Source organism: Chitinophaga polysaccharea (assembly GCF_007829335.1).
Taxonomy (GTDB): Bacteria; Bacteroidota; Bacteroidia; order Chitinophagales; family Chitinophagaceae; genus Chitinophaga; species Chitinophaga polysaccharea_B.
In genome coordinates this window covers 115,344-230,686 of sequence record NZ_VIWO01000007.1, presented here as the reverse complement: position 1 = coordinate 230,686, position 115,343 = coordinate 115,344, and the positions used below count along the sequence as shown (strand labels likewise).

99 protein-coding genes (2 of these 99 cut by a window edge) are annotated in these 115,343 nt (G+C 47.1%); 80 read left to right on the top strand and 19 right to left on the bottom strand.

All coding sequences use genetic code 11. From position 1 onward, the window contains the following. From trpD to FHW36_RS22410, 15 genes are all read left to right on the top strand, one after another. Positions 1-697, top strand: partial view of an anthranilate phosphoribosyltransferase gene (gene trpD / locus FHW36_RS22480; RefSeq protein WP_145672251.1) — the 3' portion only. 299 nt of this gene lie to the left of the window's left edge; only the last 697 of its 996 coding nucleotides appear in the window; its start codon lies beyond the left edge, outside the window; the stop codon is at positions 695-697. Positions 698-713: 16 nt separating this feature from the next. Then, positions 714-1,517 carry an indole-3-glycerol phosphate synthase TrpC gene (trpC, locus tag FHW36_RS22475; protein ID WP_145672249.1) on the top strand — a complete coding sequence of 268 codons (804 nt, stop codon included), beginning with the start codon at positions 714-716 and terminating at the stop codon, positions 1,515-1,517. Between the two features lie 4 nt (positions 1,518-1,521). Beyond that, positions 1,522-2,157, top strand: coding sequence for a phosphoribosylanthranilate isomerase (locus FHW36_RS22470; RefSeq protein WP_145672247.1), 636 nt, complete (start codon positions 1,522-1,524; stop codon positions 2,155-2,157). Between the two features lie 6 nt (positions 2,158-2,163). Continuing rightward, complete coding sequence (gene trpB / locus FHW36_RS22465) at positions 2,164-3,372, top strand: tryptophan synthase subunit beta (protein ID WP_145672245.1); 1,209 nt, start codon at positions 2,164-2,166, stop codon at positions 3,370-3,372. Positions 3,373-3,380: 8 nt separating this feature from the next. Then, entirely contained in the window at positions 3,381-4,154 is a 774-nt protein-coding gene (gene trpA / locus FHW36_RS22460; protein ID WP_145672243.1) for a tryptophan synthase subunit alpha, read from the top strand. Between the two features lie 5 nt (positions 4,155-4,159). Then, complete coding sequence (gene hisH, locus FHW36_RS22455; RefSeq protein ID WP_145672239.1) at positions 4,160-4,753, top strand: imidazole glycerol phosphate synthase subunit HisH; 594 nt, start codon at positions 4,160-4,162, stop codon at positions 4,751-4,753. Position 4,754: 1 nt separating this feature from the next. Beyond that, complete coding sequence (hisA, locus tag FHW36_RS22450; protein ID WP_145672237.1) at positions 4,755-5,897, top strand: 1-(5-phosphoribosyl)-5-[(5-phosphoribosylamino)methylideneamino]imidazole-4-carboxamide isomerase; 1,143 nt, start codon at positions 4,755-4,757, stop codon at positions 5,895-5,897. An 11-nt stretch (positions 5,898-5,908) separates the two neighbouring features. Further along, positions 5,909-6,664, top strand: coding sequence for an imidazole glycerol phosphate synthase subunit HisF (hisF, locus tag FHW36_RS22445; RefSeq protein ID WP_145672235.1), 756 nt, complete (start codon positions 5,909-5,911; stop codon positions 6,662-6,664). Positions 6,665-6,685: 21 nt separating this feature from the next. Continuing rightward, on the top strand, positions 6,686-7,279 hold the full coding sequence (gene hisIE, locus FHW36_RS22440; protein WP_145672231.1) for a bifunctional phosphoribosyl-AMP cyclohydrolase/phosphoribosyl-ATP diphosphatase HisIE: 594 nt from the start codon (positions 6,686-6,688) through the stop codon (positions 7,277-7,279). A 261-nt stretch (positions 7,280-7,540) separates the two neighbouring features. Continuing rightward, on the top strand, positions 7,541-8,623 hold the full coding sequence (locus tag FHW36_RS22435) for a TlpA disulfide reductase family protein (RefSeq protein WP_246121215.1): 1,083 nt from the start codon (positions 7,541-7,543) through the stop codon (positions 8,621-8,623). A 70-nt stretch (positions 8,624-8,693) separates the two neighbouring features. Then, entirely contained in the window at positions 8,694-9,833 is a 1,140-nt protein-coding gene (locus FHW36_RS22430) for an AhpC/TSA family protein (protein WP_145672229.1), read from the top strand. Positions 9,834-9,971: 138 nt separating this feature from the next. Next, positions 9,972-10,331, top strand: coding sequence for a BlaI/MecI/CopY family transcriptional regulator (locus FHW36_RS22425; RefSeq protein ID WP_145672227.1), 360 nt, complete (start codon positions 9,972-9,974; stop codon positions 10,329-10,331). A 14-nt stretch (positions 10,332-10,345) separates the two neighbouring features. Then, on the top strand, positions 10,346-11,881 hold the full coding sequence (locus tag FHW36_RS22420; RefSeq protein ID WP_145672225.1) for a M56 family metallopeptidase: 1,536 nt from the start codon (positions 10,346-10,348) through the stop codon (positions 11,879-11,881). Positions 11,882-11,990: 109 nt separating this feature from the next. Further along, the gene (locus FHW36_RS22415; RefSeq protein ID WP_145672223.1) at positions 11,991-12,440 is read left to right on the top strand and encodes a redoxin domain-containing protein; all 450 of its coding nucleotides are present in this window, start codon (positions 11,991-11,993) and stop codon (positions 12,438-12,440) included. An 8-nt stretch (positions 12,441-12,448) separates the two neighbouring features. Further along, complete coding sequence (locus FHW36_RS22410; RefSeq protein WP_145672221.1) at positions 12,449-12,958, top strand: DsbA family protein; 510 nt, start codon at positions 12,449-12,451, stop codon at positions 12,956-12,958. On the opposite strand, the gene FHW36_RS22405 is transcribed toward FHW36_RS22410, so the two are convergent. Then, positions 12,941-13,987, bottom strand: a complete 1,047-nt coding sequence (locus FHW36_RS22405) for a formylglycine-generating enzyme family protein (protein ID WP_145672219.1) — start codon at positions 13,985-13,987, stop codon at positions 12,941-12,943. The genes FHW36_RS22410 and FHW36_RS22405 overlap by 18 nt on opposite strands. Before the next feature lie 184 nt (positions 13,988-14,171). Here FHW36_RS22405 and FHW36_RS22400 point away from each other — a divergent pair, with 184 nt between their 5' ends. Then, on the top strand, positions 14,172-15,539 hold the full coding sequence (locus FHW36_RS22400) for a GH1 family beta-glucosidase (protein ID WP_145672216.1): 1,368 nt from the start codon (positions 14,172-14,174) through the stop codon (positions 15,537-15,539). Between the two features lie 93 nt (positions 15,540-15,632). On the opposite strand, the gene FHW36_RS22395 is transcribed toward FHW36_RS22400, so the two are convergent. Both FHW36_RS22395 and FHW36_RS22390 read right to left on the bottom strand, forming a co-directional pair. Continuing rightward, the gene (locus tag FHW36_RS22395) at positions 15,633-16,862 is read right to left on the bottom strand and encodes a porin family protein (protein ID WP_145672214.1); all 1,230 of its coding nucleotides are present in this window, start codon (positions 16,860-16,862) and stop codon (positions 15,633-15,635) included. A gap of 9 nt (positions 16,863-16,871) precedes the next feature. Continuing rightward, positions 16,872-18,206, bottom strand: coding sequence for a DUF4270 family protein (locus FHW36_RS22390; RefSeq protein ID WP_145672212.1), 1,335 nt, complete (start codon positions 18,204-18,206; stop codon positions 16,872-16,874). A gap of 246 nt (positions 18,207-18,452) precedes the next feature. Between FHW36_RS22390 and FHW36_RS22385 the strand changes: the two genes are divergently transcribed. The 5 genes from FHW36_RS22385 (at position 18,453) to FHW36_RS22365 (ending at position 23,308) form a co-directional block, all read left to right on the top strand. After that, positions 18,453-19,442, top strand: a complete 990-nt coding sequence (locus tag FHW36_RS22385) for a Kelch repeat-containing protein (protein WP_222429148.1) — start codon at positions 18,453-18,455, stop codon at positions 19,440-19,442. Next, positions 19,435-19,782, top strand: coding sequence for a DUF4907 domain-containing protein (locus FHW36_RS22380; RefSeq protein WP_186452563.1), 348 nt, complete (start codon positions 19,435-19,437; stop codon positions 19,780-19,782). The genes FHW36_RS22385 and FHW36_RS22380 overlap by 8 nt, the downstream gene beginning before the upstream one ends. A 316-nt stretch (positions 19,783-20,098) precedes the next feature. Further along, complete coding sequence (locus tag FHW36_RS22375; RefSeq protein ID WP_186452562.1) at positions 20,099-21,256, top strand: sensor histidine kinase; 1,158 nt, start codon at positions 20,099-20,101, stop codon at positions 21,254-21,256. Continuing rightward, positions 21,253-21,984 (top strand): LytR/AlgR family response regulator transcription factor, encoded by a 732-nt coding sequence (locus FHW36_RS22370; RefSeq protein WP_145672204.1) that lies wholly within the window; start codon positions 21,253-21,255, stop codon positions 21,982-21,984. The genes FHW36_RS22375 and FHW36_RS22370 overlap by 4 nt, the downstream gene beginning before the upstream one ends. 196 nt (positions 21,985-22,180) lie before the next feature. Then, entirely contained in the window at positions 22,181-23,308 is a 1,128-nt protein-coding gene (locus FHW36_RS22365; RefSeq protein WP_145672203.1) for a cysteine desulfurase family protein, read from the top strand. Positions 23,309-23,389: 81 nt separating this feature from the next. On the opposite strand, the gene glmM is transcribed toward FHW36_RS22365, so the two are convergent. Beyond that, entirely contained in the window at positions 23,390-24,772 is a 1,383-nt protein-coding gene (glmM, locus tag FHW36_RS22360) for a phosphoglucosamine mutase (RefSeq protein ID WP_145672201.1), read from the bottom strand. Positions 24,773-25,001: 229 nt separating this feature from the next. Between glmM and FHW36_RS22355 the strand changes: the two genes are divergently transcribed. The 30 genes from FHW36_RS22355 (at position 25,002) to FHW36_RS22210 (ending at position 56,218) form a co-directional block, all read left to right on the top strand. Beyond that, positions 25,002-27,020, top strand: coding sequence for an LTA synthase family protein (locus FHW36_RS22355; RefSeq protein ID WP_145672199.1), 2,019 nt, complete (start codon positions 25,002-25,004; stop codon positions 27,018-27,020). A 92-nt stretch (positions 27,021-27,112) separates the two neighbouring features. Further along, positions 27,113-27,856 (top strand): class I SAM-dependent methyltransferase, encoded by a 744-nt coding sequence (locus FHW36_RS22350; RefSeq protein ID WP_145672197.1) that lies wholly within the window; start codon positions 27,113-27,115, stop codon positions 27,854-27,856. A gap of 2 nt (positions 27,857-27,858) precedes the next feature. Beyond that, positions 27,859-28,437 (top strand): phosphatase PAP2 family protein, encoded by a 579-nt coding sequence (locus tag FHW36_RS22345; protein WP_145672195.1) that lies wholly within the window; start codon positions 27,859-27,861, stop codon positions 28,435-28,437. Further along, positions 28,434-29,165, top strand: coding sequence for a ZIP family metal transporter (locus tag FHW36_RS22340; RefSeq protein WP_145672193.1), 732 nt, complete (start codon positions 28,434-28,436; stop codon positions 29,163-29,165). The genes FHW36_RS22345 and FHW36_RS22340 overlap by 4 nt, the downstream gene beginning before the upstream one ends. 22 nt (positions 29,166-29,187) lie before the next feature. After that, positions 29,188-30,477 carry a hemolysin family protein gene (locus FHW36_RS22335; RefSeq protein ID WP_145672191.1) on the top strand — a complete coding sequence of 430 codons (1,290 nt, stop codon included), beginning with the start codon at positions 29,188-29,190 and terminating at the stop codon, positions 30,475-30,477. A 150-nt stretch (positions 30,478-30,627) separates the two neighbouring features. Further along, positions 30,628-32,163 carry an HAL/PAL/TAL family ammonia-lyase gene (locus tag FHW36_RS22330; RefSeq protein WP_145672189.1) on the top strand — a complete coding sequence of 512 codons (1,536 nt, stop codon included), beginning with the start codon at positions 30,628-30,630 and terminating at the stop codon, positions 32,161-32,163. 48 nt (positions 32,164-32,211) lie between these two features. Beyond that, positions 32,212-32,940 (top strand): 3-oxoacyl-ACP reductase FabG, encoded by a 729-nt coding sequence (gene fabG, locus FHW36_RS22325; protein WP_145672187.1) that lies wholly within the window; start codon positions 32,212-32,214, stop codon positions 32,938-32,940. 77 nt (positions 32,941-33,017) lie between these two features. Further along, positions 33,018-34,244: a beta-ketoacyl-[acyl-carrier-protein] synthase family protein gene (locus tag FHW36_RS22320; RefSeq protein WP_145672186.1), complete on the top strand. Its 1,227-nt coding sequence runs from the start codon at positions 33,018-33,020 to the stop codon at positions 34,242-34,244. A gap of 91 nt (positions 34,245-34,335) precedes the next feature. Continuing rightward, positions 34,336-34,593: a phosphopantetheine-binding protein gene (locus FHW36_RS22315; RefSeq protein ID WP_145672184.1), complete on the top strand. Its 258-nt coding sequence runs from the start codon at positions 34,336-34,338 to the stop codon at positions 34,591-34,593. Further along, positions 34,593-35,468, top strand: coding sequence for an LpxL/LpxP family acyltransferase (locus FHW36_RS22310; RefSeq protein ID WP_145672182.1), 876 nt, complete (start codon positions 34,593-34,595; stop codon positions 35,466-35,468). Before FHW36_RS22315 ends, FHW36_RS22310 begins: the two co-directional genes overlap by 1 nt. Positions 35,469-35,543: 75 nt before the next feature. Continuing rightward, on the top strand, positions 35,544-35,969 hold the full coding sequence (locus FHW36_RS22305; RefSeq protein WP_145672179.1) for a 3-hydroxyacyl-ACP dehydratase: 426 nt from the start codon (positions 35,544-35,546) through the stop codon (positions 35,967-35,969). A gap of 11 nt (positions 35,970-35,980) precedes the next feature. Further along, entirely contained in the window at positions 35,981-36,730 is a 750-nt protein-coding gene (locus tag FHW36_RS22300; protein WP_145672177.1) for a hypothetical protein, read from the top strand. Between the two features lie 3 nt (positions 36,731-36,733). After that, positions 36,734-37,153 (top strand): acyl-CoA thioesterase, encoded by a 420-nt coding sequence (locus FHW36_RS22295; protein ID WP_145672175.1) that lies wholly within the window; start codon positions 36,734-36,736, stop codon positions 37,151-37,153. Between the two features lie 11 nt (positions 37,154-37,164). Beyond that, on the top strand, positions 37,165-38,310 hold the full coding sequence (locus tag FHW36_RS22290; RefSeq protein ID WP_145672174.1) for a beta-ketoacyl-[acyl-carrier-protein] synthase family protein: 1,146 nt from the start codon (positions 37,165-37,167) through the stop codon (positions 38,308-38,310). Positions 38,311-38,324: 14 nt separating this feature from the next. Beyond that, the gene (locus FHW36_RS22285; RefSeq protein WP_246121214.1) at positions 38,325-39,389 is read left to right on the top strand and encodes a methyltransferase; all 1,065 of its coding nucleotides are present in this window, start codon (positions 38,325-38,327) and stop codon (positions 39,387-39,389) included. Positions 39,390-39,423: 34 nt separating this feature from the next. Further along, positions 39,424-40,680, top strand: coding sequence for an NAD(P)/FAD-dependent oxidoreductase (locus FHW36_RS22280; RefSeq protein ID WP_145672157.1), 1,257 nt, complete (start codon positions 39,424-39,426; stop codon positions 40,678-40,680). After that, positions 40,673-41,293, top strand: a complete 621-nt coding sequence (locus FHW36_RS22275; RefSeq protein WP_145672155.1) for a hypothetical protein — start codon at positions 40,673-40,675, stop codon at positions 41,291-41,293. The genes FHW36_RS22280 and FHW36_RS22275 overlap by 8 nt, the downstream gene beginning before the upstream one ends. A 27-nt stretch (positions 41,294-41,320) precedes the next feature. After that, entirely contained in the window at positions 41,321-41,587 is a 267-nt protein-coding gene (locus tag FHW36_RS22270) for a phosphopantetheine-binding protein (protein WP_145672153.1), read from the top strand. Beyond that, on the top strand, positions 41,584-42,777 hold the full coding sequence (locus tag FHW36_RS22265; protein ID WP_145672151.1) for a beta-ketoacyl-[acyl-carrier-protein] synthase family protein: 1,194 nt from the start codon (positions 41,584-41,586) through the stop codon (positions 42,775-42,777). Before FHW36_RS22270 ends, FHW36_RS22265 begins: the two co-directional genes overlap by 4 nt. Positions 42,778-42,801: 24 nt before the next feature. Then, complete coding sequence (locus FHW36_RS22260) at positions 42,802-43,866, top strand: beta-ketoacyl synthase N-terminal-like domain-containing protein (RefSeq protein ID WP_246121213.1); 1,065 nt, start codon at positions 42,802-42,804, stop codon at positions 43,864-43,866. Further along, entirely contained in the window at positions 43,860-44,639 is a 780-nt protein-coding gene (locus FHW36_RS22255; protein WP_145672149.1) for a polysaccharide deacetylase family protein, read from the top strand. The genes FHW36_RS22260 and FHW36_RS22255 overlap by 7 nt, the downstream gene beginning before the upstream one ends. Beyond that, a complete protein-coding gene (locus FHW36_RS22250; protein WP_145672147.1) occupies positions 44,632-45,264 on the top strand; it encodes an outer membrane lipoprotein carrier protein LolA in 633 nt (210 codons plus the stop codon). Before FHW36_RS22255 ends, FHW36_RS22250 begins: the two co-directional genes overlap by 8 nt. Next, the gene (locus FHW36_RS22245; RefSeq protein WP_145672145.1) at positions 45,227-45,865 is read left to right on the top strand and encodes a hypothetical protein; all 639 of its coding nucleotides are present in this window, start codon (positions 45,227-45,229) and stop codon (positions 45,863-45,865) included. Before FHW36_RS22250 ends, FHW36_RS22245 begins: the two co-directional genes overlap by 38 nt. A gap of 29 nt (positions 45,866-45,894) precedes the next feature. Further along, on the top strand, positions 45,895-46,254 hold the full coding sequence (locus tag FHW36_RS22240; RefSeq protein ID WP_145672143.1) for a hotdog family protein: 360 nt from the start codon (positions 45,895-45,897) through the stop codon (positions 46,252-46,254). Then, a complete protein-coding gene (locus FHW36_RS22235; RefSeq protein ID WP_246121212.1) occupies positions 46,255-47,448 on the top strand; it encodes a DUF2062 domain-containing protein in 1,194 nt (397 codons plus the stop codon). Then, positions 47,441-51,325 (top strand): trifunctional MMPL family transporter/lysophospholipid acyltransferase/class I SAM-dependent methyltransferase, encoded by a 3,885-nt coding sequence (locus FHW36_RS22230; RefSeq protein ID WP_145672140.1) that lies wholly within the window; start codon positions 47,441-47,443, stop codon positions 51,323-51,325. Before FHW36_RS22235 ends, FHW36_RS22230 begins: the two co-directional genes overlap by 8 nt. After that, complete coding sequence (locus FHW36_RS22225) at positions 51,312-52,829, top strand: phytoene desaturase family protein (RefSeq protein ID WP_145672138.1); 1,518 nt, start codon at positions 51,312-51,314, stop codon at positions 52,827-52,829. Before FHW36_RS22230 ends, FHW36_RS22225 begins: the two co-directional genes overlap by 14 nt. 1 nt (position 52,830) lies before the next feature. Beyond that, positions 52,831-54,522: a C45 family autoproteolytic acyltransferase/hydolase gene (locus FHW36_RS22220; protein WP_145672136.1), complete on the top strand. Its 1,692-nt coding sequence runs from the start codon at positions 52,831-52,833 to the stop codon at positions 54,520-54,522. Positions 54,523-54,533: 11 nt separating this feature from the next. Continuing rightward, positions 54,534-54,911, top strand: a complete 378-nt coding sequence (locus FHW36_RS22215; RefSeq protein WP_145672134.1) for a holo-ACP synthase — start codon at positions 54,534-54,536, stop codon at positions 54,909-54,911. A gap of 14 nt (positions 54,912-54,925) precedes the next feature. Beyond that, positions 54,926-56,218 carry a phenylacetate--CoA ligase family protein gene (locus tag FHW36_RS22210; protein WP_145672132.1) on the top strand — a complete coding sequence of 431 codons (1,293 nt, stop codon included), beginning with the start codon at positions 54,926-54,928 and terminating at the stop codon, positions 56,216-56,218. A 3-nt stretch (positions 56,219-56,221) separates the two neighbouring features. Here the strand turns inward: FHW36_RS22210 and FHW36_RS22205 are convergent, their stop codons facing one another. Further along, entirely contained in the window at positions 56,222-56,710 is a 489-nt protein-coding gene (locus FHW36_RS22205; RefSeq protein ID WP_145672130.1) for a DUF6702 family protein, read from the bottom strand. A 210-nt stretch (positions 56,711-56,920) separates the two neighbouring features. Here FHW36_RS22205 and FHW36_RS22200 point away from each other — a divergent pair, with 210 nt between their 5' ends. From FHW36_RS22200 to FHW36_RS22190, 3 genes are all read left to right on the top strand, one after another. Further along, the gene (locus FHW36_RS22200; protein ID WP_145672128.1) at positions 56,921-57,502 is read left to right on the top strand and encodes a HupE/UreJ family protein; all 582 of its coding nucleotides are present in this window, start codon (positions 56,921-56,923) and stop codon (positions 57,500-57,502) included. Positions 57,503-57,510: 8 nt separating this feature from the next. Beyond that, positions 57,511-59,835 carry a M1 family metallopeptidase gene (locus tag FHW36_RS22195; RefSeq protein WP_145672126.1) on the top strand — a complete coding sequence of 775 codons (2,325 nt, stop codon included), beginning with the start codon at positions 57,511-57,513 and terminating at the stop codon, positions 59,833-59,835. An 80-nt stretch (positions 59,836-59,915) separates the two neighbouring features. Beyond that, a complete protein-coding gene (locus tag FHW36_RS22190) occupies positions 59,916-60,725 on the top strand; it encodes an alpha/beta hydrolase (RefSeq protein WP_145672124.1) in 810 nt (269 codons plus the stop codon). Positions 60,726-60,984: 259 nt separating this feature from the next. On the opposite strand, the gene FHW36_RS22185 is transcribed toward FHW36_RS22190, so the two are convergent. The 7 genes from FHW36_RS22185 to FHW36_RS22155 form a co-directional block, all read right to left on the bottom strand. Further along, on the bottom strand, positions 60,985-62,592 hold the full coding sequence (locus tag FHW36_RS22185) for a SusD/RagB family nutrient-binding outer membrane lipoprotein (RefSeq protein WP_145672121.1): 1,608 nt from the start codon (positions 62,590-62,592) through the stop codon (positions 60,985-60,987). A 29-nt stretch (positions 62,593-62,621) separates the two neighbouring features. Continuing rightward, positions 62,622-65,768, bottom strand: a complete 3,147-nt coding sequence (locus FHW36_RS22180; RefSeq protein WP_186452561.1) for a SusC/RagA family TonB-linked outer membrane protein — start codon at positions 65,766-65,768, stop codon at positions 62,622-62,624. A gap of 400 nt (positions 65,769-66,168) precedes the next feature. Further along, a complete protein-coding gene (locus tag FHW36_RS22175; protein ID WP_145672117.1) occupies positions 66,169-67,749 on the bottom strand; it encodes a RagB/SusD family nutrient uptake outer membrane protein in 1,581 nt (526 codons plus the stop codon). A 12-nt stretch (positions 67,750-67,761) separates the two neighbouring features. Then, positions 67,762-71,247: a SusC/RagA family TonB-linked outer membrane protein gene (locus FHW36_RS22170; RefSeq protein WP_145672114.1), complete on the bottom strand. Its 3,486-nt coding sequence runs from the start codon at positions 71,245-71,247 to the stop codon at positions 67,762-67,764. A gap of 5 nt (positions 71,248-71,252) precedes the next feature. Beyond that, the gene (locus FHW36_RS22165) at positions 71,253-72,278 is read right to left on the bottom strand and encodes a FecR family protein (protein WP_145672112.1); all 1,026 of its coding nucleotides are present in this window, start codon (positions 72,276-72,278) and stop codon (positions 71,253-71,255) included. An 84-nt stretch (positions 72,279-72,362) separates the two neighbouring features. Next, complete coding sequence (locus FHW36_RS22160; protein WP_145672110.1) at positions 72,363-72,953, bottom strand: RNA polymerase sigma factor; 591 nt, start codon at positions 72,951-72,953, stop codon at positions 72,363-72,365. 138 nt (positions 72,954-73,091) lie between these two features. Further along, positions 73,092-73,964, bottom strand: coding sequence for an AraC family transcriptional regulator (locus FHW36_RS22155; protein WP_145672108.1), 873 nt, complete (start codon positions 73,962-73,964; stop codon positions 73,092-73,094). A 312-nt stretch (positions 73,965-74,276) separates the two neighbouring features. Between FHW36_RS22155 and FHW36_RS22150 the strand changes: the two genes are divergently transcribed. The 3 genes from FHW36_RS22150 (at position 74,277) to FHW36_RS22140 (ending at position 80,742) form a co-directional block, all read left to right on the top strand. Then, entirely contained in the window at positions 74,277-75,296 is a 1,020-nt protein-coding gene (locus FHW36_RS22150) for a LacI family DNA-binding transcriptional regulator (RefSeq protein WP_145672106.1), read from the top strand. A gap of 545 nt (positions 75,297-75,841) precedes the next feature. Beyond that, entirely contained in the window at positions 75,842-79,126 is a 3,285-nt protein-coding gene (locus tag FHW36_RS22145) for a SusC/RagA family TonB-linked outer membrane protein (RefSeq protein ID WP_145672104.1), read from the top strand. A 35-nt stretch (positions 79,127-79,161) separates the two neighbouring features. After that, a complete protein-coding gene (locus tag FHW36_RS22140) occupies positions 79,162-80,742 on the top strand; it encodes a SusD/RagB family nutrient-binding outer membrane lipoprotein (RefSeq protein WP_145672102.1) in 1,581 nt (526 codons plus the stop codon). A gap of 87 nt (positions 80,743-80,829) precedes the next feature. Here the strand turns inward: FHW36_RS22140 and mutS are convergent, their stop codons facing one another. After that, the gene (gene mutS / locus FHW36_RS22135) at positions 80,830-83,439 is read right to left on the bottom strand and encodes a DNA mismatch repair protein MutS (RefSeq protein WP_145672100.1); all 2,610 of its coding nucleotides are present in this window, start codon (positions 83,437-83,439) and stop codon (positions 80,830-80,832) included. A 46-nt stretch (positions 83,440-83,485) separates the two neighbouring features. Between mutS and FHW36_RS22130 the strand changes: the two genes are divergently transcribed. The 8 genes from FHW36_RS22130 to FHW36_RS22095 all read left to right on the top strand — a co-directional run bounded on the left by FHW36_RS22130 (position 83,486) and on the right by FHW36_RS22095 (position 89,460). Further along, positions 83,486-84,031, top strand: a complete 546-nt coding sequence (locus FHW36_RS22130; RefSeq protein ID WP_145672098.1) for an RNA methyltransferase — start codon at positions 83,486-83,488, stop codon at positions 84,029-84,031. A 75-nt stretch (positions 84,032-84,106) separates the two neighbouring features. Continuing rightward, a complete protein-coding gene (locus FHW36_RS22125; RefSeq protein WP_145672095.1) occupies positions 84,107-84,973 on the top strand; it encodes a UbiA-like polyprenyltransferase in 867 nt (288 codons plus the stop codon). Positions 84,974-84,998: 25 nt separating this feature from the next. Continuing rightward, on the top strand, positions 84,999-85,412 hold the full coding sequence (gene ruvX, locus FHW36_RS22120) for a Holliday junction resolvase RuvX (protein ID WP_145672093.1): 414 nt from the start codon (positions 84,999-85,001) through the stop codon (positions 85,410-85,412). Between the two features lie 84 nt (positions 85,413-85,496). Continuing rightward, positions 85,497-86,075 carry a peptide deformylase gene (gene def / locus FHW36_RS22115; protein WP_145672091.1) on the top strand — a complete coding sequence of 193 codons (579 nt, stop codon included), beginning with the start codon at positions 85,497-85,499 and terminating at the stop codon, positions 86,073-86,075. Between the two features lie 71 nt (positions 86,076-86,146). Then, on the top strand, positions 86,147-86,698 hold the full coding sequence (locus FHW36_RS22110; protein ID WP_145672089.1) for an RNA polymerase sigma factor: 552 nt from the start codon (positions 86,147-86,149) through the stop codon (positions 86,696-86,698). Positions 86,699-86,764: 66 nt separating this feature from the next. Continuing rightward, complete coding sequence (locus FHW36_RS22105) at positions 86,765-87,610, top strand: anti-sigma factor domain-containing protein (protein ID WP_145672086.1); 846 nt, start codon at positions 86,765-86,767, stop codon at positions 87,608-87,610. A gap of 179 nt (positions 87,611-87,789) precedes the next feature. After that, positions 87,790-88,356 carry an anti-sigma factor gene (locus FHW36_RS22100; RefSeq protein ID WP_186452560.1) on the top strand — a complete coding sequence of 189 codons (567 nt, stop codon included), beginning with the start codon at positions 87,790-87,792 and terminating at the stop codon, positions 88,354-88,356. A gap of 150 nt (positions 88,357-88,506) precedes the next feature. Then, complete coding sequence (locus FHW36_RS22095) at positions 88,507-89,460, top strand: hypothetical protein (protein WP_145672082.1); 954 nt, start codon at positions 88,507-88,509, stop codon at positions 89,458-89,460. Here FHW36_RS22095 and FHW36_RS22090 read toward each other — a convergent pair whose 3' ends face one another. After that, the gene (locus tag FHW36_RS22090; protein WP_145672080.1) at positions 89,461-91,137 is read right to left on the bottom strand and encodes a gliding motility-associated C-terminal domain-containing protein; all 1,677 of its coding nucleotides are present in this window, start codon (positions 91,135-91,137) and stop codon (positions 89,461-89,463) included. Between the two features lie 132 nt (positions 91,138-91,269). Further along, positions 91,270-92,343 (bottom strand): RluA family pseudouridine synthase, encoded by a 1,074-nt coding sequence (locus tag FHW36_RS22085; protein ID WP_145672078.1) that lies wholly within the window; start codon positions 92,341-92,343, stop codon positions 91,270-91,272. 117 nt (positions 92,344-92,460) lie between these two features. Between FHW36_RS22085 and lipB the strand changes: the two genes are divergently transcribed. Further along, positions 92,461-93,165 (top strand): lipoyl(octanoyl) transferase LipB, encoded by a 705-nt coding sequence (gene lipB / locus FHW36_RS22080; RefSeq protein ID WP_145672077.1) that lies wholly within the window; start codon positions 92,461-92,463, stop codon positions 93,163-93,165. An 11-nt stretch (positions 93,166-93,176) separates the two neighbouring features. Here the strand turns inward: lipB and FHW36_RS22075 are convergent, their stop codons facing one another. From FHW36_RS22075 to FHW36_RS22065, 3 genes are all read right to left on the bottom strand, one after another. Then, a complete protein-coding gene (locus FHW36_RS22075) occupies positions 93,177-93,908 on the bottom strand; it encodes a hypothetical protein (RefSeq protein WP_145672075.1) in 732 nt (243 codons plus the stop codon). Positions 93,909-93,973: 65 nt separating this feature from the next. Further along, entirely contained in the window at positions 93,974-94,867 is an 894-nt protein-coding gene (locus FHW36_RS22070; protein WP_145672073.1) for a 1-aminocyclopropane-1-carboxylate deaminase/D-cysteine desulfhydrase, read from the bottom strand. A gap of 2 nt (positions 94,868-94,869) precedes the next feature. Beyond that, complete coding sequence (locus FHW36_RS22065) at positions 94,870-96,210, bottom strand: alpha-L-fucosidase (protein ID WP_145672071.1); 1,341 nt, start codon at positions 96,208-96,210, stop codon at positions 94,870-94,872. Positions 96,211-96,340: 130 nt separating this feature from the next. Here FHW36_RS22065 and FHW36_RS22060 point away from each other — a divergent pair, with 130 nt between their 5' ends. The 8 genes from FHW36_RS22060 (at position 96,341) to ilvA (ending at position 106,627) form a co-directional block, all read left to right on the top strand. After that, the gene (locus FHW36_RS22060) at positions 96,341-97,243 is read left to right on the top strand and encodes a sugar phosphate nucleotidyltransferase (RefSeq protein ID WP_145672069.1); all 903 of its coding nucleotides are present in this window, start codon (positions 96,341-96,343) and stop codon (positions 97,241-97,243) included. After that, the gene (locus FHW36_RS22055) at positions 97,234-98,331 is read left to right on the top strand and encodes a phosphotransferase enzyme family protein (protein WP_145672068.1); all 1,098 of its coding nucleotides are present in this window, start codon (positions 97,234-97,236) and stop codon (positions 98,329-98,331) included. Before FHW36_RS22060 ends, FHW36_RS22055 begins: the two co-directional genes overlap by 10 nt. A 509-nt stretch (positions 98,332-98,840) precedes the next feature. Next, positions 98,841-99,743, top strand: coding sequence for a branched-chain amino acid transaminase (locus FHW36_RS22050; protein WP_145672066.1), 903 nt, complete (start codon positions 98,841-98,843; stop codon positions 99,741-99,743). 336 nt (positions 99,744-100,079) lie between these two features. Further along, positions 100,080-101,759 (top strand): dihydroxy-acid dehydratase, encoded by a 1,680-nt coding sequence (gene ilvD, locus FHW36_RS22045; protein WP_145672064.1) that lies wholly within the window; start codon positions 100,080-100,082, stop codon positions 101,757-101,759. Continuing rightward, entirely contained in the window at positions 101,725-103,473 is a 1,749-nt protein-coding gene (ilvB, locus tag FHW36_RS22040) for a biosynthetic-type acetolactate synthase large subunit (RefSeq protein ID WP_317131895.1), read from the top strand. The genes ilvD and ilvB overlap by 35 nt, the downstream gene beginning before the upstream one ends. A 48-nt stretch (positions 103,474-103,521) precedes the next feature. Continuing rightward, on the top strand, positions 103,522-104,061 hold the full coding sequence (gene ilvN / locus FHW36_RS22035) for an acetolactate synthase small subunit (protein WP_145672062.1): 540 nt from the start codon (positions 103,522-103,524) through the stop codon (positions 104,059-104,061). Positions 104,062-104,160: 99 nt separating this feature from the next. Next, the gene (gene ilvC, locus FHW36_RS22030; RefSeq protein ID WP_145672060.1) at positions 104,161-105,207 is read left to right on the top strand and encodes a ketol-acid reductoisomerase; all 1,047 of its coding nucleotides are present in this window, start codon (positions 104,161-104,163) and stop codon (positions 105,205-105,207) included. A gap of 163 nt (positions 105,208-105,370) precedes the next feature. After that, positions 105,371-106,627 carry a threonine ammonia-lyase IlvA gene (ilvA, locus tag FHW36_RS22025; protein ID WP_145672058.1) on the top strand — a complete coding sequence of 419 codons (1,257 nt, stop codon included), beginning with the start codon at positions 105,371-105,373 and terminating at the stop codon, positions 106,625-106,627. Positions 106,628-106,692: 65 nt separating this feature from the next. Here ilvA and FHW36_RS22020 read toward each other — a convergent pair whose 3' ends face one another. After that, positions 106,693-107,742, bottom strand: a complete 1,050-nt coding sequence (locus FHW36_RS22020) for an NAD(P)-dependent alcohol dehydrogenase (RefSeq protein ID WP_145672056.1) — start codon at positions 107,740-107,742, stop codon at positions 106,693-106,695. 134 nt (positions 107,743-107,876) lie between these two features. On the opposite strand from FHW36_RS22020, the gene FHW36_RS22015 reads away from it, so the two are divergent. The 6 genes from FHW36_RS22015 to FHW36_RS21990 form a co-directional block, all read left to right on the top strand. Beyond that, a complete protein-coding gene (locus FHW36_RS22015) occupies positions 107,877-108,677 on the top strand; it encodes an SDR family NAD(P)-dependent oxidoreductase (protein ID WP_145672054.1) in 801 nt (266 codons plus the stop codon). Between the two features lie 9 nt (positions 108,678-108,686). Continuing rightward, positions 108,687-109,829 carry an NAD(P)/FAD-dependent oxidoreductase gene (locus FHW36_RS22010; protein ID WP_145672052.1) on the top strand — a complete coding sequence of 381 codons (1,143 nt, stop codon included), beginning with the start codon at positions 108,687-108,689 and terminating at the stop codon, positions 109,827-109,829. 224 nt (positions 109,830-110,053) lie between these two features. Then, positions 110,054-111,739, top strand: coding sequence for a sodium/sugar symporter (locus FHW36_RS22005; protein ID WP_145672050.1), 1,686 nt, complete (start codon positions 110,054-110,056; stop codon positions 111,737-111,739). 84 nt (positions 111,740-111,823) lie between these two features. Next, entirely contained in the window at positions 111,824-113,302 is a 1,479-nt protein-coding gene (locus FHW36_RS22000) for a xylulokinase (protein WP_145672048.1), read from the top strand. Between the two features lie 42 nt (positions 113,303-113,344). Continuing rightward, the gene (gene xylA / locus FHW36_RS21995; RefSeq protein ID WP_145672046.1) at positions 113,345-114,673 is read left to right on the top strand and encodes a xylose isomerase; all 1,329 of its coding nucleotides are present in this window, start codon (positions 113,345-113,347) and stop codon (positions 114,671-114,673) included. A gap of 130 nt (positions 114,674-114,803) precedes the next feature. Next, positions 114,804-115,343 carry the 5' portion of an aldose 1-epimerase gene (locus tag FHW36_RS21990; RefSeq protein ID WP_145672044.1) on the top strand. 414 nt of this gene lie beyond the right edge of the window, so the window shows 540 of its 954 coding nt (coding positions 1-540); its start codon is at positions 114,804-114,806; its stop codon lies off the right edge, out of view.

Sequence of the window (115,343 nt, the reverse complement as noted above, 5' to 3'; positions counted from 1 at the left end):
GGCAGGCGCTAAAGTAGCCAAACATGGCAACTATGGCGTGTCTTCCGTAAGCGGCGCCTCCAATGTGATGGAACTGATAGGCTATAAGTTCAAAAATGATGATGCCAAACTGAAAACAGAACTGGAAGAATCCGGCATCTGTTTCCTGCACGCACCATTATTTCACCCGGCCCTGAAACATGTGGCCGGTATCCGCCGCCAGCTGGGTATCCGCACATTCTTTAATATGCTGGGTCCCCTGGTAAATCCGGCATTGGCCAAACATCAGCTCATTGGCGTATATAACCTGGAAATGGCAAGGGTATACAACTACCTGTTCCAGCAAACAGATAAACAGTTTGTAATTGTACACAGCCTGGACGGATATGACGAAATTTCCCTGACCGCCGATACCAAGGTGATCACCAATAAGGGAGAGCAGGACTGGACACCGGAACAGCTGGGTAAAAGAAAGGTACACCCGGAAGATATCTATGGTGGTAATTCTACTGAAGAAGCCGCAAAGATCTTTATGAAAATACTCAAAGGAGAAGGTACCTGGGCACAGAATTCCGTGGTGTTTGCCAACGCGGCCATGGGCCTGTACAGCCTTGGGAAATATTCATCCTACGATGATTGCTTTGCCGCGGCGGTAGCATCACTCGAGTCGGGTAGCGCGCTTACCTCATTTAAAAAACTGATTGCATTGCAGTCGTAGTACCAGATAATTGATCATGAAAAACATCTTAGCTGAAATAGTCGCGCATAAACAGGTAGAAGTAGCTGCCCGTAAATTGCAACGTAGTGCGCAGGACCTGCAACAGTCGCCTGGCTTTAACCGGGAAACCTTATCGCTGCGCAATTTCCTGCAACAACCGGGAAAAACAGGTATCATTGCAGAGTTCAAACGCCGCTCTCCCTCCAAAGGATTGATCAATGGAGAAGTAACCGTGCAGGAGGTAACTACCGCATATACCCGCTATGGCGCCTCCGGCCTGTCGGTGCTCACCGATGAAAAATATTTCGGCGGTTCTTCCGACGACCTGCAACAGGCACGCAGCTTTAACCAGATTCCCATCCTGCGCAAGGATTTTGTAATAGATGAATACCAGATCCTGGAGGCCAGGGCCATCGGCGCCGACGTTATCCTGTTGATTGCAGAATGCCTGGATGCCGCACAGGTAGCGCACCTGGCCGCATTTGCACATAACCTCGGACTGGAAGTATTGCTGGAAGTACATAGCGAAGCTCAGCTCGAAAAAATAACCGCACATACCCACCTGGTAGGCGTAAATAACAGGGACCTGGTTACTTTCCAGGTCGATTTTAACCGCTCCTGTGAGCTGGCCCCGAAAATCCCGGCAGATAAAATAAAGGTAGCAGAAAGCGGTATTAATGATCCCGCTTCGATTGTTACCCTGAAGAACGCAGGGTTCCAGGGTTTCCTCATTGGCGAACATTTTATGAGGCAGGAAGATCCGGCCAGGGCATTTGAAAACTTTGTACAAACACTCAGCGACTTGCAGCAAAAACAATAACGATATGCGTATTAAAGTATGCGGTATTACAAGAATCACTGATTTGCAGGCGTTGGTAGCTAACAGCGTAGATTATGCCGGATTTATTTTTTATGAGAAATCACCCCGCTTTGCGGGTAACAAAATAGACGCCAGGTCGGTGCGGGAAACTACCCGCATCCGGAAGGTAGGCGTGTTTGTAAATGCTTCCCTGGAACAGGTACAACGTACTATTGCCGACTATGCGCTGGACATGGTGCAACTGCATGGCGATGAAGCGCCTGAATTTTGCGCCGCTCTCCGTGAAAGCATCCCGGTGATCAAAGCATTTCGTATCGGTGATAACGTTAATTGGCAAAACGTTGTGGCGCCATTTATTCCCGTTACCGATTATTTCCTGTTCGATACCGCTTCGGTAAAAGGCTATGGCGGCACGGGCGACCGGTTTAACTGGGAACTGCTGAAAACCTACCCATTCGATCATCCCTTTTTCCTGAGCGGAGGTATTACACCGGATCAGGCAGCGGAAATCAGTAACATGCAGCTGCCGATGCTGTTCGCGGCAGATGTGAACAGTAAGTTTGAAGACAGCCCCGGCGTTAAGAACATAGCGCTGGTGGAACAATTTGTAAAAGAAATACATTCATCATTAACTAAATAAACGGTCATGGATATTGCAATCAACACCGGCAACTCCAGGTATCAGGTGGATAAGAATGGCTATTATGGCAGATTTGGAGGGGCATACATTCCTGAAATGCTGTACCCCAACGTACACGAACTACAATCCAAATACCTGGAAATACTCGGTGATCCTTCTTTTCAACAGGAGTTTGAAGCCTTGTTGAAAGACTATGTAGGAAGGCCTTCTCCTTTATATTTCGCGAAGCGTTTATCTGAAAAATATAAGGCAAAAATTTACCTCAAGCGGGAAGACCTGAACCATACCGGTGCCCACAAGGTGAATAACACCATTGGACAGATCCTGCTGGCAAAACGTTTGGGTAAAACCCGTATCATCGCTGAAACCGGCGCTGGCCAGCACGGCGTAGCTACGGCAACCGTTTGTGCCCTGATGGGCCTCGAATGCGTAGTATACATGGGAAGCATCGATATTGAGAGACAGGCACCCAATGTGGCCCGCATGAAAATGCTGGGCGCTACCGTAGTACCAGCTACCAGCGGCAGCAAAACGTTGAAAGACGCTACCAATGAAGCCATACGCGACTGGATCAATAATCCCATAGATACGCATTATATACTGGGCACCGCTGCCGGACCTCATCCATATCCTGATATGGTGGCCCGTTTCCAGTCGGTGATCAGCGAAGAAATTAAAAAGCAGCTGCTGGAAAAAACAGGCAGCGAACATCCTGATTACGTAGTAGCCTGCATTGGTGGCGGCAGTAATGCGGCTGGTGCTTTCTTCCACTACCTGGACGAAGAAGAGGTGAAGCTGGTGGCAGTAGAAGCTGGCGGTAAGGGTGTACACAGCGGGTTTTCAGCAGCTACCACGCAGCTGGGAACCATTGGCATTATCCATGCCAGCAAAACCCTGCTCATGCAAACCAGCGACGGACAGATTGTAGAGCCACACTCTATTTCCGCGGGGCTCGATTATCCTGGTATTGGACCCATGCACGCCCATTTGTATGAATCAGGCCGTGCCCAGTTCCTGGATGCTACCGATGATGAAGCCCTGGCTGCTGCTTACGAACTGAGTGCGCTGGAAGGTATTATCCCGGCAATGGAGTCGGCGCATGCCCTCGCCAAATTGAAAGACCTCCCACTGAATACAGATGATGTAGTAGTGGTATGCCTTTCCGGCCGTGGTGATAAAGACCTGGATACCTATATCCGTAATATGAAAAAATAAAATGGACTATGCAAAATCGTATTGATCAACTGTTTGCTAAAAAGCAACACGGCGTTTTAAATATATATTGCACGGCAGGTTTTCCGAAGTTAAACGATACCCTGCCGGTAATGACCGCTTTACAGCAGCATGGTGCGGACCTGATTGAGCTGGGTATGCCTTTCTCCGATCCGCTGGCCGATGGTCCGGTAATCCAGGATAGCAGCACCAAGGCCCTGCAGAATGGAATGAGCTTACACACCCTGTTTACCCAGCTGGCAGAATTCAGGCAAACGATACACGTTCCGGTTATTCTCATGGGATATTTCAACCCGGTATTAACTTATGGGGTAGAAGCCTTCTGCGCTAAATGTGCCGAAGTAGGGATCGATGGCATCATTGTACCTGATTTGCCGATGGCCGAATATGAAAATGAATACCGCCCCGTTTTTGAGAAATATAACCTGCACCTGATATTCCTGGTAACGCCGGAAACGAGTGAAGAGCGCATTCGTAAGATAGATAGCCTGAGCAAGGGTTTCCTGTATGCGGTATCGTCTTCTTCTACCACGGGGAAAGACAAGAATATGAACGATCAGCAGGCGTATTTTGAGCGGTTGAAAAGTTTGCAGCTCAGTAACCCGGTATTAATCGGGTTTGGTATAAAAGATAAAGCTACTTTTGATACGGCATCTGCGTATGCTAATGGTGCTATCATTGGTACAGCTTTCATCAAAGCCATTGAGCATAGCCAGGATATTGATAAAACGGTAGAAACGTTTATTTCGGGAATAATTCAGTAACAAACATGAAAACAGCTATCATAAAATATAACGCCGGCAATATCCGCTCTGTGCAATTTGCATTGGAGCGTTTAGGCGTTAACGGTACTGTAACGGATAATCATGAAGAGATCATGTCGGCCGATAAAGTGATTTTTCCCGGCGTGGGAGAAGCCAGTACGGCCATGCAGTACCTGAAAGAGCGGAAGCTGGACCAGGTGATTGCCGGTTTGCAGCAGCCTGTGCTGGGCATTTGCCTGGGCATGCAGTTGCTGTGTAAACATTCGGAAGAAAATGATACCGAGTGCATCGGGGTATTTGACACAGCGGTAAAACGCTTTCAGTCGCCCGTGGAAAACCTGCTCAAAATACCACAGATAGGCTGGAATAACATTACCGGCTTACACAGTGTAATGTTTGAACACGTACCGGAAAATGCCTACATGTATTTCGTGCATAGCTACTATGCCGCCCTGGGAGCGGATACTGTGGCTATCACCAACTACGTGATTAACTACAGCGCTGCCCTGCAGAAGGATAATTTTTATGCCGTGCAGTTCCACCCGGAAAAATCTGCTGAAGCAGGTGCCCGCATTATAGAAAACTTTTTGAACCTGTAAGATGAATATCCGTCAGATTACGGCAGCAGATACCTTGCAGCTAAGAAGAGATGTACTGTATCCAAATGAATCATTGGAGGCAGTGATGGTAGAAAACGACCGGGATGGATTACACTTCGGCGTATATGATCAGGGGCAATTGGTAACGGTGGTATCCTTGTTCCTGGGCCGCGACAGCGCGCAGTTCCGTAAACTGGCTACGCTGCCTGCCGCACAGGGCAAAGGCTATGGTAAGGCCGTGTTGGCGCACCTGGCAAGCGTTTGTCAAAAGGAAAGAATAAAATTACTCTGGTGTAATGCCCGCGATACGGCTGCTAGCTTTTATGATAAGCTCGGCTACATAAAAAAGGGCGATTATTTTATGAAGGGCGGTATCAGGTATATCAAAATGGAACTGCCCCTGGAACAGCACACTATGACCAAGAAATTTGAAGTGATTCCTGCCATCGACATTATTGATGGTAAATGTGTACGACTCACACAAGGCGATTACAGTCAGCAAAAAGTATACAACGAACATCCGCTGGAAGTAGCCAAAGAATTTGAAGCGATCGGGGTACGCCGCCTTCACCTGGTAGACCTGGATGGCGCTAAAAAAGGCGCGGTGGTGAATTGGAAAGTGCTGGAAAGCATTGCCGGGAAAACCGGATTGGTAACGGATTTCGGAGGGGGGATAAAAACGGGGAAAGACCTGGATATTGTTTTTGAATGTGGAGCAGCCCTGGCCACCATTGGCAGCGTGGCGGTGAAACAGCCCGAGCTTTTTTTTAGCTGGGTAAAACAATATGGCGCGGAGAAAATATTCCTGGGCGCAGATGTGAAGGAAGAGAAAATAGCCGTAGGCGGATGGCTGGAAACCACTACGCTGTCGGTGTTTGATTTCCTGGAAAGCAATGTCGCAGCCGGTGTTACCAATATCTTTTGCACAGATATCGCTAAAGACGGCCTCTTACAGGGCCCATCGACAGCCCTGTACAAAAAGATTATAGAACGCTTCCCAGGCATTAACTTTGTAGCCAGCGGCGGCGTAAGCAATATTGACGACGTGGCTGCCTTGCAGGAAATAGGCTGTAGTGGCGCTATTATCGGTAAAGCCATCTATGAGGGAAACATCTCTATGGAGGCATTAAAAACATTCCTGTAAAATATTACAACATGTTGACCAAACGCATCATACCATGCCTGGATATCAAAGACGGTCGTACCGTTAAGGGTATCAATTTCGAAAATATCCGCGATGCCGGAGATCCGATCGAATTGGGCGCATTATACGCTGAGCAGGGAGCCGATGAACTGGTATTCCTGGATATTACGGCTACCAATGAAAGAAGGAAAACATTATCTGAACTGGTTACCCGCATTGCCCGCCATGTTAATATCCCTTTTACAGTAGGTGGGGGCATTTCCTCCGTGGAAGATGTGAATGTGCTGTTGCAGTCGGGTGCTGACAAAATTTCGGTGAATACCTCCGCATTCAAAGATCCCGTACTGGTGGATAAACTGGCGCGGGAATTTGGTAGTCAATGTATCGTGCTGGCGATCGACACCCGCTTTGAAGAGGGCGATTGGTACGTGTACCTGAACGGGGGACGGGTAAAAACGCCGGTGAAAGCGTTCGATTGGGCTAAAGAGGCCGTTGACCGCGGAGCCGGGGAAATACTGCTCACATCAATGAATAACGATGGTACGAAGCAGGGATTTGCGCTCGATATTACTGCGCAGTTATCCCAGCACCTCAACGTGCCTGTAATTGCCTCTGGTGGTGCCGGCAACATGACCCACTTTGTGGATGTATTTGAAACTGCGCAGGCCGATGCGGCCCTCGCTGCCAGTATCTTCCACTACAAAGAAATAGAAATACCTGCGCTCAAAACCTTTCTTTATGACAAGGGAGTGAACGTAAGATTTTAGTGATACCTGAAATATGTTAACATGCAGATAGATTTTCAAAAGTCGTCCGATGGCCTGGTGCCGGCTATTATACAGGATGCTGTGACAAGTAAAGTGCTAATGTTGGGTTACATGAACCGCGAAGCGCTGGAAAAAACCATGGCGGAAAGTAAGGTGACTTTTTTCAGCCGCTCTAAAAACCGTTTGTGGACAAAAGGAGAAGAAAGCGGAAATTTCCTGATCGTTAAAGACCTGAAGGTAGATTGCGACCAGGATACAATCCTGGTAAAAGCCAGTCCCCTGGGCCCTGTATGTCACACCGGGTCAGATACCTGCTGGGATGAGCAAAATATCAGCAACGATTTCCTGGCTACCCTGGAAGGAATTATTACCGACCGGAAAAATAATCCTACCGATAAATCCTATACTGCCAGCCTTTTTGCCAAAGGCATCAACAAAATAGCGCAAAAGGTAGGAGAGGAAGCCGTAGAAGTGGTGATTGAAGCAAAGGATAACAACGATGATTTATTTCTCAATGAATCTGCTGATCTGTTGTTCCATTACCTGATACTCCTTCAGGCAAAAGGATTCCAGCTGTCAGATGTTATATCGGTGTTAAAACAACGTCATAAATAAATGTGAGCAACACCCGCCTGGCGGGTGTTGCTGCTGGCTTATTTCCCGGGTGTAGCTGCCTGCCGGTATTTTATTTTTATTTATTAATGCTTGATTTTAAGCAAATAAGCCTTCAATAAACAGGAATGAAGCGCTTGCCGGTACTAGCATCCGGGAAACTATGTCCCCTCAATTGCCCATAGTGGCCGGGTAGCTACCCCTTCTCTCTATAAAAAATCTCTTCGTATATTACAGCCCTCTAACTAATTAAAATAATTTGTAATGAAAAGAATTTTCCTGTTGTCCGTTGCAGGGCTGCTTTCCGTAGGAGCGTATGCCCAGCAGGTATCGGGTATTGTGAAGAACGGGAGCGGTAAAACCATCTATCTCCTGGATGACCAGGACAATTACCCCGACGACTCGGTAGTGATCAAGAATGATGAGTTCAGCTTTAAGGTGAAAAACGGGAAGGAGCCATCAGTGTACGCCTTGATTATGAAGGACGTAAGCTACCCTATGTTATTCGTAACAGGAAATGAACCTATACACCTGGTTACCTCCATGGCTATGTTTCCCATTGCTTCGTCGGTAAAGGGAAATGAGAACACACAGGCTATGCAACAATATCAGAAAGCTTTTGAGCCACTCATCAAACGGGCGCAGGAGCTGAATGCAGAGGCAAAGAACATTAACCCCGAAGATGAGCCCGGAAAGAATGCTTTCCGTAAGAAGGCAGACGTGTTCAGTAAAGATGTAGTGAGCACCGGTAAGGAGTTTATCAAAGCCCATCCCAAGGCGATTGCCAGCATCTGGATGCTGATGAATGAATTACGCAGCCGGTTGGAACCGGATGAATTCCAACAGTTATTCAGCTCACTGGATAAGTCGGTACAAGCCAGCCAATATGGTGAAAGTGTAACCGCCTATATAAAAAGCCTGCGGGCAAACGGCGTTAATGTGCCCGCTGACGATTTTTCGCAGCAAGATACCAAAGGCCAGCAGGTGAAGCTGTCTTCTTTCCGCGGAAAATATGTGCTGGTTGACTTCTGGGCCAGCTGGTGCGGCCCTTGTCGCCAGGAAAATCCTAATGTGGTAAAAGCGTATAACAAATACAAGGGTAAGAATTTCACTGTCCTGGGCGTATCGCTGGACGATAACCGGGAGCGTTGGTTGCAGGCCATCAGTCATGATGGGCTCGCCTGGACGCAGGTATCTGATTTGCGGGGCTGGGGCAACGAAGTGGCCGTGCAATACGGCATTCAGTCTATTCCCTCCAATTTCCTGGTAGACCCTGCCGGGAAAATCGTTGCCCGCAACCTGCGTGGCGAAGAGCTGGAAGCCAAACTGGAGGAGCTGCTGAAATAGCCGCTTATCAAAATCAGGTTGCGATTGCGCCGCCGATTTTACAAATTTGTTATTCGTAAAACAAAAACCAATGAAGAAAGCAATTTTAGGCATTGCCCTTTTAGCTCCCACCGTGTTGATAGCCCAGGATAAAAAGGGATCGGCTGCTGGTAAGCCTTACACCATACAGGGAACCGTTTCTCAGCAAAAAGACCCTGCCACCGTATATCTCAGAATGCGTAAGTCAGGCGAAAACTTCCTCGACAGCGCACAGGTGAAAGAGGGTAAATTTTCCTTCAATGGCACACTGGAAGAGCCCTCCATGGCCAGTTTAATGCTGGTACAGAAAGGTACAGAAAGACCATTGTCTATGGGGCGTGATATGCTCGCTGTATTCATCGATAAAGGCGTAGTGAGTGTGAACACCACCGATTCTATCAGCAAAGCCACCGTAACTGGTTCCCAGGCCAACGATGACTACAAAAAGCTGAACGACCTGTTGAAAGATGTGAACGAAAAAGGTGCTGCCCTGCAGAAACAATACCGCGAACTGGCTAAGAATAAGGACCAGGAAGGCATTAAAAAGCTGGAAGCTGAGTACGACGCCCTGGACGCAGAAGAGAAGAAAATCGAGCACGATTTTCTCCTGAAAAATACTTCTTCTCCTATTGCTATGTTCCTGCTGAACCAGGTAGCTGGCTACGACCTGAAACCTTCTGAAATAGCGCCTTTATATAAGAAATTAAGCAAACAGGCCAAGAACTCTCCTTCTGGTAAAGAGTTTGCCAAACGCCTTGAATCTGCCCGCAAAACAGAAGTAGGCCAGCCTGCCCTGGAGTTTTCACAGGCCGATGCAAATGGTAAAGATATCAGCCTGTCTTCTTTCCGCGGTAAATATGTACTGGTTGACTTCTGGGCCAGCTGGTGCGGCCCCTGCCGTGCAGAAAACCCTAACGTAGTAAAAGCTTACGATAAGTTCAAAGACAAAGGCTTCGAAATCCTCGGTGTTTCCCTGGACGATAAAAAAGAGAAATGGCTGGCGGCTGTAGAAGCCGATAAGCTGGCCTGGAAACATGTTTCCGACCTGAAAGGCTGGAAAAATGCGGCGGCCGACCTCTACGGTGTGCGGGCTATTCCACAAAACGTACTGATTGATCCTAAAGGTAAGATCGTTGCTAAAAACCTCCGTGGCGAAGAGCTCGAATCTAAACTGGAAGAGATCCTGAAATAATTTCCCCGCCTTTGGCGGATGATTAAGGAGGTGCCCCTGCCACACGGCGGGGGCATCTTTTTTTTATCCCACGAGAAAAAAAATTTGTCTATCTACGATTATTTCGTAGATTTACGAAAGAATCGTAATTCAATAACTATGGAAAAACTGACCCAGCAAGAAGAAACAGCCATGCTGGCTATCTGGAAAGTAGGGAGAGGTTTCGTGAAAGACTTCCTGGAAGCGCATCAGGCGCCGGCGCCACCGTATACTACCCTGGCATCTACTATCAAAAACCTGGAGAAAAAAGGGTTTTTGCAAAGCCGGAAAATGGGTAACGTATATGAATATACGCCATTGATGGAGGAAGCTGCATACAAACAAAAGTTTATGAACGGCTTTGTAAAAGACTACTTCGAAAATTCCTACAAAGAGCTGGTATCTTTCTTCGCCAAGGAAAAGAAGATCAGTCCCGATGAACTGAAGGAAATAATTAACATGATTGAAAAAGGGAAATAATAAAACGAAGACTTATGGTACCTGCTGTTTTGATCTACCTGTTAAAGGCCAATATCTCGCTCACGCTATTTTTCCTGGCATATCGCTTCGGACTGCGCCGGCTTACCTTTTATACCGGCAACAGGCTGTTCCTGTTGACAGGTATCGTATTCTCTTCCCTGTTTCCCCTGATCTCCATCAATACCTTTGTGGATAAGCATGAAGTCATTGCCGGCACCGTCATGACTTATATACCCGACTTTACCAAATGGCAGGCGCCTGCACCGGAATTTACGGTGTGGACAGCCCTGGTATATGTTTTCTGGACCGGGGTAGCGGTAATGGCTATACGTTTTGCTATACAGTTGTTTTCCTTGTGGAAAATACACCGGATATCGCATCGCGATGAAATCGACAACGTGCGGGTACAGGTATTGCAGCAGCCCGTAAATCCTTTTTCTTTCTTCCGCCATATCTATATCAATCCTGCCCTGCATCTGCCGGAAGAACTGCCGGCCATCCTGCGGCATGAAAAAGTGCACGTGAAGCAGTGGCATAGTATGGATGTAGTGCTGGGTGAACTCAATAACATCTTCTATTGGTTTAACCCCGGTGCGTGGCTCATGAAAACAGCCATCCGCGAGAACCTCGAATTTATTACCGACCGTTATCTCCTGCAACAGGGAGTAGATAAAACGGCTTATCAATACAACCTTATTAAAGTTAGTGGGATCCCATATGCGACGGCCATCGCAAACAATTTCAATTTCTCACATCTTAAAAACAGGATCATGATGATGAATAAAAAAAAATCATCCCAATATCAGGTGGTACGTTACCTGGTGTTGAGCGCCATTGTAGCGGGCGCCGTGCTGTCGCTGAACTATAGCCGGGCCGCCGTGATGATGCCCTTCCAGGAGGTGAAAAAAGATACCTTAATGCCGCCACCACCTCCACCACCTCCTCCGCCACCCCCTGCGCCGCAAGTGAAAAAAGCAGGGAAACTGCCTAAAACGCCTCCGCCCCCGCCACCACCGCCACCCTCACCTCTCAAAGTGGTGACTACCACTGGCTCCAGCGATGGTCCCACCAGTACCCAAACAGACATCTTTCATATGGAGCCATCTAAAAGGCCAGTGTTGGTGCTCGATGGAAAAGTGGAAGGGGTGGAAGTGCTAAAGCAATACCAGGACGCCAACACTATTAGTTCCGTAACTGTAGTAAAAAATACCTCCGAAAAAGATACGGAAACCTACGGCACACAGGCTAAGAATGGTATTGTCTTTATAAAAACAAAAGATCCGGCAGCAAAGAGCAACATTGTGTTCAGGAACTCAGAACAAGATCTGAAAGATGTACTGGTTATAGTAGACGGTGTACCACTGGAAAATGAGAAAGGAATAAAATCTATCAATCCAGACCAGATACAATCTCTCAGTGTGTTGAAAGGCAACGCTGCTACCGCCGTTTATGGAGAAAGAGGAAAGAAGGGCGTGATCCTTGTTGCTACTAAAACTGGTCTGAAAGTGGCTAACCCGGTACTGACAAAAGATACGATCAACGTAAAATAACCGATGCTGCCCACGCATACAAAAAGCCACGGTCCGCCACCGTGGCATTTTTGTTTCTGCACAACATTATGTGAAAAAGGCTGTTTATAAAGATGATAATTACCAGTTTATGTTACAGAAAGGAGAAAAAGCGCCCGATTTCACATTGCAGTCTACTCCCGAGAAGCGTGTAACCCTGGCAGATTTGCGTGGAAAGAATGTTATCCTGGCCTTTTATCCGGCCGACTGGAGTCCTGTATGCAGCGATCAGATGTCGTTATACAACGAAATGCTCAAGTATTTTGAACGGTACAATGCGGTATTACTGGGTATTTCAGTAGATGGCGCCTGGTGCCACCAGGCTTTTGCAAAAGCCCGGCAGCTGCATTTCGATCTGTTGGCCGACTTTGAGCCAAAGGGAGCGGTATCCCGTCTGTATGGCGTATATGAGGAAGGTGTTAGCCAGCGTGCCTTGTTTGTAATAGATGCCGAAGGAATAATCCAATGGAGTTATTTATCGCCCGTTGGTCAAAACCCGGGAGCCGATGGTATACTGAATGCGTTGGAAAAACTTAAATAATAACGGTGATGCACACACTGATTCCTCCCGCAAATGCACTGGATCATGCCACCGGTGCAGAACAGGCAACGATAGAACTGGTGGAATACGGCGATTTTCAATGCCCGTATTGCCGTGAAGCTTTTTTTATAGTGAAGGAAATCCAGCACCAGCTGGGAGATAAGCTGCGTTTCATTTTCCGCAATTTCCCGTTATCGGAAGCCCATGAATATGCGATGGATGCAGCCCTGGCTGCCGAAGCGGCTGCTTTACAGCAACAGTTCTGGCCCATGCATGATGCGCTGTACAACCGCCAGTCTGACCTGGATGAGGCTTTACTGGTAATATTGGCTACAGAACTGGGCTTAGACCTCCAGAAATTTTCGGATGACATGGACTCTCCCCGGCTGCTCAGCAAAGTGGAGGCCGACTTTGAAAGTGGTGTGCGCAGTGGCGTAAATGGTACGCCCACTTTTTATGTGAATGGGAAGAGATATGATGGCGATTACCAGAACCTGGCCTCATTTCTGGCCCGCTGACCGTACACAACGGAATCCCAGGTTGGATAACCCCGACTCCGGCGTGCTTTTCATGCGTGCAGATACCCGGTATCCCCGGCAATATTCATCGCTGCACATGAAAGAACCGCCCCGTATTACCCGCTTGGCCTGCCCCGGGTCGTCCGGATCAAAGGCGGTGGCAGGGCCTGCAGGATTTTGTACGCCCTTTTCGCCCTGTATGTAATAGTTGGCATCGTACCAGTCGTCACACCATTCCCACACATTCCCCGACATATCGTACAACTGATAGCCATTGGGCAGGTACGATTTCACCGGGGCGAGACCGGTATAACCATCGGTTTGCGTATTGTGATAAGGAAAATTACCATTCCAGGTATTGGCTTTAGGGTGGCCACTGGTCAGTGCTTCATTGCCCCAGGGATATAGTTGCCCTGATAGTCCTCCGCGGGCGGCATATTCCCATTCTGCCTCTGTAGGAAGCCTTTTACCGGCCCATTTGGCAAAGGCCCGGGCATCCAGCCACGAAACCTGGGTAACGGGCTCTTTGCCCCTGTTATTGATGTTGCTGGACGGCCCTTCGGGATGCTTCCAGCTGGTACCGGGAACAAATGACCACCATTGCGAAATATCATTGAAAGGCACCTTATGATCGGGGGGCGTAAACACCAGGGCGCCGGGCGCCATCATGGAAGCCAGCACGCTGCTGTCGGGTTCAGGGCTGCCGGGAGGTAAGCTGGCCAGCAGTTCTGCCTTACTGATAGGTTGCTCGGCAGTGGTAACATAGCCGGTGGACTCCACGAAGCGGGCAAATTCTTCGTTGGTTACCTCATGCTCATCCATCCAGAAAGACGCTACATCCACTTTGTGTTTGGGGTATTCATCCGCCATGCCGGTGCTGTCGTCTGCTCCCATAAAAAAAGAACCGGCAGGAATCAATACCATCTTATTCAGTGTATCCTTTTCCGTAAGATCGTTCTTCTTTTTACCACTATTCCCGGCGCAGGCGCTTAACAGGATTAGCCCCAGCAGTATGTTTATTTTTTGCATGTTATTGACAGCTCTGTTTAGTCGGCACTCAAAAATAATATTAAAACAATAGCTTTATGGCTTTTCCTCAAAAAAACGGGCGCCATATAGGTGTTAACAATTATATAATCGATTTTCCACCAAAACTGTTGTAAACTGCACCCGATTCCGGGATGCCCGCAAGCCTCGGTTTACGGTATTGAGTATGCAAACAACTGCTATACCCTTTACACGCAAGGATTTCGGTGACGACTTCCTTTGGGGGGTTACTATTTCCGCTTTTCAGAATGAAGGTGCCTTCAATACCGATGGCAAAGGTCTCTCTATTTGGGACACCTTCACCAGCCGCAAAGGTAAAATCAAAGATAAGAGCCACGCACAGGTAGCCACCGACTTCTACAACCGCTATACACAAGATATACTACTGGCCAAGCTCCTGGGCTTTTCCATATTCCGCTTCTCCCTGGCCTGGTCGCGCATTATGCCGAAGGGAACAGGCGCCGTTAACCAGGCGGGAATCGACTATTACCACCGGGTGATAGATGCCTGTCTTGAGTTGGGACTGGAACCCTATATCACGCTATATCACTGGGATTTGCCCCAGGCGCTGGAACATAAAGGTGGCTGGAGCCACCGGGGGGTAGTATTTGCTTTTGAAGAATTTGTGAGAATATGTGCCCGTGAATACGGAAATAAGGTGAAGAACTGGATTGTACTCAATGAACCTTTTGGGTTTACGGCACTGGGTTATATGCTGGGCGTACACGCCCCGGGAAAATTTGGCCTATCCTGGTTTCTACCGGCAGTACACCATGCCGCCCTGGCCCAGGCGGAGGCGGGGCGCGTGATCCGCCAGGAGGTAGCCGGCGCCAATATCGGCACAGCATTGTCCTGCTCAAAAATTATCCCCTATACCAATAGAGAAGAAGATGTACAGGCCGCCCGCCGGGCAGATGCGCTATTTAATCGCCTGTTCCTGGAACCAGCCCTGGGCATGGGGTACCCGGAAAAAGACTTCCCCCTGCTGCACCGCATTGAACGCCGGTATGCATTGTGGCGCGATTGGGACCGCCTTCCATTTGATTTTGACTTTATAGGGGTACAGAATTATTTCCCACTGGTAGTGAAGTACAACTACTTTATGCCCGTAGTAAAAATTGCAGAAGTAAAGGCCAGGTACCGCAATGTACCGCTTACCGGCCTGGGTTGGGAAATCAGTGGCAACGGACTGTATGAAATACTCAAACAGTTTGGCGCCTACAAGGGAATTAAGAAAATCATTGTAACAGAAGGAGGGGCCGCTTTCTCCGACCAGCTGACCACCGATGGCCGTATTGCAGATACGGCCCGTATCGAATATTTCCAGGAATACCTGTCGGGTGTGTTAAAGGCCCGTAGGGAAGGAGTGCCGGTAGAAGGCTATTTTGCCTGGACGCTCACCGACAATTTCGAATGGGCGGAAGGGTACCGGGCCAGGTTCGGCCTCGTACATGTTAATTTCGATACCCAGCAAAGAATTATCAAAGACTCCGGATACTGGTTCAGGAAGCTTTTGAACGAAGAAATGCAATAACATGTCAGGCGAAGGCGCTAAGCAAAAAAGCAGCAAAGGGATTTTATAACTTCCTTTGCTGCTTTTTTGCTTAGCGTCTTCGCGTGAATCTTTTTATTGTGCTAGTCGCTTCAGGAACCAAAGGTCTCTCAGGCTGAAGTGAAATATCGCATTTATATAAGTTTCTTTTATCAGCGCCGTGCCGGAAGTACCACGCTGCCCGGCTTCCAGCCCTACGTAATATCTTAGCTGCCCATTTTTGCTGGGCAGCGATACGCCCAGAGTACCGGAAATATCTTTGATCTGGGTATTGCTCACTACCAGGGGCGTTTGGTTAAAGGCAAAACCAGCCTGTAAGACAGCTCCTTCAATCATTTGATTGTAATACTGGCGTTTCAGCGTGTATTCAATACCAGTAGAGTAGCGTTGTCCATCTACATAAGCGAAGGTCGGGCCTTTCTCATTCAGGCTATTCCAGAGGGTGTGGCGGTAGTCGGCCACCCAGGTGAAAGTGCCATTGGTGAGGGCAATACCGCCGCCATATTCAGCAGGTAGTGTGAAATAGGAGGGATCCTGGTCTTTAGAAAAGAGGGAAGTACCGTTGATATCTACGATATTCAATTTTTCCTGCAGTTTCATTTTGGTTTGGAAGCGATAGGTTGCGCCCAGTCCCAGCTGCCAGTCTTTAGTAATTTTACCTACATATTGTGCGCCAGCGGTAAAGTTGGGCTTAAAGCCATATTTATTGTGCTGTGTTTGTAAGGAGTCGGAACCAATATTCTGTGATACGTTGATGGGCCCAAATAAGAAGGCAGTAGATACGCCTACGGAAAAGTGCTTGTTGATAGCAAAACCGTTGGAGATATATGCCCTGTTAAACCCGCCCGTACCGGTGGTGGTAGTGGTAACAGGTGCGCCGGTACCGGTAACAAATTGTTGGTTGAGGATTTTATAATCGATACTGCTGAAAGGTGCTATACCTGCAGATATGCCCCAGAAGCTGGCAGCCTTGAAGCCCAGCGCCAATCGTTTAAAGTTGACGTCGCCTGCACTGTTGGAAATGCCGGCGCCGTTATAGTTGATCTGTTGCGCTTTGATCGATACATCAAACATGAAGTTCTGGGTAGGGATCGCGCTGTAAGACGCAGGGTTGAGTTCGTTGAGGTAACCGGAGTGGCGACGGGCAATACCGCTGCTTCCCAGGCCGTAGTTCCGGCTGTAATCCCTTGCTTCCATATCTCCTATACCATAGGCAGAATAGATGGAATTAAGGCCATGTTGCGCTTTGGCAGCGGCGCCGCACAACAGGAGTAAAGTTAAACCGCTATATATTTTTATGCGCATGTGTATCCTTTATTTGTACAACAGATAGTATAACTGTACTTTAAGCGGGTTCTGAGTATTCTTTTGATCGCCTATTACCAGCCTGTCCAGTGTTGTTTTTCCGTCTGTAGCACTTGGTGTGAGTAACAGTCCCCGTGAATTAACATCGGTAACTGTTTGTTCCTTGATCACATAATTGGTGATATCGAAGGTATAGTTGGTGTTTGCGTTAAATTGTTTGTCGATGGTCAGCTGTCCATAAGTCAGCGTATCGGTAACGTTGTTCAGCTTATCTACTTCACAGAGGGCCATGCGTGGTGGCAGCCGGTCGTTGACATAGGTGCCGTTTACCGGTTTCAGGGACAGGTACACCCTCATCACTTTAAAGAACTGTCCCAGGTAAGCCAGGTTTTTAATATAAGGAATATCGATCCGGGTGGCTACACCGGTGATGGGCTGTGTGAAGCCCTGGTTGCCGACACTGGCTGAAGGCAGGGTTTTACCCGGGCCTGTAAGCGGCGCCAATGGCGTGCCGGTCCGGGTGGTTACCACCTGGTTGAATTGCAGGTTAGATGCCTGCATCTTGAAATCGACATATTTTACAGTAGTAATTAATTCATTAACGTGATAGTATAAACGCATCACCAGGGAGGTATCATTAGCTGTAAAGCCCGATACGAGGGTGCTGCCGGTGCCTCCTCTTACATTCAGCCCCCGGAAAAATTCCAGCCACATATTGTTGGTGGTAATATCCGGACTTTTATCTACCAGCATCTGGAATAGCTGGGCGCCCAGCTGATCAGACATATGGGCGGTAATGATCTTGTCGGTATGAGGACGGATAACACCGGTGAAACTTCCTATAGGCGTACTTTCGGTAGAAAAGCTACTGCTGTTGTACAGGTAGTAGAAGTTCTTGGCAGTCTGGATAGTAGAAGTTACCCGGTATACCTGTAGTTGCTGTACCTGGGTAGAGTCGCCGGAGAGGTAGCCATTGGGGCGCATCATGAGCACCATGGAATCATATTTGGAGCCATTGGCAGGAATGTCGATGGTGGCCGGTTGCGCAATCTGGAAATAAGATTGAACGGTGGAAGTACCAAACAGCGGGTCTGCTCTTTTGCCGGCCAGTAACACTTCTGCACCGGAGGTAGGCATGGAGTCCTGCTGTATGGTTTGCGTCCTCACCGACAAGGTGTCGGTAAGGATATAATCGGTATTCTGATTATTGTCTACAATGTTGTTATAGGTAAACCCCGTCTTCTGGCAGGATGAGATCAGCGCCACCAGCAATAATACGGGGAGGTACCTGGGTATCCGGCCATTTACGCACCTGAAAATTAAATGATACATGGTATTGTTCATGGTGCGCAATTTTAGACAGGATCGATACTTTCAATTGCTTTAATATGCCAATAGCCAAAATTTATCGATGAATAACGAAATCTGTTCTTTATGCTGACAATAGCGCGGGAAGGGGCTTTTCGGGGAAAGAATCCTACTGGTAGACGAAATAACGGTATCCGTCATCTAAAATAGCGGGAATAGCTATTTCCTGTTTGCCGGAATGCTCCGGCAGATAATTTTGGCTACAGTAAAAAGAACATGCTAATGCGATATTTAAAAGGTTATAGTTTATTATTGATGGCTTCCCTGGCGGCCTGTTCGAAGAGTTCAAATACAACTACGCTGGTTGGGAACTGGATTAAACGTTCTGAATTTGAAGGTGTTGCCAGAAGCTCAGCCGCTTCATTCGTGGTGAATGATAAAGCCTATGTAGGAACCGGATATGATGGACTTAACAGATTACAGGATATCTGGATGTACGATGTGGACCTGAACCAGTGGACACAGAAGGCGCCTTTTACCGGAACTGCACGCAGTAACGCCGTTGGTATGGCCATGGCCGGAAAAGGATATATCGGTACCGGTTACGATGGACTGAATAAATTGAATGATTTTTATCAATACGACCCTGTCGCTAATACCTGGACACGTAAAGCAGACTTTGGCGGTAGTGCCCGTTATGGTGCCGTAGCTTTTGCCCTGAATGATAAAGGCTTTATCGCTACCGGTTACGATGGCAACTGGTTAAAGGATAACTGGCAATACGATCCTGCTACCAATGCCTGGACACAAGCCCAGAGCCTCAACAGCGGTAAAAGACAAGATGCTTCTGCCTTTGTGATCAATAACAAAGCGTATGTAGTGATGGGAACGGCTAATTCTACACCTGTTACAGATTTTTATTCCTTTGATGGTACCAACTGGACTACCCTCAACTCGATTGCTAATGTAAGCGACGACAGCTTTGATGATGCCTACAACTTTGCCGGCAGTGGCGCAGCTTCTTTTGTCATCAATGGAAAAGGGTATATCACTACCGGTACAAAAGGTAGTTATACCACCGCTACCTGGGAATATGATCCGGCTACTGACCGCTGGGTACAGAAAACAGATTTCGAGGGCGCCGCACGTACTTATGCTACCGGTTTTACCGTGAAAAACCGAGGTTTCGTAGTATTGGGACAAAGCTCCAGTTTACAGCTGGATGATATGCGGGAATTTGATCCAAACGCAGCATATAATAAAAATGACTAAGCGTAACATTATCATCGTTTCCGTAGTAGCCGTTGTGGCGCTGGTGTTCTTCGCCTGGAAGTCCTCCCGCACAGCTGTACAACAGAACGGTTCAGATATGCTCGCCGTAGTAGTAGAGCCCTTTGCGATACACGATGGTTGGGGATACAAAGTAAATGTAGGTGGCCGCACTTATATTTACCAGGACATTATCCCCGGCGTTCCCGGAAACCGGGTATTCCGGTCGAAGGAAAATGCACTGCGGGTAGGAAATGTGGTGGCTGAAAAGCTGACCCACCATAAGATTCCTTCTATGTCGCAACAGGAGTTGGTGCGCATGGGAATACCGGAAGCGGAATAATTATTTACGATAAATGAACCTTTGGAACAGGTTGTTTGCAATGCCACGCATTAAAAACAACACTGATCCAAAGGTTTAATCCGTTAATGTATTTTAAGCCGATTTTAAGTTCTTTATTAAATTTAACAATACCTTATAGAGGATTAACAAACTTTAACACAAGTCTAACCCTATCTAATGTAAGTTTATCGCATCAAATTACATGATGCTAAATTTCAAACGCATTCTCAAAAGTCGTCCCTTCCTCATTTCCTTGCACGTCCTGGGATGGGCATGCTTTTTATTCTTCCCGTTTTTCATTTATCGTATACAGATCATGCATACTGGTTTCTTTTTAAAAGAGCTGGTAGATAACTTGTTCCTGATTGGTATTTTTTACCTGAATATTTATGTGCTGATTCCCCGGTATTTCAACAGGAGCAAAATTGTTACGTACCTGTGCAGTATAGCCCTGTTAATTATTTTTATTACGGCACAACAGGCGGTGCTCAATTTCTATTTTTTCAAACATTTGGGCCCCCGGTCTGCGATGATGGCAGTTCATCTGGGCCAAAAAAGTAATACGGTATCAGTAACATCTGATAGCTTTCCTCCGTTTCACCATCGTCGCATGTTTTTCAGTGCCCGGGCTTCCATGATGGAACCGGGATTTGTAACGCATAGAGAAGCACACGACACGGTAGGAGGGGCTGTATCGGTGGCAGCAACCGGGTTTTTGCCGGTGCCTCCTCCCCATATTTTCGAGGAAGGGCCTACGTTATGGGAATACCTCTTTTTCCCGGAGGTGCTCAGAAGATCAGGCTTTTTTGCGTTGCTGATGTTATTTATGAGTGGATTCATCAAGATTGCGCTGGAATGGTTTAAAAGTGAAAAACAACGGGAAGAGCTGAAAGTGGAGAAGTTAAATGCGGAATTAAAATTTTTAAAGTCGCAGATCAATCCTCATTTCCTGTTTAACTGTTTAAACACCATTTATTCGCTGGCGCATAAACAGTCTTCGCAAACGGAACACGCTATTTTGAAGCTATCCACCATCATGCGATACATGATCTATGAATCCAATGAGGCCAAAGTGTTACTGTCGCAGGAGTTGAAGTACCTGCATGATTACATAGAAATACAACGATTGAGATTACCGAAAGATATTGACATCCGATACCAGTTAAATGGCGATGCAGATGGTTTGCAGATTGAACCGATGTTACTGGTGCCTTTCGTAGAAAATGCGTTTAAACATGGTATCAGTTATACAGAGGAATCTTTCATCGATATAGATGTGACGACAACAAATGATATGATCAGATTAATAGTTAAAAACAGTCATTTTAAAGAGCGTGTGGCAGAGAGGGGAGGCATAGGTCTTGACAATGTACTGAAACGCCTGGCATTGCTCTATGAAAACAGGCATGAGATTAATATCAGCGAAACGGAGAACCAATTTATTGTAGATCTTAAAATTGTGTTGAACAAATGATCAAGTGTATTGCTGTGGATGACGAACCGCTGGCATTGGAAATTATGGAAGATTATATCCGTAAGGTTCCATTCCTCACCCTGGCGGGTAAATTCGAAAACGCGGCCACCGCGTTGCGCTTCATCCAGGACGAGCCGGTTGACCTGGTATTCCTGGATATCAAAATGCCGGATATCACCGGTATCCAGTTCCTCAAGTCATTGAAATATCCACCGATGGTAGTATTCACTACGGCATACGGCGAGTACGCGCTGGATGGATTTAATCTCGATGTGGTCGACTATCTCCTGAAACCGGTTCCTTTCGAACGTTTCCTGAAAGCAGCGGCCAAAGCCAGTGAAACCTGGTCGGTTTCCCAGCAGAAAAATGTGTCGGCCATGGGTAACACCGTACCCATGGAAGCCGCCTGGGTGAATGACTACATCTTCATCAAAACAGAGTACAAGATCATTAAAATCAACCTGGAAGACATCCTTTTCATTGAAGCACTGAAAGATTATACAAAAATTTATACACATAATTTGCCGGTACTTACCCTGCGTAGCCTTAAATCGTTTGAAACACGTTTACCCGCAGATAAGTTCATCCGTGTGCACCGTTCTTACCTGGTATCTCTCAACAAAATAAATTGCGTGGAGAAAAATACCGTCATGATCGCCAATCAATCTATCCCTATCTCTGATGGGTATAGGGACCGTTTTTACGACGTGATTAACCGAAATTCGTAAGGCGCGGGGAGAAGTTATACAACATAAAGCCACTGTAGCGGAAATGTCAGCAGGATGTAATATTATCACATTCGCTAATGTTTCCGCTACAGTGGCTTTGTGCTTTTCCTTTTATGCTTTCCGCTTTTTTTCCGAACTTAGCCCTCTTTTTAAACCATACCACCATTAATTAATTATTCTTTTATCAAAAACCACCATGGAAAGAATATACTTCGACAATGCAGCTACCACGTCGCTGGACCCGGCAGTATTAGAAGCTATGCTGCCATTTATGACGGAAAAGTTCGGTAACCCTTCCTCTATCTATTCTTACGGACGGGAGTCAAGATTGGGTATCGAAAACGCACGCAAATCAGTAGCTAAAATACTGAATGCACATCCCGGGGAAATTTTCTTTACCTCAGGTGGTACAGAAAGCAGCAACACCGCCATTACTGCCGCGGTGAGAGACCTGGGTTGCAAACACATTATTTCCTCTCCCATTGAGCACCATGCCACCCTGCACACCGTAGAGTACCTGCATCATCATGATGGGGTAGCCCTTTCCTTTGTGAAAGTGTTGCCTACCGGTCATATTGATATGGAACACCTGCGCGAACTGCTGCAAAATTCCACCGAAAAATGCCTGGTCTCCCTGATGCACGCCAACAACGAAATCGGTAACCTGCTCGACATTCATGCGGTAGGTAATCTCTGTAAGGAGTTTGATGCCATCTTCCACTCTGATACCGTGCAAACGGTAGGACACTACCCGTTCGATCTGCGAAACACGCCTGTACATTTCGTTACCGGCGCCGGTCACAAGTTCCACGGTCCTAAAGGAGTAGGTATCCTGTACATCAACGAAAACGTAAAGATTACGCCTTTCATCCAGGGAGGCAGCCAGGAACGTAATATGCGCGCAGGTACAGAAAATCTGTACGGTATCATCGGGTTTGCCAAAGCACTGGAAATTGCTACAGCCGAGCAGGAAGCACATAGCGCTCATATCAACGGGCTGCGTATGTACATGGCCGAACAGCTGCAGCAGCATATCCCGGGGATAGGCTTCAACGGCGACCTATACGGCAAAAGCCTCTATACCGTATTGAACGTGGCATTCCCTAAATCGGAGAAATCAGAGATGATCCTGTTCAACATGGATATCAACGGCATCTGTGCTTCCGGTGGCAGTGCGTGTACCTCCGGCGCGAATGCCGGCTCGCACGTTATCCGCGCCATCAACAGCAACCCCAACCAGATAGCTGTCCGCTTCTCTTTCTGTAAAAACAACACCAAAGCAGAAGTAGACCAGGTAGTTGCCAAGCTGAAAGAACTGATATAAGCGGTCCCCTGCTGATCACATAAAAAGGAAAGCGGCGAATGATACCATCATTCGCCGCTTTCCTTTTTATGGTCAATGCCATTAGTGCATAAACTCCTTGATATCCTGCATGATCCGCTTGGCAATATTATCTGCCGTGGTTTCATTCTGGCTTTCCGCATAGATACGGATAATAGGTTCGGTATTGGAGGTACGGAGATGCACCCAGTCCTTGTCGAATTCTATTTTGAGTCCATCTTCTGTATTGAGTGGCTGGTTTTTATACTTCTCCTTAATTTTTTCGAAGATAGTTTTCACATCTACCCCTTTATCCAGCTCTATTTTATTTTTAGAGATGAAGTAATCAGGATAGCTGTTACGCAGCGCTTTGATGCTCTTCTTGCTGTGTGCCAGGTGGCTGAGGAAAAGGCCGATACCGATCAGGGCATCCCGGCCGTAATGCAGATCCGGTACAATGATACCACCATTGCCTTCTCCGCCTATTACCGCGTTAGTGTCTTTCATTTTCTTCACCACGTTCACTTCTCCCACTGCGGAAGGCGTGTATTGGCCGCCATGCTTCAGGGTTACGTCTTTCAACGCCTGGGTAGATGACATATTGGAAACGGTATTACCTTTTCTTTTGCTTAATACATAGTCGGCCACCGCTACCAGGGTGTATTCTTCCCCGAACATGCTGCCATCTTCACATACAAAGCACAGGCGATCCACATCCGGATCTACCGCAATACCCAGGTCGGCATTGGATTTATTGACTTCGTTGGAAAGTGCCGTCAGGTTTTCTGCCAGCGGCTCAGGATTGTGACTGAATTTGCCGGTAACTTCCGGAAACAGCACTTCTACTTCTTCCACGCCCAACGCTTTCAACAGGGGCGGAACAAACAAAGCGCCGGTAGAATTTACCGCGTCTACTACAATCTTGAAATTACGCGCCTTAATAGCAGGTACGTCTACCAGCGGATAGTTCACCACCAGGTTTACGTGCTTTTGCAGGTAAGAATCATCTACGGTATAAGTACCGAGCTTATTTACATCCGCGAAATTAAAATCTTCGCGTTCTGCAATGTCCAGCAGGGTAGCGCCGTCTTCGCCGGAAATAAATTCGCCTTTACTGTTCAGTAATTTCAGCGCATTCCATTCTTTCGGATTATGGCTGGCAGTAAGAATAATACCGCCGGCAGCATTTTCCATGGTTACGGCCAGCTCTACAGTAGGAGTGGTAGATAAACCAAGGTCAACTACATCGATACCTAACCCGTTGAGGGTAGATACGACCAGGTTTCTCACCATCTCGCCGGAAATACGGCCATCACGGCCGATTACCACCTTACGGTTTTCTGTTTGACGGCTCAGCCAGGTGCCGTATGCTGCCGTGAATTTTACCACATCTAATGGAGAAAGTCCCTCGCCGGGCTTACCGCCTATGGTTCCGCGTATGCCGGATATCGATTTGATCAGTGCCACAAGATTCAATTTTTAAAGGAAGGCAAATATAAAAAAAAGCATTCCAGAAATCCTAATTATCAAAAGCGGAAGGCGGAAAGCAGAAAGCAGAAAGCCCCCGAAGCGGTTGATCAGCGAGTTGGTTAAGTCATTTATCGCTTTTTGCCCGCTTCGGGGGCTTTCTGCTTTCCGCTTCCCGCTTTTTCGATATATTTGCAGCTACGCTTTTCAAAAAACAGCTATACGTTACATGCAATACTCGTGGAAGAATATACCCCGGTATATTCGTTATGTGTTTGTTCAAACGCTTTACCTCTTCCTGTTGATGGTAATGTTCAGGGTAGTTTTTTACCTCTTTTTCTTCAAAACAACCATCACAGACCATGCAGCGATATGGAAAGCCTGGAACCTGGGACTCAGATTTGATCTGCGTCTCGCCCTTTACCTCACTATACCCATCCTCCTGCTGGCCCTGATTACCCGGAATAAATTTTTTACTTCCAAAGCTATACGGCGCACCAACGTTATTTATTTCTTTGTTGTTTACCTGCTCCTGACCCTGTTTTATATACTGGATCTGGGACACTACGACTACCTGGGCTTACGCCTCGACCCCTCCGTATTAAGGTTCCTGGCCAAAGGAGAACGGGCCGACAATGCCCGCATGGTATGGCAAAGTTACCCGGTAGTGAGAGGCGTACTGGGCATCATCGTCTTTATGTTTCTCTTATTCCGCCTGCAAAAAGCTACCTGGAAGAAGTTTGCAGCCCAACCCCCGGCATATCTCCGCAACTGGCCTTACACCGGTTATGTAATTGGTCTGGTTTTGCTGTTTGGCGCCGGATGCTATGGTAATTTCGCTTATTTCCCGCTGCGCTGGAGCCAGGCCATGTTTAGCCGCGATAATGGCATTACCAGCCTGGGACTTAACCCCATATTGTATTTTGCGTCCAATTTTTCTGTGAAGGGAGATACCTATGACCTGGAAGCTACTAAAAAATATTACCCGTATATCGCTGAATACCTGAAAGTAGATTCACTGAATCCCAATACCCTCAGCTATGTACGTACCATTGTCGCCGATGCGTCTAAACCCAGGCTCAACGTGGTGTTGGTGATGCTTGAATCTACCGGTGCAGCAGTTACCAGCATGTATGGCAACCCGATGCAGGCCACGCCTCATATGAAACGACTGGCCGACAGCGGTATCCTGTTTAAGAACTTTTATGTACCCGCCATCAGTACGGCGAAAACGGTATTCGGTGTGCATACCGGGTTGCCGGATATCACTTCGGTGAAAACGGCCAGCCGACACCCGAAAATGCTGGACCAGCGTATTGTAATGGACCAGTTTAAAGGATACGATAAATTATACCTGCTGGGGGGTAATACCAACTGGGCCAATATCCGCGCGGTATTTACCAACAACGTGGAAGGTATCCGTATCTATGAAGAAGGTATGTACAAATCCGGTAAAGCCGATGTATGGGGGATTGCCGACTACGACCTGATCACGGAAGCCAGCGCCATCTTCAAAGCTGATAATGATAAGAAACAACCATTTGTCGCCTTTCTCCAGCTGGCAGACAATCACCCGCCTTATACCACGACCAGTGGCGGCGGTGATTTTAAAAAGCTGACAGAGAAAGACATTGATATGAACACGTTCAAAAAATCAGGATTTGTATCGATCGATCAGCTGAACGCCCTCCGGTATGAAGACTACAACGTAGGCCACCTGATGGACATGGCCCGAAAAGATGGTTATCTTGATAATACCATCTTCGTATTCTTCGGAGACCATAACTGTGTGCTCAACCCTTACAGCTTTATGCCGCTGCCGGAGTATGAGCTGGCCAGTGGCGGTGTACACGTAACTGCGTTTATGTACAGCCCCCAACACCTTGCGCCGCAGGTGGTGACTACGCCCGGCAGCTTGCTGGACGTATATCCTACGGTAGCCAAAATGGTGGGCATACCTTATAAAAACTATACCCTGGGGATAGACCTGTTCGACAGTACCCGGGTAAATAATAAATATGTGTTCCTGACAACGATGCGTAACCAGATGGCACATTACGCAGTGATGGGCAACCGGTATATGTACGAAATCAATATGGTGAACGACTCTACCGCGTTGTACGACCTGAAAGGGGATCCGTTGAAAAATATCAAGGCGCAACAACCGGATACGGCAAAAAGCCTCGATAATTTAACACGCGGCTTTTATCAAAGCACCCGATATTTGATGTTTAATAATAAAAAATAGCTGTTTGGCAACAGGTCTTTAGCCGTTGGCGTTTTAGCGCATTTGCTGAAACGCTAACGGCTAAAGCTTACCAGCCAGTAACTGCCACAATTATGGAAGTAGATAAACTTTGGTTTAAGGATTGGTTTAATTCTCCCTATTATCATTTGTTGTACAGTCATCGTGACGACAGGGAGGCGGCGGCTTTTATCGACAAGCTGCTGACTTACCTGCATCCCGCTGCCGACGCAGAAATGCTGGATGTGGCCTGCGGAAAGGGCCGTCACGCCAAATACCTGGCCGACAAAGGCTATAATGTAACCGGGATCGATCTGTCTATCGAAAGCATTAATGTGGCAAAAAAATTGGAAAACGACCACCTGAGCTTTTTCCAGCATGATATGCGCTTACCTTTTTGGGTCAATTATTTCGACGTAGTATTTAACTTTTTTACCAGCTTCGGCTATTTTGACTCGCAACGGGATAATGACAATGCGTTGCGAACGCTTAAGAATGCGATGAAGCCTGGCGGAAGACTGGTACTGGACTACCTGAACAGCGAGTATGTGGCTGCGCACCTGGTAACAGATGAGGTGAAGGAAGATGAGGGAGTGGTATTTGATATCCACAGGGAGCTGAACGATCATAAGTTTATGAAGCAGATCAACATCCTTGATAAAGTGAAAATGCGCAGGGCCGCTTATACTGAAAGTGTAAATGCCTTTACCCGGGCGGATTTTGAGCGTATGTTTGTCAAACAGGGGCTTCAGATAACGGAAATTTTCGGAGATTATCACTTTAACAGCTACGATGCGCAGCGCTCACCGCGACTGATTATCGTAGCCACAAAATTATAGCCATGCTGGAATCTATTCTCCGTGAGGATCTTAGACTATTCTTTCATATCAATGGCCAATGGCACAACGCATTTTTAGATGCGCTGCTGCCTTTTGTGCGGGAACCTTATGTATGGGCGCCGTTATACCTTTTCCTGGGTTTGTTTGTAACTATTAACTATGGCTGGAAAGGGCTGTTCTGGATCCTGTTTTTCCTGCTTTGCTTCGGGGTATCCGATCAGGCCAGTTTATACCTGAAGGGTGCTGTGGGAAGGATACGACCCTGCCGGGACCCGGTAGTATCGCATTATGCACGGGTGTTGGTGGTATATTGTCCGATGAGTGGCAGCTTTACTTCCAACCATGCGGCCAATCATTTTGCCCTGGCAACCTTTTGTTTCATAACTTTAAAATCAGCTTTTGACCGGTATGCCTGGTTATTTTTTGCATGGGCAGCTATTGTTGCCTATGCACAGATCTATGTAGGCGTGCACTATCCGTTAGACGTATTGGGAGGTGCTTTACTGGGTATTTTAATCGGGCTGCTCAGCGGTAGTTTCTTTCAACGCCGTATAAGACTGGAGCCCGAACTCGCATCATGAACTGGAACTATCTGATATTAATACTGGCTGCCACTGTTGGCGGTGGGTTGATTCCCATGACTATCAAGCGTGTCAGCGCCAACTTTTCTATTTACCTCCTGGCTTTCACGGGGGCTTTCCTGTTTGGTGTGGTGATCATGCACCTGCTACCGGAAGTATATCATGAGCTGGGGCATCAGGCTGGCGTATATATTGTGCTGGGTTTTTTCCTGCAGGTGTTTTTGCAGCAACTGTCGCATGGAATGGAGCATGGGCATACTCATTTGCCACAAGAACATCACCATCACATTGCGGTAACACCGCTGCTGCTGGGACTTTCCATCCATGCATTCATGGAAGGCATTCCCCTGGGCTTCAAATATGATGATCAGTCGGCATTACCTTCCCTGATGGCAGGGGTGGCGGCGCACAAAATACCGGAGGCCCTGACCCTGATGACGGTGATGATACATGCTCATAAGAAACGGTCGGAATTATGGAGTATCCTGGTATGTTTTGCCCTGGTAACCCCCATAGCAGCTTTGCTGGCGGGTTGGATGGGTAACCGTTTTGAAGTGGTACAGCACTATCTCCTGTATGTAGTGGCATTGGTAGTGGGCGCTTTCCTGCATATTTCCACCACCATCTTTTACGAGAGTGGTACGAAACATCATGAACTCAGCCGGAAGAAGGTATTGGCCATCGCCATAGGGCTGCTATTGGCATTTCTTACCCTGATATTTGAATAATTCTTTATTTTTAGGCTCATATATGGAAGTCGTCATTATCCTCATCCTTATTTTATTGAATGGCCTGTTCTCGATGTCGGAGATAGCAATGGTCTCGGCCCGGAAAAACCGGTTGGAAAACCAGGCCAATAAAGGGGATGAAAAAGCAAAGGCCGCACTGAAGCTTGCGAACAGTCCGGACACTTTTCTTTCTACTGTACAAATTGGTATTACCCTGATCGGCATCTTACTGGGTATTTACTCTGGTCAGAACATCAAAGCTGATGTGATGGCCTGGCTCAACACCTTTCCGTTGATACAGCCTTACAGCGGCATGGCTGCTACTGTTATCATAGTGATTGTCATTACCTACTTTTCCCTGGTATTGGGCGAACTGGTGCCCAAGCGCATTGGTATGGCCAAGCCGGAATCCATCGCCAAAACAATGGCCAAACCTATGCAGGTGCTTTCCTGGCTTACCTATCCTTTCATCGCGTTATTGTCTGCCTCCACCAATGTACTGGTGAAGTTATTCAGTGTACAGACCGGCGAACCGCATGTAACGGAAGAAGAAATTAAGGCGATTATCAACGAAGGCACCAGTTCCGGCGCCATCGAAGAAACAGAGCAGGAAATTATAGAAAGGGTATTTCACCTGGGCGACCGTAACATCACCTCCCTGATGACGTACCGAAACGATATCACCTGGCTGGATATTAACGAGGCTACTGGCAGTTATCACCAGAAAATCCACGACAGCCTGCACTCTGTATACCCTGTGTGCGACGGGCAAATAGATAGTATTAAAGGGTTGATCACCATCAAAGACCTGTACCGGGTGGCCGATAAATCGGTTCCGCTGGCAGATATGATCCGGAAACCTTTGTTTGTACCGGAGAATAACAGCGCCTACCAGGTACTTGAAAAGTTTAAGGAAACCCACCTCCACGCTGCGTTTATTGTAGATGAGTACGGTACTTTCCTGGGAATGATCACCCTGAATGACATCCTGGAAGCGATTGTGGGAGATATGCCGGAAACCGCCGATGTGGATGATTATGAAATGGTACTGCGGGAAGATGGTACCTGGCTGGTAGATGCCCAGATCCCATTTTATGATTTCCTGGAAGAATTTGATAAGGAAGACTGGATGACCGAATTTGAGCAGGATTTCGATACCCTTGCCGGTTTTATCCTGCATCACCTGGAACATATACCGCAAACCGGTGAGAAATTCACCTGGCGCGATTTTACCTTTGAGATAGTGGACATGGATGCACATCGTATCGATAAAGTGCTGGTTACACCGCCACCTCAAGCAACGGAAGAGTAAAGCCTGTTCCCCAAAACGAAAATAAGTAGTAACCACATACGTAAATACCCGGAAATCGGGACAGAGGGTTGTTAATTATTTGGATAAATCCAGCTTTATGCTAATTTTGAGCACTTTTTTACATATACAAATAATTTAATTTAAGATAAAATGGTTGCAATAGGAAGTAAGGCACTGTCCCTGGAAGAAGTGTACAGGGTGCTTTTGGGTGGTGAAGAACTGACGCTGGAAGCAGCAGCACTGCAACAGGTAGAAGCCAGTTTTGTATTCCTCGAAAAATTTTCAGCAAAGAAACTGATTTATGGTATCAACACCGGTTTTGGTCCTATGGCCCAATACCGCATCAGCGATGAAGATACCTTCCAATTGCAGTATAACCTGATTCGCAGCCATAGCTCCGGTATGGGCAAATGTATGTCGCCTCTGCATACCAAAGCATTGATGATTGCACGTTTGAGCAGTTTTATGCAGGCGCATTCCGGCATCCATCCGGAAGTAGTACACCTGCTGAAAGACCTGATCAATAAAAATGTATACCCCTGTGTATTCGAACACGGCGGCGTAGGCGCCAGCGGCGACCTGGTACAGCTGGCCCACCTGGCCCTGGTACTGATCGGCGAAGGCGAAGTGTGGTATGAAGATAAGTTTCAGCCTACGGCAGAAGTATTTGAGCGGCTGAATCTCAAGCCTATCGATATTCATGTGAGAGAAGGCCTGGCCATTATTAATGGTACCTCCGCTATGACGGGTATAGGACTGGTAAACCTCATTGAGGCTAAGAAGCTGTTGGGCTGGTCGATAACCCTGTCGGCTATGATCAATGAAATAGTAGAAGCATTTGATGATCATCTCTCTGCAGAACTCAATGCGGTAAAAAAACACGAAGGACAGCAACAGATAGCCGCCAAAATGCGGGAAATCCTGAAGGGCAGCAAAATGGTACGCCATCGCCCGGATCACCTGTATAAAGAGCTGGAAGAAGAAATATTTAAAGATAAAGTACAGGAATACTATTCCCTGCGCTGCGTACCACAGATCCTGGGTCCTGTGTATGATACGCTGGCACAGGCAGAGAAACTGGTAGTGCAGGAATTGAATTCCGTGAGCGACAACCCGGTAGTAGATCATCACCTGGAAAACGTGTTCCACGGCGGTAACTTCCATGGCGATTATGTATCGCTGGAAATGGATAAGATCAAGATCGCTATCACCAAGCTGTCGATGCTGGCTGAAAGACAATTGAACTACCTGATGAATGAAAAATTGAATCACAAATTCCCGCCGTTTATGAACCTGGGTAAACTTGGCTTCAATTTTGGAATGCAGGGTGTACAGTTTACGGCTACCTCTACAGTGGCGGAAAATCAAACCTTGTCTTTCCCGATGTATGTACACAGTATTCCCAACAACAACGATAACCAGGATATTGTGAGCATGGGGTGTAATGCCGCCGTGATGACGAGCAAAGTAATAGATAATACCTTCCAGGTATTGGCTATCCAGGTAATGACGATGCTGCAGGCGGTAGATTACCTGCAATGCCAGGATCGCCTGGCAGGTTTCTCCCACAAGGTGTACGAGGAAGTGAGAGCAATTTTCCCTAAATTTATTGAAGACAGCCCGCGTTACAAGGATCTTCAAAAGATTAAGGAGTACCTGCTGAAAAACGTACCTGTGCAATGCTAAACAGCGATGAAAGGTTAACCATTATTTGAGAACCGAAATATGTAATTCATGAAATGTGCATTAGTAACCGGTGGGTCGAGAGGAATAGGCAGGGCAGTATGTACCAGATTGGCCGAAGCAGGATATCATATACTCATTAACTACAAAGGCAATGAAGCAGCGGCACAGGAAACCCTGGAAGCCGTGAAAGCCAAAGGCAGCACAGGTGAGCTGTTGCAGTTCAACGTAGGCGATGCTGCCGAAGTACAGCAGGTGCTGGGTAGCTGGCTGGAAAATAATAAAGAACAACAAATAGAAGTACTCGTTAATAATGCCGGCATCCGGGAAGATTCCCTGATGTTCTGGATGAACGAAGCGCAATGGACCAATGTGCTGAATATCAGTTTGAATGGTTTTTATTATGTTACCAAACAGGTACTGAACCAGATGCTGCTAAAGCGTTACGGACGCATTATCAACATGGTATCATTATCTGGTATTAAAGGTCTTCCGGGTCAAACCAACTATTCTGCTGCGAAGGCCGGCGTTATCGGTGCTACCAAAGCCCTGGCACAGGAAGTGGCAAAAAGAGGCGTCACTGTGAATGCAATTGCCCCCGGCTTTATCAAAACAGACATGACGGCAGAACTCAACGAAAAAGAGCTGGCTGCGCAGGTGCCGATGAACCGTTTTGGTACACCGGAAGAAGTTGCCGAAGCAGTAGCCTTCCTGGCTTCCAAAGCGGCCGGGTATATTACCGGCGAGGTGCTGAATATCAATGGAGGATTGCACACGTAAACTGTCACTAATAGCAGATAGCTATTAATGTTATAAATTATCGTATTGTAAGTTAGCGGAATAAATGCTATCGGCTTATGAACAGAGTAGTGATCACTGGGTTGGGAATCTACTCCTGCATCGGAAAGGATATGCAGGAGGTGAGGGATTCATTGTATGCGGGTAAATCCGGTATTGTACTGGATCCCGAAAGGAAAGCCTTTGGCTATCGTTCAGGGCTCACCGGCGCTATACAGCGGCCGGAGCTGAAAGGATTGCTGGACCGCCGGGCCAGGCTGATGATGCCTGAGCAGGCGGAATTTGCGTATATGGCTACCCGTGAGGCATTGGCCCAGGCCAATATGACGCCCGAATACATTGATAAAACCCCGATAGGACTCTTATATGGCAACGATAGTTCTGCTAAGCCCGTAGTGGAAGCGAACGATATTATGCGGGCCAAAAAAGATACGATGCTGGTAGGTTCCGGTTCTGTGTTCCAGACCATGAATTCTACCGTGAATATGAACCTGGCCACCATTTTTAAGCTGCGTGGCGTGAATTTCACCGTCAGTGCTGCCTGTGCCAGCGGTTCCCATGCTATTGGGCTGGGGTATATGTTTATCCGCAATGGAATGCAGGATGCGGTGATCTGTGGAGGCGCCCAGGAAGTAAACCTGTATGCGATGGGCAATTTTGACGCCATCGCGGCATTTTCTACCCGCGAGGATGATCCTACGCGTGCTTCACGCCCGTTTGACCGCGATCGCGATGGCCTGGTGCCCAGCGGTGGCGCTGCTACTGTGATCCTGGAAAGCCTGGAGTCGGCCCAGCGTAGGGGAGCTACTATCTTAGGCGAAGTGCTGGGATATGGCTTTTCTTCCAATGGCGGTCATATTTCCAACCCTACAGTAGACGGGCCGGTACGTTCCCTGCAAATTGCTTTACAGGACGCGGGGCTACAACCCGGTGATATTGAATATATTAATGCACATGCCACTTCTACCGCCGCCGGCGATGCCAGTGAGGCAAAAGCAATTCATGAAGTGTTTGGCGGATCAAAGCCATATGTCAGCTCCACCAAATCTATGACCGGCCACGAATGCTGGATGGCCGGCGCCAGCGAAATTGTATATTCCATGCTGATGATGCAACACAGCTTTATTGCACCCAATATTAACCTGGAAAACCCCGACGATGATGCTGCCAGGCTAAATATTGTGACTCATACACTTGATAAAAATTTTAATATATTTTTGTCTAATTCCTTTGGCTTTGGCGGAACTAACTCTTCTCTCATCGTAAGAGGGTGGAATGGAAAATAAATATCCTTAACTTTGGCCCCTGGATCAGGATCGTTAGACCAACACAAAGTAAAAATATTTTAAAACGAACCTATATCTGATTTCACACAATATGGACATTAGAGAAATTGTAACTGTTACGAATAAGTTCCTGGTAGAGGAGTTTGAAGCAAACCCCGAATCAATCAGCCCGGAAGCGAATATGAAATCCACGCTGGATCTCGACAGCCTGGATTATATCGACATGGTGGTAGTCATAGAAGATAACTTCGGATTTAAAGTAAATCCGGAAGATTTTCAATCTATCGTTACTTTCCAGGATTTCTACAATTATGTAGCTACTCGTGTACAACAAAAAGAACTGGTATAATGCCATCCTGGCAAGGAAAATCAAAAGGTAGTAAGTTCGGATATAGTTGCTTTGTTTTCCTGCTTAAACATGGAGGAGTATGGCCGGCTTATCTGTTATTAAGATTTGTGGCCTTCTACTATTTTGCATTTTCCTGGAGTTCTTCCGCACCCATTTACCGTTATTTCCGCACCAAAATAGGATTTGGCAGGTGGCGTTCCCTGCTCAGCCTGTACCGCAATTATTACATATTTGGCCAAACCCTCATCGACAAGGTGGTGGTAATGGCGGATATGGCCAATCCATTCACCTTTGAATTTGAGGGCGAACATTACCTGCGGGAAATGGTGTCCGGCGGTAAGGGCGGCATCCTGTTGAGTGCCCACCTGGGCAACTGGGAAGTAGCAGGCCACCTTTTCAAACGCCTGGAAACCCGTATCAATATCGTGATGTTTGATGGGGAACACCAGCGGATCAAGGAATATCTTTCCGGCGTAACCGGCGACCGGAACATGAATATTATCGTGATTAAAGATGACCTGTCACATATCTATGCCATTAACGACGCGCTGAGTAACCAGGAAATGGTATGTATGCACGCCGATCGCTTTTTACCAGGCAACAAAACCATTACCATTCCTTTCCTGGGCCAGGATGCCCGTTTTCCTATGGGCCCGTTTTTGCTGGCAGCCACCTTCCGGGTGCCGGTATCCGTAGTATTTGCCTTCAAGGAATCTGCTACCCATTATCATTTTTATGCCACGGAACCCCGGCAATATCACGGCCGCCGGAACGAAGGAGTGGAAACCGCACTACAGGAGTTTGGCCGCCAGGTAGAAGAAAAAGTGCATCGTTACCCTGTTCAGTGGTTCAATTATTACGATTTTTGGGAATAAACCGTGTTTATACTGTTAATAATTTCGTATAATTCTATTTATTTCGTGTTACTTTTTTAATAATAACTTGTGCAGATGTTTATTCATACAGACGATATTACCGCGTATATTCCACAGCGTGCACCAATTGTAATGATCAGTGGTATCCTGGAAGTAGATGGCCCGCTAACCCGTACCGGATTGCATATTGCACCCGACAACATTTTCGTGGAAAATGGCGTACTCACTGCTCCCGGCCTCATGGAAAATATCGCACAAACCGCCGCCGCCCGCATCGGCTACATCGCCAAGCAACAAAATACACCCGTTCCCCTGGGATTTATCGGCGCCGTAAAAGACCTGGAAATACTGGAATTGCCGCCGGCAGGACAGATGATTGAAACCTCTACCGTAATAGGCAGCGAAGTATTTAACGCGACCATGGTAACCGGAAAAGTGATGTACGAAGGACGTGTAATGGCACAATGTGAAATGAAAATCTTCATCAATCCCCAACTATAATATTTAATACTATGAACTGCAGAAAATTTATCGCACTCTCTGTAGCGTTTGTGGGCATGCTCACCTATCATGCGAACGCGCAAAAACTGAAGAATTTCCTGGAAAACAAGGATTCTTCCTTCCTCTGGCTGGGCGTAGACTTTACCCAGGCCCGCCTCATCGGCGATGCCGGCGCTAAGGTAGACCAGATTGTGGAAACCGACTTACCTGCCATCAACCAGGTTATTGTGAATGAAACAAAGAAATATCAAATCCCGGATATGTTCCACCGCGAGAAATACAATACCAGTATTACACTCGTGAATAAACATAATGATGGCCTGAATAAAGACGCTTTTAAGTCTGACGAATCTGCCGACTTTGAACGCCTGAAACCTGAAGACATTACCAAAGTGGTAAAATCTTACGATTTCACCGGCAGACATGGCATCGGTGTATTGTTCGTGATGGAAAGCATGAGCAAAACCAAAAAACAGGCTTCCATGTATGTAACCGTGATCGATATGGATCGCAAAAATGTACTGATGACAGAACGTTATGTAGGCGATACCAGGAAAATGGCGTTTGGATGGCGTAACTACTGGCTCGCACCCATTAAAGATGTGATGGATAGCGTGGACAGCGATTACAGTAAACTGAAAGATAAATACGCTAACGCAGTTGATCCGGAAGAAGAAAAACCAGTAGCACCGGCTCCTAAAAAAGAAGCTAAAACAGGCGTAGCTACTAAAGAAACCAAGAAACCAAAAAAGAAAGGATAAATTATGATACTGACCGAATGCACCAACATACTGATACGATTTAATGAAGCAGATCCGCTGGGAATAGTATGGCACGGGCATTATGTGCGGTATTTTGAAGACGGCCGGGAAGCGTTCGGAGAAAAATACGGGTTACGTTACCTCGATATTTTTGAGAAAGGCTACACGGTTCCTGTAGTAAACATACAATGCGATTACAAACGTTCCCTGCGCTACGGCGACAGGGTGGTGGTGGAAACCAGGTTTGTGGACGACATGGCCGCAAAAATTAAATTTGATTACATGCTTACCAACCCGGCAACAGGGGAAGTAGTGGCGAAAGGATCTTCCGTTCAGGTATTCCTGGACAAGGAAACTTCTTCGCTGCAATTGATTGCCCCTGCTTTTTTCCTGGAATGGAAAAAAGCGCATGGGCTGGTATAACCAAGGGTATTATGCAACAGGTGTATGTAGTAGCGGATAATATTGTGGGGCCTTTAGGCAGTACTACCCGGGAAAACTTTGACCAGGTATTAAAAGGCAACAGTGGCATAGGACGGCAGGAAAATGCAGCTTATGCCGCTGCGCCGTTTTATGGGGCTATGATGGCCCCCGGGCAGCTGGAACGCTATACCGCCGCTTATCCCGTAACTGGATATACCAGGTTTGAAAAATTGCTGGTCGCCTCTATATCAGATGTGCTGCAACAAACCGGTATTTCCCTGGAGGATCAACGTTGTGGTCTCATTATTTCTACCACCAAGGGAAATATTGAGCTGTTGGAGCAAACACCGGAAGGTGATACGCCTCCACTGGCTGATATGCAATTGTATACCACCGCCACAAAAATAGCGACGCATTTTAAAGCCGCTAACCAGCCGGTAGTGATCAGCAGTGCCTGTATATCTGGCCTGGTAGCCATTTTAACAGGTAAACGGCTGATCGATGCCGGCCGCTATGATCATGTAGTGGTAGCCGGCGCCGATGTGCTCACCCGCTTTGTATTATCCGGCTTTCAGTCGTTCCAGGCGGTGAGTGCTGTTCCCTGCAAACCCTTTGATGCCCATCGTACCGGGGTAACTTTGGGAGAAGGCGCCGCCACAGTGTTGCTCAGCAAGGATCGCGGCCACGCGTCGTTTTCTTTGGGGGCCGGCGCTATCAGCAACGATGCCAACCATATTTCCGGCCCTTCCCGCACCGGCGAAGAGCTGGCAGCCGTGATGAAACTGGCGTTGCACAATAGTGGACTGCAGCCAGCGGATATCGGCTTCGTATCGGCACATGGTACCGCTACCCTGTACAACGACGAAATGGAAGCCAAAGCCCTGCACCATGCTGGCCTGGCATCCGTGCCGGTCAACAGCCTGAAAGGATACTATGGCCATACCCTCGGCGCTGCCGGGTTGATAGAAGCCATTATCAGCATGCAGGCCATGAAAAATGGGGTGATAATACCCACCAAAGGATTTGACACTCCCGGCGTCAGTATGCCGGTAAACATTTATAACACCTTGCAGCAGCAATCATCCGCTCATTTCCTGAAAACAGTATCAGGATTTGGTGGCTGCAATGCCGCCATGGTCTTTAATCTTAACAGCTAAATAAAGTTATTGTCGTGTTTAATAAAGAAACAAAAACAGCACTGGAAGCGAAAGAAGCGGCATTACGGCTGGCATTTGCTCCGATTGCCTTTCAGGCTACCAGGGCCCTGCGTGATATGGGCATCTTAACGGCGGTAAGTAACAGCCGCTCTGCCGGTATTACCATCGAAGAAATCATGGAACAAACCAAGATGTCGCGCTATGCCGTAAGAGTGCTGCTGGAAGCAGGTTTGGGCATGGAACTCCTCATCGTAAATGACAAGCGTTATACCCTTACCAAAACAGGTTACTTTATTTTACACGATCGCCTTACCCAGATCAATATGGACTTTTCGCAGGATATCTGCTACAAGGGCATGAATCACCTGCAGGAAAGTTTGAGAGAAGGTAAACCAGCAGGTTTACGTGAACTGGGCCCATGGGACACCATCTATCCGGGCTTGTCGCTGCTGCCGCCGGAAGTAGGTAAGAGCTGGTTCGACTTCGACCACTACTACTCCGACCTGGCCACTCCCGCCGCCCTGGATATTGTGTTTGAAAACAAGCCCAAACGTTTGCTCGACATTGGTGGTAACACCGGCAAATGGGCGCTGGCCTGTACCGCCAAAGATCCCGAAGTGGAAGTCACCATTTTTGATTTACCGGGACAGGCAGGACTGGCACAACAGAAAATGAAAGATGCCGGTGTAGAAAACCGCGTTCATTTTCACATCGCCAATATCCTGCACGAGGAAGTGCCCTTCCCTAAAGGCTTTGATGCCATCTGGATGAGCCAGTTCCTCGATTGTTTTTCTGAAGCTGAAATCGTATCTATCCTGAAACGTTGCCGCGAAGCGCTCAACGCAGATGGAACCATTTATATACTGGAACCTTTCTGGAACCGCCAGCAGTTTAAATCTGCCGCATTTTGCCTGCAACAGACATCATTGTATTTCACCGCGATGGCCAACGGCAATAGCCAGATGTATCATACAGACGACTTTTTCCAATGTATTGCAGACGCAGGATTGCGCATTGTGGAAGAAAACGACCAAATGGGTATCAATTATACATTGCTGAAATGTAAAAAAGCAGAATAATTATATCATCTATAACTCCCAAAATCGATCTCTTATGAAGACTGAACAAGTTGATGTATTGGTAATAGGAGCAGGCCCGGCAGGAACAGTAGCTGCTTCTATTATTCATCAGGCGGGATATAAGGTAAAAGTGGTAGAGAAGCAAAAGTTTCCCCGTTTTGTAATCGGCGAAAGCCTGTTGCCACGCAGCATGGAAGCATTGGAGGAAGCAGGATTTATTGAGGCCATTAAGGCAAAAGGTTTCCAGCAAAAGTCCGGCGCTAAATTCGTAAAAGGGGATGCACTGTGTGATTTTACTTTCCAGGAACAATATACGCCAGGATGGACCTGGACCTGGCAGGTAACCCGTGCCGATTTTGATAAGACATTGGCCGATACAGTAGAAAACATGGGAGTACCCGTAGCCTACGAAACGACCGTTACCGGTATTCGCTTTAACGGTTCCGATTCTATAACAACGATAGAAGATAAAGATGGCCAGCAGTCTGAGATAGCAGCCCGCTTTATCGTGGATGGCAGCGGCTATGGTCGTGTGATACCTAAACTGTTTAACCTGGAAAAAAATTCCAATCTCCAGCCCCGTAAAGCGTTATTTGCCCATACGGTGGATGTACGCCGTTCCATGGCCGATGAACCCAATCGTATTACGGCAGTGGTGCATAAAAAAGGCGTTTGGATCTGGATCATTCCTTTCGCTACCGGGATCACTTCCCTGGGATTTGTGGGAGATCCGGAATTTTTTGAACAATATCCAGGTACGGATGAAGAAAAATACAGGGCGTTACTGGAAGCGGAACCCTATACCAGAGAGCGTTTCCGCGGTGTAGAGCTGGTATTTGAACCAAGGATATTACAGTCCTGGTCGGCCACTACTGATAAGTTTTATGGAGATGGATTTGTGCTGACAGGTAATGTGACAGAATTTCTGGATCCGATTTTCTCTTCTGGTGTAACTTTGGCCTGTGTTTCTGCACAAACCGCTGCAAAACTGGTGATCCGGAAACTGAAAGGAGAAGCGGTAGACTGGGAAAAGGAATACATGGAACCAACCATGCAGGGCGTAAATACATTCCGCTCCTATGTAATGGCCTGGTATGAAGGAACGCTGGACACTATTTTCTTTAAAAAAGACGCTGATCCGGTGATCAAAGGGCAAATATGTTCAGTATTAGCAGGTTATGTTTGGGACATGAGCAATCCGTTTGTGAAAAACCATGACACCGCGCTGAAACGGCTGGCCAGGACCATCGAATTAACGGAAAAATTAAAAAGCAGTTCTGAGATTGAATAGCGAGTTGGCATATATTACAGGTAGTTGTATCATTCGGCGTAACCAGGTGTTCTTAAACGGCGCCTTATTATGGGAAGCAGATCCGGGGCTGGAGCTCACAGATTTTCTGCGGGCGGGATATGATCGTTTTTCCGGTCAGTATCCGAAGTTTCACAAAATGGATGCCCTCAGCAAATTAGGTTGGCTGGCGGCAGAAGTATTGCTGGAAAATACAGAAATTCACAGTCTCCCGCCAGAGCAGGCCGGTATGGTATTATCCAACCGGAGCAGCAGCCTGGATACCGATCTGCGTTACTATGCCACCGTGAAGGATTTTGCCAGTCCTGCGTTGTTCGTATATACTTTGCCCAATATTGTAATGGGGGAGATATCGATCCGGCATGGTTTTAAAGGAGAGAATACTTTTTTTGTAACTGATGCCTTTGACACCATGCTACTGAGTACTTACCCGGCGCAACTGCTGGCCGAAACACCGCTGCAGGCCTGTATTGCCGGTTGGGTGGAAGTAATGGACCAACAATATGAAGCAGCATTATTCCTGGTAGAAAATAAACAGCGGGATAACGCCATCGCCTTAACAGCGGCGGCGTTATCATCGCTGTATCAACAATAAACAGTTAATAACTTTAATCAAATTACAGTGGAAAAGTTGATGGCGGATCTGAAAGCGCAGATCATAGAACAATTGAATTTACATGAGGTAGCACCGGAAAGTATCGGCGATGATCAGCCGCTGTTTTCCAAAGAAGGGTTGGGGCTTGATTCTATCGATGCGCTGGAACTGATTGTATTGCTGCAACAGCATTATAACATCCGCATTGCCAACCCTGAAGAGGGACCAAAGATTTTTCAGTCCGTACGTACCATGGCTGAATACATTACTGCCAATCAAACCATCAAGGCATGAGTGAAAAGGTGTGGATAGCAGGTGGTGGTGTGATCAGCGGTATAGGGCTGGATGTACCTGCCTGTATACAGTCGTTCCGCGATATGCAACCAGGAATGGCTGCTATGCAGTACCTGCCTTCCGTGCATCGCAATACCTTTCCGGTAGTGGAAGTAAAAGCCGATAATGCTACCCTGGCCAATATGGCCCGCATGCCGGAAAATATCAGCCGTACAGCCCTGCTCAGCATGATTGCTGCCCGCGAGGCGTGGCAGTCCACCGGGTTGGCAGATATTTCCCATTACCGGGTAGGCTTTGTGTCTGGTAATACAGTGGGAGGAATGGATAAAACAGAAGATTTCTTCCCGGATTTCCTCGCCAATCCCCGCGGTGGCCGTTTGCACCAGGTAGCTCACCACGAATGCGGTAGCATTACTGAGTTGGTAGCCGATATGCTGGGTATCCGGCATCATGTGTCTACCATCAGTACAGCCTGTTCTTCCGGCGCTAATGCGCTGATGTATGGCGCCCGCCTGATCCGCAATAATATCGTGGATGTAGTGATTGCCGGCGGTACCGACTCGCTCACCCGCTTTACCCTGAATGGTTTCAATACCCTGATGATCCTCGATCAGCAGCCTTGCCGCCCCTTCGACGACACCCGTACGGGACTTAACCTGGGCGAAGGCGCGGGGTATGTGGTGCTGGTATCCGACAGCCTGGCCGCTCAATTGCAGCCATGGTGCCGCCTCAGCGGCTTTGCCAATGCCAACGATGCTTATCATCAAACGGCTTCCTCCCCGGATGGCACCGGTAACTACCTGGCCATGAAGGGAGCGCTGGATATGAGCGGCGTACAACCGCAACGGATAGGCTATATCAACTTACATGGTACCGGTACACAAAACAATGATGTATCGGAAGGAATAGCGATCAACAAACTCTTTGCCCCGCATTTCCCGGCCATGAGCTCTACCAAGTCATTCACCGGGCATACATTGGGAGCCAGCGGGGGAATAGAGGCGGTGTTTTCGGCTTTAGCGGTAAAAGAGGGGATCATCTATCCCAATGCCCGTTTTGAGCACCAAATGAAAGAATTACCATTTGCACCGGCTACTACTTTTTCTACCGGCCATGACCTGCAACACGTCATGTCTAACTCGTTTGGGTTTGGTGGAAATTGTTCCAGCCTGGTATTTTCTAAAGTGTAACGCTGCTAAAAAGTTAACGACTACATGAATATCTACATCAATGGCACCGGTTGTATATCTCCGCAGGACACTGCGCAGGGAGGGCCTTTGCTGGCTGCTCCCCGGGAATATGAACAAGTGAGGCTGGCCACCGTAGATCCGGATTATAAGCAGTGGATTGACGTAAAGCAGATCCGTCGTATGAGCCGCGTGGTGAAAATGGGCGTGGCGGCAGCCAACCTGAGCCTGGAGGCTGCCGGCATCACATTGCCGGATGCCATCATCACCGGCACCGCCTACGGATGCCTCGACGATACCGGCGTGTTTTTAACCAAAATGGTGAACCAGCAGGAAGAAATGCTGACACCAACAGCCTTTATACAAAGCACCCACAACACCGTAGCCGGGCAGATTGCCCTGCTGCTGGGATGTAATGGGTATAACAATACTTTTGTACACCGCGGATTTTCTTTCGAAAATGCCCTGCTCGATGCCATCATGATCTTAAAAGAAGGCACAGCAAAACATATACTGGCCGGTGGCATGGATGAAATTACCAACTACAGCCACCAGGTATTGTCCCGTTTCGGCATTTACAAGAAAGCGCCAGTAAAAACAATGGAGTTGCTCAACAGCCCAGATACCGGCACCATTGCCGGTGAAGGCGCCGCATTTTTTGCGTTGGGCATTACAAAAGACCCAGGCACCGCAGCTGAGTTAACAGGGGTAAGCACCCTGTATAAACCGCTATGGGAGGGAGAAGTGATTGGCCATATCATGAAATTCCTGGAAGATCATCACTGCACACCCGCCGATATAGACCTGCTGGTAACCGGCAGAAATGGAGATATTGACCAGGATGAAATGTATGAAGAAGTAGCCGCCGCCTTGTTTCCCGATCATGCAGAAGCCAGCTTCAAACATCTTTGTGGCGAATATCCTACCGCAGCGGCCTTTGGACTATGGATGGCCAACGCTATTATCGCGGAACAAGCCGTTCCGGAAGCTGCCGTATTCTACGGTCATGCGCCACAAAAAATCAACAGGATTCTATTGTATAACCATCACCAGGGAACACACCATTCCTTTGTACTCCTCACCGCATGCTGAATAACAGGATTGTAAATATCATCGCTGTAGCGAGCCTCCTGGTATTATTATGCCTGGACAAGCTCATGGGGTATGATATACCATTCTGGTATTATGGCCTTCCCATACTGATTTACCTGCCCTTTACCATTCACGGTGCTATCAATATTGAAGCGAACTTCTTTATGAAGGTACAATGCCAGGCAGATACGACGGAGAAGGTAGTGGCCCTGTCTTTCGATGATGGCCCGCAAACGGAATATACCCCTGTTATCCTGGATATCTTAAAGGAAGAGCAGGTGCCTGCGGCATTTTTTTGTATCGGAAAAAATATTACGGGCAATGAACCCTTGCTGAAACGCATTTGCCAGGAAGGACATGTAATAGGTAACCACACCTATTCCCATCATTTCTGGTTTGATATGAAACTGTCGTCTAATATGCTGACAGACATGCAGCAGATGGACGCGCTGACGGTAGATGCTACCGGTCTGCACCCACGGTTGTTTCGTCCGCCTTATGGCGTTACCAACCCCAACCTGGCAAGGGCGGTGAAAGCAGGCAACTACCTGCCGGTGGGCTGGAATATCCGCTCGCTCGATACCGTAGCCAAAGATGGGGAAGCATTGTTACACAGGATATTAACGCAACTCAAACCCGGCGCCGTTATCCTGTTACATGATACCTGTAAGATAACCGCCGCTATATTGCCACAACTGATCCGCGATATCCGCCAACGGGGATACCGGCTGGAGAGAATTGATAAAATGTTAAATGTGAGAGCTTATGTGTAAATGGATTTTATTGTTGCTTTGCTCCGTAGCAAGCCTGCAAATGCAGGCGCAAACAGGATTTAAGCCGGTGGCCGACCTGGCCCCGCTGAAACAGCAGTTTGCTGCCGCTGCGCAGCGCACCCAGAGCATTCAATGCGATTTTGTACAGGAGAAAAACCTGAGCATGCTGTCTGATAAAATTGTATCTAAAGGCAAGTTCTGGTTTAAGAAAGATAATAAGGTAAGAATGGAATATATGCAGCCATCCTATTACCTGCTGGTCATCAACGGGAAAGATATCCGGATTAAAGATGCCCAGAAAGAAAATAAAGTGTCTGGAAAGAGCAATAAACTGTTCGAACAAATCAATAAAATTACCGTCGACTGCGTACGCGGAACAGTACTGGATAATACCGACTTTACAACCAAGGCTACAGAAAATAGCCAGTCCTACCGCCTGGAGCTGACACCGGTAAACAAAGTGATGAAAGAATATTTCAAAACAATTGTGCTGCTGGTAGACAAACAAGATTATTCTGTATCTAAAATTACGATGGCAGAATCGTCTGGTGACGACACGACCATTAGTTTTTTACATAAACAGCTGAATGCAGCTATTGCCGATGCGGTATTTTCAGTTAAGTAGTATCGCCTGGATCGCTTTGCTGATGACCAGCTGCCGCTCTGTTTACAAAGGCTTACAGCCCGCCACCGGTGATGTAAACTGCATCCGGCAATTCAGTCCGCAGTTTACGTCTTCGCTGTATAGTACGCAGGTCGACATCTTAAAGCATCATCTCAGCGGCCTCCTGTTTTTTAAACAAATGCCGGATAGCAGTACCCGCGTAGTATTTGCCAACGAAATGGGATTTAAGTTCTTTGATTTTGAATTTGATAAAAACGGGCAGTTCACCAAACACTACCTGATGGCCAAAATGGATAAGAAAGCCGTGGTGAAAACATTGCAGCAGGATTTTGCACTGGTACTGTTGCACCCGGATCTGACCCAGGCGCATGTAGCCACAGATAGCCGTTACCGTTATGTGGTGTTGCCAACGGAAAAAGGAAACAACTACTACATCACTGATACTACCTGTACGGAGCTGGTAAGAATAGAGAAATCATCCCGCCGTCGCCCGGCTGTTACGGTGTGGATGCGGCATTACACGAATGGCGTGCCCGATTCGATCAACATCCGTCATGAGCACTTCAAATTCAATATCTCCCTGCAAAAGGTAGAAAAATAATATCAACATCATTTAAATCATCATACTTCATGTTAGCAGGCAATTTTTATAACGTTACAGCACAATCACAGGAACCAGGACAGGTGACCGCTACCATTGAACTGAATGCGGGACATCCCATTTTTCAGGGTCATTTTCCCGAACAACCTGTGGTGCCCGGCGTATGCATGATGCAAACCGTTACAGAAGTACTGGAAAGCGCACTGCAAAAGAAGGTTACCCTGAAGAAAGCAAACCAGATGAAGTTCCTGCAAATGATAGACCCGGTACAGCAGCCCCTGGTAGATGTATCCGTGGTGTATAAAGAAGAAGAGAGCGGCTGGAAAGTAACGGCTACCCTGAAGCGGGAAGACAAAACATTTATGAAGTTCCAGGGCATATTTAACTAAGTGGCGAACGCACCTACACATAACGATCATTTTGAACGTCACCGCGCGGCGGTGCTGATTCCTACGTATAACAACGCAGGTACCCTCGGCGCGGTATTATCGGAAGTGCTTACCTACACCAGCCATATAATAGTGGTAAACGATGGGGCCACCGATGAAACGCTGGCGGTACTGGAACAGTATCCCGGTCTGCAATTGGTATCGTATAGCCCTAACCGTGGTAAAGGCACAGCCTTGCGCCGTGGGTTTTCCTATGCACTGCAACAAGGATATCACTATGTGATTACCATGGATGCCGACGGGCAGCACTTTGCTACCGATCTGCCAGCCATGGTGCAACAGATAGAAGAGCAGCCGGGGGCATTGATCATTGGCGCGCGCAACCTGCAACAGGAAAATATGCCTGGTAAAAATACTACCGCCAATAAAATATCTAACTTTTGGTTTTGGGTAACTACCGGGTTGAAAGGACCCGATACACAATCCGGCTACCGGCTGTATCCCCTGCTCCGCATGGGGAAAATGAATTTCTTTTGTACCAAATACGAATTTGAAATTGAGGTGCTGGTACGCAGCGCCTGGAAAGGTATTAAAGTGAACTGGACACCAGTGAAAGTGTACTATCCGCCGCCGGAAGAGCGGGTGTCGCATTTCCGGCCGTTCCGCGATTTCGTGCGGATATCAATACTTAATACAGTACTGGTGCTGGTCACTTTCCTGTATATCAAGCCCCGCGACTTTATTCGTTTCCTGTTGAAAAAGGAAAACTGGAAGCGGATGTGGAAAGAAGAAGTGCTGAAAGCGGAAGAGTCTAATGTCAGGAAAGCCGCATCTATAGGCTTTGGCGTATTCATGGGCATTGTACCTATCTGGGGCGCGCAACTGCTGGTGGCGATTCTGGTATCTATTAAACTGAAATTGAATAAAGCATTGGTATTATTGTCGGCACATATCAGCACGCCGCCGTTTACTCCCTTCATTATGTTTGCCGGCTTTTATACCGGTCGCATCTGGATGGGGCAAACCGCGAAAGACCTGGTATTTAAAGATGGTATTACCTTCCAGACCTTCCGCGACAATATGCTGCAATTTATAGTGGGCAGTATTACGCTAGCCGTACTGGCGGGCATCGCCGCCTGGCTGCTGAGTTGGATGTTGTTGGGAATGTTTAGAAAAGAGAAAAAAAATGGGTAGTCTTTTTGTAGCGATATATAACTTTTTTGAACAGCGCAAATTTTGGCTGTGGTGCTGCACCCTGCTCAGCTTTTTGCTCGTGGGATATTTTGCTGCACAAATTAAGCTGGAAGAAGATATCACAAAAATACTACCACAGGATAAGAAGCTGGATAAACTGCAACAGGTATTCCAGGATTCACGCTTTGCCGACAAGCTGATTGTCACCATCTCTCAAAAAGATACTACACAGGCGGCACAACCCGACAGCCTCACTGCCTATGCTGCAGACCTGGCCACACAGGCCGGCGCGCAGCTGTCGCCCTACATCAAGCAAATACAATCGCAGGCACAGGATTCCATGGTCATGGGATTGATGCAGGTGATACAACAACACCTTCCCATCTTCCTGGAAGAAAAAGACTATGTGAAGATAGATAGTTTACTACAGCCTGCTAAGTTGCAGGAATCGCTGCAATACGATTACAACACCCTCATCTCACCAGCGGGACTGGTACTGAAGAAGATGATACAGGCCGACCCGGTGGGCATTTCCTGGATAGGCATCCGGAAGCTGCAACATCTTCAGGTAGACGATCAATATGAGCTGTACGATAACTATGTGATCACCAAAGATCATAAGCACGTGCTGATCTTTATTACGCCGGCTAATCCTCCGGGAGCAACGAAGATAAATGCGCAGTTCCTGCAGGGACTGGATAAGATAAAAGACAGCCTGAACCAGCATTATCCTGGTGTAGCGGCCTCGTATTTTGGAGGTACGGCCGTATCGGTTGGCAATGCCACCCAGTTAAGGCAGGATACCTTTTTAACGCAGGGCATTACCATCGTATTACTGGTGGTATTGATTGCGTTGTTTTTCCGGAAGAAAAGATCGCCGGTACTGGTGATGTTGCCCGTGATTTTCGGTGGCCTCTTTTCACTGGCATGGATATACGTTGTAAAGGGACATATCTCGGTGATGGCCATGGGGGCGGGCGCCGTGGTATTGGGTATAGCGGTGAACTATTCGTTGCATGTATTTAATCACTATCGACATTCGCAGGATATCCGGGAAGTGATCAACGACCTGGCGATGCCCATGACCCTGGGCAGTTTTACCACCGTTGGCGGTTTTCTCTGTTTGCAGTTTGTAGCATCGCCTATGCTGCGCGATGTGGGATTGTTTGCGGCGCTTAGCCTGGTAGGAGCAGCCTTATTTTCATTGGTATTCCTGCCTCATTGGATCGTGATTGGGCAGCATCCACAGCAGCAGCACAAGCACCACGACAACTGGCTGGATAAATTATCGGCTTACAAGCCGGAGAAAAATAAATACCTGGTAGGCGCTATTTTCCTGCTCACTATTGTATTCTTTTATACCGCGCGCAACGTATCCTTTGAAAGTGATATGATGCGCATGAATTACATGACGCCGCAATTGAAGGCCGCAGAAGCGCATCTCAACGCAGTGAATGCTTATATTGCCCAGTCGGTATACGTAGTTTCAGATGGACATAACCTGGAGAGCGCCCTGGAAAACGGGGAGCGGCTGATGCCGGTGATACAGCAGTTGCAGGAGAAGGGAATAGTGAAAAAGTATGCCGGCGTACAGGCGTTACTGTTATCTGAAAAAGAACAACAGGCACGCATTGATCGCTGGAACCATTACTGGCAGGCTGCCGACGCCAACAAGCGGGTGGCTTTAGTCGCCTACCTGCGCCAGGAAGGCGCCCGCTTCGGCTTTAGCGCTACCGCCTTCAATAATTTTGATGAGTTACTGCATAAAGACTTTCAGCCGTTGTCGCCGGAGGCAGTAAAAATCTTACAAAGCGGCAACCTGGGCGATTTCATTATACAAAAGAATGGCGCTACGTCGGTAGTAACGTTGCTGAAGGTAGATCCGGCGCATAAACAGGCAGTGTACAACGCGTTGGAAAACCTGCCTGGTACTACGGTGCTGGACAAGCAATACGCAGCTAACAGGTTGGTAGAGGTGATCAAAGATGAGTTTAACAGCATCGCCTGGATGACCTCTCTGCTGGTGTTTTTCGCCCTGTTGCTGTCCTACGGCCGTATTGAGCTGGCGCTGATTACCTTTATCCCCATGGCCGTGAGCTGGATCTGGATACTAGGTATTATGGGATTGTTTGGCATCAAGTTCAATATTGTCAATATCATCCTTTCCACGTTTATTTTTGGTTTGGGAGATGACTACAGCATCTTTATGATGGACGGGCTGTTGCAGGAATACAAGACCGGCAAGAAAACCCTTTCTTCTTTCAAATCTTCTATTTTCCTGTCGGCCATCACTACCATACTCGGATTGGGCGTACTGATCTTTGCGAAGCATCCTTCCCTGAAATCTATTGCCCTGATATCAATTATCGGGATCAGCACGGTGGTATTGATTTCCCAGGTGATTATCCCGTTTCTGTTCAACTGGCTGATCACCAACCGGGTAAAAAAGAACTACGCTCCCTGGACCCTGAAAGGGTGGACTTTGTCGGTATTTTCCTTTACTTATTTTACGATAGGTTGTCTGTTGTTAACGGTCATAGGTACGGTATTGATCCGCTTAAATCCTTTCAATAAGGAAAAAGGTAAACTATTATACCACCGCATTCTTTCTGCCTATACACATAGTGTATTGTACATTATGGGGAATGTGAAGAAACGCATTGTCAATCCAGCCAATGAGCAGTTTGAAAGGCCAGCAGTGATCATCAGTAATCACCAGTCTTTCCTGGACATCCTGGTATCTACCATGCTGCATCCCAAGGTAATATTACTCACTAACCAGTGGGTATGGCGTTCGCCGGTATTCGGGGCAGTAGTGAGGCTGGCCGACTATTACCCGGTGGCTGATGGGGCGGAAGGGGCTATCGAGAAATTAAAACAACGTGTGGCAGAAGGTTATTCCATCGTGGTATACCCTGAAGGTACCCGTTCTCCCGATCCTGTTATCAAACGGTTTCATAAAGGCGCCTTCTATATTGCAGAGCAACTGGGCCTTGATATAGCACCAATTATCATTCACGGTACCGCCTATACGATGAGTAAGGGCGATTTCCTGCTGAAGGATGGTACGGTAACGGTTAAATACCTGCCACGTATTACGCCACAGGATACTTCCTGGGGAGATAACTACAGCGCACGTACGAAAAGTATCAGCCGGTATTTCAGGCAACAGTATGAAGTGCTGCGGGCCGAGATAGAAGTGCCGGAATATTTCCGGGAACAGCTGAAGTATAATTACATTTATAAAGGGCCGGTGCTGGAGTGGTATATGCGGGTAAAAACCGCCATGGAAAAGAACTATGCATTGTTTCATGAATTACTCCCCACAAATGGTCGCATCCTGGATATAGGCTGTGGCTATGGTTTCATGGATTATATGCTTACCTGGACAGCCCCAGGGCGTGAAATTACCGGTATTGACTACGATGAAGAGAAAATAGCTACAGCGGCCTGGTGTTACCAGAAGCCGGGACAGCTGCAGTTTATGCACGGCGATATTTCCCAAACGCCGTTTGAAAAATACGATGCCTTTATTTTAAGTGATGTATTGCATTACCTGCAGCCTGCGGCACAGGAAGTCCTGCTGCAGCAATGTATAAGCAGGCTTACCCCGGATGGTGTTATCGTGATACGCGATGGCGACAGCGACATGGCTAAAAGGCACGAAGGCACGAAGTTTACAGAGTTTATGTCTACAAAAGTGTTTGGATTTAATAAAACGGGTAATCAGCAGTTATCGTTTTTTTCCGCTTCACATGTGCGTAACCTGGTCAGCAAATATGGTGCGGTAGCGGAGCAGATAGATAATACCCGGTACACCTCGAATGTAATATTTGTGATAAAAAAACTTCCCCAAAAAAATTATGCACAGCTATGATGTCATCATTATAGGCAGCGGCCTCGGAGGCCTTGTTTGTGGCGCTATCCTCAGCCAGCACGGGTACCGTGTTTGTATTTATGAAAAAAACCGGCAGGCAGGTGGTTGCCTGCAAACCTATTCCCGGGAGAAAGTCATCTTTGATTCAGGCGTACATTATATTGGTGGCCTGGCTCCGGGCGAAAATCTATATAAAGTATTTAAATACCTGGGCATCTACGATAAGCTGAAGCTGAAACGCATGGATATGGACGGTTTCGATCATATCAGTTTTGCCGGGGATGATAAAATATACAAACTGGCCCAGGGCGAGGAAAACTTTATCCGTACCTTGCTGGCCGATTTCCCGGAAGAAGAAGCCGCGCTGCGGGCTTACTGCGATAAGATCAGTGAAGTATGCAGCAAGTTCCCGCTGTACAATCTCCGGACGGGCGATTATGAAGAAAAGCGCAGTGTACTGCAACTCAATACCGCCAGCTACTTGCGTAGTATTACCAGCAACGAAAAATTACAACAGGTATTGGCCGGTAATAACCTGTTATACGCTGGCATGGCCGAAAAAACGCCTTTTTACGTTCATGCGTTGGTGTTAAACAGCTATATGAAAAGCTCCTGGAAATGTGTAGATGGTGGTTCCCAGATAGGGAAGCTGTTGTGCCGGCGCATCCGGGAAAATGGCGGTAATATTATCCGGAATATGGCGGTAACCGCCATCCAGGGCGAAGGCGATCAGGTAGATCATATTGTTTTACAGGATGGTACTCGCGCCCGTGCCACCCATTACATTTCTAATCTGCATCCGGCGCAAACGATGGCGATGACCCATAGCGATACGCTCCGGAGCGCTTATCGCAACCGCGTGCAACAACTGGAAAATTCAGTAGGCGCGTTTGTATTGAACGTGGTGCTGAAACCCGGTACATTCAAGTATCTCAACTATAATCATTATTACCATGCTACCCCTGATGCATGGGCAGGCATCGATTATCGCGTGGAGGAATGGCCGCAGACCTATGCGATGTATGTATCGGCCAGTTCCCGGCATGAAACCTATGCAGATAGCCTGTCGGTAATGACGTATATGCGGTACGCCGAAATGGAACCCTGGCAACATACCATCCATACCGTGCTGCAACCTGAAAGCCGGGGCGCAGCCTATGAGGTATTTAAACAACAAAAGGCAGACCTGCTGATCGATTGTGTGGAAAAGCAATTCCCGGGATTCCGGAACTGTATACAGTCGTATTACGTGGCTACGCCATTGTCGTACCGCGATTATATCGGTACCGGGGATGGCAGCATGTACGGCATTATGAAAGATAGCGCAGATCCGCTACGGACCATGATATCGGCCCGTACCAAATTATCCAATTTGTATCTTACGGGGCAAAACCTGAACTTGCATGGAATTTTAGGAGTGACCATCAGTGGGGTGATTACCTCGGCAGAATTGCTGGGCATGGACTTCCTGGTGGACGAAATTAATCAATCAATACCAATATAAAGTGAAACAAAAGAAACGAAGCGGCTGGAACAGATTCGGACGCACACTTTTATATATCATCGGGTTTTTCTTGCTGCTCTTTGTAGGGCTGGCCATTTACCTGGTAGCCGTGAGCAAAATGCCGCCGCCGGTGGTGGCAGACCAGCGCGCATTGCAGCTGCAACGCAAAGAGCTGGACAGCACCTGTTATACGCTCGGTAACAACTGGTTTCGGAAAAGCAACAGCGGCCTGTATGAAATGTACGTAGAAGGTGCGCCTTTTGAACGTGGGGTGATTAATGGCAAACTGTCCGGCGAGTTGATCCGCCGCCAGGAAGACGTGTTTGTGGCCCAGTTCAGCAAAATGGTGCCCTCCAAGTTCATGCTTCACTTCCTGAAATACTTTATAGGCTGGTTTAACCGGGATCTGGCCAGCCATGTGCCGGAGGAGTTTAAGGAGGAAATTTATGGAGAATCATTTTCTGCCTCTCCCAACTACGATTACATTGGTACCAACTATGCCCGTTTGATGAACTATCATGCGGCACATGATATCGGCCATGCGCTGCAAGGCATGATGCTGGTAGGTTGTACGTCTTTTGGCACGTGGAATGACCAGTCGGCCGATAGCAACCTGATTATCGGGCGCAATTTCGACTTTTATATGGGCGACGATTTTGCGAAAGAAAAGATGGTCGTTTTTTATCGCCCGGAAAAAGGGCATAAATTCATGTTTGTGACCTGGGGTGGTTTTACAGGAGTGGTATCCGGTATGAATGACCAGGGCCTCACCGTGACCATCAATGCCGCCAAAACCAGTGTGCCTACCGCAGCAGCTACGCCGGTATCGCTGGTAGCCCGGGAAATCCTGCAATATGCAGGTAATATCTCCGAAGCCTGGAATATTGCCAGCAAGCGGGAAATGTTTGTATCGGAATCTTTCCTGGTTGGATCGGCGGCTGATAATAAAGCGGTGATCATCGAAAAAACGCCGCAGGGCATGGATATGTACAGCTCTGGTAAAAACGCCATTACCTGTACCAATCATTTCCAGGGCGATTCACTCGGTAACCTGGTTTCCAACAAGCTGCAGATGAAAGAAAGTGCATCAGCATACCGTTATGAAAGATTGAAAGAGCTGATGCAGGAAAACGGGCCTAATACAGTACAGAAAACGGTGAATATCCTCCGCGATCGCGGAGGTTTACATAACGCCAATATTGGCCTGGGGAATGAAAAAGCCATCAACCAGTTGATTGCCCATCATTCCATCGTATTTGAACCTAAAAAACGGATGGTGTGGGTATCTACTGCACCCTGGCAACTGGGACAGTTTGTAGCCTACGACCTGAACAAGATATTCAGCATGCACGGCCTGGATTCCGATCATGAGGTATACGATAGTGCGCAAACTATTCCGGCAGACAGCTTCCTGCTATCAAAAGAATATGTTGCCTTCAATACCTACCGGCAGCTGAGAGACCAGATAAAAGAAGGTAAAACGGTAGATATTAACGCATTGATTGCGTCTAACCCTGCATACTATCATACATACGTGCTGGCAGGCGATTATGCGTTTAAGCGCAAAGAGTATGCGGCTGCGAAAAAATATTATGAAACGGGATTAACGAAAGTCATTGCCACCAAAGGAGAGGAAGATCATATCCGTAAACAGCTGGAGTTATGTAATGCAAAATTGCAGGCGAACCACTAAAAGTAACTGTTATGATTATAGGTATTGGAACAGACATTGTGGAGGTGCCCCGCATCGCGGCCAAACTGGCGAAGGGCGAGGGGTTTCGCAACCTGGTATTCACGCCCTATGAAATCACCTATTGCGAAAAACAGGCTGCTCCGGCCGATAGCTATGCTGCCCGTTTTGCTGCCAAGGAAGCCGTGTTGAAAGCTATGGGAACCGGTTGGGGAAACGGCGGTATTAACTTCGATGAAATAGAAATACGCAGCGATGAAGCCGGGAAGCCGGAAGTATACCTGATTGGAAAGGGAGCCGCCAGGTATGCTACCATGGGCATCAAAAAAATATGGGTGTCTTTATCCCATGAAAAAAGCGCCGCCGTAGCCATGGTCATTATTGAAGGATAAATTTTAAGCCGAAGATGTATATACCAGATATTGAATTACAGTCGAAAGCAGCCATCAGGGCTTACCAGGAGAAAGAAGTGTTACGTCTGTTGGGCTACCTGCGTGAATTTTCACCATTCTACAAAGCCTGGTTCAAAAAGCATGACATCGCTGCTGACCAGGTTCGGTCGCTGGAAGCATTTTCCATGATTCCACCGGTAACCAAAGAAGATTTACAGGAACACAACTGGGAGTTTCTTTGCGTAGATAAAAGCAAGATTGCGGAATATACCACCACTTCCGGTACCCTCGGACGCCCCGTTATTATTGCTCTCACAGAAAAAGACCTGCAACGTTTAAGCTACAACGAATACATTTCTTTTTGTTGTGCCGACGGAACAGACAACGATATTTACCAGCTGATGCTGACGCTGGACCGCCAGTTTATGGCGGGTATGGCGTATTACAACGGTATACGTAAGCTCGGCGCCGGCGTATTGCGTGTAGGCCCCGGTGTACCCAGCATGCAATGGGAAAATATACAACGTATACAGCCCACCGTTATCGTAGGCGTGCCTTCCTTTATCGTAAAGCTGATCGCCTATGCGAAAGAACATAATATCGATATCAATAAAACGTCTGTAAAGAAAGCGGTGTGTATTGGCGAAAATATCCGTAATACGGATTTTTCGCTGAATGTATTGGGCAAAAAAATTACAGAACAATGGGATATTAAATTGTATTCCACCTATGCTTCCACCGAAATGCAAACGGCCTTTACGGAGTGTAAAGCCGGCAATGGCGGGCATCATCATCCGGAGTTGTTGTACGTAGAATTACTGGATGAAAACAACCAGCCAGTGGCTCCCGGTGAAGAAGGAGAGGTTACCATTACCACGCTGGGCGTAGAAGGTATGCCCCTGTTGCGTTATAAGACCGGTGATATCTGCCAGTACCATTACGATACCTGTAGCTGCGGCAGGCATACCTTGCGCTTATCTCCCGTAATAGGACGTAAAAAACAGATGATCAAGTACAAGGGTACCACCTTGTATCCGCCGGCCCTGTTCGACCTGCTGAACGATATGGAAGATGTGAAAGAGTTTGTAGTGGAAGTATATTCCAACGAATTGGGTACCGATGAAATCCTCTTGCACCTTTGGCCCCGGGAAGAGTCGGAAGAAATGGACCGCAAAATAAAATCTTACCTCCAGGCTAAGCTACGGGTAATCCCCCAGGTGCGGTATACCGGCCAGCAGGAAATTATGCGTATGCAGTTTCCAGAAAACAGCCGCAAACCGGTGAAGTTTTTAGATAACAGAAATTAGCCATCAAAACCCTATCACCGCTATATCTTTCGGGTTATCCAGCTTCGTGCTTTTCCGTTCACCTCCTACCATTACGTGAATCATATTTGTTTGTGTAGGATGTCTTTCATACAACAGGTTATTTTTTACCTGTACCTGTTTAGGCGCCGGTACATTTTCCGCTTCCAGGAAGCTCCATACGGCGTCTTCTTCTATCTTATAGCCAATAAAATGTAAGGGCACTCTTTTACCATCTAAAGTAATGATAAGATGCCGGGAGAGATAACCGGCAATATAACCCTCTACCTGCTGGCGATTAGCGGGGCGGGCGATGTCGAAGGACGTTTTATACTCCGCCTTGAGTGTATTTTCGAGGTCGTCTGCAAAAATACGGCAGCTTACCTGCAGCTCTTTCTTAGCAGCATCATGCGAAATCTCTGTTACACTGGCATAAAAAGGATGAACGGCTGTTAGCCACAAAGTCATCCACCATTTACAAAATAATAAGCCCACCTCTTTATATTTTTAAATTTACCGGAAGACAAAAATACACTTTAAGCCGCCATATTCTCCGCTCACAATCCCGATTTTTTGGTTCAACACATTTGTATATTGATTTTTGGAGAACATTATTATCTTGTGTTCTTTGAAAATTTAAATACCAGTGAACGCAAATGCAAAGCTGGCAAAGCAATCATAACCAAAATATAGCAGGGCAGGGCAATGGATGAGTTGTATTTTCAGCTGGGATGGCAGCATATTATCAATTGGGACGCTTATGATCACACTCTTTTTGTAATAGCACTGAGTGCTATTTACCTGTTGCGCGACTGGAGAAAAGTACTGGTATTGGTAACCGCTTTTACAGTGGGCCATTCCATTACATTGGCTTTGAGTGTGTTACATATTATCCGCATACCCGGGCCACTGGTGGAATTCCTGATACCGGTCACCATATGCGTCACTGCAGTATCTAACATCCTGAAAAGAGAAGAGGAGCCACAGCATCTGCAACTGAACTATTTCTACGCATTGTTTTTTGGATTGATTCATGGGCTGGGGTTCTCCAATTACCTGAAGAGTTTATTGGGAAGCCAGACCAACATCGTACAACCACTCCTGGGATTTAACCTGGGGCTGGAATTCGGGCAGATCATCATCGTCATGAGCATACTGCTGGTATCTACAACGATCGTGAAAATCAGCCAGGTAAAACGCCGGGATTGGAACATGTTCCTGTCGTCGGCCACTTTTGGAATCGCATTTTTGATGGTTATACAAGGCGTTAGATCGCTGTTTTTTTAATACTGTTTATGAGAAAGAATCTTTACCTCGCCGGGGTATTGTGTTGCAGTATTTTGTCGCTGCAGGCACAGAATAACCCAGGCTCCAACCATGGCAACCGCTTCGAACAGCTGGGCACTATGCTGCAAACACCCAATATGTACCGCTCTGCCTCCGGGGCGCCAGGACCCAAATACTGGCAGCAACGGGCCGATTACGATATCGACGTACAACTGGATGATGCTGCGCAGAAATTAACCGGCGCCGAAACCATTACCTACTTTAATAATTCGCCCGATCCGCTCACCTATATCTGGCTGCAGCTGGATGAAAATGAACACGATCCGAAAAGTGACAACCAGTCTTTCAACGAAAGCCGGATGTCCGATAAGATGACCCTTTCTACACTCAATAGCATCCTGCCACCTAAGCAGGACCTGGGCGTGAAAATCACGAAGCTCACCGATGCAGAAGGCAAAACATTGCCCTACACCATCAACCAAACCATGTTACGGATCGATTTGCCCAAACCCCTGATGCCGGGCGAAAAATATCGGTTTAAGGTATCCTGGTGGTACAACATCTCCGATCGCATGACCATCGGTGGCCGCGGCGGATATGAATATTTCCAGGAAGACAAAAACTACCTCTATACCATTGCTCAATGGTATCCCAGGTTGGCCGTATATTCGGACTTCCAGGGCTGGCAAAACAAACAGTTCACCGGCAGGGGCGAATTTGCCCTCACCTTCGGTAACTTCAAAGTACGCATGACAGTGCCTTCCGACCATGTGGTAGGTGCTACCGGCGAATGTCAGAACTATAAGGAAATGCTCAGCGCAGCGCAATACCAGCGCTGGCAACAGGCACAAAACAGCAAGGAACCGGTGGAAGTAGTGACCCTCGACGACGCAAAGAAAGCCATACAAGGCCACGCCTCCAGCACCAAAACCTGGGTGTATGAAGCACAGAACGTGCGCGACTTCGCCTGGGTATCTTCCCGCCGCCTCATATGGGACGCGTTGCCCACTAACGTAGAAGGCAACAAGGTAATGGCCATGTCGTATTATGGTCCTGAAGCCTATCCGCTGTATCGCCGCTATTCTTCCAAAGTGGTAGCACATACCCTGAAATCCTACTCAAAGCATACCATCCCTTATCCTTATCCCGTGGCTATTTCGGTAGAAGCAGCCAACGGTATGGAATACCCGATGATCTGCTTTAACTACGGCCGTGCTGATAAAGATGGTACCTACTCGGAATCCACCAAAAATGGTATGATCGGCGTCATCATCCATGAAGTGGGACACAACTTCTTCCCAATGATCGTTAACTCCGATGAAAGACAATGGACCTGGATGGATGAAGGATTAAATACCTTCTGCCAGTTTATGGCGGAACAGGAATGGGACAGCAATTTCCCTTCTGGTCGTGGCCCTGCCCATAAGATCGTAGATTATATGAAGATGCCTAAAGACCAGCTGGAGCCTATTATGACCAACTCCGAAAACATTGTGCAGTTTGGCCCTAACGCTTATGCCAAGCCGGCTACCGGGTTAAATATTCTCCGCGAAACCATTATGGGCCGTGAGCTGTTCGATTTCTCTTTCCGGGAATATGCACGCCGCTGGGCATTTAAACATCCTACACCGGCCGATTTCTTCCGCACCATGGAAGATGCCTCTGCGGTAGACCTGGACTGGTTCTGGCGCGGATGGTTCTTTGGCATCGAACCGGTAGACATTTCCCTCGACAGCGTGAAATGGTTCCGCATGGATGGCAATGATCCGGAAAAAACAGCTAAAACTGCCCAGGCAGCCTATGATAAAAACATGGACCATGTTGCCCGTCAGCGGAATAAAGCTGCTGGCGTAAAGTATGCGGTAGACCAGGATACCAGCCTGCAGGACTTCTACAGCAAATGGAACCGGTTTGAAGTAAGCCAGGAAGACAAGGATGCCTACAGCAAGTTCTATAACGGCCTGAGCGCAGAAGAAAAAGCACTGTACGACAGCAAGAAGAACTTCTACCAGCTTACTTTCTCCAATAAAGGCGGACTGGTAATGCCGCTGATCATTGAGTGGACGTTTGCAGATGGCACGAAGGAAACAGACCGCATTTCTGCCTACATCTGGCGCAAGAATGAAAATGAAGTAACCAAAGTATTCGCCAAAGACAAACAGGTAGTGGCCGTAAAGCTCGACCCGTTGCGCGAAACCGCTGATATCGACGAAAGCAATAACAGCTGGCCCCGCGAGGCTGCTCCTTCCCAGTTTGAGTTGTTTAAAGCTCAGGGAGGCGTACGCGGTGCTTCCACCGGCGACAATCCAATGAAAAAAGCAAGAACAAAATAATCGCGCTATTTTATATTTTGTGGCGGCTATCATCCCGGATGATAGCCGCCCTTTTTTTGATATTCATAAAAGCCCGAGTGATGAAATTATTTGCCCGTTTACTGATACTGATATGTTGCGCCCAGGCGGTAAAGGCCGCAGATGTAGACACTGTCGGCATTTACAGCCCCAAAATGCATCGTTCCTACAAATGTGTGGTCATTACGCCCTCCACCTATAAAAACGGCACCCGGCGGTACCCGGTAGTATACCTGTTGCATGGTGCCGGTGGCAACTACGCCAATTGGGTCACCAAAGTGCCTGCCATTAAGGAACTGGCCGATACTTATCAATGTATGCTGGTATGCCCGGACGGAGCCGTTACCAGTTGGTATTTCGATAGCCCGGTAGATAGCAGCATGCGCTTCGAAAGCTATGTATCTACAGAAATCCCTGCCTATATAGATCAGCATTATCAAACAATGCCTGAACCTCATTACCGGGCCATCGCGGGACTCAGCATGGGAGGTCATGGCGCCCTGTTCATCGCCATCCGCCACCCCGAAGTATTTGGTGCTGCCGGCAGTATTAGCGGTGGGGTTGACTTACGTCCCTTCCCCAAAAACTGGGACATTGCTAAACGACTGGGGCCTCCCGGTGCCGCAGGCGCTAACTGGACCGACTATACGGTAATTAAGCAGGTAGAAAAGCTGAAACCCGGCGCCTTGGCTATTATCATCGATTGTGGGGTAAAAGACTTTTTTATAGATGTAAACCGCGAACTCCACAAGAAATTACTGCTGGCCGGTATCGACCACGACTATACCGAACGGCCGGGCGAGCATAACTGGGACTACTGGAGTAATTCTATCCAGTATCAGCTGTTGTTCTTCCATCGTTTCTTCCAGTAAACAAATGCTTATACGCATAAAGAAAGCCGGTTTTCAACAAAACCGGCTTTTGCTTTTGTCCTGTATCTATGAAAATTCGAAAATTTTTGTTCTCTTAAAAAGTCCGTCAACAGGAATGCCAACGGCTGTTAATTTGAATGTGACCTATGTTGAGTGAATGCTAAATGCAATATTTTTTTAAGAATCATTTGGTGATAGAATGCCGGTCCTCAACAGGACCGGCCTTTTTTATGCACGCGATTCAAAATAAAATGTTGATTTATTTTATCGGATCCCACCAGAGATGAGTACCGCCTACGTCTTTTTGTGGTGTTAAGGTGGCAATTGCCTTTTGAATGGCACCAGCATTAGTAGCGTATTCATTGCTCGGGAAAATAGCCCTGCGAACGAAATCGGTAGTACTGATAGCGCCGTTACTGTTATTGATCACTACCGGGAAGAGTTTAGGATAACCGGTTCTGCGGAATTCAGACCAGGCTTCTTCTCCTTCCGGGTAGTTGGCAATCCATTTTTGTGTGATGATGCGTTCCAGTTGCTGGTTAAAAGTAGCAGCAGCATCCCATTTGATAGTGATGGTGCTCAGGTAAGGAGAACCGGTAAGTATATCATTCTGACCAGCCGTGATGGCTTTAGGATCTTTGTACTCATTAGGTTTAGCGGTACTGTTGTTATAGTAAGTAGCCGCGCTGCCCAGCTTGTACTGATCAAAGGAAGCCTGGATGCCGGATTGGTAGTTGGTTTGCGGATCACCGGCTTTGGCCCATCCGCGAATACCGGCTTCGGCTTTCAGGAACCAACCTTCAGCAGCAGTCATCAGTTGTATTTTGCTTTGGAAAATAGCCAGCTTGGAGTATTTCAGGTATCTCTCTTTTGCGTCGATGTTGATACCGTTACGGATACCTTTAAATAAGCCAGCTACAGCCGGATCGGTAGCTGCCTGAAAGAATTTAGGCAAGCGCGGATCATTGTAGCCACCCATGATAGATTCTGCCGGAGCCCCCATGCGGATATCACCCCAGGAATCGTTGATGGTATTCAGCGGGTGCGTGGTAGCGCCAATATCTACCAGGAAGTTGTCGGCAGTACCATCGGCCAGCAAGCCGCCGGCATTGGCCAGGGCAGCTTCGCCCTCTGTTTTAGCTTTGGTAGGATCAATATTCACAACACGCAAAGCAAGCCGTAAGCGCAGGGTATTGGCGAACTTCAGCCACTGGATGTATTTGCCACCGTATACGAGGTCCGCTTTCCCAAATAAAACGGATTGTTGCTGATCTTTGATCGGCGTGAGAATATCGATCGCTTCTTTCAAATCGGCGAAGAAAGCATAATAGGCGTCTTTCTGACTGTCTAAATCTACGGTACCATCTGCATTAGGCTGATTATACTTGGTGTAGATAATAGGGCCGTAAATATCGCTGATACGATGCATGGCCTCTACCTTCAGGATCTGCGACATGGCATACGTTTCGGGGAATTTAGATTTGGAGTAGTTGCTCGCTTTGTAACAAGGGTTCATTACATTGCTGTAAGCAATTCTCCAGGCAGCGCTGGTCCATCCATCCAGCAGGTTATAGCTGAGGTTATTGCTGTTGCCGGCAAATGGCGTGGCCGACATCATATAACCACTGAATACATCTCCCAGCAGGTTTTGCTGCAATTGAAAATCCGGCACCGGGAGATACAAGTAAATACTGCGTTGCGCCTGTTGTAATTGTGCCGCTACCAGCGCAAAGTCGCCCTGTAAATCAGCATCGGTAGACCCATACGGGTTTTTGTTGATTTCCTCGAAGTTCTTGGTACAGCTGCTGAAACTTAATAAGGCAGCGGTTAGGACCAAACCTATTTTTTTATATGATTTAAAATTCATGGCTCAATTTTTTTGTGTGCTGAATCAGGTTAAAACGTAGCTTTCAGGTTCAGTCCAAAGCTGCGGGTAGAAGGCAGACCAAATACATCCACACCCTGAACACCGTTATCTGTACTCATGCTCATTTCAGGATCGTAAGGCGCTTTTTTGGTGAAGAAGAACAGGTTACGTCCTACCAGGCCTACTTTCAGGTCTCTGAGCACATTGTTGTGCATCGGAATGGTGTAACCAATGGCCAGCTCTCTCAAACGCACGTTGGTAGCATCATACATGTAGTATTCAGTGATACCGGCGCGACCGGCTACACCACCATAAAATACTGCTGCAGGAATCTTGCCGGTGAATTTACCGCCACTGGCTTTGGTAGCATTGAATTCTACACCACCATTGTCGCGGGCATCTGCGGTAACTTTAGATACGCCATATTCATCCAGCATAGCCTGTGTAATACTCATTACTTTACCACCAAAACGACCGTCGATCAGGATGTTTAAGCTGAATTGTTTCCAGCTGAAACTGTTGTTCCATCCCAGCAGGAATTTAGGAGTAGGATTACCCAGGAAAGACAGCGGACCATCGGCTGGCAAAGGCTTGCCATTATCATCTACCAGGATGCTGCCGTCTGCTCCACGTTTGAAAGCACGACCGTAGATATCACCGAAGGAACTTCCTTCATGTAATTTCAGTGCATAGCTGTTTACATTGTCGCCTTTAGGAGTAATGGTATAGTCGCCTTTCAGCTGAGGAGCCAGTTCTATCAGCTTGTTCCGGTTATGGGTAAAGTTGAAGGAGGTTTGCCAGTTCAGGTTTTTGCTTTTGATAACCTGGTAGCCCAAAGTAGCTTCTATACCGGTGTTTTGCACGTTACCTGCGTTCACGAAGGCATTAGGATATAAATAACCTGCGGAGATGGTAAAGTCAAAATACTGGTTTTTAGTATGCGAGTTATACCACGTAATATCGAAGTTTAAGCGGTTGTCAAACATTCTCCATTCTGTACCAAATTCAACGGAAGTGGTCATTTCCGGTTTCAGCGGTAGTCCCAGGTAAGCGCCGGATGTATTGGAGGTCAGCGTGCCGGAAGTAATGGTATTTACCGGCAGGGTAGCAAATGGCGCCACGTCATTACCCACTTTGGCATAAGAGCCACGCACCTTACCATAGTCTATGAATTTAGGCATATGGAAAATGTCGCTGAGGATGGCGTTTAAACCGCCGGAATAATAGAGATACCCCTTCTTGGCATTCGGCGTGTAAGCCAGGGTGGAAGACCAGTCGTTACGGGCGGTTAAATCCAGGAATACTTTCTGCTGGAGATTGAAACCAACGGTTCCAAATACAGACTGGAGCTGTCTCCTGGTGCCGGTCGGTATAATTTTAGCGGCCGGGCTCAGGTTGATGTTACCAACATGGAATATATTGGCAAAAGCCAGGTCAGCATCTTTGGAATCGATGAAGTTACGATCCTGTTTCAGGTCTGTAATGCTGGTACCTGCGGTGAAGTTGAAGCCTATTTTATCAGAAATTTTAGGACTTCCTACAAATAACAGGTCACCATAATACTGTGTGCTGGACAGGTAATCGTAGGTATAACGACCATTGGCATCCGCAATAGTGGTTTGTGTACCGGCATTCGCTTTTAATTCGTATTTATCCCAGGCTTTATTCACATTACCACGGGCTTGTACGCTTAACCAGTCAGTGAGCGTATAACGCAGAGCCAGGGAGGTGATCAGGTTATCCTTACGGTTTTCGGTGACGTTCCTGTTCAGGATCCAGTAAGGGTTCTGCTGGGAGTCTTGTCCGTCCAGTTTTTTATCAATATTGAGGTTCCACCAATCCTGCACATACATGTTACGGGTAGGAGAGAAGTATTCATAATTGTTCTTGTATTGATCGAAGTTTAAACCTCTTGGAAACAGGTATAAGCCCGTCAGCGCATTGTAATATAAACCGGAAGTAGGGCGGTTATGCGCATTTTGCGTGGTCATTTGCACGTTCGCATCCAGGTTCAGTTTATCGTTCAGGAAATTGGCATTTTCCCGGAAATTGAGGGTGTGTTGTCCGTATTTAGCGGTAGGCACAATACCCTTGTTGGCGGTATTGGAGTAAGAGAAATACGTCTGTGCCTTTTCTGTACCACCGGATACGTTCACGGAGTTGATCCAGGTAGTGCCCGTCTGGAAGAACTTCTTTACATGATCAGGACTGCTGCCTTTATCGCCCCAGCTATACAGGTTGCCCGGAGAGGATTGCAGGTAAGAATATTGCAAGTCCGGACGATAGGAAGGCTGGTCGATCGTAAAGTTAGACGAGTAGATGATCTTTGCCTGTCCTGCTTTTCCTTTTTTGGTGGTGATCATGATCACGCCGTTGGCTGCCTGGCTACCGTACAACGCTGAGGCGGAGGCGCCTTTCAGCACGTTTACACTTTCGATGTCATCGGGGTTAATGGTACTGAGGATATCGCCACCATCGCGACCACCGGAGGAAGTACCGGAGGCCTGGCCCCAAAGATCGCTGGGTTGCGCACTGGTGAAATTGGCAATGGGTACGCCATCCACTACATAAAGCGGTTGGTTTTCACGGATAGATTTCTGTCCGCGTAATACTACCCTGGAAGAACCGCCCACACCGGATGCACTGCGGTTGATCTGTAAGCCAGATACTTTACCGGATAAGCTGTTGATAACGTTTGTTTCTTTTACAGTAGTCAGATCCTCTCCTTTTACCTGTTGGGTAGAGTAGGTGAGATCTTTTGCTTTGCGTTGAATGCCCAACGCAGTTACTACCAGTTCATTTAATCCTTTAACGTTGTCATCTAAAGACACGTTGAGCGTAGCGCCGCTGCCTACTGCCGCTTCTTTTACGGCAAAACCTACGGAGCTGAAAACCAGTACATCGCCGGTTTTGGCGTTGATATGATATTTACCGTCTGCACCAGTTTGTGTACCTCTTGAAACACCTTTCACCTGTATCGTAACGCCGGGCAATGCATTGCCCTTGCTATCGCGTACGGTACCGCTGATTTCCCTGTCCTGTAAAATACTACGGAATGAAGTGGTGGGCGAATAGCGATAGCCGGCGGCCTTCGCATACGCACTGTCTGCTAAGATGGAAGTGAGCGCAAGACCGGTCATAGCACACACTTTCATAAGGCGTAGGTTTTTTTTCATACTTGCCTTTTTTTTGGTTAATAAATGGGATTTGTATTGTTGCATTAAACTGACCATTTTTAAATAGATCAAGGTGATGAATAGTTGTTCATACGCGTCGGATACAGGACGTACAAAGCCGTTAGCATGGCAGATACCATCCTGTTATAGTTGTTTGTAATATTTTTAGTCAATAGCCGGACTCATAGGTACGTGCAAGGCCTCATCGCGTGTGGCAATGTCTATTCGGGTTGAGTCCTGTTATGTGTTTTTCTTACATGAAATGTTGTTTTTTATAACGTCTGTTTTTTTACAGGCTGCATAGCTAAAAGCGCCGAAATACTGCGCTATGCAAAAGGAGTCGTACGGAGTTGATACTAGTACTACGTGATTTTAAAAAAAAATTAATTTTTTTTAGCCGCTATCTGATGTCCCACCAGAGCGGTGTTCCTCCGGTGTCTGGTCCCTTCAGCGTAGTAATGGCACGGGCTACCGCTTTAGGATTGGTAACCAGCTCTACTTGTGGCATGGGTAAACGGCGGATAAATTTCTCGGTAGGAATGGTACCGCCACTATTATTAATTACTACGGGGAATAACTTGGGATAGCCGGTTCGCCTGAATTCAGTCCAGGCTTCCTGTCCCTCGGGGAACATGGCAATCCATTTCTGAGTGATGATGCGTTCCAGCTTTTGCTCCCTGCCGGCGCTTTCGTCCCATTTAATAGTAATGGTGCTTAAATGCGGATCGCCCGCAGATATGTTGTTTTCTGGGTTTTGAGGGTCAACATATGGCTTAGGCCTGGCAGTACTATTGTTCATATAGTCGTTAACGTTATTAATACCATATTGGTTGAAAGAAGTAGTAATACCTGCAGCATAGTTGTCGGCAGCAGTACCGGCGCCCTTCCAGCCATTTAATGCGGCCTCCGCTTTCAGGAACCAGGCTTCTGCAGCTGTCATAAACAAGATATTACTGTTGAATTTTACCAGTTGGGAGAAGCCACTGTATTCTTCTTTCGCTGAAATACGGATACCATTGCGGATGCCATGATACACATTGGCGCCATCATCGGTGGGCACAAAATAATGGGGTAGCCGCGGGTCGTTATAACCTGTCAGGATAGACTCCATTGGTGCGCTCATGCGTATATCCGCCCAGGTATAACACATAATGTTCAGCGGGTGGGTAACGGGAGCAATATTAATAGCAAAGTTATCAGCAGATGTTTTCAGCAACCCTAAAGGATGGCTGAGGGCCGCTTCCCCTTCCTGTTTTGCCTTTTGGGGATTAACGCCGGCAATACGGATAGCCAGGCGCAGTCGCAGGGTATTGGCAAACTTCACCCACTGGGTATAATCACCTTTATAGGCCAGGTCGAAGGAGGTGAAACGCTGCACAGCATTCCGGTTGATATACGCGGTCAGCGTGTCCACCGCCTCCCGCAGATCATTGAAAAACGCATTGTAGGCTTGCTCCTGCGAATCGTAATCAATGCCCATTTCATCGTTTAATATGCCATAATGCGTATACATAATAGGGCCGTAAATGTCGCTGATGCGGTGCATGGCCTCCACTTTAATAATTTGCGCCCATGCATAAAAATCGCTGTAGGCGCCTTTTGCCTTCTGTTGCGTGAAATCGCAGGACTTCATCACATTGGTATAGGTAACTTGCCAGGGACGGTTGTTCCAATAATACAGCAGGCCATAATTGGTATTGTTGATATTGCCTTCAAAAGGAGTGGGCGACATCATATACCCCGAAAAGATATCCGCATTCAGGTTTTGCTGCAGCTGAGCGGTTGGAGGGTCGTTGTAGATCAACAGGCATAGCTGCGCCTGCGATAACGGTTCCCCCATCAGGCGATAGTCTGCGGCCAGGTCCTCTTCGTTAAAATCATAAGGATTGGTGTTAATCTCATCAAACTTTTTCGTACATGCACTTACCAGCATAATAGCCACCAGGGCAAATAATGTGGATATGTTCCTCCTGCTTTTCATTGGTGAGTATTTTTAAATACCTAATCTTAAATTGATTCCCATACTCCGCAAAGGCGGAAGCCCGAATACATCTACTCCCTGCAAGCCGTTGCCCGTACCCATGGATACTTCCGGATCGAAAGGCGCATGCAGTTCAAAGAAGAACAGGTTCCTGCCTATAATGCCAGCCCTCACACTGCGTATCCATTTCCACTTTAATGGAATACGGTAACTCAGGCTTAATTCCCGCAACCGTATATTGGTAGCATCATACATGTACATTTCACCAATACCGGCCCTGGAGCCGATGGTGGTATAGTAAGTCTGGGCATCAATTTTGCCGGTGTAAGGACTCCCGTTTTTATTCACTGCATTAATGGATACGCCTCCATTGTCGCGGGCCCGGGCACTCACCTCACTCACACCATACCAGTCGAGCACGGCCTGTGTAACGCTCATAACCTTGCCGCCAAAACGGCCATCTATCAAAAAGCTCAGGTTAAAGTTTTTATAGTCGATGCTGTTATTCCATCCCAGGGTAAAATCAGGATTCGGATTCCCCACTTTTTTAAACGCATTGCGCGACTGTAGTTTACCTGCGCCATCCAGTATGTAAGCGCCGTGATCGTCTTTTACCAACTCTTTGTTAGAGTAAATATCTCCCCACGACCCTCCTTCCATGATAAAGGAACCAAACATATTTACGCCGAAGTCTGTCAATATAAACATGCTGCTGCTGTCGGCGCCTATAATCCGGGAGTTGGACAAGGAAATGATTTTATTCTTATTGGCCGCGAAGTTGATGGTACTGGTCCAGGAAAGTGCTTTGTTTCGTATGGGCATCAGCGTTAGTGTCGCTTCCCATCCCTGGTTTTGGATATTCCCCATGTTCAGGTAATAAGTATTGAACCGGTAGCCCGGCGGAGCGGGAATTTCCATGTATTGTTTGTAGTTATTATTCTTGTAGAAGGTAAGATCCGCCGTCACCCTGTTTTTGAGCAGATGCGCTTCCAGGCCTATCTCAAATGAGCGGTTGTCTTCCGGCTCCAGGGTCAGGCCAGGGTAAAGCGTACGCTGGTTCAATATCACACGGGTTACCCCGGCAATAGTTTGCAGGGAAAACGAAGCGGGACGCGACGAATAAGCTGCAATATCATTACCTACCCGGGCATATGAAATACGGGAACGAAGAAAGTCAATACCGGCGGGCATCTTAAACATTTCACTCCATACCGCAGAAATACCGGCAGAATAATAGAAGTAACCTTTATTCTTGGTATTGGTAAACGCAAAAGTGCTGGACCAGTCGTTACGCCCGGTAATATCTAAAAACAGGAAGTTTTTAAATCCGGCTTGAACGTTGGCAAACAGCGCCTGTAGCTGCTTCTGGTCAATACCATGTTGAGCATCCAGCGAGGAGCTCCAGATATTGGAGATCGAAAATTTATTGGGATAAATTAAGCCTGGATCTGCATTGGGATTGGAGCCGTTGAAAGTGCGTTCATGTGCTTTGGTGTCGGTAATGCTGGCGCCCAGGTTGCCCGCCAGGTGCAGCCAGCTGTTGATCTTGCTGCTGGCATTTACCATGAGATCTCCGTATAACTGGGTATTGAATTCTCGCTCCTGGGTATAGCGGCCATTGGAACCTGCCAGCACAATCTGTGTACCGGCGTAGGCTTCCAATTCATACTGGTCGAGCGATTTATCGAAGTTGCCACGGCTTTTTATGGATAGCCAGTTATTCAACTGCCAGGTGAGCGACAGGGTGGCTAATCCCCTGTACCTGGAATCGAGGCGCAGGTTGCGTTGCAGCGCCCACATCGGGTTTTGCTGGTCATCCTGCCCTATCCATTTTTTATCGCTGCGGATATTCCACCAGTTTTGCAGGTACAGGTTACGATCCGTATCAAAATATTCAAAGTTGTTTTTGTAGTAGTCAAAATCCAATCCTCTTGGAAAAGTATACAGCCCCGAAATAGGGCTGTAGTAAAGGCCGGACGATAACCGGTTTACGGTGCTTTGTGCGGTAAAGGATACATTGGCATCCATCACCAGTTTATCGTTGAGTAGCTTTAATGTTTCGCGTAAATTAATGGTATGCCGGTCAAACCGGTTGGTAGGCAGAATGCCTTTGTTCGTGGTATTGGCATAGGAAAAATAGCTTTGTGCGGTTTCGGTGCCGCCGCTGAAGGCCACGGTATTGGTCCAGGTAGACCCGGTCTGGTAAAATGCTTTTACATGATCCGGTGCTTGTATGGGCTTGCCCCAGCTGCCCAGCGATCCGGGTTGTGGCGTGCCTACATGGTCCATGCCTGGTGGATCTGTTTGTGCATACCGGTATTGTAATTTCGGCAGCAGGGAAGGCATTTCCCGGGTATAGTCGGAGGAAATGTCGATTTTACTGCGACCGGCTTTTCCTTTTTTGGTGGTAATGAGGATAACACCGTTGGCGGCCTGGCTACCGTATAAAGCGGCCGCAGATGCGCCTTTGAGGATGCTGATGCTTTCAATGTCATCGGGGTTGATATTGGAGATACCATCGCCGCCATCGCGGCCGCCGGCGCCTATTATATTATGCGATTGTCCCCATACATCGGCCGGTTGGGAAGGAGTATTGTTAACGTAGGGGACGCCGTCTACGATATACAAGGGCTGATTTTCGCGGGTAGATTTATTGCCTCTTAGTACCACGCGTACGGAGCCACCTACGCCGGAAGCGTTGCGGGTAATGGTGGCACCCGCCGTTTTCCCATTGAGGGAATTCATGAAGTTGACGTCTTTAACCAGCTGCAAATCATCGCCGCCCAGTTGTTGGGTGGCGTAGGGCAGTTCTTTTGCTTTTTTCTGCAGGCCCAGCGCCGTAACCACCAGCTCATTCAGTGCTTTCACATTTTCCTGCAGGCGTACGTCGATTATATTTTCTGTACCCACTACTATGTCACGGTTCACGAAACCGATAGAACTGAATACAAGGATGTCGCCGGTGCTGGCTTTAATGGTAAAACCAGCATCGGCGTTGGATTGTGTTCCTTTATTTGTATGTTTTATCTGGATGGTAACTCCGGGGAGCGGCGTGCCTTTGTTATCGCGTACAATCCCTGTGATATCTCGTTCCAGTGATACATGATTCAGCAGGTCTACACTGGGTGACGATATTTTTTCACTGGCAGTGCCTACTATGATTTTGTTATTGATCCGGGTAAACTTTAATCCGCTTTGTACTGACATTAACGTGAGCACTTCTTCGATGGGTGTTTTGGTGCAGTTTAACGTAATTTTTTTCTTCAGGTTAAGATCAGCTTTGTCGTAATGAAAGTTTAGTCCTGTTTTTGCCGAAATTTCGGCCATTACATCTTCCAGGTTTTTATTTTTTACCTGGATGGTGACGACAGTATCTGTGGGCGGGTCGGGTATTTGCGTGATGGCACTAGTCATGGTGTTCAGGCTACCCGCCAACAGGAGTGTCAGCATCAACCCCATGGATACAAACCACTTCACGGGGCACGGCTTTACCCTCATATGAACTAGTTTTGATTTTGCAGATAAACGGTATCGTTTTTAATGGTATAAGAAAGTGATTTTGCCAGGCAGATAATATCCATTACGTCTTTAAGGCTTTCATTTTTGAAGGAGCCGTTGTAATTCCATTCTTTTTTGTCGCTGTTGTTCACAACGGTAACACCGTAACGGTTTTCGATGCCGGTTACAATTTCATTGTAGGGAGCATCTCTGAATACCAGGTATCCCTGTTTCCACCCGGTAATGTCGTCAGGCTTACTGAAACTGGTTTTTACCAGGTGCAGGGAAATGCGGTCGTAGCTGATCTGTTCACTAGGGAGCAGGATGAGCGGGGCCGCTGGCTGACTGGTATTCAACTGGTCAATTTTTACTTTACCGGTGAGGAGGGCTACAGTCACTTTTTGTTCACTGGCATAAGCGCGGATATTGAAAGAAGTACCTAATGCGGTGGTAGCCAGGTCGCCGGCTTTTACCACGAAGCGGCGGACAGGATCGGCGGCTACATTAAAAAAAGCTTCTCCTTCCAGTAATACCACGGTGCGGATGTCGGCGCCAAAGTGCTCAGGGTAAAGCACTTTACTACCGGCATTCAATTCCAGGCTGCTGCCATCTTCCAGGGTAATGCTTTCCTTATTGCCTTTACCGGTGGTCACTTCCACGAAACCGTCTCTCACCACGCGCTGTCCCTGGTTGGCTGCCAATGGAACGGCATGGTTACCTCCCGGTAGGGGAGTCACCTGTTTAGGCTGGTTAAGCCAGAATATGCCTACCGCCAGCAGGAAAACGGCGGCAGCTACAACAGCGTACCAGTAGCGGGCATACAGCGGTTTTGCCCGCGGCGCCGGCGCTATCTGTTGGTTCAGCTGTATTTTTAAGCTGTCGAGCTCCCGGTCCAGTTCTTTTTCATCTACGTAGGTGGACTGGTGACGATTTATATTTTCAAACCACTGATCTACAATAGCTGCTTCCTCCGGTGAGCATTTCCCCTGGTTATATCGTTCCAGCAATATTTTGATCTGTTCTGTGTCCACCTGCTCGGATTTTATGTGTTCTTAAGTCGGAATAACGTGGAAATAGTACCATCGCTACCCGGTATTTTTTATGAAATACCCGGTTTAGATGAAGAAATAGCGGATCAGCACGACGCAAAGGAGGATAAGATCCGTTTTGGCATAGCTGGCCCTTAGTATTTTTAATGCTTTAGTGATTTGGTTTTTAACGGTTTGCTGTGATAGCCCCAGGTGATTGGAGATCTGCTCTACGCTGAGGTTTTCGAACCTGCTCAGCATAAAGATTTCCTTCATGCGTTCGGGCAGGTGGTTAATTGCCTCAAATAGTTCCTGGGTCCTCACTTTATTGTCTACCGTGTCTGCAATAGAATGGGGTTGCGCATCAAAGTGCTCAATCAATTGTTGGAGGTACTTACGATAGGTGGCGTTTTTCCGGTAAATGTCAATGATTTTGTGGCGGGCTACCTGGTACAGGTATGCTTTTAACGATTCTTTCAGTACCAATGAATGTCGCTTCTCCCATAATGAAATGAAGAGTTCCTGCAGTACATCTTTGCTGATCTCTGCCGCGTCGAGCTTGCTGTGTATAAATAAATACAGCATTTTACTGTAGCGGTCATAAATAGCATTGAAGGCTGCACTATCATCGCTTTTTAACAGCGATACTAACTGGTTATCGGAATAACTGCTGTACATTGAATGACAGTAGTAATTAAGCGTTTTGGTTGATAATTACTGAAATGAATGTAAGAAGAAAATTTTGATATTCTGAAATTTGACAGTCTACTTTTTAAAATAACTAAATAACCAAATACTAAAATAATTATATTTTTATCATGCTTCCTTCAGACGGAGTTCATTCTTATACTCTTTAGGCGTTTTGCCCACGATCTCTTTGAAGAAGCGGTTGAAGTTGGAGAGGTTTTTAAACCCGCAGGAATAGGCGATTTCGGCGATGGACCAGTCTTCTTCTGTTAAGCGCTTGCAGGCATGGCCAATGCGCACTTCATTTAAAAACTGGACAAATGATTTCTTGGTGCGGTTCTTAAAGAAGCGGCAGAATGACTGTGGCGACAGGTTGGTGATGCTGGCTACATCCTGCAGGGAGATTTCTTTGGAGAAGTTATTCATTACGTATTTGAACACTTCATCGATCTTATGATTGTCTTTTACATTGTAGGCATGGGAGTAACCCGTGCTGGCCAGGTAATAGCAATCGCGTGTTTCAGATAATGTTTTCAGGATGTTGAGCAGTGAAATGATGCGGTCCAATCCCTCTTTCCGCGGAAGGGCCAATATCTCGGGTTTCAGCAGTTCATGGGTAGCGCCAGTGATTTTCATGCCCCGTTGTGCCCGGTGGAATAACTCACTGAGCGCTTTCGTTTCCGGTAATCCATAAAATTTCTCCCCGAAAATATCCTTGGGAAAATAGATGACCACCGACCGCGCTTTTAAATCATCGCCCTTATAGTATTCTTCTTCATTATACCATACATGTGGGATATGTGGTCCAAGAAACACCATGTCGCCTTCCTCGAAGCTTTCAATGCTATCTCCCACAATTCGCTTCCCGTGGCTCTCCGTAACATATACTAACTCACATTCCGGGTGGAAGTGAAACGGTGTATTAAAATATGGATCACTCCTCTCTATGATGGTGATCTGGTTATCGGCAAAAGCCCCAACTTTAATAAGGATGGGTTTCATTCATGTATTAATTTAAGCTACTATATTACTGTGACAGTCCTATACTTTATTACCATAGCCATTATGCCCCCCTGGGGAACCCCTATGCTGGCAGGTGTGTCGTATACAGATCGTCCTATGAATGTTGCCAAGTTATTAAAAATTGGTTAAAAAAACATCATTTTGGCCAAAATAACCTTTTTATGTGATGAAAGGCTGACAAGCCAAAAGGAATAAGTTTTTCAATGTAGCTTGGAATAATTAATACAACAACGTAATTTCCAACTTCATTTTGTAAATTACGCAGGGCTAAATCGATGTAGCGTTTTTTCTATGAAAGGGATCTCTATTAAAGATATTGCGAAACAGGCCGGTGTATCTCCTACAACGGTATCTTTTGTGCTCAATGGCAAGGCGAAAGAAAAAAGAATCAGCGAACAGGTAAGTAAGAAAATCCAGAAAATTGCCGCCCGGCTAAAGTATAAGCCCAATCAGCTGGCCCGCGGATTACGTACCGGTAAAACAAAAACCATTGGTCTCATTGTAGAAGACATTGCCAACAACTTCTTTGCTTCACTCGCCAAAGTGGTGGAAGATGAAGCAGATAAATATGGCTACAAAGTACTTTACGGCAGCACAGAAGATAACACGGAGAAAGCAAAAGGCCTGTTGGAAGTATTGAAGTACCGGCAGGTAGATGGCTACATTATCACGCCCACCAAAAACCTTGATAAAGAAATAGAATTGCTGCAGAGCGCCTCCAAACCGCTGGTGTTAATGGATCGCTACTTCCCGCATATCAACAGCAGCTATGTAGTGCTCAACAATTATAAAGGCGCTTACGATGCTACTACACACCTGATTGCACAGGGATATAAAAAGATTGCTATCGTTACCATCGCCTCCGAACAAACCCAGATGAAAGACCGCCTGGATGGTTTTGTGGCTGCACTGAAAGAACATAAAATACCTTTTAATAAATCGCTGGTGAAGCGCCTCGCTTTTGATCTCGACAGGGAGAGCTTCAATACAGAGATAAAGAAATTCCTCACCACCGTAAAAGACCTCGACGCGGTTTTCTTTGCCACCAACTATCTCGGTATTGCTGGTATAGAAAGCATCCGTTCCCTGGGGTGGGAGATAGGCAAGGAAATTGGCCTTGTTGGCTTTGATGATCATGATCTTTTCCGCCTGCACAGTCCTTCTATTACTTGTGTATCACAACCTATTGCCAGCATCGGGAAAAATATTGTGGAAGTGCTGATGAATGAATTAAACCACCCGGGATCGCCTTCCAGGCAGGTAGTACTGGCGCCGGAACTGGTGGTGCGTGCGTCTTCTTCCCGCACCTGATTAACATAACCTAAGCGATATATTACTTTAAAAAACGTCCTGCGTTACATACAACACAGGACGTTTTTTTATGCAAGACTAATAATAATTATCCTCCAGGATGCGCTGAAAATGCAGAAAGCGTAAGCTTTACACCTTTTCTTTAGTAATGCTATTTTAATTTCAAGGAATATTATTTTCGCAATCTTAACGAGCGGTTAACGAGAAATAAAAAAATTGTTAAATCTTTTTTGCACTTCTCATAATTATACCTAAGTTTGAAATCGATTATTTTGATTTTTATAAACAACTTGTAGTGAAATGGAGATGTGAGAGCGGTAGACAGGTTTTTTTTACGGAAACATGCTAAAACGTTTTACTACAGGCCAACTGTCAGAATTACGCTTAATGCCAATGGAGTAATTCCATGCAATTTTTTAGGGACGGAAACTTCAATTAACCATTAGGACTCCTGTGCAATGCAGGGGCCTTGGTAGTGGGATTCCCATGCCTTTTTGCTTATGTGTCTGATTCACTTGTTATAATTCACTAAACCAAAGGAAGCTATGCGAAGATCACTTCTTCTCACCACGTTGCTTTTCTTATGCTGCTGTATTACTGCATGGGCGCAGGGTAAGAAAGCTGTTACGGGTACTGTTAAAGACGTAAAAGGAACGTTTTTACCAGGAGTAACCGTTAAAGAGAAAAACGCATCCAACGGCGCTACTACCGGCCCGGATGGAAAATTTACCATTCAGGTAGCACCTGGTGCTACCCTCGTTTTTTCCTATATAGGATTTATCAACCAGGAGGTGGCTGCCGATGGACAGTCGCCATTGAACATTGTACTAAAAGAAGATAATAAGAATCTGAATGAGGTGGTAGTAACCGCCATGGGTATTAAGAGAGAAGCGAAGGCACTGGGGTATTCTGTAAGTACAGTAAGTTCAAAAGAGATAACAGAAAGCGGGAGCACCAACTTTGCTTCAGCCTTATACGGTAAAGCTGCCGGTGTGAAAATCGTATCTGCTCCAGGTGGTGCTGCCAGCGCCGTTTCCGTGCAGGTGAGAGGTGTTTCCTCCATCGGCCTGAGCACACAACCATTATATGTGGTAGATGGCGTACCGTTGAGAAATTTCAATGATCTGACTTCCGGAAGCTTCGGTACAAGCAACGGCAGAATTGAAGGTAACGGTGCACTCGATATCAACCCGGAAGATATTGAAACACTGACTATCCTGAAAGGCGCCAGTGCTTCTGCCCTATATGGTTCGGAAGCCACTAACGGTGTGGTAGTAATTACTACCAAGAAAGGTGTGAAAGGCCGTGGCTTAAATGTAGATGTTAACTACACTTATAACCAGGAGAAACTGGCCTCCCAACCAGACTATCAGAATGAATATGGCCCGGGTTATGACCCGCAAACCAACATCGTAAACGGAATCGCAGATGCGTCCGGCTGGGTAAAAGATGCCGATGGCTCTATGCACCCGTACTACAGAGCTTACAACCAGTTTGGTCCTAAGTTCGATGGTCGCGATGTGAAATACTGGGATGGATCTATCCGTAAGTATGAAGCGCAGAAAAACAACTATAAAGACTTCTTCCAAACCGGTTACAACTCTGCTGCTAACGTTGCTATTTCCAATGCCAGCGATAAAGGAAGTTTCCGCTTTTCTTATAACCGCGTAGATTATAAGAGCATCATGCCAGGAAGTAATCTCTATAAGAATAACTTCAACTTCAACGGAACATTAAAACTGAGCGAGAAAATAAGTGTAGACCTCGTTTCTACTTATAATAATAACTTCGTTCATAACCGTGCCAACGTAATGAGCAACATATTCGGTTCATTTGACGGATTCTTTAGCCGTTTTGATGATATGAGTACGTTCTTCAATAAATATCAGACCACCAACGGCTATAGATACGTAACCGCCACTAACAACTCATACGACCAGGACCAGAAAATGACCTATCGTTTCAGAGCTACCAACCTGATGGATTATCTGTGGAATAACCTGCGTAACGCTTACGATGAAAGACAAAACCGTTTCATCAATAGCGCTACATTGAATGTAGGCATCCTCGATAACCTGCGCTTCAGAGGTAGAGTAGGGGGAGATTTTACAAACGTAGCTACCTCCGACGAGCAGCACAATACACAACCAGCTGCAGTAGGTTATACCGGTCAATACGATGTAACTACCCGCAACAACAATGTGTTCTACGGCGATGCGATTTTGGTGTACAGTCCTAAAATCACCAAAGATTTTGATCTCTCTGTAACAGGTGGTGTTACTGGTCGTAAACAGACTTACAAAAATCAATATACACAAACCAAAGATGGTTTGGTAGATGAAAACTGGTTTAGCCTGAACAACTCAGCCAGCCCACTCTACGCCACCTCTGCACGCGCTGAACAGATCGACGTGGCTGCTTTCGGTATGTTGAACCTCAGCTACAAGGGCTTCCTGTTCCTCGAAGGAACCGGCCGTTATGAGTCAACTTCTACTTTGCCGGTAGCTAATAACAAATATTTTTATCCTTCCGTGAATGCTGGCTTCCTGCTTTCTGAAGTAGCAAAGCTGCCCGCATTTATTGATTACGCGAAAATCAGGGCATCTTATGGTTTAGTGGGTAACCACCCGAACCTGTATCAGTCCAATATTGCGTACAATCCATATACCGTTACCATCAGCAAAAACAACATTCCTTACCAGCAATCTAATCCATCTGGTTTCGGTAATGAACTGTTGACTTCTGAGAAAAAGAGAGAAATGGAGTTTGGCTTTGAAACACGTTTGTTCAAAAACAAAATCGGTGTAGATTTCAGTTACTATAATAACAAAATCAGTAACCAGATCCTGACACTGAGCACACCTGCTTCTTCCGGCGCTACTTCTCAGCTGGTGAATGCCGGTGACCTGAGCAACTATGGTTACGAAGCAGCCATCAATGCTACGCCTATTACCACCAGGGATTTCCGCTGGACTACCCGTTTCAACTTTGCTGTCAACAGAAACAAACTGACTGCGCTGAAAGATGGCCAGACTACTTTAACCATGCCTGCATACGATGGAGGTTACCTGTTGATCCGCTCCAATGTGGGTGATCCATTAGGTAATATCTATGTTCACCCGGCTAATAAAGATGCCAATGGTAACAAAATCGTAAATGGCGATGGTATTTATACCGCTAATACAGGTGCATATGAGTATGCAGGAAATATTATGCCTAAGGTAGTAGGTGGTTTCTCCAACTCCGTAAGCTATAAAAACTTTACGCTGGACTTTACCCTGGATTACCGCTTAGGTGGTAACCTGGTTTCTATTCCTTACTACTACCAGATCGGTGCCGGTATGTTTAACAGCACGTTGCAGTACAGGGATGCCGCACATGGGGGGCTTTCCTACGATGCAGTTGACTGGGCTTCCGGTAAACTGGTGGCTAATCCTAACGGAGCATATCATGATGGCGTGATTCTGCCGGGCGTAACCGAAGATGGTAAGAAGAACGAAAAAATAATCACTGCTGGTCAGTACTGGTCTAATATGCACGACTGGGAAACCAACGGTCTGTATGAGAATGCTGTATTCAAAAATAGTTATGTTAAACTTCGCGAAGTAACACTCTCCTACAATATGCCTAAAAACGTGGTGGAGAAACTACACCTGCAAAACCTGCAATTTTCATTAATCGGAAGGAACCTGTTCTATATCTGGAAAACTTTACCAAAAGGTTTAGATCCGGAAGTAGCAGTTGGATCTTCCTGGTTGAGTCAAGGTGTTGACGGTGGTACTGTCGGACCTACCAGAAGTCTCGGCGCCAGCATCCGTGCCCGTTTTTAATGGTATTTATTTGTAAACGAACTTAACAGATAATAATGAAACGTCTCTTAATAAATATCTCACTCATCGCCTTATTTGCGGGTACTTTTACCGCCTGTAAGAAACAGATTGCAGATGATTATAATAACCCGGAGCTGAGCCAGAAGGGCTCAATGAGCAAGTTGCTGAGCGGTATGTTTATCAATAAGCGTATGCGCCCGTCTTACTGGGATTATGCTACCTTTATTTTACCAACTACCGCGGCTTATTCGCAAACCACTGCGTTACAGCCAGGGTCAAAAATGTATATTCCATCTTTGTCTTATACTGAAAACCGTTGGGTAGATTTCTATGCCGGCGCTAAAAGTGATGACAATGACCTGAACTATGTAGGCCCGGGTATTATGGCCAACTTCAGGGAAATGCAAACCACTTATGCTGCGCTCACGCCTGCACAACAGGCAGATCAGCTGGTTTTCATGAACTGCGGAAAAGTATTACTCTTTGATCAAACCGCCCAGATGGTGGACCTTTGGGGAGATATTCCTTTCGGTCAGGCAGGATCACTGAATACGCCCGATCGCAACGTAAATCCGGCTGCCTTTCAAGATGCTACCGCCATTTATGATACATTGATCACCGGCCTGGATAACCTGAATAGCTACTTCGCAGCTGCTCAGTTGAAACCTGAAATACAGGCATCGCTGACAAAAGCAGATTTTGTATTAACAGGAAGCCTGGACGCCTGGAGACGCTATGCGAACTCCCTGCGTTTGCGCCTGTTAATGCGCACATCTTTCGTAAATGAAGCTAGGTCGAAAGCGGCTGTTTCGGATATGCTGAATAATCCGGCAAAATATCCGCTGATCGCTTCCAACGATGAAAATGTATTGGTGCCTATGAGCCCTAATGCATTGAAAAGTGACGTGAAAGATGCTCTCACCGGTAGCCCATATGCACCAGCCTTTATGCTGGATACCATGATGCTGGCTAACAATGATCCACGCACAGATGTATACTGGGATAAAGGTACCATCCATGGATGGGCAGGCTTCCCTGCCAACGGAGGAGCTTCTGATTATGAAGCCGGTGGTTATGCTACTTACGACTCTGCTACCTTCTTCTATAACTATAATATTCCTGGCGTGATCTTTACTGCATCAGAAGTAAGTTTCCTGAAAGCAGAAGCAGGCGAAAGATGGGGCTTAGGCACACCACAGGCCAGTTATAAAAGTGGTATTACGCAGTCAATAGCTTTCTACTACACCATCAATAAAACGGCAGTTCTCAGTTCAGGAAGCTGGAAACCGTTGACTTCTCCTACAGATTCAGCTATCAGCGCGTTTCTTGGCAAACCGGCTATTGCCTATACTGGTACACAGCAACAGAAACTGGCGAAAATCTGGACACAGAAATGGATGAACTGCTTCATCCTGCAGTCCGGAGAAGCCTGGGCTGAACTGAGACGCACCAGTTATCCAAAGCTTACTTTTGCTTTGGCTTCAACCTCCGGAGCCAGCACGCCTCCACAGCGCCTGTTGTATCCTTCCACAGAACAGGTATACAATCCTGACAACTACGCTAAAGTGGCCGCTAAAGATAAAGCCGACATCAAGATTTTCTGGGACGTACGCTAATCAAGTCTCAAATCATCGTTACAATAAAAAAACATCCCGTTTCGGATTTTCCGAAACGGGATGTTTTTTTATCGCCTGTTAGATCGTTTATCCAATCATATTCTTGATCTCACTCAGTTTCAGCAGCGCTTCTACCGGTGTTAACCGGTTAATATCCACATGATCCAGTTTCTGCCGGATCTCCTGGAAGATATCGCTGTGTGCATCAAAGATGTTCAGCTGTAGTTTCTGGGAAGGGGTGCTGATATGCTTCACATTCTTCTGTAACGGTGCTTCAATATGTTTTTCTTCGAGATGAGATAACACTTCGTTGGCACGGTTAATCAGTTCCGGCGGCATGCCTGCCATCCGGGCTACGTGAATACCAAAGCTATGGCGACTACCACCTGGCGCCAGCTTACGCAGGAAAATGATTTTATTGCCCGATTCCATATTGGTAATATGGAAGTTCTTTACCCGGGCATGTTTATTTTCCAGCTCATTCAATTCATGATAGTGCGTGGCGAACAATGTTTTCGGGCAGCAGGCAGTCATATCGTGCAGGTATTCCACAATGCTCCAGGCAATGGAAATACCGTCGTATGTGCTGGTACCGCGACCAATTTCATCGAGGATCACCAGGCTGCGGTCGGTGATATTGTTGATAATGCTGGCGGTTTCATTCATTTCTACCATGAAGGTGGATTCACCACCACTCAGGTTATCCGAAGCGCCTACGCGGGTAAATATCTTGTCGGTTAAGCCAATATCTGCGCTGGTGGCCGGAACAAAGCTTCCCATATGCGCCATAAGGGTAATCAGTGCAGTTTGCCGTAGCAGGGCCGATTTACCGCTCATGTTCGGTCCCGTGAGAATAATGATCTGCTGCGATGCCTTGTCCAGCGTGAGATCGTTGGATACGTACGTTTCGCCGGCAGGCAATCCCCTTTCAATAACCGGGTGCCGCCCTTCTTTGATCAACAGATCGAAACCTTCATTGATATTGGGACGGCGGTATTTATATTGAACGGCATTCTGCGCAAAACACAACAGGCAATCCAACCGGGCAAATACCTGGGCATCTTCCTGTACCGGCAAAATGAACGACTGCAAAGCTTGTACTAACTCATCGAACAACCGGGTTTCCAGCGCCAGGATCTTTTCTTCTGCGCCTACAATCTTTTCTTCATATTCTTTCAGCTCTGGTGTGATATAGCGTTCGGCATTGGCCAGCGTTTGTTTACGCATCCAGCGCTCAGGCACTTTATTTTTATGGGTGTTGGTTACTTCCAGGTAATAGCCAAACACATTATTGAAGGCTATTTTCAGGGAAGGGATTCCCGTAGCTTCCGATTCTTTCTGTTGTATTTGCAGCAGGTAGTCTTTGCCCTTGCTGGCAATATTGCGCAGTTCATCCAGTTCAGCATTCACGCCCTCCTGGATTACACCGCCCTTGTTGACCAACACCGGCGGGTTCTCCATGATTTCATTGAGAATACGCTCGAGCAATGGCTTGCAGGGATCCAGCTTTTCGTGTAGCCGCAGGAGGTAGTCACTACTGCTGCCGGCCAGCATGGCTTGTACCGCTTCTACCTGTTGCAGGGAGCGGGCCAGCTGCATCACTTCCCGCGGATTGATTTTTTTCAGTGGTATTTTAGAGACTAATCTCTCCAGGTCGCCGGTTTGCTTCAGGTGATGTACCAGGGCCTTGGAAAAATCGGTTTCCTTTATGAGATAAGCTACTGTGTCCAGTCGCTCATTGATGGCTTTGATATCGCGCAGTGGGAATACCATCCAGCGTTTGAGCAGGCGGGCGCCCATGGGGGTAACGGTATTGTCCAGTACTTTCAGCAGGGTATGCCCGTTTTCCACACTGCTGTTGAGCAGCTCCAGGTTACGCACGGTGAAGCGGTCCATCCACAGGAAATCGTCCTGGCTGATCCGCTGCATACGGGTAATGTGTTGCAGGTTGGGATGCTCCGTGTCTTTCAGGTAGTGGAGCGTAGCGCCGGCTGCAATGAGTGCGGCCACCAGTCCATCTACACCAAACCCCTTGAAGGAATGGGTCTGGAAATGTTTGAGTAATATTTCTTCGGCATAAGTGGTGGTAAATATCCACTCATCCATAGTATAAGTATAGAACCGGCTGCCGAAGGTCGCTTTAAAGTGTTTCTGCTGTTGTTTGGCAAAAAGCACTTCTGCCGGGCGGAAACTTTGCAGGAGCTTATCTACATATTCTTCACTGCCCTCCGCTACAAAAAATTCGCCGGTAGAAATATCCAGGAAGGATACGCCGGTGCTATCGGTGCCGAAATGTACGGCCGCCAGGAAGTTGTTGCTGGAATTTTCCAGCAGCTTATCGTTGATGGCTACTCCGGGTGTTACCATTTCAGTTACGCCCCGTTTTACAATGCCTTTTACGGTTTTAGGGTCTTCCAGCTGGTCGCATACCGCCACCCGGTGACCGGCTTTTACCAGTTTATGCAGATAAGTATCTAACGAATGATGGGGGAATCCTGCCAGATCCACGTAGGATGCAGAACCATTGGCCCTTTTGGTTAACACAATGCCCAGTACCCGGGCGGCTATGACCGCATCTTCATTAAATGTTTCATAAAAGTCGCCCACACGGAACAACAGTACGGCATCGGGGTATTTATCCTTAATTGCCTTATGTTGTTGCATGAGCGGGGTTTCTTCCGATTTACTTTTTGCCATGGCGCAAATATATAAAACTCATCCCATCCTATTATCTTTGCAGGTGATGAGAAAATTAAGCATGGATGAACTAGGCCGGAAAACGGTCGCAGAGTTCAAGGCCGCCGATAAAACGCCTATTGTACTGGTGCTGGATAATATACGCAGCATGCACAATGTAGGCTCCGTATTCCGTACCGCTGATGCTTTCCTGGTACAGGGGATCATACTTTGCGGGTATACCCCTGTACCTCCCCACCGCGATATCAATAAAACAGCCCTGGGCGCTACCGAAACGGTAGAGTGGCAGTACTTCGATACTACCATGGCAGCGGTGCAGGAGCTGAAAGCCGCCGGTTACCAGGTGATGGCAATAGAACAGGCGGTCAACAGCCATATGCTGGATCAGTTTACGCCACCCACCGATCAGCCATTGGCACTGGTTTTCGGGAACGAAGTAAGCGGGGTAGACGCAGAAGTGATGAAAGTGGTGGATGGCTGTATCGAAATCCCCCAATTAGGTATGAAACATTCCTTGAATATTTCTGTGAGCACTGGTATCGTGGTTTGGGATATCTTTGTAAAATTGGCGGCCTTCAATCGCCAGGGATAACGGGAGCACATAAACTATTTTTTATAAATAGCAAATGGTATTAAACAGTACCTGCAGCTAAAACCTAAGCACAGTATGATTTCTACGGTTAACAAATATCTTTCACTGGTAAAGTTCAGTCATACCATTTTTGCCATGCCTTTTGCATTGACCGGCTTCTTCATGGCTACTACCAAAGGGGGCGGCAGTTTTAGCTGGGCTACTTTCGGACTGGTGGTATTGTGTATGGTATTTGCCCGCAGTGCGGCCATGGCCTTCAACCGCTGGCTGGATGTGGATATCGACAAGCTTAATCCACGTACTGCAAAAAGAGAAATACCGGCCGGTATCATATCTCCCAATAACGCTTTGTTTTTTATCATAGCCAATGTGGTACTGTTTATCGTTACTACCTGGTTTATCAACCGGATTTGTTTTTACCTGTCACCGGTGGCATTACTGGTGGTGCTAGGATATAGTTATACCAAGCGTTTTACTGCGCTTTGCCATATGGTGCTGGGCGTAGGACTGGCGTTGGCGCCTATTGGCGCTTACCTGGCGGTAACCGGTGAGTTTGCATTGTTGCCGGTGCTGGTGTCTTTCCTGGTACTGTGTTGGGTGGCCGGCTTCGATATCATTTACTCCCTGCAGGACGAAGATTTTGATAAGTCGCAGCAACTGAATTCAATCCCGGCCTGGCTGGGACTTTCCGGCGCCCTGCGCTTTTCGGAATTGCTGCACGTGGTGGCCGCTGCCTTAGTGATAACAATTGGCCTCACCGGGCATTTTCACTGGTTGTTCTGGATCGGCGCCGCGGTATTTATTGTGATGCTGGTATCCCAGCATTTGCTGGTAAAGCCCAATGACCTGAGCCGTATCAATGTGATGTTTATGACCACCAATGGTATTGCCAGCGTGGTATTTGCCGTATTTGCCATTACAGATATGCTGCTACTGGGATAATATATTCACCTCAAAAAATATTCACATGCCTCGTTTAATGGCCATTGACTATGGGAAGAAGAGAACCGGACTGGCCGTAACAGATCCGCTGCAGCTGATTGCCAGTGGATTAACTACCATCCCTACCCATGAACTGATTCCTTTCCTGAAGAAATATTTTGCCGCCGAACCGGTGGAAACGATTGTCATAGGAGAACCAAAAAACCTGGATGGAACGGCTACCGATGCCACAGCGCTGGTAGCAGAATGTATCCGGGTGATGAAGAAAAATTTCCCCGATATCCCCATCGTCAGGGTAGATGAGCGGTTTACGTCAAAAATGGCCTTCCAGACAATGATCGACAGCGGACTGAAGAAGAAAGACCGCCGGGACAAAGCCCTGGTCGATGAAATCAGCGCTACTATTATGCTCCAGGAATACCTGAGAAATAAAATATAAGATAAAGTTGCTATAATGAACCGCAACAGGGGAGCTACAAGCCTGAAATTGCCTATCTTTGCGGATTAAACCAAGAATTTGAACATGATTTTGCCAATAGTAGCATATGGGCACCCGGTATTAAGAAAAGTAGCGGAAGACATTACGCCCGATTATCCTGGTCTGAAGGAATTGATTGAAAATATGTGGTCTACCATGTACGGTTCCAATGGCGTAGGCATTGCAGCACCACAGGTAAATAAAGCAATACGGTTGTTTGTAGTGGATAGTGAACAGATTATTAATAACCTGGAAGAAGATGAAAAAAACGACTATCCCGGCGACAACGGTGTAAAGGAAGTATTTATCAATGCACATATAGTAGAAACCGGCGGAAAAGAATGGGCCTACAACGAAGGTTGCCTGAGCATTCCCAAAGTACGCGAAGATGTAAACCGTGCGGAAACAGTGACCTTAAGCTATGTAGATGAAAACTTTACACCACATGTAAAAACATTTACAGGTGTTACCGCCAGGGTGATCCTCCACGAATATGACCACATTGATGGGGTATTATTTATTGATCACCTGAAACCGCTAAAACGCAGAATGCTGAAAAGTAAACTGGACGATATCTCCAAAGGCAAAATCAGGGTGGATTACAAGATGACTTTCCCTAAATAGGAAATAATTTTGTAATGTAAATAAAACCTGTTATTTTGGTATTATAAAGTATAACATCCATATCCTCAAACTTGGGAGCTACCTTAACATACACTGAAGTAGAGCTGATTCAGGGCCTTTTGGCCAGGGAGGAAAAGATATTTACCTACCTATACGACCACTATTCACCTGCTTTATACGGTGTAGCCCTCAAAGTAGTAGGCGAAGAAGCTGCCGCAGGTGATGTACTACAGGAGGTGTTCGTAAAAATATGGCGTAACATAGATCGATATGATCCCTCAAAAGGCCGTTTGTTCACCTGGATGCTGAACATAACACGCAATACAGCGATAGATAGTCTCCGATCCAAAAATCACAAGTTAGACCAGCGGATACAGGATGTTAACAGCGCATCATTGGTATACGAGCCGCAGCTGGCAGTACATTTATCTGTAGATCACCTCGGACTGAGTAAGGTGATAGAACAGCTACAAAAAGATCAGCGCATCATTATTGATATGGCTTATTTTAAGGGTCATACACAGGAAGAAATAGCCAAATCTCTTGAAATACCTTTAGGAACCGTGAAGACCCGCATGCGCAACGCTATTATCCAATTGAGAACGCTCTTAAAACAGTTGTAATACTGAAACATAGTGGATGTACAACGCTACATATCATCTGGAATTCTTGAAAGCTATGTTTTCGGCATGTTGCCGGAAGCTGAACGTAGTGAAGTAGAAGCTATCGTAGGACAATATCCTGATGTAAAGGCCGCCGTAAACTCGTTACAGCTGGACAAGGAAAGGTTTGTTCAGTTATATGCTGTTTCACCTCCATCTGCCATTAAAGATAAATTAACGGAAATCATCCGCCAGGAGAACACCCTGGAAGGCAATGAAAAACTACCGGAAGATTTACGTATCTCCAATTACCAGCCTACTGGTGAAAAAAAAAAGCCAGTAAAGGAAGCAGTAATTAAACAGCTGCCGGTCGCCAGGAAAAAGGACGACCGCAAGTGGAAAATAATGACCGCTGCTATTGTGATTTTATTGATAGGCAGTGTACTCCTGAACTTTTTTTTCTTCCAGAAATCCACCGACTATAAAAGCCGTTACAAATCATTGATTGCGACCAAAGAAAAACTGGAAGCAGAAAAACAGCGCGAATCCTTAACCAGCGCGCATTCTCCGGTAGCCCCGGTGATAGACCCGCTGAGCGATCCCGCTTTTAAATGGACAACCATCCGGGGGGCAGGCTTGTTTAAGGGAAAGACCGTTGCGGTGGGCTGGAACACAGGTACACAAGCGGTTTACCTGCAGGCCAGGTTGATGCCGGCACCTCCCACTGGTAAGCAATTCCAATTGTGGGCCATCATCAATAAGAAGCTGGTGGATGAAGGCGTTTTTGAAACTGGTGCAGAAGCTGCCCAGGTACTACAACAAATGAAACCTCTGGCAGCCGCCCAGGGCTTTGCTGTAACGCTGGAAAAAGCAGGAGGTAGCTCCGAACCCTCTATGGACCAGGTATGTATGTCGGCAAAGATTACGATGTGAAAAATGTAAGAAAAGCCCCCTGTTGTTTTGGATCAAATGAAGGAGGAGGCTGATGTGCAGAGATAAGTGGGAATAATTCCATATCCGTCAATTTTATTCTCTAACATCAATAATGAACCAAATCCGCAGGAGGGTGACCCTGTACCCGATCAAGACCTGCAACCACCAAAAGTATGTCCATGCAAGAAGAAACAACCAAAAGCCTATCCTGGAAATGGATTGCTGCCGCAGCTGCCATACTGCTGATCGGTAGCCTCATTCTCAACTATGTGTTCTTTAACCGGTACAACGAATTCAAAGAGTACAAAGACAAATACGAATCTTTGCTCCTCTCCCAGAACTCCATTTTGTCAAAGAGCAATCTTTACAAAACCCGCTTAGAGCAAATGGAAGAATCGATGGATATTATCCAGGATCCTAAAGTATTGAAGGTGCCAATGCCAGGAACCAAAGCATTCCCTGAAGCATTAGCGACCGTATTCTGGAATCCGCAAAGCCAGCAGGTTTACCTGAAAGTGAACAAGCTGCCGGAACCAGCCGCCGACAAACAGTACCAGCTCTGGGCTATCGTAGACGGTAAGCCGGTAGATATGGGCGTGTTCGAAATGGGTGATACCGCCAAACTCCTCCAGAAAATGAAAGTAACCGGCAAAGCACAAATGTTCGCCGTTACCCTGGAGAAAAAAGGTGGCGCCGCATCTCCAACAATGGAACAAATGTATGTGGCCGGAAAAATTCCGGGATAATCCTGGAAAGCTGAAAGCCTAAAACAAAAAAAGCAAAAAGCTATTGTAGCGAATGATCTAAACGTGTATATTTTACCCGCCCCGGTCACTCGCTATAATAGCTTTTTGCTTTCCGCTTTCTGCTTATCGCTTTTTCCTTAAATTGCAGGCATGTCACATATTTGGAAATGTTTAGCCGGAACCGTAGCCGGCTGCCTGCTACTGTTTACACAACTCGATGCCCAGGATACAGCCCGCTATAAAGGCATGACGGTTAACCTGGATGAAGTCATTGTGGAAGCAAAACGTATAGGCTTCGACGTTAACAGCTTTATTAAAAGGGTAGAAGAAGACACTACCTTTTACCGTGCATTCAAAAATTTACATATCGTAGGATTTGATGCCGTTAACGACATCCAGATACTGGACAAAGGCGGTACCCAGGTGAAAGCCTCCCTATTTAACCGCACCCACCAGGACATGAAAGGCAGATGCCGTACCATGCAAACGACCGACGAAAAAATAACCGGCGATTTTTATACCCGCAAAGGAAATTATAACTACTATACCGCTGAGCTATACGCTAACCTGTTCTTTACCAAAGGCACTGTTTGCGTAGATGAAACCGGCGAATCGCCCGAACGCTCCAGCGGAAGCCTTGCCCGGCATAAATCACAGCTGAAACAACTCATCTTCAACCCCGGTAAACCTGTACATGGCGTACCCATCGTAGGACAAAAAGTAGCCATCTTCAATTACGAAGTAATGCGCTTCTACGATTTTTCTATTTCCGCCCAAAATTATGTGGATGGAACCCCTTGCTACGTATTTACCGCGAAAGCCAAACCAGGCCTCAACCGTATCGACCGGGCCGATATTGTGATAGATGAGCTGATCACCTGGTTTAATAAAGACAATTTTGAAATCGTGGGTCGTAAGTATGCCCTGTCTTACAAAACAATGCTGTTCGACTTTAACGTGAAGATGAATGTACAGATGACGAAATACAATGGGCTACTGATCCCCTCCCTGGTATCTTACAGTGGAACCTGGAATGTACCCTTCAAAAAGCGTGAAACTGCCGTTTTTGCCGCAAAATTCATGAATTTTACCGCTGCTCAGTAGTTAGTTCAGCAGCGTAATAGTACCCGTTTTATGCACGGGTAATCGCGTATCTGTTTCTTTGTAGTCCACAATCCATACATAGGTGGCTACATCTGCTGTTTTCCCGTTGACCTTCCCGTTCCAGCCCACCTGTGGGTCGGTGGTATAGAATACCCGCTCTCCCCAGCGGTTGTAAATGCTGATGGTATAATCGTAGATAGGACAACGATAAATGGGCCGGAAAAAGTCGTTCCGGCCATCGCCGTTAGGTGTGAAGGCGGTAGGGAAAAATAACTGGCAGATGCAATCGTGATACGTGACTGTTACAGAATCAACTGACTTGCCACAGCTGTTATACGCTACCATGGCATATATACCTGGTCTGGTCACCGTGTACATGGGGGTGCTGGTACTGTCTTGCCACTTGAAAATACTGCCGCCGGCGTCGGTAGCATGCAATTGGTACACTTCATTTTTACAAAGCAATGTATCCGGACCCAGGTTCACCCGCAGGGTATCGTCGAACGCTACTGAAATACTGTCGAACGACTCACAGCGGCCTATCTTGGCATGTACATAGTAGTAACCTGGTTTGGTCACATAATAGGTGGCCTGGTCTGATCCATCCTGCCAACGATAAACTCCATTGCCAAAATCGGCTGTCAACACCAGGAAATTCCCTTTACAAATGGTCGTATCGTTGCCCAGGTTCAGCTTCTTCAGGCGATTGTAGTTGATGAAAATAGTATCTATTACGCTGCAGGTATGGTTTATTTCTACCAGCGCCCATAGATTGGTGGTTTGATTAATCGTAACAGACGGCGTAGTGGCACCGGTACTCCATTCCCATTTGGTAGCTTCCGGGATCTTTGGCGCTATCGTAATAGATTCGCCCGGGCATAATAAAGTATCGGGCCCCAGCGAAAAAGGATAAGGGGCGCCGGTAAAGGTAATGGTAACCTGGGCCGACATCATAGCGCAACCTTTCGGAAATACATCTACATGATAAGTACCGGAAGTGGTTACAGGCTGCGTAGGCTCTGTATTACCGGTATTCCACAGGTAGGTACAGTTCTGGGCAGTAGCGTCCAGGGTGATGTTTTCGCCGGTGCAAAGCACCAGGTCTTTACCCAGGTCTATTTTGGGAATGGGCGTATAAAAAATATTGACCGAATCGGGGTTCGGACATCCGTTGATTTTTACTTTATAAGTAGCAGAAGTGTCTACAAGAATGCTGCTGCCGGTAGAGCCATCCTGCCACAGGTAGGTGGCGCCGGGTATTACCGGTGCACTGAGCGTCATGGTGGAACCCTCACATAAGGTGATGTCCTGCGGCCCCAGGTCGAAAATCACCGGTGTTACGATGGTAATAGGTTGTATGGTGGTATCAGGTACACCCTGCCGCCACGCAATGAGCGTATCGTTGTAAGTGCCGATAGCAGTATAAATATGGAAAGCTCCGCGGATATTAACAGCCGAATCTTTTGGTCCGGATGCCGGATCACCGAAATACCATTTTACGGAATCAATTCCCGCCGGGGTATTGATTTGGAAAAAGGAAGTATCATTTACGCAGGTAGAAGATACGGTAAACGGGGTTTTACCCTGTGCGGCGGTGGTTTCGGGGAGCAGGCAACAGGCAGCCAGCACAAGCATCAGGTATAAGATACGAACGGAAATGGATCTTTGGCTTCTCATGTATTGACATGGGTAATTACCGCTAAGATAATATAAAACATGTAGAATATTTTTAATAATAAAATTGGGAGAAGAAAATGATTATTACATTTTCTTCTCCCAATCGTATCTATTCACAGGGTATTAATCTGCTCAGCTTTCTTCATCTCTCAGTGGCCTGGCAGAGATATATCTTTTCCATTTCTCCAGCACGCTGGTAAAATCGGCCGGCAATGGGCTTTCGAAATGCATTTGCTGACGGGTACGTGGATGTATGAATCCCAGCTGTTGCGCATGCAGGGCATGGCGGGGCATAATATCGAAGCAGTTATCGATAAACTGTTTGTACTTCGTATATACGGTGCCCTTTACAATACGATTCCCACCATAGGTTTCATCGTTGAAGAGAGAGTGGCCGATATGTTGCATGTGCACACGGATCTGGTGAGTACGGCCGGTTTCCAGTCTGCATTCTACCAGGCTCACATAGTTGAAGCGTTCCAGCACCCGGTAATGGGTAATGGCTTCTTTACCATATTCACCATCGGGATATGCATCCATGATTTTCCGTAACCGTTGGTGGCGGCCTACGTGAGCTACTACGGTTCCTTCATCTTCTTCAAAATCGCCCCATACCAGCGCTATATAACGGCGATGTACGCTATGGTCAAAGAATTGCTTGGCCAGATCGTTCATGGCTTTAGACGATTTGGCAATGACCAGTAACCCGCTGGTATTTTTATCGATCCGATGCACCAATCCGAAGCGGGGAATTTCTGGCTCCGTCACCTGTGTTTTATCCCCCAGGTACCACGACAAGCCGTTTACCAGGGTACCATCGCGGTTACCACAACCAGGATGTACTACCAGGCCGGCCGGTTTATCAATCACCATCACATCTTCATCTTCGTATACTATGTTCAGCGGTAACTCTTGCGGAATAATGTCGTTGTTCTCCGGATTCCGGTTGGAAAATACCACAATCCTGTCCAGTGGCCGGATTTTGTAATTGGCTTTAACGGGTTTATCGTTTACCAATACCATCTCACCATCCAAGGCTTGTTGTACCTTGTTGCGGGTAGCGCCTTCAATGCGGTTTGTAAGGAATTTATCGATACGGAGGGGCTCCTGACCTTTGTCCACCACCATATTAATTTTCTCATATAATTCCTCACTGCCATCGCCATTATCCAGCTCATCTTCCAATTCCAGCAGTTCTTCAGCCATTAATATTATTTTTTGCAAAGGTAAAGTTTAGTTGCCAGTTTAGCAGCCCCTCGTCAAATGTTCGGGATCACGCCGAATTGGCGTACCTTTGCGCAGCGAAAAAGAACCAGTACGATCATGGAAAAAGCAAAACAACAGATTGTAGTAAAAGACCTTGGCACCATTGGTTACCAGGCCGCCTGGGACTACCAGGAGCAGCTATTGAAAGAAAATGTGCAGTTGAAATCAACTACCCCCGCCGGGCAGCCAGCGCCTACTACCCACTACCTGCTGTTTTGCGAACATCCACCGGTGTATACCATCGGTAAAAGCGGGCATATCGAAAACTTGCTGGTATCCGAACAACAGTTGCAGGAAGAAGGTATCGACTTCGTGCCTACCAACCGGGGCGGCGACATCACCTTCCACGGACCTGGCCAGATAGTAGGTTATCCCATCCTGGACCTGGAACATTTTTTTACCGACATCGGCAAATACCTGCGTTGCCTGGAAGAGGTGATTATCCGTACCCTGGCAGAATACGGTGTTACCGGCGACCGCTCTAAAGGAGAAACCGGCGTATGGCTGGATCCGCAGGATAAAGCCCAAGCCCGTAAAATATGCGCGATGGGCGTACGTTGCAGTCGCTGGGTAACCATGCATGGCTTTGCTCTCAACGTTAATACCCTCATGGATTATTTCAATAATATCATTGCTTGTGGTATTGCCGATAAACAAGTAGCGTCACTCGATAAAGAAGTAGGACATGCAGTAAGTATGGAAGAGGTGAAAGCTAAGCTGAGCAAGCACTTTGGAGAAGTGTTTGAAGCGGAGATGGTGTAGAGACGTAACGTCTACATCTTATAGTTCAACGGAATAAACAAATTCCACTTCTCTAACACCTTTCCATTCTCAAATATTTCAAAATTGAACCAGCCTGCATGCAGGAAAATCGCCTTTTCCAGGATGAGGAAAGGCCCTTTCACTTCTGGTATATCAAAGAGGAAGGCTCCGTTTGCCTCATAAAACTTTACGGTATATTTTTTCTCCGGGGCATCTGGTAATTTGATATTCACATTGCCATCTGCGGTGGTATAAATATAATTTGATGGGTGCCACTGTATTCTCTCAGGCTCTTTGTTTTCCTGCTCTTTGCCTCTGAGGCCTTTGGCGGCATCCTTGATATCGGCGTACTGGAGTTTCTGGTCTGCGCGGATACTGCTATCTGATAGGGCCAGTACCGTTTTACTATACATATAACGCCCATTGGTGAATAAAATAAACAGGCGGTAGTAGTTGGTGCCGGGCAGGGGCCTGTTATCAAGGTAAGCATTCCTTGTTTGGGTAGGATAGCTGGCATACCCGATGGTATTAAAATTCAGTACGCTGTCGAGCGACCGCTGAATACCGATTTCTTTGACTTGCGTAAAGCCGGAGATCCAGTCCAGTTGTATTTTACCGGTTTTAATGGTAGCCACGAAGTTGGGCAGTACGGGCGGAACATAGGTTTGTTCCTGTGCTTTCCCTGTAAATGCCGTCAATAAAAATATTCCAATAACAAAAGTTATACGCACAATTTGCTTCATACTGATTATTCCGAGCTCTTTAAGTTGGCAAAAATACACTACCGTTCAAATATAATGAACAGTTTTTAAAAGGTTAAAACGCCGGGAGGGAGGGAAAGATTGCCTTGCAGCCCGCCGGTATGTACCAGCAATACCTGGCTGTTGTCCGGGAAATAGCCTTGCAGGGCCAATTGCTGAAATGCCTTTACCAGTTTACCGGTATAAATAATATCTGTTGGAATGCCTGCTTCCTGATAAAAGCTATTGATAAAATCTATGAGGGCGGGCGATTTCCTGGCATAACCACCTTCATGGAAGTCGTGTAACAGGGTCCAGACCGGACAGGGGCCGGGTTTTAGCAGGTCGTTCACCTCGCTTTCCAGGTATTGCGCGCCTTTTAGTACAGGGATTCCGACCACCTGCTGTTGCAGGCTGGCGCTGTTGATCAGCCCGGCCAGTGTGGTGCCGGTACCTACAGCGCAAAGTATATGTGTATAGTGGGTAGTAGGGAGAATAGACAGGATTTCTTCACAACCCTTGGCGCCCAACGGGTTGTGCCCGCCTTCCGGAACCAGGTGATAGTCGGGGAACAGGGAAGCATAAGTATCCAGTGCAGTGCCGTTCCGGTAATCTTCCCGGCTTACGAATATCAGCTCCATACCGTTGGCAGTGGCTGTTTGCAGGGTATGGTTCCCGGATGCATGGTGCTCTTCTCCGCGTATAATGCCAATACAGGTAATACCGGCTTCTTTACAGGCTACCGCCGTAGCTGCAATATGATTGGAGTACGCGCCTCCAAAGGTGAGTATACCGGCGCAGTGATCGGCCAGTGCAGCCTGTATATTATGTTTTAATTTAAACCATTTATTGCCGGATATCTCCGGGTGGAGCTGATCTAAACGCAACATGGCTGCGGAGATATGCTCCGGCAGCCATGCAGTGTGTATAGATGTTAAGGTGATGTTGCTATAATGCAGCATAGTTATTCGTTGGTGAGGAAACCACCTTTCCCCCTGTATAGCTTCACGGCTTTGTCCAGCTTCACTTTCAGTACAGTCACGTACTTATCCTGCACCTGTTCCGGTACATCAATGTATACCAGCCCTGGTACCGGGCTCCAGGAGATCTTACCTACTATCTTGTGCGACAGCGGGGTATTATTGCCCAATACGGTGATGCTTTCAATTTTATTGGATAATCCTTTCACCATGATCGGCCCGCTGGTTTTAGAGGCAAGGAACAGGTAAAGGGTGGTAGAATCTTTCGACAGGGTGGTAGGGCCATAGAAATGTCCTTGCGGAATACCGCCAATGGTGTTGAAAATGGCTTCTCCATTGCGTTTATTCCAGGCGCCCAGTTCTTTGAGCAGGTGTACTTCTTCATCGGGGATGCTGCCGTCGGCGCGGGGACCTATGTCCAGCAGCAGGTTACCGCCATTGGCCACGGCATCCGCGAAGATGGTGATGATTTCATAGGGTGTTTTCCAGTTGGTGTCCTGTGGTTGCCATCCCCAGTTGTTGTTGATGGTCATACAAAGCTCCCACCAATGGAAATGCGGACGGGTAACGGGGAAGTTCTGTTCCGGGGTGTCATAGTCGCCATACCCTTGTAAACGCCCGTTGATAATTGTATTAGGATTATGATCGGTGAGCATTTTGCGCATTTTAGGGGCTTCCCATTCTTCGGCAGAATGTTCCCAGTCACCGTCAAACCACCACAGGTCGGGGTTGAATTTGTTCATTACTTCCGCCATCTGGCCTTCGTAAAACCCGAGGAACTTCTTCCATCTTTCGGGCTGTGCTTTGATATCATAGCGATTGCTGTCTTTCAAAAACTGTGGATAATCCGGGTAACTCCAGTCGATGAGGGAAAAATAGGCCCCACATTTGATACTATCGCGCCGCAAGGCTGCAAAAAAGGGAGTGAGCACGTCCCTTTTGGCTGGCGTGCTCTTAGCAACATTCAGTTTACTGTATTTACTGTCCCACAGGGCTACCCCGTCGTGGTGTTTGGTGGTCATGACTGCATAACGGGCGCCAGACTCCTTGATAAGATCGGCCCAGGCCTGCGGGTCATAATTACTGGCGGTAAAGCCTTTCAGCTGCCGCATGTAATCGGGATAAGAGATTTTTTTGTTGTGGAATGACCAGGATTCATCGATTCCGTTTACAGAATAGATGCCCCAGTGGATGAAAATGCCCAGTTTGGCATCGGCAAACCACTGCATTTTTTCTTTGATCTCTTCAGGACTTGTTTTTTCCTGCGCACTGGCAGCGGTAAAAAGCTGTGTGGCAAGGACTCCCAGCACTAGTAATCTCTTCATTGTTCGGTTTAATTAATCTTTAAAATACGTGTTCTACACAAAAAGAAAGTGTGAAAATAGTTTTAATGATTAAATTTAACGCCGTTATTTTAGGTAAATAGTTGTCAATTATAAAACTAATATCAGCAAAATGCAACCGACTTTATTGATTTTGGCGGCCGGAATGGCCAGTCGTTATGGCAGTTTGAAGCAAATCCAGCAATTTGGCCCCAGCGGAGAAACTATCATTGATTATTCTATTTACGACGCTATCAGCGCCGGCTTTGGGAAAATTGTGTTCATCATCCGTGAAAACTTTGCAGCGGAATTCAAAGAAATCTTTGAACCTAAGCTGAAAGGCCGTGTAGAGGTGGATTATGTATTCCAGGAAATGGATGCATTTGTAGGTAACCACACCATTCCTGCCGACAGGACTAAGCCATGGGGTACCGCTCATGCTATCCTTTGTGCAAAGAATGCCATCAATGAGCCATTTGCCGTAATCAACGCGGATGACTTCTATGGTACCGACTCTTTTGTGAAAATGGCGGCTTTCCTGAAAAATGACTGTAAGCCAGATGTATACAGCGTGGTAGGGTATGAACTGGGCAAAACTATCAGTGAACATGGCTCTGTATCCCGCGGCGTTTGCGAAGTAGGCGCTACGCAGAACCTCACAGCTATCAACGAAAGAACTAAAATATACAAAGACGGTGATCAAATCGTGTATGAAGACGCTGACGGTGGCAAACACCCGCTGGCAGCCAATACACCGGTTTCAATGAACTTCTGGGGATTCCATCCCAGCGTGTTTCAGCTGAGCCAGGACTTATTCACCGAATTCCTGGATAAGAACATCAGTAATCCTAAGTCAGAATTCTTTATTCCGATTGTAGCTGATGAATTTATCCGTCGCAGTAAAGGCGAAGTAAAAGTATTACCTACCAGTGCAAAATGGTTTGGTGTTACTTACAAAGAAGATGCACCCGGCGTGCAGGCCAGTCTATCCGAGCTGGTTAAGAAGGGAGAATATCCAGACAATTTATGGAAATAAAACCAAACACAAGGATCCTTCAGGCTTTCGGATTGGAGCCTGAAGGATTAAATGTCCGAAGATTTGGATCAGGACACATCAACAACACTTTTTTGCTGGAAAAAAAGCAGGACGGCAGTAAGTATGTTTTACAGAAAATCAATGTAAGCGTATTTAAGGAACCAGGAGTGATCGCCGCTAACCAGAGAATGGCAGCGGATTTCCTGGCAGTTCATCATCCCGGCTATCTGTTTATTACGCCGATCCCCACGGTTAACGGGGAAGAGCTCTTTGTAATTGACAACGAATACTGGAGAATGATCCCTTTTATTGCGGATTCCGTAACGGTAGACCAGGCCGACAACCCAAAGCAGGCGTATGAAGCAGCCAAACAGTTTGGCCGCCTCGCCAGTTACCTTTCGGGAATTGACCTGAAGCCGTTTAAAGCTTCTATTCCAAACTTTCACAACCTTACCTTGCGGTACAGCGCCTTCCAGGATGCTATCCGCACCGCTAAGGAAGACAGGAAAGCTGCAGCAGAAGAGATGATTGAAGAATTCCTCCGCTATTCTGACATCGCTGTAACGTATGAACAACTGAAAACAAATCCCGATTTCAGGGACCATCTGATGCACCACGATACCAAAATCAATAACGTATTGCTCAACAAGGATACTTATGAAGGTATTTGTGTGTGTGACCTGGATACCCTGATGCCCGGAAAAATCATCTCAGACCTCGGCGACATGGTACGCACCTATGTTTGCCCCGTTTCTGAAGAAGAAAAAGATTTCAGCCAGATCGTTATCCGCGAAGAATACTACGAGGCCCTCATGCAGGGGTATCTCGAAGAGATTGGCGGTACTTTAACCAAAGTAGAAAAAGAACAGCTGTTCTTTGCCGGGAAGTTCATGATCTACATGCAGGGAATAAGATTCCTTACCGATTACCTGAACGGTGATGTATACTATCCCATTAAACATCCAAAACACAACTATGACCGCGCTAAAAACCAACTGGTACTTCTGCAGCGGCTCATGGAAAAAGAAACGATATTGCAGGAAATTATCGGCAAATGCCTGCTTATCAGCGTAACAAGTGAACAGTAAAATGAAATCATTTTTTAGAACGTGAACAGTAAATGAAATGAAATCATTTAAATCCCGGTGCACCCCGCACCGGGATTTTTTTTGCCCCTTTACCTGTGTTTTGTACACAAAATTGGTAGATTAATTTATAATGAACTATTGAATTGTTTAGAAAAAGAGCAAGTATTGACTTGTTTTTTTAAATATTTTCAAAAACACCTAATGTGATTAATTTTTTACGAAATATTGGGAAGGTTATTGTTTTTTATTTTTTTCGCGAATACTTTTGTAGAAACACAGTCAATAACAAGCACCTCCATGTGGGTAAATAAAGACAATATAAAGCTTAATCACATCGTACCTCAGCTCAATTGGGCTATCACGAAGGTCGTGATTATAGTCGTTGTCATTATTAGCCACCAGTTCGGAGGATAGGTAAACGTGCATATAATCACAAGATATAGAGCCTTCCTCCGCAAAGAGGAAGGCTTTTTTTTTGGACGATAGATTCCTGGTATAATTTCAATTTTATGTATAGCTATTACAACGACAACACCATTCTTTACATCAACGGTGAGTACACCAAAGCGAACGCCGCTACAACTGACCTGTTTGGCCAATCGCTCCACTACGGTTACGCAGTATTTGAAGGCATCCGCGCCTACAAGACTGCTAACGGAGAAGTGAAGATTTTTAAAGCAAAAGAACACTTCGACCGCCTCCAGCGCTCTTGTGAACTGATCCACATCCCTTACAAATTTGATAACGAAGCGTTGATCGCCGCCTGTTACAAAGTACTGGAGATGAATAACATGGAAGAAGCTTACATCCGACCGCTGGTTTTCTGTCCGCCTAACATGACCCTCAAAGCAGCATCGGAATCAAATATCCTGATCTGCGCATGGGAATGGGGAGCGTACCTGGGAGAAAAACTGTTGCGCGTAATGACTTCCTCCTACGAGCGACCTAATCCTAAAGCCTTTAAGATAGAATCCAAATCCGCCGGTCTCTACGTAAACTCGATACTGGCCTCACAGGAAGCAAAAGAAAAAGGCTACGATGAAGCACTCCTCCTCGATATGAATGGTTACGTTGCTGAAGGCCCCGGCGCTAACATCTTCTTCGAAAAAGACGGCAAAATCTACACTCCTCCTGCCGGTAACATCCTCCCAGGCATCACCCGCGCCACCGTTATTGAACTTTGCCAGGAACTGAATATCCCACTGGAAGAAAAATTATTTACCATCGCTGAACTGAAAGAAGCCGAATGCGCCTTCTTCTGCGGTACCGCCGCTGAAGTAATTGGCCTCGACTCCCTCGACGGACAATCATTCGGTAAACCATGGGCACAGTCACTCGGAAAAGTACTACAACAGGCCTACAAAGCCAGAGTACTGGAAAAATCCTTCCAGCGCGAAGCTCAACTGGCCTAAATGATATACAGCTGAAAGCTGAAAGCCGGAAGCACAAAGCTATTGAAGCGGATATCGCCCATCCATTATGTATGGGGCTTTTACCAGATATCTGTAAATGGGCTTCAGCAAACATAGGTAGCTTTATGCTTTCCGCTTTCCGCTCTATGCTTTCTGCCTTGAAGGTCGTAAATCGAAAAATACACAACCCTTTACTGTAAAGGGTTTGGGCAACAGAAAGGCAGATTTGAATACCGGTAATTTGGAAATTGTTGGTTTGAATATGAGGCAACTACCGGGTAATTTGTGGTGGAGTTTTAAAATAGGGTTACTATAACTCCGGTAATAACTAAAGCAATGGAATTAAATAAATACAGCAAGACGATTACGCAGGATCCTACGCAACCAGCCGCACAGGCACAGTTGTACGGAATTGGTTTGACAGAGGAAGACTTGAAAAAAGCACAGGTGGGCATTGTTAGCATGGGCTACGATGGTAATACCTGCAACATGCACCTCAACGACCTGGCACGGGACGTGAAAAAAGGCGTCTGGGCCAATGACCTGGTGGGACTCATTTTTAATACCATTGGCGTCAGCGATGGTATGAGCAATGGTACTCCCGGTATGCGCTATTCCCTCGTGAGCCGCGATCTGATTGCTGACTCCATTGAAACTGTAGCCGGAGCGCAGTATTATGATGCCCTCATTACTGTTCCTGGCTGCGATAAAAACATGCCCGGTTCCCTGATGGCCATGGGGCGCCTCAATCGCCCGTCTATCATGGTTTACGGCGGTACTATCGCCCCTGGAAAATATAAAGGCCAGGATCTTAACATCATCTCCGCTTTCGAAGCACTGGGTCAGAAAATGGCCGGTAAACTCGATGAAGGCGATTTTAAAGGCATCGTACAAAACTCCTGCCCCGGCGCCGGCGCCTGTGGAGGTATGTACACCGCTAATACCATGTCTTCGGCTATTGAAGCACTCGGTATGAGCCTGCCCTATAGCTCATCCAACCCCGCCCTGAGCAAGGAAAAAAGGGATGAGTGCCTCGCCGCAGGTAAATACATCCGCCTGCTCCTGGAAAAAGATATTAAACCCAGGGACATCATGACGAAAGACGCATTTGAAAATGCGCTCACCATCATCATGGCCACTGGCGGCAGCACCAATGCCGTACTGCATTTCATCGCTATCGCAAAATCCGTAGGCGTTGATATTACCATTGATGATTTCCAGCGTATCAGCGATAAAACACCGCTGATCGCCGATCTCAAACCAAGTGGTAAATACCTCATGGAAGACCTCCACAACATCGGCGGTATTCCCCTGGTAATGAAATACCTCCTGCAAAAAGGATTCCTCCACGGTCACTGTCTCACCGTTACCGGTAAAACAATTGCCGAAAACCTGGAAAATATACCAGACCTGGATTTTAGCGCACAGGATATCATTGTACCGCTGGAAAAACCATTGAAATCAACCGCACATATTCAAATCCTCTACGGTAACCTGGCCACCCAGGGATCTGTAGCTAAAATAACTGGTAAGGAAGGCGAACGATTCAAAGGACCCGCCCGCGTATTCGATGGCGAATTTGAATTGATTGCCGGTATTACCTCCGGTAAAGTGAAACAGGGAGATGTCGTCGTCATCCGCCACGTAGGCCCTAAAGGCGCACCCGGTATGCCGGAAATGCTTAAACCAACCAGCGCTATCATGGGCGTGGGCTTAGGTAAAAGTGTGGCCCTCATCACAGATGGCCGCTTCTCCGGTGGTACCCACGGATTCGTGGTAGGCCACATTACCCCCGAAGCTTTTGAAGGTGGTAATATAGCCCTGGTACAAGATGATGATATCATCGAAATCGACGCAGTAAAGAACTTTATCAATGTGGAACTGAGTGATGAAGAACTGGCTGCCCGCAGGGCAAAATGGGTACAACCCGCATTGAAAGTATCCAATGGAATCTTATTTAAGTACGCAAAACTTGTAAAAAATGCAACAGAAGGATGTGTTACCGATGAAGCCTGAGATAGCTGATAAGCAGTTGACTGTAAAGCCCGTTATTACTGGCTCTGAAGCAGTGATTCGCTCCCTGATAGCAGAAGGAGTCGACACTATCTTCGGTTATCCCGGCGGGGCGATCATGCCTATTTATGATGCCCTCTATGATTTCCAGGATCAGGTACACCATATTCTCGTCCGTCATGAACAAGGTGCTACACATGCTGCCCAGGGATACGCCCGCAGCTCCGGCAAGGTAGGTGTGGCTTTTGCTACTTCCGGTCCTGGCGCTACCAACCTGGTAACAGGTTTGGCAGATGCTTATATGGACTCTACCCCCATGGTATGCGTAACCGGCCAGGTAGCCGCCGCTTTACTGGGTACAGACGCATTCCAGGAAACAGATGTGATCGGTATCACCATGCCTATCACTAAATGGAATATACAGGTAACCCGTGCGGAGGACATCCCTGCTGCCATGGCCAAAGCATTTTATATTGCCCGTAGCGGCCGTCCAGGCCCCGTACTGGTGGATATCACCAAAAATGCACAGTTCGGGGAATTCGAATATGAGTATAAGAAATGTGAATATATCCGCAGTTATCGCCCTCTTCCCGAATTAAACAAGGAAGCTGTATCCGCCGCTGCTGAACTGATCAACAACGCTAAAAAACCATTTATCCTCTGCGGACATGGTGTACTGATATCCGGTGCGGAAAAAGCACTGATCGCACTGGCCGAAAAAGCACAGATCCCCGTAGGCTCTACCTTGCTGGGATTATCCGCTATGCCGGTAGATCACCCGATGTACGTAGGTATGCTGGGTATGCACGGTAACTACGGTCCTAATATGCTCACCGGCGAGGCCGACGTAGTTATTGCAGTTGGTATGCGCTTCGATGACCGCGTAACGGGCGACGTAGGTACCTATGTGCCCAACGCCAAAGTAATTCACATCGAAATTGATGCCGCTGAAATCAACAAGATCGTGAAAGCGGATGTAGCAGTGCATGCCGATGCCAAACCCGCGCTGGAAGCGCTATTGGAATTGGTGAAACCTGCACAGCACAGCGAATGGCTGGAAGAATTCAGGGCAGCTGATAAGAAAGAATACGAAAAAGTACAGCATAGAGAATTATATCCCGAAGCTGGTGAACTGAAAATGGCGGAGACAATCCGCCTCATCTCAGAAAAAACCAAGGGAGAAGCCGTACTGGTAACAGACGTAGGACAACACCAGATGGTAGCTTCCCGCTACTACCGGTTCAAAAATCCTAATACTAATGTTACCTCCGGTGGTATGGGTACAATGGGCTTCTCATTGCCAGCAGCCATGGGCGCCAAAATGGGTACCCCGGAGAAAGAAGTGGTGGCTATCATTGGCGATGGCTGCTTCCAGATGACCCTCCAGGAACTGGGCACTATTTATCAATCACAGATCGGCGTGAAAATAGTGATCCTCAACAACAACTTCCTCGGAATGGTAAGACAATGGCAACAGTTGTTTTTCGACAAACGCTATTCTTCAACTGAAATGGTCAATCCCGATTTTGTACAGATTGCCAAAGGGTTCTTTATCCCCGGCAAGAAAGTAACAGCAAGGGAAGATATATCTGCCGCCATTGATGAAATGCTGGCACACAAGGGCGCTTACCTGCTCGAAGTAGTGGTGGAAAAAGAAGATAACGTATTCCCCATGGTACCGGCAGGCGCTCCTATCACTTCCATCAGGCTGGAGTAGCAGGTACAGAAGGATTCATTTTGATCATTTGTAATTCACAACAGGTATATGCAAAAAGAATATACAGTAACGGTATATACGGAAGACCGTATAGGTATCACCAACCGTATCACGATTATATTTACCCGCAGGGGCATTAATATTACCAGTTTAACCACAGCTGAAACAGAGATACCCGGTGTATATAAATTCATTATAACGGTGTTGTCTACACGTGAAAAGCTGGATAAAGTGGTAGGCCAGATAGAAAGACTCATTGAAATACATCGCGCCTTTGTACACGAAGAAGAAGAAGTCGTATACCAGGAGCTGGCATTATACAAAATATCTACCCGGTCGTTACACACCGGCGATATCGAAAGGTTGATCCGCGAAAACAACGCGCGTATCCTCACCATTACTGCCGAATATTTCGTGATCGAGAAAACAGGCCACCAGCAGGAGTTGATCGACTTCATTAAAAAACTGGAACCATACGGTTTGATCGAGTATTCAAAAAGCGGCCGCGTAGCCATCGTAAAATGGAGCCGCCGTTTCCATGAACACCTGAAAGAATTGCAGGCAGAGGATGCAGAACACGGCCTTTAGCAGATCGCTGAAAGCTGTTAAACGATACATTATTATTCATTCAAATCACACGTCAGCTAATAGCTAACCGCTAATAGCTAAAAGCTAAAAAAACAACACATGGCAACCATCAATTTTGGAGGGGTACTCGAGCAAGTAGTAACCAGAGAAGAATTCCCTATGGAAAAAGCAAGGGAAGTGCTGAAGAACGAAGTGATTGCAGTAATTGGTTACGGCGTACAAGGTCCTGGCCAGGCACTGAACCTGAAAGACAATGGCTTCAATGTTATTGTAGGCCAACGTAAGAATTCAAAAACCTGGGATAAAGCGGTAGCTGATGGCTGGGTTCCTGGTGAAACTTTATTCGACATCGAAGAAGCAGCTCAAAAAGGTACTATCATCCAGTTCCTGCTGTCTGATGCTGGTCAGATCACCCTGTGGCCTACACTGAAACAACACCTGACTCCTGGTAAAGCACTCTACTTCTCCCACGGGTTTGGTATCACCTATAAAGATCAAACCGGTATCGTTCCTCCGGCTGATGTAGACGTAATCCTGGTAGCCCCTAAAGGTTCCGGTACTTCCCTACGTCGCCTGTTCCTGGCTGGTCAGGGGCTGAACTCCAGCTTCGCTATCTTCCAGGATGCTACCGGTCGCGCTAAAGAACGCGTAGTAGCACTGGGTATCGGCGTTGGTTCCGGTTACCTGTTCGAAACAGATTTCAAAAAAGAAGTATACTCCGACCTCACCGGCGAACGCGGTTCCCTGATGGGTTGTATCCAGGGTATCTTTGCAGCGCAATACGAAACCCTGCGTAAAAACGGTCACTCTCCTTCTGAAGCGTTCAACGAAACAGTAGAAGAACTGACACAGTCCCTGATGCCACTGGTAGCAGAAAATGGTATGGACTGGATGTATGCTAACTGCTCTACTACTGCTCAACGCGGTGCACTTGACTGGTGGAAGAAATTCAAAACAGCTACTCAGCCTGTATTTGATGAACTGTACGCCAGCGTAGCTGCAGGTAAAGAAGCTGCCCGCTCTATCGCTTCCAACAGCACGCCTGATTATCGCGAAAAACTGAACGAAGAACTGAAAGAACTGCGCGAAAGCGAAATGTGGCAGGCTGGTGCAGCAGTACGTAAGTTGCGTCCTAACAACGCTTAATTTTTTTAAAATTATAGTGACGGATGGCAAACCATTTTGGAATTTTGATTATTAGCATTCCCGCTGTTTAGTTTCCCGGAGATTTTTCCACGGAACTTTATAGCTGAATAGCCGATTCCCAGAATTCCGGAATGGTTTGCCATTTGTATTTTAAATAGATCATATGTCTGAAGTAATGAGCAGTGTCAATTCATTGAATATCCTCGATGCAGCGGTGAAGCTGAAATCAGTGGTGGCCCGCACCCCGCTTACCTACAGCGCCAACCTTTCCCGGCGCTACCAATGCGATGTGTATCTGAAAAGAGAGGATATGCAAATTGTACGCTCCTATAAATTACGCGGTGCTTATAACCTCATCAGCAGCCTCCCTGCTGAAATATTGGCCAAAGGCGTTACCTGCGCCAGCGCCGGCAACCACGCCCAGGGCTTCGCCTACGCCTGCAAAGCCATGAACATCAAAGGCGTGGTGTTTATGCCCGTAATTACACCAAAACAAAAAGTAAACCAGGTAAACATGTTCGGAGGCGATAACATCGAAATCCGGCTTACTGGCGATACCTTCGACGATTGCTCCGCCGAAGCCCAGGCATTTACCGCCGCTAATAACATGACTTTCATCCCGCCCTTCGACAATGCAAAAATTATTGAAGGCCAGGGCACCGTGGCCGTGGAGATATTGGAAGACCAATCCGGTATCGATTTCCTCTTTGTTCCGGTAGGCGGCGGGGGACTGGCAGCCGGACTAGGCACCTACTTCAAAACATACAGCCCTAAAACCCGCATCATTGGCGTAGAGCCGGAAGGCGCCCCTTCCATGCTCAAAGCGCTCGAACAGGGCGGCCCCGTTACCCTCAACGAAATTGAACGATTTGTAGATGGCGCCGCAGTGAAAAGAGTAGGTACGCTCAACTATGAAATCTGTAAAGATGTATTGGAAAAGATGCACCTCGTGCCTGAAGGAAAGGTATGCTCTACCATCCTGCGCCTGTATAACGAAGATGCCATCGTGGTAGAACCCGCAGGCGCCTTATCTATTGCGGCACTCGACGGCTTTGCTGAAGAAATAAAAGGAAAGAAAGTAGTATGCGTAATCAGTGGCAGCAACAACGACATTGACCGCATGCAGGAAATAAAAGAACGCTCCCTGCTTTACGAAGGATTAAAGCATTACTTTATTGTACGCTTTGCACAACGCCCGGGTGCATTAAGAGAATTCGTGAATCATATTCTCGGCCCCAACGACGATATCACCCGCTTTGAATATATCCAGAAACACAACAAGGAAATAGGCCCGGCACTGGTAGGTGTTGAACTGAAGTACCGGGAGGACTACGATAAACTGATCGCCAATTTCCAGAAATATAATTTCCAGTTCACTGAGCTGAATAAAGACGATAGCTTATTCGGATACCTGGTGTAACTATTAACTAAAAAGGGATCTCCTGTACGGGATCCCTTTTTAATTAGATATTCTGATAAACAGGCTTATTTTTTTAAACTGGCAATATCAATCACGAAGCGGTATTTTACATCTCCCTTCAACATCCGCTCATAAGCCGTGTTGATATCTTTAATGTCAATCACTTCTACATCGCTGGTAATATTATGCTCCGCGCAGTAGTCCAGCATCTCCTGGGTTTCACGGATACCGCCAATCAATGACCCGGCAATGCTCCTTCTGCCCATAATCAGGTTAAATGCCGGCACGGCCGATGGCTCCGGAGGTACACCCAAACAGATCATCACGCCATCCAGGTTCAGCATATTCAGGTAGTTGCTGTAGTCGTGCGGCGCGGAAATGGTATTGATAATAAAATCGAACTGGTTGCGTAGTTGCTTTAACTGCTCCTTGTTGGTGGTCAGCGCAAAATGATGGGCACCCAGTTTTTTGGCATCCGCTTCTTTCGATGGAGAGGTACTGAGCATGGTGACTTCCGCTCCCATAGAAGCAGCCAGCTTTACGGCCATATGTCCAAGTCCTCCTAAGCCAACTACACCTACTTTATGCCCTTTGCCTACTTTCCAGTGGCGCAGGGGTGAATAGGTGGTAATGCCAGCGCAGAGCAATGGAGCTACACCCGACAAAGGTAATTTATCAGATATCTTCAAAGTATATTTCTCATCAGTCACAATGTGCGTAGAATAACCACCATAGGTAAGCGTTTTCCGGTCCATCTCATAGCCATTATAAGTACTGGCGCCGCCGGTAACACAATATTGCTCTTCTCCGGCTTTGCATGGTGCACATTCACGGCAGGAATCTACAAAACATCCGATCCCCGCCAGATCGCCTACTTTAAAACGGGTAACATGATCTCCTACTTTGGTCACACGCCCTACTATTTCATGACCCGGCACCATCGGGTAGATGGAGTTGCCCCATTCGTTACGCACCTGGTGTATATCGGAATGGCATACGCCACAATATAAAATTTCGATCTGTACGTCATGAGGACCTGGTTCCCGCCGTTCAAAATTCCATGGCCCCAGCGGGGAAGTGGCATCCTGTACGGCATAAGCTTTTGTTGCAATCATGGTGTATATGTTTAGACACCGAATCTACGCGTAATTTGTGAACAAAAAATGACGGCCTCAGAAGTAGGGCCTTTTTACTTTTTTCGATAACTTATATCCGGATAGCGTAAAAGTCCATTTTAAATCATATTGTTATGGAATTTAATCTGAAAGGGAAAGTGGCCATCGTTACCGGTGGCAGCAAAGGCATTGGTAAAGGAATTGCCGCCGTTCTGCTGGCGGAAGGTGCCACCGTGGTCATTACGGCCCGCAACGCAGATGAACTGGAAGATACTGCCGCCATGTTCCGCCTGCAAGGCCATGACGTGCTGGCCGTAGTAGCAGATATGGCAAAAGAAGCCGACCTGGAACAACTGGTTGCCAGTACCATTCAACGCTTGGGACATATAGATATCCTCGTCAACAATGCCGGCGGAATAGATGCCTTCGGTCCATTGGATACTATCAGCATGGCGCAATGGCGAAATATCTTTGACATTAATTTCTTCGGGCTGGTAGCACTCACCCAGTTGGTGGTTCCTCATATGAAGAAACAGGGAGGTGGCCGCATTATCAATATCTCGTCGGAAAACGGGGAACAACCAGATCCTAACATGGGACATTATAATGCTACCAAAGCGGCCTTGAATAACTATTCCAAAACGCTTTCCATGAACTATGGAAAAGACAACATCCTGGTGAATACCGTATCTCCGGCATTTATCAAAACCCCATTGGTAGATGATATGCTGGCTGCACGGGCTAAGGAAAAAGGTATTTCGGAAGAAGAAGCCGCCAGGGACTTCCTCAAGGAGAATCGCCCGTACCAGGTACTTGGCAGGCCAGGTCTTCCTGAAGAAACAGGCGCCATGGTCGCTTTCCTGGCGTCGGACCAGGCATCATTTATCACCGGTGGGATATTCAGGGTAGATGGGGGCTCTGTTGGAGCCGTTTAAATAAATATTATGCTCAGTTATTGGGAAAAGCAAAGCCTCCTGCAATACGACTATATCATTGTAGGCAGTGGAATTGTAGGCCTCTCTACCGCCATTAGCCTGAAGGAAAGAGTACCACAAAGCCGTATCATGGTGCTGGAACGGGAAGTGTTGCCTACTGGCGCCAGTACAAAAAATGCGGGCTTCGCCTGCCTCGGCAGTCTCACCGAAATACTGGCCGACCTGCAAACCATGCCGGCAGAAGCAGTGCTGAACCTGGTCAACCTGCGCTATACAGGGCTGCGCCTTCTGCGCCAACGCCTGGGCGATAAGGCGATTAATTATCACGAAAATGGAAGTTTTGAACTAATTGGCCCCCGCCAGGAATGGGCGCTCGAACAATTGGACAAGGTAAACCGCATGCTGGGCAGCCTTTTCAATAACCAACTGGCCTTTGAACGGGCCACCGATCAACTGGGCCCTTTCGGTTTCGACAGCAAATATGTGAAAGCCCTGGTACGTAATAATTTTGAAGGGGAGCTGCATACTGGCAAAATGATGCGCGCCCTGATCGACACTGCCATCGCAGCAGGCATAGAAATTAAAACCGGTTGCACGGTTACCCATATCGATGATTTTCATACAGGAGTCAACGTGGTGGTACCCCATCACACCCTGAAGGAAGATATTATTTTCTCAGCCCGTAAAGTGCTGGTATGTACCAATGCCTTTACAAAAAAACTGCTGCCGGAAGAGGAAATTACGCCCGGGAGGGGACAGGTGCTGATCACGGAGCCGGTAAAGGACCTGCCCTTTAAAGGCATTTTCCATTTTGAAGAAGGCTACTACTATTTTCGGGAACTGGACGGCCGTGTGCTCCTGGGAGGCGGCCGTCAGCTGGACTTCACCGGCGAAACGTCTACCGATTTTCATTTCAACGACCGTATCCAGCACGAACTGGAAGTATTGTTACGAACCACTATTCTCCCTGGCAGGGAAGTGGCTATTGCCGACCGGTGGACCGGCATCATGGCCTTTGGCAGTACCCGGCAACCTATCGTAAAGGCACACACGAAAAATGTGATCATCGGCGTGCGCATGGGAGGTATGGGCGTAGCTATCGGATCTATCATCGGTGATAAGCTGGCCGTCATGGCTTTGGAGGAAGTATAGTACTGCCAACGGCATTTTTTGTGTACGTAAGGGGTATCAATTGTTTCTTTTTTTAGAAAGAAACTAGGAGAAGAAATTAAAATGTATAGTTTTAATGCCGGAAAAACCGCGACGGCCGTCGCGGTTTTATTTTTCATTGTTAAAAAAAGCGCCAGCAAGCGTATTTTTTACATTTATTATGTATATTGATCCGCTAAATTTTTTATAACCACGTTTGAAACGTTATGCAAACAAAATCCTTACACATCTTTGACTACCTGGTATTCCTGGTATATTTCGTAATAGTAGCCGGCTATGGTTACTACATCTATCGCAAGAAAAAGAAGGCTACCACGGATTCGAAGGACTTTTTCCTGGCCGAAGGTTCACTCACCTGGTGGGCTATTGGCGCATCCCTGATCGCTTCCAACATTTCCGCGGAACAATTTATCGGGATGTCCGGAAACGGTTTTAATATCGGGTTGGCTATTTCTACCTATGAATGGATGGCAGCAGCCACATTGATTGTTGTAGCGGTATTTTTCCTGCCTATTTACCTGAAGAATAAGATTTATACCATGCCCCAGTTCCTGGAACGCAGGTATAATCAAACGGTAAGTACCATCATGGCGGTGTTCTGGTTATTGCTGTACGTAGTGGTAAACCTTACCTCCATCCTTTACCTGGGAGCCCTGGCGGTATCTACTATTTCAGGCATCAACTTCTACGTGTGTATGGTGGCACTGGCCTTCTTTGCCATTCTCATTACCCTGGGAGGTATGAAGGTAATCGGCTACACCGATGTTATCCAGGTGTTCTTCCTGATATTGGGCGGTTTGGCTACTACCTACCTGGCCCTGCAGCTGGTGTCTTCGCATTTTGGCACCACCGGTGTGCTGAAAGGCTTCTCCCTGATGACACAACATGCCAGCGAACATTTCCACATGATCCTGCATAAAGAGAATCCTAAATACCTCGATCTGCCTGGCCTGAGCGTATTGATTGGCGGTATGTGGATCGTAAACTTGAACTACTGGGGTTGTAACCAATATATTACGCAACGCGCCCTGGGCGCCGATTTGAAGACTGCCCGCAGCGGTTTGCTCTTTGCCGGCTTCCTCAAACTCCTGATGCCTGTTATCGTGGTATTGCCTGGTATTGCGGCGTATGTGCTGTATTCCCAGAACCATGGCGACTTTGCACAGTCTATGATGAAAGATGGCTCCCTGAATGCAGATAACGCTTACCCGGTATTGCTCAACCTCCTGCCGGTAGGACTGAAAGGACTGGCATTTGCAGCATTAACCGCAGCGGTGGTGGCTTCTCTGGCAGGTAAAGCCAATAGTATTTCTACCATTTTCTCCCTGGATATCTATAAGAAGATATATAACAAAGATGCAGATGAAAAGAAGGTCGTAAGCGTAGGGCGTGCAGTGGTAATTATTACCATGATCATCGCGATCGTTATCTCTAACTTCCTGGGTATCGATAAGAAGGGTGGATTCCAGTTTATCCAGGAGTATACCGGCTTCGTATCTCCGGGTGTATTCGCCATGTTTGCCCTGGGCTTCTTCTGGAAACGGACTACTTCCAATGCAGCTATGTTTGCCATGATCGGCGGCTTACTGCTTTCCTTCATTCTCAAATTCCTGCCGGCATGGGTAAACCTGGAGCCACTGCACCAGATTGGTTTTGCAGCCCTGAACCCAGACAGCGGTTTGTGGGAAATGGCCTTCATCGACCGTATGGGACTGGTGTTTGTAGTGTGCGTAGTAGGCATGATCATTATTACCCTCACTGATAAATCCAGCGCCAATAATCCAAAAGGACTGGCGATCGATAGCAGCATGTTCAAACCCAACATGGGATTCACTGTAGGTGCCCTGTTGATTGTGGGAATATTAATAGCATTGTATACTGTTTTCTGGTAAGAATATTTTATTTTGTCACCCGGATATTTCATGGCGGCCTGCTGCAGCCATGAAATATCCGGTCTTATTGCTAATCTTCACGTTATGTACTTTATAGGATATGATATTGGGTCATCCTCTATCAAGGCAGCTTTATTGAATGCCGATACGGGTGTTTGTGTAGCGGCTGCTACCTGCCCTGAAAAAGAAATGGCCATAGATGTGCCGCATCCCAGCTGGGCCGAGCAAGATCCGGAAAGCTGGTGGCAGGAAATCATCCGGGCAACAGGTTTGTTGCTAAGCCGCTTTGCCGTAGATCCGGCACAGATCAAAGGTATTGGTATCGCCTACCAGATGCATGGACTGGTATGTGTGGATAAAAACCAACAGGTATTAAGGCCCGCTATCATCTGGTGCGATAGCCGCGCCGTTGACATTGGCAATACCGCCTTTAAAAACATGGGCGAAACCTATTGCCTTTCTCACCTTCTCAATTCCCCTGGTAACTTCACCGCCTCTAAACTGCGCTGGATACAGGAAAACGAACCACACCTTTATGAGCGTATTCATAAAGTAATGCTGCCCGGAGACTTCATTGCCATGAAACTCACCGGCGAAGCCGCTACCACGATATCCGGTTTATCGGAAGGTACTTTCTGGGATTTTACAGAAAACAGGGTGGATGCCGCATTGCTGAAATATTACAATATCGATGAGCAGCTGTTATCCGCCATTGTACCTACTTTCGGAGTACAGGGACAGCTTACCGCCAGCGCTGCCGCCACACTGGGCCTCGCTCCCGGTACCCCGGTGACTTACCGTGCCGGCGACCAACCCAATAACGCTTTCTCGCTGAATGTACTGCAACCCGGCGAAGCCGCTACCACCGCGGGAACTTCTGGCGTGGTATACGCTGTACACGATAAAAATAGTTCTGATAAAAAGAGCCGCGTCAACACATTTGTACACGTCAATAACGATCCTGCTCATACCCGGAATGGTGTGCTCATGTGCCTCAATGGTACCGGTATTGCCAACAGCTGGCTCAAAAACCTGGTTGGAGATATCACCTATCCTGATATGAACCAGCTGGCTGCACAGGCGCCTATTGGCGCCGCCGGTTTACAGGTGTTTCCTTTCGGCAACGGGGCAGAGCGTATACTGGAAAATAAGAGTATAGGCGCCACCGTTAGCCACCTGAACTTCAACCGCCACCAGCGCGCACATGTGATGCGGGCCGTGCAGGAAGGCATTGTATTCGGACTCAACTATGGTATGGACATTATGGCGGAAATGGACCTGAATATCCACCGCGTAAGGGCCGGACATGCCAACATGTTCCTCAGTCCCCTCTTCCGGGAAGCCTTTGCCAACACCGCCAACGTGGTAATAGAATTATATAACACAGACGGCGCCGCCGGAGCCGCCCGTGGAGCCGCTATCGGCGCCGGGTATGTAAATGCTGCTGATGCCTTCCGTGGTATGGAATGCCTTTCTGTAATAGAACCAAGTGCTGCCCTCCAGTCGCAATACCGCGATGTATACGGCGATTGGCTAAATGGACTTCGTACTTTGCTGCAATAAACGGAAACATATAAGTACACGCATTTAAAAACCACATTAGTTATGAGCATTACATTAGGAAACACGGAGTACTTTAAAGGGATTGGTAAAATAAAATTTGAAGGACCACAGTCAAACAACCCACTGGCTTATAAGTGGTACGATGAAAACCGCCTCATTGCCGGTAAATCCATGAAGGAACTGTTTCGTTTTGCAGTATCCTACTGGCATACCTTCTGTGGCACTGGTGGAGACCCTTTTGGCCCTGGGACTAAACATTTCCCCTGGCTCGCCGCTACCGATGCCAACCAGAGCGCCAAAGATAAAATGGACGCCGCTTTTGAATTCATCACTAAAATGGGACTGCCATATTATTGCTTCCATGATATAGACCTGGTGGATGAAGGCGCTAACATAGCAGAATATGAAAACCGTATGCAGCAGATTGTTGCCTACGCCAAACAAAAGCAACAAGCCAGCGGCGTAAAGCTGTTATGGGGCACTGCCAATGTTTTCAGCAATCCCCGTTACATGAACGGTGCTGCCACTAACCCCGATTTCGCCGTACTGGCCTATGCCGGCACCCAGGTAAAAAACTCCCTGGATGCTACTATTGCACTGGGGGGTGAAAACTATGTATTCTGGGGCGGTCGCGAAGGATATATGACCCTGCTAAATACCGACATGAAACGGGAACAGGAACACCTGGGCCGCTTCCTGGGTATGGCCCGCGACTACGCACGGGCACAGGGCTTTAAAGGTACTTTCTTCATTGAGCCTAAACCCTGCGAACCTACCAAGCATCAATATGACTACGATGCCGCTACGGTGATAGGTTTCCTCCGCCAATACGGACTTGATAAAGATTTTAAACTGAACCTGGAAGTCAACCACGCTACCTTGGCAGGTCATACCTTCCAGCACGAATTACAGGTAGCTGCCAACGCAGGTATGCTGGGCAGCATTGATGCCAACCGCGGCGATGCACAGAACGGTTGGGATACCGACCAGTTCCCCACCAACCTCAACGACCTCATTGAAAGTATGCTGGTGATCCTGGAAGCAGGCGGATTTGCCGGTGGTGGCGTAAACTTCGATGCCAAAACCCGTCGTAACTCCACCGACCTGGAAGATATCTTCCACGCACATATAGGTGGTATCGATACATTTGCCCGCGCAGCCATTGTAGCGGAAAAAGTACTGAACGCCACGCCTTATAAGCAATTCCGCCACGACCGCTATGCGTCTTTCAACAGCGGTAAAGGCCAGGAATTCGAAGCCGGTAAACTGACCCTGGAAGACCTCCGCAATTTCGCTGTAGCAAACGGAGAGCCTAAACAAATCAGCGGTAAACAGGAATGGTTGGAAAACCTGATCAATGCAAGTATCTAATCAATTGTAGCGCAAAGACGCAAAATAACAAAGAGGCAAGGGACATTCACTTTGGTAGAATGCCTTTGCTTCTTCGCGAAATATCTCCATAAAATTTTACTATTTTGTCCGGAACTCAAAATATTGAACAATGAAATTTGGCATCCATTCCTTTCAAGAGGCAGGATTTGATATCATAGCGCTCCAGGATCATGTTGCAGGAACGCAGGTAGAAATAATTCCTTCCTGTGGCGCACTGTTGCACGCGTTTAAAGTGAAGCACTCCCAGGGCACACTCAACCTGATAGATAGTTATAAAGACGTAGCTGACCTGGAGGCAAATCTCCGCACCAGCTTCAAAAGCGTGAAATTAAGCCCTTACGCCTGCCGCATGAAAGATGCCCAATACACCTGGGAAGGCCAATCTTACAGCATCCAGAAAACACTGGCCCCCGGGAATGCGATACATGGCTTGTTGTATGATGCGCCTTTTACCGTTACCGCGCAGGTTACCGACGATCAGCATGCCGCGGTTACCCTCACCCATCATTTTAAACAAACAGACGACGCAGGATATCCATTTGCATATGATTGCATCGCGAAATATACGCTGCGAGCCAACAACGAGTTGCAGCTAACAACTACCATTGTGAATAAAAACGGGCACACCATTCCCGTTGTCGATGGATGG

Bases quoted from the DNA above. Each gene is read 5' to 3' on its own strand.
- trpC (WP_145672249.1), top strand. From the start codon at position 714: ATGAAAAACATCTTAGCTGAAATAGTCGCGCATAAACAGGTAGAAGTA.
- FHW36_RS22470 (WP_145672247.1), top strand. From the start codon at position 1,522: ATGCGTATTAAAGTATGCGGTATTACAAGAATCACTGATTTGCAGGCG.
- trpB (WP_145672245.1), top strand. From the start codon at position 2,164: ATGGATATTGCAATCAACACCGGCAACTCCAGGTATCAGGTGGATAAG.
- trpA (WP_145672243.1), top strand. From the start codon at position 3,381: ATGCAAAATCGTATTGATCAACTGTTTGCTAAAAAGCAACACGGCGTT.
- hisH (WP_145672239.1), top strand. From the start codon at position 4,160: ATGAAAACAGCTATCATAAAATATAACGCCGGCAATATCCGCTCTGTG.
- hisA (WP_145672237.1), top strand. From the start codon at position 4,755: ATGAATATCCGTCAGATTACGGCAGCAGATACCTTGCAGCTAAGAAGA.
- hisF (WP_145672235.1), top strand. From the start codon at position 5,909: ATGTTGACCAAACGCATCATACCATGCCTGGATATCAAAGACGGTCGT.
- hisIE (WP_145672231.1), top strand. From the start codon at position 6,686: ATGCAGATAGATTTTCAAAAGTCGTCCGATGGCCTGGTGCCGGCTATT.
- FHW36_RS22435 (WP_246121215.1), top strand. From the start codon at position 7,541: ATGAAAAGAATTTTCCTGTTGTCCGTTGCAGGGCTGCTTTCCGTAGGA.
- FHW36_RS22430 (WP_145672229.1), top strand. From the start codon at position 8,694: ATGAAGAAAGCAATTTTAGGCATTGCCCTTTTAGCTCCCACCGTGTTG.
- FHW36_RS22425 (WP_145672227.1), top strand. From the start codon at position 9,972: ATGGAAAAACTGACCCAGCAAGAAGAAACAGCCATGCTGGCTATCTGG.
- FHW36_RS22420 (WP_145672225.1), top strand. From the start codon at position 10,346: ATGGTACCTGCTGTTTTGATCTACCTGTTAAAGGCCAATATCTCGCTC.
- FHW36_RS22415 (WP_145672223.1), top strand. From the start codon at position 11,991: ATGTTACAGAAAGGAGAAAAAGCGCCCGATTTCACATTGCAGTCTACT.
- FHW36_RS22410 (WP_145672221.1), top strand. From the start codon at position 12,449: ATGCACACACTGATTCCTCCCGCAAATGCACTGGATCATGCCACCGGT.
- FHW36_RS22405 (WP_145672219.1), bottom strand. From the start codon at position 13,987: ATGCAAAAAATAAACATACTGCTGGGGCTAATCCTGTTAAGCGCCTGC.
- FHW36_RS22400 (WP_145672216.1), top strand. From the start codon at position 14,172: ATGCAAACAACTGCTATACCCTTTACACGCAAGGATTTCGGTGACGAC.
- FHW36_RS22395 (WP_145672214.1), bottom strand. From the start codon at position 16,862: ATGCGCATAAAAATATATAGCGGTTTAACTTTACTCCTGTTGTGCGGC.
- FHW36_RS22390 (WP_145672212.1), bottom strand. From the start codon at position 18,206: ATGAACAATACCATGTATCATTTAATTTTCAGGTGCGTAAATGGCCGG.
- FHW36_RS22385 (WP_222429148.1), top strand. From the start codon at position 18,453: ATGCGATATTTAAAAGGTTATAGTTTATTATTGATGGCTTCCCTGGCG.
- FHW36_RS22380 (WP_186452563.1), top strand. From the start codon at position 19,435: ATGACTAAGCGTAACATTATCATCGTTTCCGTAGTAGCCGTTGTGGCG.
- FHW36_RS22375 (WP_186452562.1), top strand. From the start codon at position 20,099: ATGCATACTGGTTTCTTTTTAAAAGAGCTGGTAGATAACTTGTTCCTG.
- FHW36_RS22370 (WP_145672204.1), top strand. From the start codon at position 21,253: ATGATCAAGTGTATTGCTGTGGATGACGAACCGCTGGCATTGGAAATT.
- FHW36_RS22365 (WP_145672203.1), top strand. From the start codon at position 22,181: ATGGAAAGAATATACTTCGACAATGCAGCTACCACGTCGCTGGACCCG.
- FHW36_RS22355 (WP_145672199.1), top strand. From the start codon at position 25,002: ATGCAATACTCGTGGAAGAATATACCCCGGTATATTCGTTATGTGTTT.
- FHW36_RS22350 (WP_145672197.1), top strand. From the start codon at position 27,113: ATGGAAGTAGATAAACTTTGGTTTAAGGATTGGTTTAATTCTCCCTAT.
- FHW36_RS22345 (WP_145672195.1), top strand. From the start codon at position 27,859: ATGCTGGAATCTATTCTCCGTGAGGATCTTAGACTATTCTTTCATATC.
- FHW36_RS22340 (WP_145672193.1), top strand. From the start codon at position 28,434: ATGAACTGGAACTATCTGATATTAATACTGGCTGCCACTGTTGGCGGT.
- FHW36_RS22335 (WP_145672191.1), top strand. From the start codon at position 29,188: ATGGAAGTCGTCATTATCCTCATCCTTATTTTATTGAATGGCCTGTTC.
- FHW36_RS22330 (WP_145672189.1), top strand. From the start codon at position 30,628: ATGGTTGCAATAGGAAGTAAGGCACTGTCCCTGGAAGAAGTGTACAGG.
- fabG (WP_145672187.1), top strand. From the start codon at position 32,212: ATGAAATGTGCATTAGTAACCGGTGGGTCGAGAGGAATAGGCAGGGCA.
- FHW36_RS22320 (WP_145672186.1), top strand. From the start codon at position 33,018: ATGAACAGAGTAGTGATCACTGGGTTGGGAATCTACTCCTGCATCGGA.
- FHW36_RS22315 (WP_145672184.1), top strand. From the start codon at position 34,336: ATGGACATTAGAGAAATTGTAACTGTTACGAATAAGTTCCTGGTAGAG.
- FHW36_RS22310 (WP_145672182.1), top strand. From the start codon at position 34,593: ATGCCATCCTGGCAAGGAAAATCAAAAGGTAGTAAGTTCGGATATAGT.
- FHW36_RS22305 (WP_145672179.1), top strand. From the start codon at position 35,544: ATGTTTATTCATACAGACGATATTACCGCGTATATTCCACAGCGTGCA.
- FHW36_RS22300 (WP_145672177.1), top strand. From the start codon at position 35,981: ATGAACTGCAGAAAATTTATCGCACTCTCTGTAGCGTTTGTGGGCATG.
- FHW36_RS22295 (WP_145672175.1), top strand. From the start codon at position 36,734: ATGATACTGACCGAATGCACCAACATACTGATACGATTTAATGAAGCA.
- FHW36_RS22290 (WP_145672174.1), top strand. From the start codon at position 37,165: ATGCAACAGGTGTATGTAGTAGCGGATAATATTGTGGGGCCTTTAGGC.
- FHW36_RS22280 (WP_145672157.1), top strand. From the start codon at position 39,424: ATGAAGACTGAACAAGTTGATGTATTGGTAATAGGAGCAGGCCCGGCA.
- FHW36_RS22265 (WP_145672151.1), top strand. From the start codon at position 41,584: ATGAGTGAAAAGGTGTGGATAGCAGGTGGTGGTGTGATCAGCGGTATA.
- FHW36_RS22260 (WP_246121213.1), top strand. From the start codon at position 42,802: ATGAATATCTACATCAATGGCACCGGTTGTATATCTCCGCAGGACACT.
- FHW36_RS22255 (WP_145672149.1), top strand. From the start codon at position 43,860: ATGCTGAATAACAGGATTGTAAATATCATCGCTGTAGCGAGCCTCCTG.
- FHW36_RS22250 (WP_145672147.1), top strand. From the start codon at position 44,632: ATGTGTAAATGGATTTTATTGTTGCTTTGCTCCGTAGCAAGCCTGCAA.
- FHW36_RS22245 (WP_145672145.1), top strand. From the start codon at position 45,227: ATGCAGCTATTGCCGATGCGGTATTTTCAGTTAAGTAGTATCGCCTGG.
- FHW36_RS22240 (WP_145672143.1), top strand. From the start codon at position 45,895: ATGTTAGCAGGCAATTTTTATAACGTTACAGCACAATCACAGGAACCA.
- FHW36_RS22230 (WP_145672140.1), top strand. From the start codon at position 47,441: ATGGGTAGTCTTTTTGTAGCGATATATAACTTTTTTGAACAGCGCAAA.
- FHW36_RS22225 (WP_145672138.1), top strand. From the start codon at position 51,312: ATGCACAGCTATGATGTCATCATTATAGGCAGCGGCCTCGGAGGCCTT.
- FHW36_RS22215 (WP_145672134.1), top strand. From the start codon at position 54,534: ATGATTATAGGTATTGGAACAGACATTGTGGAGGTGCCCCGCATCGCG.
- FHW36_RS22210 (WP_145672132.1), top strand. From the start codon at position 54,926: ATGTATATACCAGATATTGAATTACAGTCGAAAGCAGCCATCAGGGCT.
- FHW36_RS22200 (WP_145672128.1), top strand. From the start codon at position 56,921: ATGGATGAGTTGTATTTTCAGCTGGGATGGCAGCATATTATCAATTGG.
- FHW36_RS22195 (WP_145672126.1), top strand. From the start codon at position 57,511: ATGAGAAAGAATCTTTACCTCGCCGGGGTATTGTGTTGCAGTATTTTG.
- FHW36_RS22190 (WP_145672124.1), top strand. From the start codon at position 59,916: ATGAAATTATTTGCCCGTTTACTGATACTGATATGTTGCGCCCAGGCG.
- FHW36_RS22185 (WP_145672121.1), bottom strand. From the start codon at position 62,592: ATGAATTTTAAATCATATAAAAAAATAGGTTTGGTCCTAACCGCTGCC.
- FHW36_RS22180 (WP_186452561.1), bottom strand. From the start codon at position 65,768: ATGAAAAAAAACCTACGCCTTATGAAAGTGTGTGCTATGACCGGTCTT.
- FHW36_RS22175 (WP_145672117.1), bottom strand. From the start codon at position 67,749: ATGAAAAGCAGGAGGAACATATCCACATTATTTGCCCTGGTGGCTATT.
- FHW36_RS22170 (WP_145672114.1), bottom strand. From the start codon at position 71,247: ATGAGGGTAAAGCCGTGCCCCGTGAAGTGGTTTGTATCCATGGGGTTG.
- FHW36_RS22160 (WP_145672110.1), bottom strand. From the start codon at position 72,953: ATGTACAGCAGTTATTCCGATAACCAGTTAGTATCGCTGTTAAAAAGC.
- FHW36_RS22155 (WP_145672108.1), bottom strand. From the start codon at position 73,964: ATGAAACCCATCCTTATTAAAGTTGGGGCTTTTGCCGATAACCAGATC.
- FHW36_RS22150 (WP_145672106.1), top strand. From the start codon at position 74,277: ATGAAAGGGATCTCTATTAAAGATATTGCGAAACAGGCCGGTGTATCT.
- FHW36_RS22145 (WP_145672104.1), top strand. From the start codon at position 75,842: ATGCGAAGATCACTTCTTCTCACCACGTTGCTTTTCTTATGCTGCTGT.
- FHW36_RS22140 (WP_145672102.1), top strand. From the start codon at position 79,162: ATGAAACGTCTCTTAATAAATATCTCACTCATCGCCTTATTTGCGGGT.
- mutS (WP_145672100.1), bottom strand. From the start codon at position 83,439: ATGGCAAAAAGTAAATCGGAAGAAACCCCGCTCATGCAACAACATAAG.
- FHW36_RS22130 (WP_145672098.1), top strand. From the start codon at position 83,486: ATGAGAAAATTAAGCATGGATGAACTAGGCCGGAAAACGGTCGCAGAG.
- FHW36_RS22125 (WP_145672095.1), top strand. From the start codon at position 84,107: ATGATTTCTACGGTTAACAAATATCTTTCACTGGTAAAGTTCAGTCAT.
- ruvX (WP_145672093.1), top strand. From the start codon at position 84,999: ATGCCTCGTTTAATGGCCATTGACTATGGGAAGAAGAGAACCGGACTG.
- def (WP_145672091.1), top strand. From the start codon at position 85,497: ATGATTTTGCCAATAGTAGCATATGGGCACCCGGTATTAAGAAAAGTA.
- FHW36_RS22105 (WP_145672086.1), top strand. From the start codon at position 86,765: ATGTTGCCGGAAGCTGAACGTAGTGAAGTAGAAGCTATCGTAGGACAA.
- FHW36_RS22100 (WP_186452560.1), top strand. From the start codon at position 87,790: ATGCAAGAAGAAACAACCAAAAGCCTATCCTGGAAATGGATTGCTGCC.
- FHW36_RS22095 (WP_145672082.1), top strand. From the start codon at position 88,507: ATGTCACATATTTGGAAATGTTTAGCCGGAACCGTAGCCGGCTGCCTG.
- FHW36_RS22090 (WP_145672080.1), bottom strand. From the start codon at position 91,137: ATGAGAAGCCAAAGATCCATTTCCGTTCGTATCTTATACCTGATGCTT.
- FHW36_RS22085 (WP_145672078.1), bottom strand. From the start codon at position 92,343: ATGGCTGAAGAACTGCTGGAATTGGAAGATGAGCTGGATAATGGCGAT.
- lipB (WP_145672077.1), top strand. From the start codon at position 92,461: ATGGAAAAAGCAAAACAACAGATTGTAGTAAAAGACCTTGGCACCATT.
- FHW36_RS22075 (WP_145672075.1), bottom strand. From the start codon at position 93,908: ATGAAGCAAATTGTGCGTATAACTTTTGTTATTGGAATATTTTTATTG.
- FHW36_RS22070 (WP_145672073.1), bottom strand. From the start codon at position 94,867: ATGCTGCATTATAGCAACATCACCTTAACATCTATACACACTGCATGG.
- FHW36_RS22065 (WP_145672071.1), bottom strand. From the start codon at position 96,210: ATGAAGAGATTACTAGTGCTGGGAGTCCTTGCCACACAGCTTTTTACC.
- FHW36_RS22060 (WP_145672069.1), top strand. From the start codon at position 96,341: ATGCAACCGACTTTATTGATTTTGGCGGCCGGAATGGCCAGTCGTTAT.
- FHW36_RS22055 (WP_145672068.1), top strand. From the start codon at position 97,234: ATGGAAATAAAACCAAACACAAGGATCCTTCAGGCTTTCGGATTGGAG.
- FHW36_RS22050 (WP_145672066.1), top strand. From the start codon at position 98,841: ATGTATAGCTATTACAACGACAACACCATTCTTTACATCAACGGTGAG.
- ilvD (WP_145672064.1), top strand. From the start codon at position 100,080: ATGGAATTAAATAAATACAGCAAGACGATTACGCAGGATCCTACGCAA.
- ilvB (WP_317131895.1), top strand. From the start codon at position 101,725: ATGCAACAGAAGGATGTGTTACCGATGAAGCCTGAGATAGCTGATAAG.
- ilvN (WP_145672062.1), top strand. From the start codon at position 103,522: ATGCAAAAAGAATATACAGTAACGGTATATACGGAAGACCGTATAGGT.
- ilvC (WP_145672060.1), top strand. From the start codon at position 104,161: ATGGCAACCATCAATTTTGGAGGGGTACTCGAGCAAGTAGTAACCAGA.
- ilvA (WP_145672058.1), top strand. From the start codon at position 105,371: ATGTCTGAAGTAATGAGCAGTGTCAATTCATTGAATATCCTCGATGCA.
- FHW36_RS22020 (WP_145672056.1), bottom strand. From the start codon at position 107,742: ATGATTGCAACAAAAGCTTATGCCGTACAGGATGCCACTTCCCCGCTG.
- FHW36_RS22015 (WP_145672054.1), top strand. From the start codon at position 107,877: ATGGAATTTAATCTGAAAGGGAAAGTGGCCATCGTTACCGGTGGCAGC.
- FHW36_RS22010 (WP_145672052.1), top strand. From the start codon at position 108,687: ATGCTCAGTTATTGGGAAAAGCAAAGCCTCCTGCAATACGACTATATC.
- FHW36_RS22005 (WP_145672050.1), top strand. From the start codon at position 110,054: ATGCAAACAAAATCCTTACACATCTTTGACTACCTGGTATTCCTGGTA.
- FHW36_RS22000 (WP_145672048.1), top strand. From the start codon at position 111,824: ATGTACTTTATAGGATATGATATTGGGTCATCCTCTATCAAGGCAGCT.
- xylA (WP_145672046.1), top strand. From the start codon at position 113,345: ATGAGCATTACATTAGGAAACACGGAGTACTTTAAAGGGATTGGTAAA.